118 protein-coding genes and 4 tRNA genes (1 of these 122 running past the window's edge) are annotated in these 106,330 nt (G+C 69.6%); 83 read left to right on the plus strand and 39 right to left on the minus strand.

What is annotated here, in order from left to right:
* A protein-coding gene (locus tag ACOQFR_RS11630) for a YihY/virulence factor BrkB family protein (RefSeq protein ID WP_421382045.1) crosses the window boundary here: on the minus strand, positions 1 to 110 show its start. It extends 868 nt beyond the left edge of the window; the window shows 110 of its 978 coding nt (coding positions 1-110); it begins with the start codon at positions 108 to 110; its stop codon lies off the left edge, out of view.
* Between the two features lie 124 nt (positions 111 to 234).
* On the opposite strand from ACOQFR_RS11630, the gene ACOQFR_RS11635 reads away from it, so the two are divergent.
* On the plus strand, positions 235 to 519 hold the full coding sequence (locus ACOQFR_RS11635) for a hypothetical protein (protein WP_421382047.1): 285 nt from the start codon (positions 235 to 237) through the stop codon (positions 517 to 519).
* 30 nt (positions 520 to 549) lie between these two features.
* On the opposite strand, the gene ACOQFR_RS11640 is transcribed toward ACOQFR_RS11635, so the two are convergent.
* On the minus strand, positions 550 to 1,032 hold the full coding sequence (locus ACOQFR_RS11640) for a pyridoxamine 5'-phosphate oxidase family protein (RefSeq protein ID WP_421382049.1): 483 nt from the start codon (positions 1,030 to 1,032) through the stop codon (positions 550 to 552).
* Between the two features lie 132 nt (positions 1,033 to 1,164).
* On the opposite strand from ACOQFR_RS11640, the gene ACOQFR_RS11645 reads away from it, so the two are divergent.
* From ACOQFR_RS11645 to ACOQFR_RS11655, 3 genes are all read left to right on the plus strand, one after another.
* Positions 1,165 to 1,677, plus strand: coding sequence for a DUF1697 domain-containing protein (locus tag ACOQFR_RS11645; protein ID WP_421382051.1), 513 nt, complete (start codon positions 1,165 to 1,167; stop codon positions 1,675 to 1,677).
* Between the two features lie 263 nt (positions 1,678 to 1,940).
* Positions 1,941 to 2,399 (plus strand): YHS domain-containing (seleno)protein, encoded by a 459-nt coding sequence (locus tag ACOQFR_RS11650; protein ID WP_421382053.1) that lies wholly within the window; start codon positions 1,941 to 1,943, stop codon positions 2,397 to 2,399.
* 57 nt (positions 2,400 to 2,456) lie between these two features.
* Positions 2,457 to 3,083: a DUF6445 family protein gene (locus ACOQFR_RS11655; RefSeq protein ID WP_421382055.1), complete on the plus strand. Its 627-nt coding sequence runs from the start codon at positions 2,457 to 2,459 to the stop codon at positions 3,081 to 3,083.
* A 12-nt stretch (positions 3,084 to 3,095) separates the two neighbouring features.
* Here the strand turns inward: ACOQFR_RS11655 and ACOQFR_RS11660 are convergent, their stop codons facing one another.
* Positions 3,096 to 4,316 (minus strand): DUF481 domain-containing protein, encoded by a 1,221-nt coding sequence (locus ACOQFR_RS11660; protein ID WP_421382057.1) that lies wholly within the window; start codon positions 4,314 to 4,316, stop codon positions 3,096 to 3,098.
* Between the two features lie 107 nt (positions 4,317 to 4,423).
* On the opposite strand from ACOQFR_RS11660, the gene ACOQFR_RS11665 reads away from it, so the two are divergent.
* The gene (locus ACOQFR_RS11665) at positions 4,424 to 5,185 is read left to right on the plus strand and encodes a rhamnogalacturonan acetylesterase (protein WP_421382059.1); all 762 of its coding nucleotides are present in this window, start codon (positions 4,424 to 4,426) and stop codon (positions 5,183 to 5,185) included.
* 93 nt (positions 5,186 to 5,278) lie between these two features.
* Positions 5,279 to 5,545, plus strand: coding sequence for a DksA/TraR family C4-type zinc finger protein (locus ACOQFR_RS11670; protein WP_421382061.1), 267 nt, complete (start codon positions 5,279 to 5,281; stop codon positions 5,543 to 5,545).
* A 9-nt stretch (positions 5,546 to 5,554) separates the two neighbouring features.
* Here the strand turns inward: ACOQFR_RS11670 and ACOQFR_RS11675 are convergent, their stop codons facing one another.
* Positions 5,555 to 6,649 carry a diguanylate cyclase gene (locus ACOQFR_RS11675; protein WP_421382063.1) on the minus strand — a complete coding sequence of 365 codons (1,095 nt, stop codon included), beginning with the start codon at positions 6,647 to 6,649 and terminating at the stop codon, positions 5,555 to 5,557.
* A gap of 105 nt (positions 6,650 to 6,754) precedes the next feature.
* Positions 6,755 to 7,270 carry a hypothetical protein gene (locus ACOQFR_RS11680; RefSeq protein ID WP_421382065.1) on the minus strand — a complete coding sequence of 172 codons (516 nt, stop codon included), beginning with the start codon at positions 7,268 to 7,270 and terminating at the stop codon, positions 6,755 to 6,757.
* Here ACOQFR_RS11680 and ACOQFR_RS11685 point away from each other — a divergent pair.
* Both ACOQFR_RS11685 and ACOQFR_RS11690 read left to right on the plus strand, forming a co-directional pair.
* Positions 7,263 to 7,628 carry a hypothetical protein gene (locus ACOQFR_RS11685; protein WP_421382067.1) on the plus strand — a complete coding sequence of 122 codons (366 nt, stop codon included), beginning with the start codon at positions 7,263 to 7,265 and terminating at the stop codon, positions 7,626 to 7,628. The genes ACOQFR_RS11680 and ACOQFR_RS11685 overlap by 8 nt on opposite strands.
* Positions 7,629 to 7,713: 85 nt before the next feature.
* Complete coding sequence (locus ACOQFR_RS11690; RefSeq protein WP_421382069.1) at positions 7,714 to 8,709, plus strand: LLM class flavin-dependent oxidoreductase; 996 nt, start codon at positions 7,714 to 7,716, stop codon at positions 8,707 to 8,709.
* On the opposite strand, the gene fabR is transcribed toward ACOQFR_RS11690, so the two are convergent.
* Positions 8,706 to 9,368 (minus strand): HTH-type transcriptional repressor FabR, encoded by a 663-nt coding sequence (gene fabR / locus ACOQFR_RS11695; RefSeq protein ID WP_421382070.1) that lies wholly within the window; start codon positions 9,366 to 9,368, stop codon positions 8,706 to 8,708. The genes ACOQFR_RS11690 and fabR overlap by 4 nt on opposite strands.
* Before the next feature lie 186 nt (positions 9,369 to 9,554).
* Between fabR and ACOQFR_RS11700 the strand changes: the two genes are divergently transcribed.
* The 4 genes from ACOQFR_RS11700 (at position 9,555) to ACOQFR_RS11715 (ending at position 13,761) form a co-directional block, all read left to right on the plus strand.
* Positions 9,555 to 10,601 (plus strand): ferredoxin reductase, encoded by a 1,047-nt coding sequence (locus tag ACOQFR_RS11700; protein ID WP_421382072.1) that lies wholly within the window; start codon positions 9,555 to 9,557, stop codon positions 10,599 to 10,601.
* Between the two features lie 32 nt (positions 10,602 to 10,633).
* Positions 10,634 to 11,722 (plus strand): fatty acid desaturase family protein, encoded by a 1,089-nt coding sequence (locus ACOQFR_RS11705; protein WP_421382074.1) that lies wholly within the window; start codon positions 10,634 to 10,636, stop codon positions 11,720 to 11,722.
* A gap of 114 nt (positions 11,723 to 11,836) precedes the next feature.
* Positions 11,837 to 12,970, plus strand: coding sequence for a carboxylate-amine ligase (locus ACOQFR_RS11710; protein WP_421382076.1), 1,134 nt, complete (start codon positions 11,837 to 11,839; stop codon positions 12,968 to 12,970).
* A complete protein-coding gene (locus tag ACOQFR_RS11715; RefSeq protein WP_421382078.1) occupies positions 12,967 to 13,761 on the plus strand; it encodes a gamma-glutamyl-gamma-aminobutyrate hydrolase family protein in 795 nt (264 codons plus the stop codon). Before ACOQFR_RS11710 ends, ACOQFR_RS11715 begins: the two co-directional genes overlap by 4 nt.
* A gap of 1 nt (position 13,762) precedes the next feature.
* Here the strand turns inward: ACOQFR_RS11715 and ACOQFR_RS11720 are convergent, their stop codons facing one another.
* Positions 13,763 to 14,101 carry a YkgJ family cysteine cluster protein gene (locus ACOQFR_RS11720; RefSeq protein ID WP_421382080.1) on the minus strand — a complete coding sequence of 113 codons (339 nt, stop codon included), beginning with the start codon at positions 14,099 to 14,101 and terminating at the stop codon, positions 13,763 to 13,765.
* 181 nt (positions 14,102 to 14,282) lie between these two features.
* On the opposite strand from ACOQFR_RS11720, the gene ACOQFR_RS11725 reads away from it, so the two are divergent.
* The 3 genes from ACOQFR_RS11725 (at position 14,283) to ACOQFR_RS11735 (ending at position 17,297) form a co-directional block, all read left to right on the plus strand.
* Positions 14,283 to 15,140, plus strand: coding sequence for a PA4780 family RIO1-like protein kinase (locus ACOQFR_RS11725; protein ID WP_421382082.1), 858 nt, complete (start codon positions 14,283 to 14,285; stop codon positions 15,138 to 15,140).
* Positions 15,141 to 15,365: 225 nt separating this feature from the next.
* On the plus strand, positions 15,366 to 15,971 hold the full coding sequence (locus ACOQFR_RS11730) for a hypothetical protein (RefSeq protein ID WP_421382084.1): 606 nt from the start codon (positions 15,366 to 15,368) through the stop codon (positions 15,969 to 15,971).
* A gap of 132 nt (positions 15,972 to 16,103) precedes the next feature.
* Positions 16,104 to 17,297, plus strand: a complete 1,194-nt coding sequence (locus ACOQFR_RS11735; RefSeq protein ID WP_421382086.1) for a GGDEF domain-containing response regulator — start codon at positions 16,104 to 16,106, stop codon at positions 17,295 to 17,297.
* On the opposite strand, the gene ACOQFR_RS11740 is transcribed toward ACOQFR_RS11735, so the two are convergent.
* On the minus strand, positions 17,294 to 18,136 hold the full coding sequence (locus ACOQFR_RS11740; protein ID WP_421382089.1) for a PhzF family phenazine biosynthesis protein: 843 nt from the start codon (positions 18,134 to 18,136) through the stop codon (positions 17,294 to 17,296). The genes ACOQFR_RS11735 and ACOQFR_RS11740 overlap by 4 nt on opposite strands.
* Before the next feature lie 60 nt (positions 18,137 to 18,196).
* On the opposite strand from ACOQFR_RS11740, the gene ACOQFR_RS11745 reads away from it, so the two are divergent.
* A complete protein-coding gene (locus ACOQFR_RS11745; RefSeq protein WP_421382091.1) occupies positions 18,197 to 19,537 on the plus strand; it encodes a M24 family metallopeptidase in 1,341 nt (446 codons plus the stop codon).
* A gap of 9 nt (positions 19,538 to 19,546) precedes the next feature.
* Here the strand turns inward: ACOQFR_RS11745 and ACOQFR_RS11750 are convergent, their stop codons facing one another.
* On the minus strand, positions 19,547 to 20,197 hold the full coding sequence (locus ACOQFR_RS11750; protein ID WP_421382093.1) for a class I SAM-dependent methyltransferase: 651 nt from the start codon (positions 20,195 to 20,197) through the stop codon (positions 19,547 to 19,549).
* A gap of 214 nt (positions 20,198 to 20,411) precedes the next feature.
* On the opposite strand from ACOQFR_RS11750, the gene ACOQFR_RS11755 reads away from it, so the two are divergent.
* The gene (locus ACOQFR_RS11755; RefSeq protein ID WP_421382095.1) at positions 20,412 to 22,847 is read left to right on the plus strand and encodes a prolyl oligopeptidase family serine peptidase; all 2,436 of its coding nucleotides are present in this window, start codon (positions 20,412 to 20,414) and stop codon (positions 22,845 to 22,847) included.
* A gap of 7 nt (positions 22,848 to 22,854) precedes the next feature.
* Here ACOQFR_RS11755 and ACOQFR_RS11760 read toward each other — a convergent pair whose 3' ends face one another.
* Positions 22,855 to 23,784, minus strand: a complete 930-nt coding sequence (locus ACOQFR_RS11760) for a DUF808 domain-containing protein (protein WP_421382097.1) — start codon at positions 23,782 to 23,784, stop codon at positions 22,855 to 22,857.
* Between the two features lie 136 nt (positions 23,785 to 23,920).
* Between ACOQFR_RS11760 and ACOQFR_RS11765 the strand changes: the two genes are divergently transcribed.
* Complete coding sequence (locus ACOQFR_RS11765) at positions 23,921 to 24,709, plus strand: hypothetical protein (protein ID WP_421382099.1); 789 nt, start codon at positions 23,921 to 23,923, stop codon at positions 24,707 to 24,709.
* Positions 24,710 to 24,718: 9 nt separating this feature from the next.
* On the opposite strand, the gene ACOQFR_RS11770 is transcribed toward ACOQFR_RS11765, so the two are convergent.
* Positions 24,719 to 25,474 carry a type 1 glutamine amidotransferase gene (locus tag ACOQFR_RS11770; RefSeq protein WP_421382101.1) on the minus strand — a complete coding sequence of 252 codons (756 nt, stop codon included), beginning with the start codon at positions 25,472 to 25,474 and terminating at the stop codon, positions 24,719 to 24,721.
* A 168-nt stretch (positions 25,475 to 25,642) separates the two neighbouring features.
* Between ACOQFR_RS11770 and ACOQFR_RS11775 the strand changes: the two genes are divergently transcribed.
* Positions 25,643 to 26,197: an SRPBCC domain-containing protein gene (locus tag ACOQFR_RS11775; RefSeq protein ID WP_421382103.1), complete on the plus strand. Its 555-nt coding sequence runs from the start codon at positions 25,643 to 25,645 to the stop codon at positions 26,195 to 26,197.
* A 1-nt stretch (position 26,198) separates the two neighbouring features.
* On the opposite strand, the gene ACOQFR_RS11780 is transcribed toward ACOQFR_RS11775, so the two are convergent.
* Positions 26,199 to 26,909 carry an rRNA pseudouridine synthase gene (locus ACOQFR_RS11780; protein WP_421382105.1) on the minus strand — a complete coding sequence of 237 codons (711 nt, stop codon included), beginning with the start codon at positions 26,907 to 26,909 and terminating at the stop codon, positions 26,199 to 26,201.
* 85 nt (positions 26,910 to 26,994) lie between these two features.
* Positions 26,995 to 27,213 carry a hypothetical protein gene (locus ACOQFR_RS11785; RefSeq protein ID WP_421382107.1) on the minus strand — a complete coding sequence of 73 codons (219 nt, stop codon included), beginning with the start codon at positions 27,211 to 27,213 and terminating at the stop codon, positions 26,995 to 26,997.
* Between ACOQFR_RS11785 and ACOQFR_RS11790 the strand changes: the two genes are divergently transcribed.
* From ACOQFR_RS11790 to ACOQFR_RS11800, 3 genes are read left to right on the plus strand one after another with little or no spacing between them, the layout of a single operon-like run.
* The gene (locus tag ACOQFR_RS11790; protein WP_421382109.1) at positions 27,212 to 27,598 is read left to right on the plus strand and encodes a VOC family protein; all 387 of its coding nucleotides are present in this window, start codon (positions 27,212 to 27,214) and stop codon (positions 27,596 to 27,598) included. The two genes, ACOQFR_RS11785 and ACOQFR_RS11790, sit on opposite strands and share 2 nt — an antisense overlap.
* Complete coding sequence (locus ACOQFR_RS11795) at positions 27,595 to 28,650, plus strand: glycerophosphodiester phosphodiesterase family protein (protein ID WP_421382112.1); 1,056 nt, start codon at positions 27,595 to 27,597, stop codon at positions 28,648 to 28,650. The genes ACOQFR_RS11790 and ACOQFR_RS11795 overlap by 4 nt, the downstream gene beginning before the upstream one ends.
* Positions 28,647 to 29,519 carry a pseudouridine synthase gene (locus tag ACOQFR_RS11800; protein ID WP_421382114.1) on the plus strand — a complete coding sequence of 291 codons (873 nt, stop codon included), beginning with the start codon at positions 28,647 to 28,649 and terminating at the stop codon, positions 29,517 to 29,519. Before ACOQFR_RS11795 ends, ACOQFR_RS11800 begins: the two co-directional genes overlap by 4 nt.
* Here ACOQFR_RS11800 and ACOQFR_RS11805 read toward each other — a convergent pair whose 3' ends face one another.
* Entirely contained in the window at positions 29,520 to 30,386 is an 867-nt protein-coding gene (locus ACOQFR_RS11805) for a DMT family transporter (protein WP_421382116.1), read from the minus strand.
* A gap of 59 nt (positions 30,387 to 30,445) precedes the next feature.
* Here ACOQFR_RS11805 and ACOQFR_RS11810 point away from each other — a divergent pair, with 59 nt between their 5' ends.
* The gene (locus ACOQFR_RS11810; RefSeq protein WP_421382118.1) at positions 30,446 to 30,814 is read left to right on the plus strand and encodes a DUF6164 family protein; all 369 of its coding nucleotides are present in this window, start codon (positions 30,446 to 30,448) and stop codon (positions 30,812 to 30,814) included.
* Here ACOQFR_RS11810 and ACOQFR_RS11815 read toward each other — a convergent pair.
* Both ACOQFR_RS11815 and ACOQFR_RS11820 read right to left on the minus strand, forming a co-directional pair.
* Complete coding sequence (locus tag ACOQFR_RS11815; RefSeq protein ID WP_421382120.1) at positions 30,811 to 31,248, minus strand: barstar family protein; 438 nt, start codon at positions 31,246 to 31,248, stop codon at positions 30,811 to 30,813. The genes ACOQFR_RS11810 and ACOQFR_RS11815 overlap by 4 nt on opposite strands.
* Positions 31,245 to 31,700, minus strand: a complete 456-nt coding sequence (locus tag ACOQFR_RS11820; RefSeq protein ID WP_421382123.1) for a ribonuclease domain-containing protein — start codon at positions 31,698 to 31,700, stop codon at positions 31,245 to 31,247. The genes ACOQFR_RS11815 and ACOQFR_RS11820 overlap by 4 nt, the downstream gene beginning before the upstream one ends.
* Positions 31,701 to 31,827: 127 nt before the next feature.
* Between ACOQFR_RS11820 and ACOQFR_RS11825 the strand changes: the two genes are divergently transcribed.
* Together ACOQFR_RS11825 and ACOQFR_RS11830 are read left to right on the plus strand one after the other, a co-directional pair.
* Positions 31,828 to 32,406 carry a DUF922 domain-containing protein gene (locus ACOQFR_RS11825; RefSeq protein WP_421382125.1) on the plus strand — a complete coding sequence of 193 codons (579 nt, stop codon included), beginning with the start codon at positions 31,828 to 31,830 and terminating at the stop codon, positions 32,404 to 32,406.
* A gap of 72 nt (positions 32,407 to 32,478) precedes the next feature.
* Positions 32,479 to 34,113 (plus strand): oligopeptide:H+ symporter, encoded by a 1,635-nt coding sequence (locus tag ACOQFR_RS11830; protein WP_421382128.1) that lies wholly within the window; start codon positions 32,479 to 32,481, stop codon positions 34,111 to 34,113.
* Positions 34,114 to 34,129: 16 nt separating this feature from the next.
* On the opposite strand, the gene ACOQFR_RS11835 is transcribed toward ACOQFR_RS11830, so the two are convergent.
* Positions 34,130 to 35,296, minus strand: coding sequence for a GGDEF domain-containing protein (locus ACOQFR_RS11835; protein ID WP_421382130.1), 1,167 nt, complete (start codon positions 35,294 to 35,296; stop codon positions 34,130 to 34,132).
* Between the two features lie 60 nt (positions 35,297 to 35,356).
* Positions 35,357 to 36,331, minus strand: coding sequence for an NAD-dependent epimerase/dehydratase family protein (locus tag ACOQFR_RS11840; RefSeq protein ID WP_421382132.1), 975 nt, complete (start codon positions 36,329 to 36,331; stop codon positions 35,357 to 35,359).
* Positions 36,332 to 36,432: 101 nt separating this feature from the next.
* On the opposite strand from ACOQFR_RS11840, the gene ACOQFR_RS11845 reads away from it, so the two are divergent.
* Genes ACOQFR_RS11845 through ACOQFR_RS11855 form a run of 3 tightly spaced genes read left to right on the plus strand, consistent with a single transcriptional unit; the run spans position 36,433 to position 38,451 of the window.
* Complete coding sequence (locus ACOQFR_RS11845) at positions 36,433 to 36,993, plus strand: GbsR/MarR family transcriptional regulator (RefSeq protein WP_421382135.1); 561 nt, start codon at positions 36,433 to 36,435, stop codon at positions 36,991 to 36,993.
* Complete coding sequence (locus ACOQFR_RS11850; protein ID WP_421382137.1) at positions 36,990 to 37,466, plus strand: thiol-disulfide oxidoreductase DCC family protein; 477 nt, start codon at positions 36,990 to 36,992, stop codon at positions 37,464 to 37,466. The genes ACOQFR_RS11845 and ACOQFR_RS11850 overlap by 4 nt, the downstream gene beginning before the upstream one ends.
* Before the next feature lie 40 nt (positions 37,467 to 37,506).
* Positions 37,507 to 38,451 (plus strand): acyltransferase, encoded by a 945-nt coding sequence (locus ACOQFR_RS11855; protein ID WP_421382139.1) that lies wholly within the window; start codon positions 37,507 to 37,509, stop codon positions 38,449 to 38,451.
* Here ACOQFR_RS11855 and ACOQFR_RS11860 read toward each other — a convergent pair.
* Complete coding sequence (locus ACOQFR_RS11860; RefSeq protein ID WP_421382141.1) at positions 38,446 to 39,324, minus strand: neutral zinc metallopeptidase; 879 nt, start codon at positions 39,322 to 39,324, stop codon at positions 38,446 to 38,448. The two genes, ACOQFR_RS11855 and ACOQFR_RS11860, sit on opposite strands and share 6 nt — an antisense overlap.
* Positions 39,325 to 39,478: 154 nt before the next feature.
* Here ACOQFR_RS11860 and ACOQFR_RS11865 point away from each other — a divergent pair, with 154 nt between their 5' ends.
* Together ACOQFR_RS11865 and ACOQFR_RS11870 are read left to right on the plus strand one after the other, a co-directional pair.
* Complete coding sequence (locus ACOQFR_RS11865) at positions 39,479 to 40,699, plus strand: DUF418 domain-containing protein (protein ID WP_421382143.1); 1,221 nt, start codon at positions 39,479 to 39,481, stop codon at positions 40,697 to 40,699.
* Between the two features lie 60 nt (positions 40,700 to 40,759).
* Positions 40,760 to 42,715: an OPT family oligopeptide transporter gene (locus tag ACOQFR_RS11870; RefSeq protein WP_421382145.1), complete on the plus strand. Its 1,956-nt coding sequence runs from the start codon at positions 40,760 to 40,762 to the stop codon at positions 42,713 to 42,715.
* Between the two features lie 9 nt (positions 42,716 to 42,724).
* Here the strand turns inward: ACOQFR_RS11870 and ACOQFR_RS11875 are convergent, their stop codons facing one another.
* Positions 42,725 to 43,918: a lytic murein transglycosylase gene (locus ACOQFR_RS11875; protein WP_421382147.1), complete on the minus strand. Its 1,194-nt coding sequence runs from the start codon at positions 43,916 to 43,918 to the stop codon at positions 42,725 to 42,727.
* 114 nt (positions 43,919 to 44,032) lie between these two features.
* Here ACOQFR_RS11875 and ACOQFR_RS11880 point away from each other — a divergent pair, with 114 nt between their 5' ends.
* The 3 genes from ACOQFR_RS11880 to dbpA are packed head-to-tail and all read left to right on the plus strand — an operon-like array spanning position 44,033 to position 46,561.
* On the plus strand, positions 44,033 to 44,707 hold the full coding sequence (locus tag ACOQFR_RS11880; protein WP_421382149.1) for a glutathione S-transferase family protein: 675 nt from the start codon (positions 44,033 to 44,035) through the stop codon (positions 44,705 to 44,707).
* Positions 44,708 to 44,730: 23 nt separating this feature from the next.
* Positions 44,731 to 45,156: a hypothetical protein gene (locus ACOQFR_RS11885; protein WP_421382151.1), complete on the plus strand. Its 426-nt coding sequence runs from the start codon at positions 44,731 to 44,733 to the stop codon at positions 45,154 to 45,156.
* A gap of 34 nt (positions 45,157 to 45,190) precedes the next feature.
* Entirely contained in the window at positions 45,191 to 46,561 is a 1,371-nt protein-coding gene (gene dbpA / locus ACOQFR_RS11890) for an ATP-dependent RNA helicase DbpA (RefSeq protein WP_421382153.1), read from the plus strand.
* Positions 46,562 to 46,632: 71 nt separating this feature from the next.
* Here the strand turns inward: dbpA and ACOQFR_RS11895 are convergent, their stop codons facing one another.
* Positions 46,633 to 46,821, minus strand: a complete 189-nt coding sequence (locus ACOQFR_RS11895; protein ID WP_421382156.1) for a hypothetical protein — start codon at positions 46,819 to 46,821, stop codon at positions 46,633 to 46,635.
* A 221-nt stretch (positions 46,822 to 47,042) separates the two neighbouring features.
* Here ACOQFR_RS11895 and ACOQFR_RS11900 point away from each other — a divergent pair, with 221 nt between their 5' ends.
* Positions 47,043 to 47,798: a pseudouridine synthase gene (locus ACOQFR_RS11900; RefSeq protein ID WP_421382159.1), complete on the plus strand. Its 756-nt coding sequence runs from the start codon at positions 47,043 to 47,045 to the stop codon at positions 47,796 to 47,798.
* Between the two features lie 59 nt (positions 47,799 to 47,857).
* Positions 47,858 to 48,676, plus strand: a complete 819-nt coding sequence (locus ACOQFR_RS11905) for an FKBP-type peptidyl-prolyl cis-trans isomerase (protein ID WP_421382161.1) — start codon at positions 47,858 to 47,860, stop codon at positions 48,674 to 48,676.
* On the opposite strand, the gene ACOQFR_RS11910 is transcribed toward ACOQFR_RS11905, so the two are convergent.
* On the minus strand, positions 48,652 to 49,905 hold the full coding sequence (locus ACOQFR_RS11910; protein WP_421382164.1) for a TIGR03862 family flavoprotein: 1,254 nt from the start codon (positions 49,903 to 49,905) through the stop codon (positions 48,652 to 48,654). The genes ACOQFR_RS11905 and ACOQFR_RS11910 overlap by 25 nt on opposite strands.
* Before the next feature lie 108 nt (positions 49,906 to 50,013).
* Here ACOQFR_RS11910 and ACOQFR_RS11915 point away from each other — a divergent pair, with 108 nt between their 5' ends.
* On the plus strand, positions 50,014 to 50,499 hold the full coding sequence (locus tag ACOQFR_RS11915; protein WP_421382166.1) for an NUDIX hydrolase: 486 nt from the start codon (positions 50,014 to 50,016) through the stop codon (positions 50,497 to 50,499).
* A 253-nt stretch (positions 50,500 to 50,752) separates the two neighbouring features.
* Complete coding sequence (locus ACOQFR_RS11920; protein ID WP_421382168.1) at positions 50,753 to 51,196, plus strand: PA2169 family four-helix-bundle protein; 444 nt, start codon at positions 50,753 to 50,755, stop codon at positions 51,194 to 51,196.
* Positions 51,197 to 51,328: 132 nt separating this feature from the next.
* On the opposite strand, the gene ACOQFR_RS11925 is transcribed toward ACOQFR_RS11920, so the two are convergent.
* Positions 51,329 to 53,485, minus strand: coding sequence for a M3 family metallopeptidase (locus ACOQFR_RS11925; RefSeq protein ID WP_421382170.1), 2,157 nt, complete (start codon positions 53,483 to 53,485; stop codon positions 51,329 to 51,331).
* Between the two features lie 83 nt (positions 53,486 to 53,568).
* Positions 53,569 to 54,003: a PaaI family thioesterase gene (locus ACOQFR_RS11930; RefSeq protein ID WP_421382173.1), complete on the minus strand. Its 435-nt coding sequence runs from the start codon at positions 54,001 to 54,003 to the stop codon at positions 53,569 to 53,571.
* A gap of 56 nt (positions 54,004 to 54,059) precedes the next feature.
* Here ACOQFR_RS11930 and ACOQFR_RS11935 point away from each other — a divergent pair, with 56 nt between their 5' ends.
* Positions 54,060 to 54,542: a glutathione peroxidase gene (locus ACOQFR_RS11935; protein ID WP_421382175.1), complete on the plus strand. Its 483-nt coding sequence runs from the start codon at positions 54,060 to 54,062 to the stop codon at positions 54,540 to 54,542.
* A 52-nt stretch (positions 54,543 to 54,594) separates the two neighbouring features.
* Here the strand turns inward: ACOQFR_RS11935 and ACOQFR_RS11940 are convergent, their stop codons facing one another.
* Positions 54,595 to 54,924 carry a glycine zipper 2TM domain-containing protein gene (locus ACOQFR_RS11940; RefSeq protein WP_421382177.1) on the minus strand — a complete coding sequence of 110 codons (330 nt, stop codon included), beginning with the start codon at positions 54,922 to 54,924 and terminating at the stop codon, positions 54,595 to 54,597.
* Between the two features lie 114 nt (positions 54,925 to 55,038).
* Positions 55,039 to 55,815, minus strand: a complete 777-nt coding sequence (locus ACOQFR_RS11945; RefSeq protein ID WP_421382179.1) for a ferredoxin--NADP reductase — start codon at positions 55,813 to 55,815, stop codon at positions 55,039 to 55,041.
* Between the two features lie 150 nt (positions 55,816 to 55,965).
* Here ACOQFR_RS11945 and ACOQFR_RS11950 point away from each other — a divergent pair, with 150 nt between their 5' ends.
* From ACOQFR_RS11950 to ACOQFR_RS11960, 3 genes are all read left to right on the plus strand, one after another.
* Positions 55,966 to 56,175, plus strand: coding sequence for a cold-shock protein (locus tag ACOQFR_RS11950; protein WP_231696100.1), 210 nt, complete (start codon positions 55,966 to 55,968; stop codon positions 56,173 to 56,175).
* A 165-nt stretch (positions 56,176 to 56,340) separates the two neighbouring features.
* The gene (slyD, locus tag ACOQFR_RS11955) at positions 56,341 to 56,823 is read left to right on the plus strand and encodes a peptidylprolyl isomerase (protein ID WP_421382182.1); all 483 of its coding nucleotides are present in this window, start codon (positions 56,341 to 56,343) and stop codon (positions 56,821 to 56,823) included.
* 5 nt (positions 56,824 to 56,828) lie between these two features.
* On the plus strand, positions 56,829 to 57,272 hold the full coding sequence (locus ACOQFR_RS11960; protein ID WP_421382185.1) for a CoA-binding protein: 444 nt from the start codon (positions 56,829 to 56,831) through the stop codon (positions 57,270 to 57,272).
* Positions 57,273 to 57,276: 4 nt separating this feature from the next.
* Here ACOQFR_RS11960 and ACOQFR_RS11965 read toward each other — a convergent pair whose 3' ends face one another.
* Positions 57,277 to 58,392: a sterol desaturase family protein gene (locus tag ACOQFR_RS11965; protein WP_421382187.1), complete on the minus strand. Its 1,116-nt coding sequence runs from the start codon at positions 58,390 to 58,392 to the stop codon at positions 57,277 to 57,279.
* A 102-nt stretch (positions 58,393 to 58,494) separates the two neighbouring features.
* Here ACOQFR_RS11965 and ACOQFR_RS11970 point away from each other — a divergent pair, with 102 nt between their 5' ends.
* Entirely contained in the window at positions 58,495 to 58,884 is a 390-nt protein-coding gene (locus ACOQFR_RS11970; RefSeq protein ID WP_421382190.1) for a hypothetical protein, read from the plus strand.
* 9 nt (positions 58,885 to 58,893) lie between these two features.
* Here ACOQFR_RS11970 and ACOQFR_RS11975 read toward each other — a convergent pair whose 3' ends face one another.
* A complete protein-coding gene (locus ACOQFR_RS11975; protein ID WP_421382192.1) occupies positions 58,894 to 60,978 on the minus strand; it encodes a molybdopterin-dependent oxidoreductase in 2,085 nt (694 codons plus the stop codon).
* A gap of 81 nt (positions 60,979 to 61,059) precedes the next feature.
* Here ACOQFR_RS11975 and ACOQFR_RS11980 point away from each other — a divergent pair, with 81 nt between their 5' ends.
* The 5 genes from ACOQFR_RS11980 (at position 61,060) to ACOQFR_RS12000 (ending at position 66,426) form a co-directional block, all read left to right on the plus strand.
* A complete protein-coding gene (locus ACOQFR_RS11980) occupies positions 61,060 to 62,949 on the plus strand; it encodes an ATP-binding cassette domain-containing protein (RefSeq protein WP_421382194.1) in 1,890 nt (629 codons plus the stop codon).
* A gap of 51 nt (positions 62,950 to 63,000) precedes the next feature.
* Positions 63,001 to 64,521 carry a fumarate hydratase gene (locus tag ACOQFR_RS11985; protein WP_421382197.1) on the plus strand — a complete coding sequence of 507 codons (1,521 nt, stop codon included), beginning with the start codon at positions 63,001 to 63,003 and terminating at the stop codon, positions 64,519 to 64,521.
* A 249-nt stretch (positions 64,522 to 64,770) separates the two neighbouring features.
* Positions 64,771 to 64,980 (plus strand): cold-shock protein, encoded by a 210-nt coding sequence (locus tag ACOQFR_RS11990; RefSeq protein WP_026816018.1) that lies wholly within the window; start codon positions 64,771 to 64,773, stop codon positions 64,978 to 64,980.
* Positions 64,981 to 65,096: 116 nt separating this feature from the next.
* Positions 65,097 to 65,729 (plus strand): glutathione S-transferase family protein, encoded by a 633-nt coding sequence (locus tag ACOQFR_RS11995; protein ID WP_421382201.1) that lies wholly within the window; start codon positions 65,097 to 65,099, stop codon positions 65,727 to 65,729.
* Positions 65,730 to 65,733: 4 nt separating this feature from the next.
* Positions 65,734 to 66,426: a hypothetical protein gene (locus ACOQFR_RS12000; protein WP_421382203.1), complete on the plus strand. Its 693-nt coding sequence runs from the start codon at positions 65,734 to 65,736 to the stop codon at positions 66,424 to 66,426.
* Between the two features lie 21 nt (positions 66,427 to 66,447).
* On the opposite strand, the gene ACOQFR_RS12005 is transcribed toward ACOQFR_RS12000, so the two are convergent.
* Positions 66,448 to 67,059 carry an arylesterase gene (locus ACOQFR_RS12005; RefSeq protein ID WP_421382205.1) on the minus strand — a complete coding sequence of 204 codons (612 nt, stop codon included), beginning with the start codon at positions 67,057 to 67,059 and terminating at the stop codon, positions 66,448 to 66,450.
* 76 nt (positions 67,060 to 67,135) lie between these two features.
* Between ACOQFR_RS12005 and ACOQFR_RS12010 the strand changes: the two genes are divergently transcribed.
* Both ACOQFR_RS12010 and ACOQFR_RS12015 read left to right on the plus strand, forming a co-directional pair.
* A complete protein-coding gene (locus ACOQFR_RS12010; protein ID WP_421382207.1) occupies positions 67,136 to 67,837 on the plus strand; it encodes an ABC transporter ATP-binding protein in 702 nt (233 codons plus the stop codon).
* Positions 67,834 to 70,335 carry an ABC transporter permease gene (locus ACOQFR_RS12015; protein WP_421382209.1) on the plus strand — a complete coding sequence of 834 codons (2,502 nt, stop codon included), beginning with the start codon at positions 67,834 to 67,836 and terminating at the stop codon, positions 70,333 to 70,335. The genes ACOQFR_RS12010 and ACOQFR_RS12015 overlap by 4 nt, the downstream gene beginning before the upstream one ends.
* Before the next feature lie 6 nt (positions 70,336 to 70,341).
* On the opposite strand, the gene ACOQFR_RS12020 is transcribed toward ACOQFR_RS12015, so the two are convergent.
* Entirely contained in the window at positions 70,342 to 70,830 is a 489-nt protein-coding gene (locus ACOQFR_RS12020) for a DUF456 domain-containing protein (RefSeq protein ID WP_421382211.1), read from the minus strand.
* An 85-nt stretch (positions 70,831 to 70,915) separates the two neighbouring features.
* Positions 70,916 to 71,416, minus strand: coding sequence for a fasciclin domain-containing protein (locus tag ACOQFR_RS12025; protein WP_421382213.1), 501 nt, complete (start codon positions 71,414 to 71,416; stop codon positions 70,916 to 70,918).
* A 181-nt stretch (positions 71,417 to 71,597) separates the two neighbouring features.
* Here ACOQFR_RS12025 and ACOQFR_RS12030 point away from each other — a divergent pair, with 181 nt between their 5' ends.
* Positions 71,598 to 72,443, plus strand: a complete 846-nt coding sequence (locus ACOQFR_RS12030; RefSeq protein ID WP_421382215.1) for an alpha/beta fold hydrolase — start codon at positions 71,598 to 71,600, stop codon at positions 72,441 to 72,443.
* Here the strand turns inward: ACOQFR_RS12030 and ACOQFR_RS12035 are convergent.
* Both ACOQFR_RS12035 and ACOQFR_RS12040 read right to left on the minus strand, forming a co-directional pair.
* Positions 72,433 to 72,831 carry a hypothetical protein gene (locus ACOQFR_RS12035; protein ID WP_421382217.1) on the minus strand — a complete coding sequence of 133 codons (399 nt, stop codon included), beginning with the start codon at positions 72,829 to 72,831 and terminating at the stop codon, positions 72,433 to 72,435. The genes ACOQFR_RS12030 and ACOQFR_RS12035 overlap by 11 nt on opposite strands.
* Before the next feature lie 102 nt (positions 72,832 to 72,933).
* Positions 72,934 to 73,398 (minus strand): peptidoglycan-associated outer membrane lipoprotein precursor, encoded by a 465-nt coding sequence (locus tag ACOQFR_RS12040; RefSeq protein ID WP_421382219.1) that lies wholly within the window; start codon positions 73,396 to 73,398, stop codon positions 72,934 to 72,936.
* A 125-nt stretch (positions 73,399 to 73,523) separates the two neighbouring features.
* On the opposite strand from ACOQFR_RS12040, the gene ACOQFR_RS12045 reads away from it, so the two are divergent.
* A complete protein-coding gene (locus ACOQFR_RS12045; RefSeq protein ID WP_421382221.1) occupies positions 73,524 to 74,324 on the plus strand; it encodes a tRNA threonylcarbamoyladenosine dehydratase in 801 nt (266 codons plus the stop codon).
* On the opposite strand, the gene ACOQFR_RS12050 is transcribed toward ACOQFR_RS12045, so the two are convergent.
* Both ACOQFR_RS12050 and ACOQFR_RS12055 read right to left on the minus strand, forming a co-directional pair.
* Positions 74,299 to 75,093 (minus strand): TatD family hydrolase, encoded by a 795-nt coding sequence (locus tag ACOQFR_RS12050; protein ID WP_421382223.1) that lies wholly within the window; start codon positions 75,091 to 75,093, stop codon positions 74,299 to 74,301. The two genes, ACOQFR_RS12045 and ACOQFR_RS12050, sit on opposite strands and share 26 nt — an antisense overlap.
* A complete protein-coding gene (locus ACOQFR_RS12055) occupies positions 75,090 to 75,338 on the minus strand; it encodes a DUF6116 family protein (RefSeq protein WP_421382225.1) in 249 nt (82 codons plus the stop codon). The genes ACOQFR_RS12050 and ACOQFR_RS12055 overlap by 4 nt, the downstream gene beginning before the upstream one ends.
* 136 nt (positions 75,339 to 75,474) lie before the next feature.
* On the opposite strand from ACOQFR_RS12055, the gene ACOQFR_RS12060 reads away from it, so the two are divergent.
* The 4 genes from ACOQFR_RS12060 to ACOQFR_RS12075 all read left to right on the plus strand — a co-directional run bounded on the left by ACOQFR_RS12060 (position 75,475) and on the right by ACOQFR_RS12075 (position 80,752).
* Entirely contained in the window at positions 75,475 to 76,161 is a 687-nt protein-coding gene (locus tag ACOQFR_RS12060) for a glycine zipper 2TM domain-containing protein (RefSeq protein WP_421382227.1), read from the plus strand.
* 123 nt (positions 76,162 to 76,284) lie between these two features.
* A complete protein-coding gene (locus tag ACOQFR_RS12065) occupies positions 76,285 to 77,448 on the plus strand; it encodes an acyl-CoA dehydrogenase family protein (protein ID WP_421382229.1) in 1,164 nt (387 codons plus the stop codon).
* 83 nt (positions 77,449 to 77,531) lie between these two features.
* On the plus strand, positions 77,532 to 79,808 hold the full coding sequence (locus ACOQFR_RS12070; protein ID WP_421382231.1) for a thiamine pyrophosphate-dependent enzyme: 2,277 nt from the start codon (positions 77,532 to 77,534) through the stop codon (positions 79,806 to 79,808).
* 47 nt (positions 79,809 to 79,855) lie between these two features.
* A complete protein-coding gene (locus ACOQFR_RS12075) occupies positions 79,856 to 80,752 on the plus strand; it encodes an adenylate/guanylate cyclase domain-containing protein (protein ID WP_421382233.1) in 897 nt (298 codons plus the stop codon).
* 42 nt (positions 80,753 to 80,794) lie between these two features.
* Here the strand turns inward: ACOQFR_RS12075 and ACOQFR_RS12080 are convergent, their stop codons facing one another.
* Both ACOQFR_RS12080 and ACOQFR_RS12085 read right to left on the minus strand, forming a co-directional pair.
* Positions 80,795 to 81,679 (minus strand): phosphate/phosphite/phosphonate ABC transporter substrate-binding protein, encoded by an 885-nt coding sequence (locus ACOQFR_RS12080; protein ID WP_421382235.1) that lies wholly within the window; start codon positions 81,677 to 81,679, stop codon positions 80,795 to 80,797.
* Between the two features lie 68 nt (positions 81,680 to 81,747).
* Positions 81,748 to 82,620, minus strand: a complete 873-nt coding sequence (locus tag ACOQFR_RS12085; protein WP_421382237.1) for a YgfZ/GcvT domain-containing protein — start codon at positions 82,618 to 82,620, stop codon at positions 81,748 to 81,750.
* Between the two features lie 24 nt (positions 82,621 to 82,644).
* Between ACOQFR_RS12085 and ACOQFR_RS12090 the strand changes: the two genes are divergently transcribed.
* The 26 genes from ACOQFR_RS12090 to ACOQFR_RS12215 all read left to right on the plus strand — a co-directional run bounded on the left by ACOQFR_RS12090 (position 82,645) and on the right by ACOQFR_RS12215 (position 103,565).
* On the plus strand, positions 82,645 to 82,821 hold the full coding sequence (locus ACOQFR_RS12090) for a DUF1674 domain-containing protein (RefSeq protein ID WP_421382239.1): 177 nt from the start codon (positions 82,645 to 82,647) through the stop codon (positions 82,819 to 82,821).
* A gap of 57 nt (positions 82,822 to 82,878) precedes the next feature.
* Positions 82,879 to 83,274 (plus strand): succinate dehydrogenase, cytochrome b556 subunit, encoded by a 396-nt coding sequence (gene sdhC, locus ACOQFR_RS12095; protein ID WP_421382241.1) that lies wholly within the window; start codon positions 82,879 to 82,881, stop codon positions 83,272 to 83,274.
* A complete protein-coding gene (gene sdhD / locus ACOQFR_RS12100) occupies positions 83,271 to 83,648 on the plus strand; it encodes a succinate dehydrogenase, hydrophobic membrane anchor protein (protein ID WP_421382243.1) in 378 nt (125 codons plus the stop codon). The genes sdhC and sdhD overlap by 4 nt, the downstream gene beginning before the upstream one ends.
* Before the next feature lie 42 nt (positions 83,649 to 83,690).
* The gene (gene sdhA / locus ACOQFR_RS12105; RefSeq protein WP_421382245.1) at positions 83,691 to 85,481 is read left to right on the plus strand and encodes a succinate dehydrogenase flavoprotein subunit; all 1,791 of its coding nucleotides are present in this window, start codon (positions 83,691 to 83,693) and stop codon (positions 85,479 to 85,481) included.
* Positions 85,482 to 85,551: 70 nt separating this feature from the next.
* Complete coding sequence (locus ACOQFR_RS12110) at positions 85,552 to 86,334, plus strand: succinate dehydrogenase iron-sulfur subunit (RefSeq protein WP_421382247.1); 783 nt, start codon at positions 85,552 to 85,554, stop codon at positions 86,332 to 86,334.
* An 8-nt stretch (positions 86,335 to 86,342) separates the two neighbouring features.
* Entirely contained in the window at positions 86,343 to 86,762 is a 420-nt protein-coding gene (locus ACOQFR_RS12115; protein ID WP_421382249.1) for an MAPEG family protein, read from the plus strand.
* The gene (locus ACOQFR_RS12120) at positions 86,759 to 87,007 is read left to right on the plus strand and encodes a succinate dehydrogenase assembly factor 2 (protein ID WP_421382251.1); all 249 of its coding nucleotides are present in this window, start codon (positions 86,759 to 86,761) and stop codon (positions 87,005 to 87,007) included. Before ACOQFR_RS12115 ends, ACOQFR_RS12120 begins: the two co-directional genes overlap by 4 nt.
* A 31-nt stretch (positions 87,008 to 87,038) precedes the next feature.
* Entirely contained in the window at positions 87,039 to 87,425 is a 387-nt protein-coding gene (locus ACOQFR_RS12125; RefSeq protein ID WP_421383285.1) for a hypothetical protein, read from the plus strand.
* Between the two features lie 6 nt (positions 87,426 to 87,431).
* Positions 87,432 to 88,676, plus strand: coding sequence for a lipoprotein-releasing ABC transporter permease subunit (locus tag ACOQFR_RS12130; protein ID WP_421382253.1), 1,245 nt, complete (start codon positions 87,432 to 87,434; stop codon positions 88,674 to 88,676).
* A complete protein-coding gene (gene lolD / locus ACOQFR_RS12135) occupies positions 88,669 to 89,367 on the plus strand; it encodes a lipoprotein-releasing ABC transporter ATP-binding protein LolD (protein ID WP_421382255.1) in 699 nt (232 codons plus the stop codon). Before ACOQFR_RS12130 ends, lolD begins: the two co-directional genes overlap by 8 nt.
* A gap of 48 nt (positions 89,368 to 89,415) precedes the next feature.
* Complete coding sequence (locus tag ACOQFR_RS12140; protein ID WP_421382257.1) at positions 89,416 to 91,737, plus strand: DNA internalization-related competence protein ComEC/Rec2; 2,322 nt, start codon at positions 89,416 to 89,418, stop codon at positions 91,735 to 91,737.
* 3 nt (positions 91,738 to 91,740) lie between these two features.
* Positions 91,741 to 92,391, plus strand: coding sequence for a MotA/TolQ/ExbB proton channel family protein (locus ACOQFR_RS12145; protein WP_421382259.1), 651 nt, complete (start codon positions 91,741 to 91,743; stop codon positions 92,389 to 92,391).
* Positions 92,388 to 92,810 carry an ExbD/TolR family protein gene (locus tag ACOQFR_RS12150; protein ID WP_421382261.1) on the plus strand — a complete coding sequence of 141 codons (423 nt, stop codon included), beginning with the start codon at positions 92,388 to 92,390 and terminating at the stop codon, positions 92,808 to 92,810. Before ACOQFR_RS12145 ends, ACOQFR_RS12150 begins: the two co-directional genes overlap by 4 nt.
* Entirely contained in the window at positions 92,807 to 94,561 is a 1,755-nt protein-coding gene (gene msbA, locus ACOQFR_RS12155; protein ID WP_421382263.1) for a lipid A export permease/ATP-binding protein MsbA, read from the plus strand. Before ACOQFR_RS12150 ends, msbA begins: the two co-directional genes overlap by 4 nt.
* Positions 94,558 to 95,556: a tetraacyldisaccharide 4'-kinase gene (gene lpxK / locus ACOQFR_RS12160; RefSeq protein WP_421382265.1), complete on the plus strand. Its 999-nt coding sequence runs from the start codon at positions 94,558 to 94,560 to the stop codon at positions 95,554 to 95,556. Before msbA ends, lpxK begins: the two co-directional genes overlap by 4 nt.
* Positions 95,543 to 96,316, plus strand: a complete 774-nt coding sequence (gene kdsB / locus ACOQFR_RS12165; RefSeq protein ID WP_421382267.1) for a 3-deoxy-manno-octulosonate cytidylyltransferase — start codon at positions 95,543 to 95,545, stop codon at positions 96,314 to 96,316. Before lpxK ends, kdsB begins: the two co-directional genes overlap by 14 nt.
* Before the next feature lie 26 nt (positions 96,317 to 96,342).
* Entirely contained in the window at positions 96,343 to 96,801 is a 459-nt protein-coding gene (locus tag ACOQFR_RS12170; protein WP_421383287.1) for a low molecular weight protein-tyrosine-phosphatase, read from the plus strand.
* A 25-nt stretch (positions 96,802 to 96,826) separates the two neighbouring features.
* A complete protein-coding gene (locus tag ACOQFR_RS12175; RefSeq protein ID WP_421382269.1) occupies positions 96,827 to 98,248 on the plus strand; it encodes a redoxin domain-containing protein in 1,422 nt (473 codons plus the stop codon).
* Positions 98,245 to 100,125: an excinuclease ABC subunit UvrC gene (uvrC, locus tag ACOQFR_RS12180; RefSeq protein ID WP_421382271.1), complete on the plus strand. Its 1,881-nt coding sequence runs from the start codon at positions 98,245 to 98,247 to the stop codon at positions 100,123 to 100,125. Before ACOQFR_RS12175 ends, uvrC begins: the two co-directional genes overlap by 4 nt.
* The gene (pgsA, locus tag ACOQFR_RS12185; protein ID WP_421382273.1) at positions 100,122 to 100,682 is read left to right on the plus strand and encodes a CDP-diacylglycerol--glycerol-3-phosphate 3-phosphatidyltransferase; all 561 of its coding nucleotides are present in this window, start codon (positions 100,122 to 100,124) and stop codon (positions 100,680 to 100,682) included. The genes uvrC and pgsA overlap by 4 nt, the downstream gene beginning before the upstream one ends.
* 53 nt (positions 100,683 to 100,735) lie before the next feature.
* Positions 100,736 to 100,811: transfer RNA gene (locus tag ACOQFR_RS12190), tRNA-Gly, on the plus strand.
* 89 nt (positions 100,812 to 100,900) lie between these two features.
* Positions 100,901 to 100,974 (plus strand) — tRNA-Cys (locus tag ACOQFR_RS12195).
* 73 nt (positions 100,975 to 101,047) lie between these two features.
* A tRNA-Leu gene (locus ACOQFR_RS12200) sits at positions 101,048 to 101,134 on the plus strand.
* A 43-nt stretch (positions 101,135 to 101,177) separates the two neighbouring features.
* Positions 101,178 to 102,806 (plus strand): FMN-binding glutamate synthase family protein, encoded by a 1,629-nt coding sequence (locus tag ACOQFR_RS12205; RefSeq protein WP_421382275.1) that lies wholly within the window; start codon positions 101,178 to 101,180, stop codon positions 102,804 to 102,806.
* Positions 102,807 to 102,860: 54 nt separating this feature from the next.
* A tRNA-Val gene (locus ACOQFR_RS12210) sits at positions 102,861 to 102,935 on the plus strand.
* Positions 102,936 to 103,031: 96 nt separating this feature from the next.
* Positions 103,032 to 103,565 carry a DUF4124 domain-containing protein gene (locus ACOQFR_RS12215; protein ID WP_421382277.1) on the plus strand — a complete coding sequence of 178 codons (534 nt, stop codon included), beginning with the start codon at positions 103,032 to 103,034 and terminating at the stop codon, positions 103,563 to 103,565.
* Between the two features lie 19 nt (positions 103,566 to 103,584).
* On the opposite strand, the gene ACOQFR_RS12220 is transcribed toward ACOQFR_RS12215, so the two are convergent.
* Complete coding sequence (locus ACOQFR_RS12220) at positions 103,585 to 104,442, minus strand: hypothetical protein (RefSeq protein ID WP_421382279.1); 858 nt, start codon at positions 104,440 to 104,442, stop codon at positions 103,585 to 103,587.
* Positions 104,443 to 104,584: 142 nt separating this feature from the next.
* Between ACOQFR_RS12220 and ACOQFR_RS12225 the strand changes: the two genes are divergently transcribed.
* The gene (locus ACOQFR_RS12225; protein ID WP_421382280.1) at positions 104,585 to 104,989 is read left to right on the plus strand and encodes a hypothetical protein; all 405 of its coding nucleotides are present in this window, start codon (positions 104,585 to 104,587) and stop codon (positions 104,987 to 104,989) included.
* Positions 104,990 to 105,052: 63 nt separating this feature from the next.
* Here the strand turns inward: ACOQFR_RS12225 and ACOQFR_RS12230 are convergent, their stop codons facing one another.
* Positions 105,053 to 105,352 carry a DUF1244 domain-containing protein gene (locus ACOQFR_RS12230; protein WP_421382282.1) on the minus strand — a complete coding sequence of 100 codons (300 nt, stop codon included), beginning with the start codon at positions 105,350 to 105,352 and terminating at the stop codon, positions 105,053 to 105,055.
* A 96-nt stretch (positions 105,353 to 105,448) separates the two neighbouring features.
* Here ACOQFR_RS12230 and folD point away from each other — a divergent pair, with 96 nt between their 5' ends.
* Positions 105,449 to 106,321, plus strand: coding sequence for a bifunctional methylenetetrahydrofolate dehydrogenase/methenyltetrahydrofolate cyclohydrolase FolD (folD, locus tag ACOQFR_RS12235; RefSeq protein ID WP_421382284.1), 873 nt, complete (start codon positions 105,449 to 105,451; stop codon positions 106,319 to 106,321).
* Positions 106,322 to 106,330 lie beyond the last annotated feature (9 nt).

Genomic DNA, 106,330 nt, shown 5'->3' on the forward strand with positions numbered 1-106,330 from the left:
CGCTGCAGCAGGGCGGCGGGCAGGCTGCGGGCCACGCGCGCGTGCAGGCGGGCCAGCCGGTCGCGTCGGCGCTTCCAGGCCTGTTGTCGCGGGGATGACCTGCCGTCCATCGCCGCTCAGGCGTCCTTGGCCGACGAGGGCGGGCAATGGCTTTTGCCGGGCCCACGGTCTGGAGTAATCTCGCGCCGATGCCCCGCCGGGGCCCGCACCGCTTCCGCAGACGAGGATGTACCGATGAAACCGCGCCTTTGCCTCACCGTCGCCGCCTCCCTGCTGCTGCTCGGCGCCTGCGCCTCCGGTCCCGAACCCGCGCCCCAACCGGTCGCGGCGCCCGACCTCGCGGCTGCCCCGATCGACCCGGCCGGTGGCCGTTGGAAGCTGGTGTCCTGCCACGTGGACGGACGGGGTTGCCGGGACGAGGACATCTATCGCTCCGAAGAAGGCTGCCTGCGCGCCAGCCGCGAACTCGAGCGCGACGATCGCGACCGCCGGGCCGCCTGCCGCAAGCTGGCGCAGTGAAACCGGCCGGGCCTCAGGCCCGGCCCGGGTTCAACGCAGGTCAACGTTGGCCGTCTTGTCCTGGTAGTCCTTCTCGGGGTTGATCCCCAGCATCATCTTGACGCCGGCCAGCAGGTTGTTCTCGTTGAGCCAGATTTCAGCGTGCTCGGCATCCAGGCGCAGCAGCGCCAGCTTCGGGTCGTCCTTGCCCTCGTACCAGGCGGCGATGAACGGGTTCCAGAGGCGATCGATCACGGCACGGTCCTGGTCGATGTGCAGGGTGCCGGTGATGCTGGCGAACAGGCTGTGGTTCTTGGCGCTGAACGCGGCGATGGCGCGATGGCCGGGCGTCAGCTTCTGCACGAGCGCGGTGTCGCGCGAACCGAAGAACCAGATCGGGCTGCGTTCGTTTTCGACCTGTGCGGTCATCGGCCGCGAGTGGCCGCCTTCGACGCCGTCCAGGCCCAGCATCAGGGTGCGGTCGGAGTCGAGGGCTTTCCAGAGTTTCTTTTCAAGTTCCTGTGGCGTGCTCATGCGTGCGGTCCTCGGGGGGAAGGCCCGACTATCGGGCGCAAACAGAATCCGCCTTCTGCAGTGGCTGCAACGTGAACTGCAAATTGCCTCGCGACGGCGCATGATTCCTGCAAGCTGCAAGGAGCCATCGCAATGAATCGCTACGTCGCACTGCTTCGCGCGGTCAACGTGGGCGGCACCGGCAAGCTGCCGATGGCCGACCTGCGCGCCTTGTGCGAGAGCGCGGGCTTCTCGCGCGTCAGCACCTATATCGCCAGTGGCAACGTGCTGTTCGAAAGCGCGATGTCGTCGCTCGATGCCCGCGCCCGCCTGGCGCGGGCGCTGCAGGACTACGCGGGAAAACCCGTGGGCGTGCAGCTGCGGCAACCCGCCGACCTGGCCAGGCTGCGCGACGGCAATCCCTGGCCCGGGGCTGCCGGCAATCGCGTCATCGTGGTCTTCCTCGAGGCTCCGCTGCCCGAAGGCTGGGAGTCACGGGTGAAGGGGCGGGGCGAGGAACAGCTGCAGGCCCAGGCCGATGCGCTCTACATCCACTACGGCGAAGGCATGCGCGAGTCGAAGCTGGTGGTGCCCGATGCGAGCGTGGGTACGGCACGCAATCTCAACACGGTGGCCAGACTGGCCGAGCTCTCGGCCCTGCCCTGAGCGCGGGCAGGGCAATAAAAAGGGCCGGCGGCGCCCCGCCATCGGCGGGAGGACGCTGGCCCCCTGGAAACGGGTGGCAGCCGGGAATCAGCGACCGCGGAGGCGGGCGACGCGGCGGCGGGCGCGGGCTTTCTTGGTTTTCATGGGTAGGGCCTGGGTGGGTGAAGGGCGGGATTGTCCCACATCCGGGCCCCGGCTGCCCCGTCTGCGCACCTTCTCGCCCTGGGCCGGCCTCTATCAGGCAAACCCCAAGGAGAACCGCCATGCGTCCGCTTACCCTGATCCTGCTCGCCGTCCTCGTCGTCCTGATTGCGCCGCGCGTGATGGCGGTGGACGAAGTCTTCGCCACGCCGGAAGGCGCCATCCGCGGCTACGACCCGGTCGCGTACCACACCGAGGCCAAGGCCGTTCCCGGGAAGCCCGGCATCACCCTGGACTGGAACGGCGCCACCTGGCGCTTCGCCAGCGAGGCCAACCGCGACCTGTTCGCCGCCCAGCCCGAGCGCTACGCGCCCCAGTACGGCGGCTACTGCGCCTACGGCACCTCGCAGGGCTACAAGGTCTCGACCCAGCCCGAGGCCTTCGCGATCGTGGACGGCAAGCTCTACCTGAACTACAACGTGCCCGTGCAGCGCACCTGGAACCGCGACCGTCCCGGCTACATCGCCAAGGCCGACCGCAACTGGGTGCAGCTCGAGTCCACTCCGCACACCAAGGACTGAAGCCTGCCGGGCCGGGGCATGGACGCGGGCGCCGCGGATTCGTTAGCCTGCCCAGCCATGCCCGTCACCTCGCTGATCGTCGATGACTTCCTGGACAACGCCACCGCGCTGCGCGCGGCGGCGCTGGGCCTGACCTACCCGCCGGTTTCCGGAATGTTCCCGGGGCGCAATTCGCAGGAGCGCCTGAACCTGGAAGGGCTGGAGCAGGAGGTCTCGCGCCTGGTCGGCGAACCCCTGGTGCCCATGCCGCCGCCGCAGGCGCACGGCAAGTTCCGCATCGCCACCGCCGGCGAGGTGGGGCGGGCCAAGGTGCACGTGGACACCGCGCACTGGTCCGGCATCCTTTACCTGAGCCGGCCCGAAGACTGCCGCGGCGGCACCGAGTTCTTCCGGCACCGGCCCACCGACACCGAGCGCGCACCGATCAACGATGACGAAGCGCGCGCCAAGGGCTATGCCTCGGCCAAGCAGATGATCGCCGACATCCTGGAGCGCGACACCAGCGACGATTCGAAGTGGGAAATGACCATGCGCATCCCGATGCGCTTCAACCGCCTGGTGCTGCTGCGGCCCTGGCTGTGGCACACCGCCGGCGAGGCCTTCGGCGATTCGCTGGAGAACGGCCGGCTGGTGTACCTGATGTTCTTCGCGTCCGGGCGCCAGCTGCCTTCGTTCAACGCCTGATCGGCGCGCGCTTCAGAACTTGTAGCGCAGGAAGAGTTCGGATTCGACCTCGTCGCCGCGGCTGAGCGTGGCGGCGCTGTGCGAGTAGCGCCAGCGGAAGCCGAAGCCCAGGTGCCGGCTCAGCGCATAGGCAAGCTCTGCTTCGGATTCAGCGCCGGTGTCGCCATCGCCCCAGCGGTAGTAGCGCAGGCTCGCACTGGCGTCCCAGCGCGGCGTGATCTTCCATTCGCCCGCGAGGTAGGCCGAAGGCACCCCCACGCCGATATCGATGCCGGTCCCGATCAGGTCCACGGTGAATTCGTTCCAGAGCACCGCGGCGCGCAGCGAGCCGTGCCGGTTCCAGCGCCACTGATAACCGCCGCCGGCCGAACCCTGAAGCAGCAGGTAGTCGAAATTCTGGCCGAGCAGGCGCACGCGGTCGCGCTCGGCGCGACCTTCCACCAGGGTGAACCAGCGGTTGTCGAAGTCGTGGATCCAGCCCAGGCGGCCGAAGTACTCGCGACGCCAGGACTGTTGGCCGATGCGCGCGAACTCGCCGTGCAGCTCGAGACGGATGTCGTCGGCGCCGCGCTGCCAGGTCCCGTCAAAACGCAGCTTGGCCTTGTCGTCGCGGGAATCGCCGGTGCTGTCACGGGTCAGCGTGGCGTCCACGTGCAGCTGGTCCGGGCGCCAGCGGGTCCAGGGCGATGGCGCAGTCTCCATCCTTGCTTGCGGACCGGGGCTGGCGTCGCCCACCTGCAGCGCAAGCGCAGTGTCCTTGCCGGTTTGGTGGGCCGTCACCGCCATTTCCTCGCCGCAGGCCAGCAGGGAAAACCTCATCGTTGCGCCGTCGGCACGGGGCGCGCGGGACGAGAACTGGATGGGCCCGCCCTGGGCGCGACACGCGGCCAGCGCGGGTTCGGCGCCTTGCTCCAGGCGTGCGCCCAGCGAACGCAGGGCCTGCAGCAGGGAGGAAAGTTCCGCCGCGTCCACCTCTTGCCCGGGTAACCCGGCACAGTCCTGGCCCGACAGGCGCGCCGCGACCCGATAGCGCGGATGAGGCATCGCCACCAGGTCCACCCGGCCGTCGGCGTCCGTGGCGATCAGGGCCTGCACGCAGGCATGCGGCTCCTCGACGGTGGGCGTGGCGGCCGCCGCGGCGTCGGTCGCCAGGACGGAGAGCATTCCGCCAAGGAGCACCGGCAGCGCCGGCAGGAGAAGTCGCGCGTAGGCAGGGCGGGCAGGGCGAGTCATGGGCCCATCCTAGGCAACTGCCGGCGCTGCGCCCAGCCCCGCCCGGACGTGGTGCCGGGCCCGCGGAATGCGCACAATCGCCGGACACCGACAGGGGATCCGCCGACATGCTGCTCGCCGCGTTGCTCACGTTGATGGTCGCAAACCCGGTCGCCCCGCCGCCGGCCGCGCAGGCGGGGCCTGCGGCCATCACGGTGCACCTTGCGGGCGATTCCACCCTGGCCCCGAAGCTGGAGACCAAGCGGCCCGAAAGTGGATGGGGCGAGTACCTCCAACAGCAGTTCGCCCCGGGCACGGTGGTGGTGGACAACCGTGCCCGCAACGGCCGCAGCACCCGCACCTTCATCGAGCTGGGCGAATGGCAGGCGCTGCTGGACAGCGTGCGGCCGGGCGATGTGGTGCTGATCCAGTTCGGCCACAACGACCAGTCGCAGAACAAGCCCGACCGCTACACGCCGCTGTCCGACTACCGCGCCAACCTGGCTCGCTTCGTGGCCGATGTGCGTGCGCGCGGGGCCCAGCCGCTGTTGCTGACGTCGGTGGCAAGGCGCGAGTTCGACCAGGCAGGCCGCGTGCGGGACAGCCACGGTGCCTACCCCGACGCGGTGCGCGCCCTGGCGGCGGCGCAGCAGGTGCCCTTGATCGACATGCAGCGCCGGACCGAAGCGCTGCTGGAATCCGCGGGCGAGCAGGCCTCGCGCGCCTTCTTCCTGTGGCTGGCGCCCGGCGAGCACGTCAACTATCCCGCCGGGGTACAGGACAACACGCATTTTTCGCCCGAGGGCGCGCGCCGCGTGGCCGAGGATTTCGCCGCGGCGCTGCGCACCAGCGGCTTGCCCCTGGCGGCTCGCCTTCGCCCGGAGGACTGAGGTGCGGTGTCGCGCTGGGTGCGCATGCCCTTGGAAAGCGCGCCGTCGACCCCCATCCTGAGCGGCAGGGACGAGTTATTTCAGGAGCAGACCATGGCCACCGGGTGGGCCGGCGACGGCGCAGTGCAGGACCAGATCGACGCCACGGTGGCCGATGCCATCAAGCGTGCGCGGAGCCAGCTGCCGAAGGGCAAGAGCCTCAAGCGCTGCGAGGAATGCGACGCCCCGATTCCCGAAGCGCGCCGCAAGGCCTTGCCCGGCGTGCGCCTGTGCGTGCCCTGCCAGGAAGCGCGCGATGCCGGCGAGTCGGCGTCCAGCGGCTACAACCGGCGCGGCAGCAAGGACAGCCAGCTGCGCTGAGCGCGCGCCTCACTTGCCTTCGGGCAGCGGTTCGCGTCCGACGATGCGGTTGCGACCGCCATGCTTGGCCCGATAGAGCGCGCGATCAGCGGCCTCCAGCCACTCGCGCAGCGCCAGCCCGGGCGAGGGCGGCTCGGCCAGTCCCAGGCTGATCGAGCAGCGCAGGCCCGGGACACGATCGAAGGCCAGTTGTTCCACCGCGGCGCGCAGTTGCTCGCCCTGGCGTTCGGCTTCGGCGGCATCCAACGGCAGCACGGCCGCGAACTCGTCGCCGCCCAGCCGGCCCACTGCCGCCTCGGGATGCAGATGCCGTGACATCAATCCGGCGATGGCCAGCAGCACGTCGTCGCCGACGCCGTGGCCGTGGCGGTCGTTGATGGCCTTGAAGCGGTCCACGTCCACCAGCAGCAGGGTGGCGGTGCCCTGGCCCTGGTGATGCCGCTGCAGAAGTTCGTCGGCCTGGGCCTGCCAGTGACCGCGGCTGTCCAGCCCGGTCAGCATGTCGCGCCGGCTCAGCTCGGCCAGCTGCAGGTTCTGGCGCTGCACCTTGCGCACCAGCAGGTAGCTGCTCTGGCTCACCGCCAGGGTGTGCACCATCATGATCGGCAGGCAGGCCAGCACCACTGCGTGGCTGGAGGGCAGGTCCACCTGGAATCCGGTGAGCAGGCCACCGACGAGGATGGCGGCAGCCACGCCCGGCAGCGACCACAGCCACAGGTTGCGGATGCCGGAGTTGATCTTGTCGGCCGTGACCACGGTCAGCAGCACCGCCGAGGGAAGCAGGTTGAAGTGCAGCATCGGTAGCCAGCTGCCGGCCAGCACGGAGTCGAACATGAAGTTGCGGCGCTCGGCCCGGAACGGGTCGCGGCTGCGGCGCGCCAGCAGGTAGGCCAGGTGCGGCCAGACTACGCAGCCAAACAACATCCAGGCCCACGACGGCCACCCGGCATCGATCTCGCGCATTACCACCACCTGCGGCAGCGCGGCCAAGCCCATGCCCAGCACTCGGAAGCCGTAGGTGCGCGAAGGCAGCGACTGCAGCCGCGTCATGGCGGTGTCGTCTTGCAGGGGCTTGTCCGGGCGGGCCTCGGGCGGGGACGGCATGGTGCGGTGTGGCTCCACGGGAGAGTCCGAGGATAGCCCAACGGCAGCGGTGTGTTGCCCCGTGCCCCGCCGCGCCCCCGGGGGCGCGCGGCGGGAGGGCCAGGCTCAGGGGATCTTGCGGTTGATGTTGCGCTGCCAGTTCGCCCGCGGGACCTGGGACTGCTTGGGGCCCCCCAGTTCACGCACCAGCGGCACGTGGGCCTTGCTGGAAATTTCGTGGATCGGACCGGTGGCCGACGGCACCTGCGGGGCCAGGTCGATGGACTCGACGGACTCCGGCTCGGGACGCGTCGGCTCCTTGCGCTCCGCCGGCTCCTTGCCGCGCGGATCGGTGGCCGGCGCCTTCTTCGGGACCGGACGGGGAGAGGGTGATTTGGGCGCCGGGGTGGCGGCCTGGGTCGTCGTCGCTTTTTTCGTGGTGGCGGTGCTGGCTCCGGCCGTCTTGCCGGTGGCCTTCTTCGGGGCCGCATTCCGGAGGGTGGTCTTCTTCGCTGCTGGCTTCTTGGCGGTGGCTTTTTTCGCCACTGCCTTTTTCGTCGCCGCCTTGCGGGTCGCGGCCGTCGTCGGCGCCGCCTTCCTGGCGGTGGTCTTCTTCTTTTTTGCGGTGGCCGTCTTGGCCACGGCCTTCTTCGACGACACCTTCTTTGCGGCGACCTTCTTCGGTGCGACCTTCTTCGGCGCGACCTTCTTCGGCGCGACCTTCTTCTTCGCAGCCTTCGTGGCAGGAGCCTTCTTCGCGGCGGCCTTCCGTGTGGTGGCCTTCTTGACGGTGGCCTTCTTCGGGGCGGACTTCTTCGCGGGAGCCTTCTTCGTGCTGCGGGAACGGGCGGTAGCCATCATCGTTACCTTTGCGGGCGGAGGTGACTTCGAGTCTAGCCAAGGCTTGGCCTCGCTGCGCGTTGGTCACGCACTGCGTTTTGTTTCCAGACAGGCCTGCGCACTGCGCGGTTCTCGCGCCGTGATCGTGCACTGTGCGTGATGTGCGCAGATGCGCGATGCTGCGCGGGGATGGAGTTCGGCCCGCGCGTCCCCATGTTGGAAGCCATGACCCAGAAGGCGCTCCGATGATCCCCTTGTCCGTGCTCGACCTCGCACCCGTCACCGTGGGCAGCACGCCCGCGCAGACCTTCGCCAACACCCTGGACCTGGCGCGCGCTGCCGAAGGGCTGGGCTACCGCCGCTACTGGCTGGCCGAACACCACAACATGCCCGGTATCGCCAGCGCGGCCACTGCGGTGCTGATCGGGCATGTCGCCGGCGGCACCAAGACGATCCGGGTCGGCGCCGGCGGCGTGATGCTGCCCAACCATGCGCCGCTGCAGGTGGCCGAACAGTTCGGCACGCTGGCTTCGCTGTACCCGGACCGCATCGACCTGGGCCTGGGCCGGGCGCCTGGCACCGACCAGGCGGCGGCACGCGCCCTGCGCCGCTATTACCAGAACGCCGAAGAATTCCCGGCCGACGTGGTCGAGCTGCTGCGTTACTTCGAGCCGGCCGAGCCGGGTCAGGCGGTGCAGGCCGTGCCTGGCGCGGGCGTGGCCGTGGAGGCCTGGATCCTGGGCTCAAGCCTGTTCGGTGCGCGGCTGGCCGCCGCGCTCGGATTGCCCTATGCCTTCGCCTCGCACTTCGCGCCCGACCAGCTCGACGCGGCGGTGCGCGCCTATCGCGACGGCTTCCGGCCGTCGGCACGGCTGGACCGTCCGCACGTGATGCTGGCCTTGAACGTCGTGGCGGCGGACAGCGACGAAGAGGCCGGGCGACTGTTCACGACCCAGCAGCAGGCCTTTGCCAACCTGCGCCGTGGCCGCCCGGGCCTGGTGCCCCCGCCCCTGGCCTCGGCCGCCGCGATCAACGACTACTGCTCGCCGTCAGAGAAGGCCGGGGTGGACCAGGCCCTGGCCTGCGCCGTGGTCGGTTCGCCCGACACCGTGCGCCGGGGCGTGCAGGACTTCATCGCCCGGCACCGTCCCGACGAGTTGATGTTCACCGCGAACATCTTCGACCACGCCGCGCGCGTACGTTCGTTCGAATTGGCCTGGCAGGCCTGCGCCGCCGCCTAGCCGCGCTCGCGCCACCGCGCCGCACCCAGGAACACGATGCGCAGCTGGCGCACGAAGTTGTCCACCAGCTCGGCCTCGCGCTGGGGCTGGTTCGGCGGCAGGTCCAGGATGTCGGAGGCCGCGTTGAGCATGGTGGTCACCACCAGCCCGCAGATCATCTGCAGGCTGGCGCTGGACAGGTCGGGCAGGGTGCCCAGGGCGCGCAGGTCCTGCGCCATTTCCGAGGCGAAGTGGCTTTCCTCGCGCCGGATTGCCTCGCGGATGGTGCGGGAGCCGCCGCTGCGCTCGCCGGCGATGAAGCGGAACACCAGCCGCCGGTCCTCGACGAAGCGTTTGTAGATCAGCACCGAGCCGCGGAGCATGTCGGTGGGCGGGATGCCGTCGCGGCGCGCTTCGCGCAGCAGTCGGCGCAGGGTCACGCCGCCCATTTCCACCAGGGCCAGGCCCAGCTCGTCCAGGTCGCGGAAGTGGCGATAGAAGGCCGCCGGCACCACGCCCGCCTCGCGGGTCACCTCGCGCAGGCCCAGGGCCGAGAAGCTGCGGCCCTGGCCGATCAGCGACAGCGCCGCATCGACCAGGCGCAGGCGCGTGCGCTCCTTCTGCTCGATGCGGGTGACCGGGGCGTCCGGTTCGGGACGGGTCGTGGAGCGGGGCGACACCAAGCGATGCTCCTGCGGCCTGGGGCCGGGCGAGGGTGAACGGGAGTATAGGCCGCGGACCGGCGGCGCCGGATTGGAGTTGATACTCGGCCCGATTCCGGTAAACATATGTTCACGCAAATGCCGGACGCTTGCCAGACCATGCTCACTCCATCGACTCCACGCCGGGTATCGGTTGTTCGCCGGGTGCTGCGCAGCCCGCTGCTGGCGCCCTTCAACCACGCGCCGGCCTGGGATCGGCTGGCGTCGCTGGTGAACCCGGTCTGGTCGCTGGAGGAACCGCGCGGCCGGGTCGTCCGGGTCGTGGACGAGGCTCCGCAGGTGCGCAGCCTGTGGCTGCGTCCCAACGGCCGGTTCCGCGGCTTTGCGCCGGGACAGCACGTGATGCTGGGCCTGGAGATCGCGGGCGTGCGGCAATCGCGCTGCTTCAGTTTCTCGACCGCGCCGCGCCGCGACGGGCTGCTCCGGCTGACCATCAAGAGCTCGCCGGACGGGCGTTTTTCCCCGCACGCCCATGGCCTGCTGCCGGGCGCCGTGGTGCGCCTGGGCCAGGCCATGGGCGGCTTCGCGCCCCGCGCTGCGGACGCGCCGCTGCTGATGCTGGCTGCGGGCAGCGGCATTACGCCGATGATGTCGCTGCTGCACGGCTTGGCTGCTGCCCGGTCATGCCGCGACATGGTGCTGCTGCAGGTGGCCCGCACGGCGGACGAGAGCCTGTTCAGCGCCGAACTGCAGGAACTGGGCCGACGGCTGCCGGGTCTGCGCGTGCTGCGCCACGTCACCGCCGATGCCGGGCGGCCCGATGCCGGGCACGTGGCCCGGCTTGTTCCCGACTGGCGCGACCGCGAGGCGCTGCTGTGCGGTCCCGAGGGTTACATGGCCCTGGTCGGATCGATCTACGCCGAGGCGGGCTTGCGGCATCAACTGCAGCAGGAAAGTTTCGGCAGGCGCGCCACGCCGCCCGATCCCGCGGCTGCGCGGCATGCGATCCACCGCGCCTCCGGCGCCGCCAGCTTCATCGCCCAGTCCGGACAGACGCTGCTGGAGGCCGCCGAGGCCGCCGGGCTGAGCCCGCCCTCCGGCTGCCGACGTGGCATCTGCCGCAGCTGCAGCTGCCTCAAGCGCAGCGGCACCGTGCTCAACCAGCTCACCGGCATGGCCTCCGGGCCCGGCGAGGAACTGATCCAGCTGTGCATCTCCACGCCGCAAAGCGCGCTGGAGCTGGCGCTGTGAACCCACCCACCGCAATGCAGGGAAAACCCGCCATGGCCAGCAAGATCCGACTCGAAGGCGAAGCGCTGGCAAGCTTCCAGGCCGAACTTGACCAGGTGCGCCGCGACGCCTTTGCCCAGGTCGGTGCCGACGATGCCCGCCACATCCGCCGCGTGCGCGGCTTCGTGCAGGGCTCGGCCATCACCGGCCGCGGGCTGCTGATGTTCGGCTTCGGGCCGGTGAGCTGGGTGCTGGGCGTGCTCAGCCTGGCGCTGGCGAAAATCGTCGAGAACATGGAGATCGGCCACAACGTTATGCACGGCCAGTACGACTTCATGAACGACCCCTCGTTCAATTCGCAAACCTACGAGTGGGACATCGTCTGCGATGGCGACCACTGGCGGAATTCGCACAACGTCGAGCACCACGACCACACCAACATCATCGGCAAGGACCACGATTTCGGCTACGGCATGCTGCGCCTGAGTGACCAGCAGCGCTGGTCGCGGGCCACCTTGCTGCAGCCGCTCTGGTACTTCCTGCTGGCGATCAACTTCCAGTGGGGCGTGGCGGTGCATGACATCAAGATCGGCCGCTTCGTGAAGGGGCGGATGGCGCGCGCCGAGTTCCGCGAGCGCATGCGTCCGTTCCTGCGCAAGGCGGGGCGGCAGCTGTTCAAGGACTACGTGCTGTTCCCGGCGCTGGCCTTCTGGCAGTGGCCGCGGGTGCTGCTGGGCAACCTGGCGGCCAACCTGATCCGCAACCTGTGGACCAACGCCATCATTTTCTGCGGCCACTTCACCGAGCAGGTGCAGACCTACACGCCGCGCGAAGTGCAGGGCGAGACCCGCGGGCAGTGGTACCTGCGCCAGATCCAGGGCTCGGGCAACCTCGAGGGTGGCCGCTGGTTCCACCTGCTCACCGGCAACCTGAGCCACCAGATCGAGCACCACCTGTTCCCGGACCTGCCCTCGACCCGGTACCAGGCGATTGCGCCGCGGGTGCGCGAAATCTGTGCGCGCCATGGCATCCACTACAACACCGGCGGCTTCTGGCGGCAGTATTCGGGCGTGCTGGCGCGCATCTTCCGCTACGCACTGCCGCCCCGGGCGTCGCTGGCCGCTGCGGCGCGCGGCGGCTGATCGCCCCCGCGCGCGCGGGACAAGGGGTTCAGGTTCGATTTGGGACTTGCAGGCCAGAGTCGGGGTCCCGGCCGGCGTGTTCCCCCAGCACGCCGGCCCCGTTACGGAGTTGCCATGCCCCCGGCCGTGCACAGCTTCGGCATCGAGGAAGAGTTTTTCCTGGTCCATCCCCGCAGCCGCCAGCTGGTGCGGCGCGTGCCCACCGGCCTGCTGCGCGAGTGCCAGCGCCGGGCGGGCAGGGTCGTGTGCGCCGAGCTGCTGCAGTCGCAGCTAGAGGTGGCCTCGCCGGTGTTCGAGACCAGTGCGCAGGCGCGCGAGCAGCTGCCGGCCCTTCGCCGCGCCGTGGCCGGCGTGGCCGAATCGATGGACTATCGCCTGGTGGCGGCGGGTACCCACCCGTTGGCGCGCTGGCAGGGCCAAAAGGCGACGCGCCAGGCTCGCTATGCGCAGCTGATGGAGGATTTCCAGATCGTTGGCCGGCGCAACGTCTTGTGCGCGCTGCACGTGCACTGCGCCGTGCCGGCCGGCGTGGACCGGGTGCAGCTGATGAACCGGCTGATGCCGTGGCTGCCGGTGATGCTGGCCCTGTCCACCTCCTCGCCGTTCTGGGAGCGGCATCCCACGGGGCTGATGAGCTACCGGCAGGCCGCGTACGACGAGTGGCCACGTACCGGCATCCCGGATCATTTCCAGGACCAGGACGAGTACGACCGGTTCGCGGCCCTGATGGCGGGGCAGGGCGCCATTCCCGATGCGAGCTTCCTGTGGTGGGCGATCCGGCCATCGCTGGCCCATCCGACGCTGGAGCTGCGCATCTGCGACAGCTGCACCCGTGTGGAAGACACTCTGGCGCTGGCGGCGCTGTTCCGCTGCCTGGTGCATGCGCACCTGGCCAACCCGGAACTCGGCGCCGCGCGCAGCGCGATGAGCCGCCGCGTGATCGACGAAAACCGATGGCGCGCCAAGCGCTGGGGCACCGCCGCGACCTGGGTCGACGAGCAGGCGGACGCTCCGGTCGCGTTTGGTTCGCGGCTGGACGCGATGCTGGCGATGCTCGGCGAGTCCGCGTCGCGGCTGGACTGCGAGCCGGAGCTGGCCCGCGTGCGCGCCATCGCCACGCACGGCACCAGTGCCCACCGGCAGCTCGAGGTCTACGGCCTGCGCTGCGAGGCCGGCGACAGCCGTGCGGCGGCGCTGCGCGCCGTGGTGGACTGGCTGATTGCGACCACGCTGGCGCCGGCGCCATGAGTCCGGATCCGCATCGCAAGCTGCTGATCGGCCTGAGTCCGCGCCTGCTGCGCGAGGTGCCGGTCGAGCTCGGCTTCCGCGGCAAGACCCTGCAGTTCCTGGAGCAGTCGGTGCCGCACTGGGTGATGTCGATGGGCGTGATGATCGTCCTGGTGCCGACCGTGGAGCCGGGACGCGCCTGGCATCCGGCCACGGTTTCGGCGGATGACTATGCCCAAGCCCTGGATGGCCTGATCCTGCAGGGTGGCGCCGACATCGACCCCGCCTTCTACGGCGAGCCGATCACTCACGCCCGCGGCCGCATCGATGCCGAGCGCGACCGTTTCGAGATGGCCCTGCTGCGCGCGTTCGCCGCGGCCGGGAAGCCGGTGTTCGGCATCTGCCGGGGCATGCAGCTGATCAACGTGGCTTGCGGCGGCAGCCTGTTCCAGGACCTGCACGAGGATGCCGTGACCCGGGACGCCCACCATGTCGTGGACCTTTACGACGAACACCTGCACGAGATCCGCATCGTGCCCGGAGGCTGGCTGTCCCGCGTGTATGGCGAGGACGTGCGTGGCCAGGTCAATTCCATCCACCACCAGGGCGTTCGCCGGCTGGGCGAAGGGCTGGTGGTCGAAGCCTGGTCCGACGACGGCGTGGTGGAAGCGCTGCGGCACGAAGGCGACGGCTTCATCGTCGGCGTGCAATGGCACCCGGAATTCCACGACCAGCGCTACCCGGGTCTGCTGCCGGCGGACCCGCTGATGCACGCCTTCTTCGCGGCGGCACGCGCGCGCCGCGACCGCTGACTCAGCCCAGGCGCATGGGGATGCGGCGGCCAGCGGTCAGCTTGCGGTAGCTCTTGCGCTCGTCGCGGCAGTAGGCGCCGCCCATGGCGAACTTGCGGCAGATGCTGGGTCGCGTGTCGTAGATGCCGCAGCGCATCTGCACGCGGTCCAGTGCGGCGCACCAGCCGTCCTCGGAGCGGCGCATCACGTCCAGGCCGCGGTGGTCCACGTCCACGAGGTGGGCCGGCTGCACCTCGTCGGGCATCAGCACCACGGTGAGGCGGCAGCAGACGGCCTCGCAGCGCTGGCAGGAAACGGCGGCGTCGACCAGCTGGTCGTCGTCGCGGAACACGATGCTCATGGCGGTCGCTTGCTTGGGGCGAGGGTCCCGGCGGGGACAGTCGCGAGAAAGGGAGGCGAAGCGGAGGCCCGGCAGGCGGGACGGCGGGACGCGCAGTCAGGAAAGCTGGCGGTCGCAGTCTACACCGGGCGGGGCAGGGCATGGTCCATAATGCCCCACCTCCGTTAATGCACCTGAACCGATGAAGATTCCCAAGGGCCTGCAGCCGCTGGTCGACGACGGCGTGATCGACGCCGTGCTGCGTCCGCTCAAAAGCGGCAAGGAAGCCTCGGTGTACGTGGTGCGCGCCGGCGAGGAGGTGATGTGCGCCAAGGTCTACAAGGACATGGGGCAGCGCAGCTTCCAGGCCCGGGTGCAATACCAGGAGGGCCGCAAGGTGCGCGGCAGCCGCCAGCAGCGCGCGATGGGCAAGGCCACCAAGTTCGGCAAGCGCGAGCTGGAGACGGCGTGGAAGAACACCGAAGTGGATGCGCTGTACCAGCTGGCCGACGCCGGGGTGTGCGTTCCGCGTCCGCATGGTTACCACCACGGCGTGCTGCTGATGTCGCTGGTGACCGATGCCGAGGGCCACAGCGCGCGGCGGCTGGGCGAAGTCGAGCTGGAGCCGGACCAGGCGCGCGATTTCCACCAGCGCCTGGTGCGCGACGTGGTGCGCATGCTGTGCCTGGGCCTGATCCACGGCGACCTGTCGGAATACAACGTGCTGGTGTCGCCCGACGGCCCCGTCATCATCGACTTCCCGCAGGTGGTCAGCGCCGCCGGCAACAACGCCGCGCGAACGATGCTGCTGCGCGACGTGCACAACTTGCGCGACAGCCTGGGCCGGTTCGCGCCCGAATTGGCGCAGACGCACTTCGGCGAAGAAATGTGGGCGCTGTACGAGCGCGGCGATCTGCGGCCCGACACGCCGCTGACCGGCCAGTTCCGGTTCGACGACTCGCGCGCCGATGTCGGTGCGGTGCTGATGTCCATCGAGGACGCGCGCCAGGAAGCGATCATCCGCCAGCAGGGACGCGAGGCCGCGGCCGAGCAGGATTGAGCGGCGTCGCGCGGGTGTACCCGCCGGACACGGCGGGCGCTATGCTTGCGCGCATGGCGACGCCCCATCCGATGCAGGAGTCCCGCGGCATGCGCGCAAGGATCAAACCGTGAAGCGCCGCCTGCTGCTGGCGGCCGTCATCATTGCGGCCTGGCTGGCCTTCATGGCCTACCAGCGCCACCAGATCGACGCCCTGACCACGGAGTCCAGCGTCGACGCGAGGCCATGAGCCCGCCTCCGCCGCTGCCGGCAGACCAGCAGCGGGCGCTCGAGCAGGCGTATGCAACGCCGCCGCGCGCCTACCACCACTTCGGCCACGTCCAGGAGGTGCTGGCGCGGTTCGATGAGGTGGCCGCCGGCCCCGGCTGGCACCAGCCCGACGAAGTGCGCTGGGCCATCCTCTACCACGACGCCATCTACGAGGCCGGGCGCCGCGACAACGAAGCGCGCTCGGCCGACCTGGCGCTGGAGCACCTGCGCCGCTGGCCACCGCCGCAGGCGCTGGATGGCGAGCGGGTCGCGGCGCTGATCCGCCTGACCGCCGCGCATGGGCGTCTGGGGCCGGAGGACGTCGACCGCGAGGCTGCGCTCTTCCTGGACTGCGACATGGCGATCCTGGGCGCGTCTGCGGAGGCCTTCGCCGCCTACGACCGTGCCATCGCCTCGGAGTACCGCGGCAAGGTGCCGGGCTTCGTGTTCAGGCTCAATCGACGCCGTTTCCTCAAGGCGCTGCTGGCCAAGCCACGGATTTACCTGAGCGACTTCTTCCACGAGCGTCTTGACGCCGCTGCCCGCAACAACCTGCGCCGCGCCATCAACCACAAGCAGTAGGGTGGCCGGTGCCGGGCGGCGTCGACGTTTGCCCCGCTGGTGGCCGTGATTCCCGAACTGTGACCCACGTGGCTGGGCCGCGGTGGCTGCATGGTCTAGATTGCCCGGGTCGGTTCGCACGAGGGGGAAGGCATGGACGGTGGGGCACCGGCGCGTTCGCGCATCCTGGTGGTGGATGATTCCCGACTGATGCGCAAGGCTGCGCAGAAGATGCTCGGCGACGAGTTCGACCTGGCCACCGCCGAGGACGGCGAAGACGCCTGGGAGCAGATCAAGGCCGACGACACCCTGCAGGTGGTGTTCACCGACCTGAACATGCCGCGCTGCACGGGCTACGAGCTGCTGGCGCGCATCCGCGGCTCGGACGATCCGGGCGTGCAGGCGCTGCCGGTGATCATCGTCACCGGCGCCGAGAACGACGAAGCGGCGCGCATGCAGGCCCTGGACATGGGCGCCACCGACTTCATCACCAAACCCTTCACCACCACCGACCTGGTGGCCCGCGCGCGCGCCCACGCCAACAACCGGCGCATCACCCGCCAGCTGCAGGCGCAGAGCACGCTCGATCCGCTCACCGGGCTGGCCAACAAGGCCGGGTTCCTGGACCGTTTGCAGCAGGACATTGCCTACGCGCGCCGGCACCAGCAGCCGATGAGCCTGGTGCGGCTGGAGATCGAGGACTTCCGCCGCTTCTTCCTCTACCAGGGCCGCGACGTGGCCGAGCGCCTGGTGCAGCAGGTGGCGAAGTTGCTGCGAGCCCGCATCCGCAAGGAGGACACGGCGGCGCGCATCGGCCTGGGTGGTTTTGCGCTGTCGCTTCCGGGCGGTGAGCTCATCGGCATCGGCGGGATGCTGGAACGGCTTCGCTCCGAACTGGCCGCCAACCTGCCGGTGGGCGAGGATGGCCAGGCGATTTCGGTGGTGCTGCAGTCCGCTGTGGTCAGCCCGGATACCGCCGATGCCACCGACGCCTCGGCGCTGATGGACCAGTGCACGGCGCAGCTGGCGTCGCCCCAGGCCGACACGCCGGCGTCCGTCGCCGCGACAGAGGCCGCCGCGTCGGCGTCCCCCGTCGAGGCGTCTGGGGCCGCGGCCCCGATGCCGCCTTCGACCGTGGAATCGACGGCGGCGGTCGCACCCGCGGCGTCGGCCGCCGCGACTGAAACGCTGCGCCTGGATCCCTTGATCGATGCGCTGGTGGCTGGCAATGCGCGCCCCGCGCAGGAGAAACTGCCTCAGATCATCGGCCGCCTGCTTCCGATCCTGCGCCTGCTGGGCCCGAACCAGCGTGCGCAGCTGATCCAGTTCCTGCAGCGACTGGGTTAAGCCTCGTCGGGCGCCATCAGCCGCGCGCCGCCCGAAACCCGGATCGAACTGCCCGCCGGAGGGTCAATTCGCGCGTGCAGCAGCGATCGGCGGCCCATGTCCTCGCCTTGCACCAGGTCGATGGCGCCCGCGTGCGGCCAGCCGATGTCGCGCAGGTACCCTGCGAAGGCAGCGGCGGCTGCGCCGGTGGCCGGGTCTTCGTACACGCCGCCCGCGGCGAAGGCGTTGCGGCAGTGGAAGCGCTGGTCGCTCTCGGCGTGGACAAGGGCAATGGTCAGGCAGCCCGCATCCTTCATCAGACGGCGGCCAGCCTCGAAGTCGTAGCGCATCGCCGCCAGCGTGGCGCGGTCGCGCACCGCCAGCAGCAGGTGGTCGGCGCCGGCGTGCACGTGGGCCGGCGGCAAACGCGGATCCAGCTGCCCGGACTGCCAGCCGAACAGCGCCAGCACATCGGTCACGCGCGCCGGTGGCAAGCGCGCGCTGCGGGTGGGCGGGGACTGCAGCGCGGCCTGCATGCGCTCGCCGTCGCGATGCGCCTCGACGGTGATGGCCTGCGCATTGAGCTGAAGCGCATGCACGCCTTCGCGCACCTCGCGCGCCAGCATCGCGCCCAGCGCGATCGTGGCGTGCCCGCAGAACGGCACTTCTACCGTCGGCGCAAAGTAGCGCACGCGCCAGCCGTCGCCCTCCGGCGCGGCGAAGGCGGTTTCCGAGAAGCCGAGCCCAGCGGCGATGTGCTGCATCTGCGCGGGTTCCGGCAACCGGTCCGACAGGTGGACCCCGGCGGGATTGCCGCCTGCGGGGCCATCGCAGAACGCAGCGACGCGATAAAGGGCCATGGCTGACTCCGGGCAGGACGATGCGATTATCATCGTGACAGACCCTTGCCAGGACCCGCCATGCGCCTTTCCCTGATTGCCCCGCTGCTGTGTGCGTTGGCCGTTCCGGCCATGGCCTTCGACCAGGGGCGGGAAGTGCCCGGCGGCGACGCCGTGCTGGCGCCGAGGGAGCGTGTGGCGGTCGAGAACCGCATCCTGGCCGAGCGCTTCGAGACCCTGCTGCCCCGGCTGATGGCCGAGACGCGCATCGACCTGTGGCTGGTGCTGTCGCGCGAATACGCCGAGGACCCGGTGTATTTCACCCTGGTGCCCCAGCCCAGCCATGCCGCGCGCCGCACCACGCTGCTGGCCTTCCACCGCAAGGCCGACGGCAGCGTGGACCGGCTGGTTGTCAACCGCTATCCGCTGGGCGAGCCCTACACCTCGGTCTGGTCGGGCGGCGACCTGGACGCGCAGTGGAAAGCGCTGGGCAAGCTGATCGCCGACCGCGACCCGCAGCGCATCGGCATCAACACTTCGCGCCAGTGGCCGGTGGCCGACGGCCTGAGCCACGCGCTGCACCAGCGCCTGGTCGAGGTGCTGCCCGAAGGTTATGCCTCGCGCCTGGTGTCGGCCGAGGACCTGGTGGTGCGCTGGATCGAAACCCGCAGCGCCACCGAAAAAGCGGTGTATCCCCAGGTGGTGGCGCTGGCCCGCGGCGTGATCAGCGAAGCCTTCTCCACCCGCGTGATCACGCCCGGCGTGACCACCACCGACGACGTGGCCTGGTACATCCGCCAGCGCTTCGAGTCGCTGGGCCTGCCGGCCTGGTTCCAGCCGGACGTGAACTTCCAGCGCCAGGGCCAGGCCTGCGAGCGCGACAGCGACTTCTGCGGCGCCGAAGGCGTGATCCTGCCAGGCGACGTGCTGCACACCGACGTCGGCTTCTGCTACCTCAAGCTGTGCACCGACACCCAGGAAATGGGCTACGTGCCGCGCCTGGGCGAAGACGATGTGCCGGCCGGCCTCAAGGCTGCGCTGGCCACCGGCAACCGCTGGCAGGATCTGCTGACCTCGCAGTTCCGCACCGGGCGCACCGGCAGCGAAGTACTGGCCGCCACCCGCACCGCGTCCGAAAAGGCCGGCATCGTGTCGCGCACCTACACGCATCCCTTGGGTTTCTTCGGCCACTCGGTCGGCCCCACCATCGGCATGTGGGACGACCAGAGCGGCAGGACCGACGGCGGCCAATGGCCGCTGCATCCGGACACCGCCTACGCCATCGAGGGCAATGCCAAGGCGCAGGTGCCGGAGTGGGGCGGGCAGTGGGTGCAGATCAAGCTCGAGCAGAGCGCGCTGTTCGACGGCCGCCGCGTGCAGTACCTGGCCGGACGCCAGACGCGCTGGCATGTGGTGCGCTGAGGCGCGACCTCAGCGCCGGTAGCTGAGCAGCCGCCCGCGGTAGGGCGGCACATCGCCGTCGTCGAAGGCGCTGCGCACCTCGTCCACCGCATAGCCCTGGCGTTTGAGCGCGGTGGTGAAGGCGCCGCTGTTGCCGCGGCCCGGGTCGGTGATCAGCACTTCGGCTTCGGGCCGGGCGTGAAGGTGCAACAGCGCCGCCAGTTGCTCGGCGTGGCCGCGCTCGTACAGCACGTCGCTGGCGATGATCAGGTCGAAGCGTCCCAGGTCGGGCTGGGGCAGCGTCCACGCCAGGTCCAGGTAGGCGGGCGGCGGCAGGCCGTTGAGCGCGGCGTTGTAGGTCAGGAATTCTTCGGCCAGCGGATGGTGGTCACTGGCGGTGATGTCGGCCTTGCGTCGGTTCAGCACCAGGCTGGCCAGGCCCAGGCCGCAGCCCAGTTCCAGGATGCGCTTGCCGTCGACCTCGAAGCCGCTCATCGCCTGCGCCAGGACACGACCCGACGGCCAGACCTGGCCGAACAGGCACCAGTTGGCCGATGAAATGCCGGCGCGTTCGGCGCGGCCGCTGGGATCGGCGAACTGCTGCCGGTCGCTGAGAGCGCGGATGCGATAGTCCAGCCCACCCAGGCGCAGGGTGAGCAGACGGGTGCTGTAGCCAGGCATGGCGGCTCCCTGGGGGCGTGGCCTCCCGTAGCGGGAAGGCGAGCGCGAGCGGGAGCGAAACGGCGAGACCGGGGCCTGGTCGTGACGGGCGAGGAGCGGCAGGCCCTTCAGGCGCTGCCGGCCCAGCTTACTCCCTTGCCGTCGCCGGCGGCCGGAAACTTGGCAGGGCCGTCCGCTTGCACGATCATGCGGCAACTCCCTGCGGTTGCCTGCGATGCCTTGGATTCGTTGGTTGTGCCTGTGTTGCCTGCTGTTGGCGTGTGCCCAGACACTGGCGCGTGATTTCAAGGTCAAGCCGGGCGACGTGCCGGAACTGCGTGACGGCGAGGGCCTGGTGCTGGTGGCAGTGGACTCCGACCTGGCCGTCAGTTCACTCACGGTGAAGAGCGAATCCAGCCATTTCACCGGTGGACGCCTGGAAGAAATCGGCGTCGGCCAGACGCTGGGCCTGTACGTGATGCCGGCAGGCAAGTACCGCTGGGACCGGCTGCGGCTGGCCTGGGTGCAATGGACGCTGCGCGACGATCCGGCGTTCCGCTTCGAGGTCAAGCCGGGGATCATTTCCTATGCCGGTGACCTGATATTCCGGCGCGCCTCGCGCTTCCACGTCGCCAATCGCGGCCTGCGTGCGATGGACTGGCTGGAAGCGAATCATCCGCAGATCGCGGCGCGCCACGAGTTCAGCTACGTCGGCCTGTACCCGGACCCGTTCCCCGCGTTCTACCGCGAGCAGTTCAAGGCGGGGGGCAGTCCCGCGCCGGACCGTCGCAATGCGCAGCGTGCGCCGCCGGCGCCGGGCAAGTTGCCGCTGCCGGTGGAAGAACTGTGGAAGCCGTCGCGGCTGGGCGGATTCGCGATGAGTCCGGGCGGTCGCTACGTGGCCGGCGCGATCCGCGAGCCTGGCGAGATCTGGGCGATCGACGTCTACGACCTGGAAGGCGGCACCATCCGCCGCATCGCCAACAGCCGCACCGCCGTAACCGACCTGGACTGGAAGGGCGACGACACCCTGCTGGCGGAGATCACGGTGGGCGCGGGCGATCCCATGCTGTGGGTGTTCCGATTCCAGGACGGCAAGGACACGCCCGATATCCTGCGCGTGCGCCGTCCCGGCGCCCTGGTGGACAAGCTCAGTGCCGACCCCGGACATATCCTCTACGCCAGCCGCGGAACCCGGGGCGAAGCCCAGCTGCATCGCCTGGACATCCGCACCGAGCAGGCGCTGGAATCCTTCCGCTACCCGCTGGTGGAGCGTCTGAACGAGGGGCTTTCGGGCGACAGCTACTGGTTCACCGATGCACGCGGGCAGGTGCGCGCGGCCATCGTGGCGCGTGACGGCAAGGCCGTGCTGGTGCACGGGGCCGACGGCAAGTTCCAGGACGTCCTGGTGCTGGACAAGGACGACGGCTTCAATCCGATGGCGGTGTCCGGCGACGGCCGGCTCATCTACGGGCTGATCGGAGCGGATCGCGAGCAGCGCGAACTGGTGGAGTTCGACCCCGTGCAGCGCAAGGTCACGCGCACCTTGTTCGCCAAGCCCGGCATCGACCTGGTGTCACCCATCATCAATGCCCGCGGCGAGGCGATCGGCGCGGCGTACTACGAGTCGGGCCAGTTGATCAGCGAGTATTTCGACGCCGAGGCCCAGCAGCTGCGCAGCCGGCTGACCCGCAGTTTCCCCGGCAAGACCGTGGCCATGCTGGCGCGCAGCGAGGATGCCCGCCAGAACCTGCTGTGGGTGGACGCCAGCGACCAGCCCGCGGTGGTCTACCACCTCGACCTGGAGGCAGGCCGCGCCAGCGTGCTCGACGAGTCGGCGCCGTGGCTGAGCGGCAAGGCCCTGGCACCCGCGGTGACGCTGCAGGTGAAGAGTTCCGACGGACTGCCCATCGAGGCCTATCTCACGCTGCCGCCCGGTGCCGGTCGCCGGCCGCTGGTGGTGATGCCGCATGGCGGACCGATCGGCGTCGCCGACCGGCGTCACTTCAATCCCGAGGTGCAGTTCATTGCCTCGCTGGGCTATGCGGTGCTGCAGGTCAACTTCCGCGGCTCCGAGGGGTACGGCAAGGCCTTCCGCGAAGCCGGTTACGGCAGCCTGGGCACGCTGATCGAGAACGACATCGATGCGGCGATCGAGGCCGCGGTGGCGGCGCATCCGGTGGACGCCGGGCGCATGTGCATGGTCGGCGCCAGCTACGGCGGCTACTCGGGGCTGCTGTCGTCGCTGCGCTGGCCGGGTCGGTTCCGGTGCGTGGTGTCCATGTTCGGCGTCAGCGACCGCGGACTGCTGTTCACCGCCAGCGACGCCGGCCGATTCGAGTCGCTACGCAAGGAACTGGAGAAGATGCTGGGCAATCCCAACACCCAGCCCGAGCTGATGCGCGAGACCTCGCCGCTGTTCCAGTACCGCAAGCTCACCGTGCCGCTGATGCTGGTGCACGGCGGCGAGGACATCCGGGTGGACTACGAGCACACGCGCCGGCTGGTGCGCATGCTGGGTCTGGACGCGCGGCCGCCGGTCACCCTGTACTTCAAGGAGGAAGGCCACGGTATTTCGGATGCGGACAACCGCCGCAAGACCTGGGAAGGCGTGGCCGGCTTCCTGCGGCAGCACCTGGACGCGGCTGCCGCCCCCGCCGCCGCCCCCTAGCGCGGGTTCAGGCCTGCGCGGCCGGCTTGCCGCGCATTTTCCGGAAACCCATCACGGCCAGCAGCACGCCGATGCCGATGACGATGCCGACCAGGGCCTCGGCGGTCATGGATACCAGCAGGCCCACGCCGCCGGACGGCGTGATGTCCTGGATGGCGTGGTGGATCACCGGGATGGCATGCACCAGGATGCCGCCGCCGACCAGGAACATCGCGGCGGTGCCGGCGATGGACAGGAACTTCATGAACCAGGGCGCGCCGACCAGGATGCCGCGGCCCAGCGCACGCTTGGCGCGACGGAAAATCGAGTCGCCCGGCAGCTGGCTCAGGTACAGGCCGCCGTCATCCATCTTCACGATGCCCGCCACCAGGCCGTACACGCCGACGGTCATCAGCACCGCGATGGCAATCAGCACGCCCACCTGCACCGAGAACGGCCGGGTGGCCACTTCGCCCAGGGTGATGACGATGATCTCGGCCGAAAGGATGAAGTCGGTGCGGATGGCGCCCTTGATCTTGTCCTTCTCGTGCGCGACCAGGTCCACGCTTTCGTCGGCGACCGCCTCGACCAGCTCGACGTGCTTCTTCTGCTTCTCTTCCTTGCTGTGCAGGAACTTGTGCGCCAGCTTTTCCACGCCTTCGTAGCAGAGGAAGGCGCCGCCGATCATCATCAGCGGCGTCACCGCCCACGGCAGGAAAGTGCTGATGGCCAGCGCCGCAGGCACCAGGATGGCCTTGTTCACCGCCGATCCCTTCGCCACCGCCCACACCACCGGCAGTTCGCGTTCGGGCTTCACGCCCGACACCTGCTGGGCGTTCAGGGCCAGGTCGTCGCCCAGCACGCCGGCGGTCTTCTTGGTGGCCACCTTGGTCATCACCGACACGTCGTCGAGGATGGTGGCGATGTCGTCGAGCAGGGCGAGCAGGCTGGAGGCCATGGGGGATCCGAAGCAGGCGAAGGCCGCGATTCTCGCATCCCGCGCCGACCGAAGGGGAGGGGATGGCCGCCAGGCGGTGGCTCGGGCCGAGGTGGCGGGCGCTAGTATCGCCACAGTCCAAGGGGAGTTGACCGCCATGACGCTTCAGCCGCTGCGCACTGCCTTCCTTGCCCTGCTCCTGGCCGGCCTGGCCGGTTGCGCCAGCCCAACCCTGGATGCCGACAGCCCGGACGACTGGTCGCGCTCGGTGCAGGCCGTCCGTGACGATCTGGACGCGGGCCAGCGCACCCGCTTCGACGACGCCCTGGTCAGGCTGGCCCCCACGGCGGCGGACGGCGCGGCCAGCGCCGCGGCCTCGACGCCCAACCGCGCCCTGCATGGCCTCGGCGCCGACGAGGTCATCCGGCGCGCGTACGAGGGCCAGGCCGAACAGGCCCGGGAGGGCTCGCAGGCGGCCGCACAGGAAATCGCCAGGCTCGAGGCCCTGAAGGCGCAGGTCGAGGCCGAGCAGGGGCAGGTGGAAGGCTTCCGAATCACGCGGGCCGAATACAGCAAGCAGCCGCTGGGCGATACCGGCGTCACCGAACCCTTCCTCCGGGTGTCCTTGGACAACCGCAGCGAACTGCACGTGACCCGCCTCACCGCCTGGGGCACCCTGCGTTCACCGGGTCGCGACCAGCCCTGGCTGCGGCAGCTGGTGAGCTTCGAGGTTTTCGGAGGCATGCCGCCGGGCAAGCAGCACGAAACCATCCTGCGGCCCGGGGCCTATTCGGAATGGGGCGCGGAAGGCGTGCCGGCCGATGCGCAGCTCGACCTGGCCCTGGTCTCGGTGCAGACCGCCGACGGCCGCACCTGGCTGGCGCGCCAGGCCTTCACCGCCGAGGATGCCCGCCAGCTGCGCGAGCTCAAGGCCGTGCAGCGCTGAGGCCGCGACTCAGGCCCACTCGCGCGACGGCAGCACCTGGCGTCGCTGCGGCCGGCCGACCAGGTCCAGGAAGCCTTCGAACAGGGGTTCGGCCACCGCCTGCAGCTGGGTGACCAGAGCGGTGGTGCTTCGCCGGATCTGGTCGGGGTCCTGTGCCAGGCCCGCCTCGGCCAGTTCCTGGGCATAGGACGGATTGGCCAGCCAGCGTCCGATCAGCGCCGCATCCACTTCCGGATGGAACTGCAGTCCATAGGCCGAGTCGCCGTAGCGGAAGGCCTGCTGTTCGCAGGTGGTGGTGCGGGCCAGCTGCACGGCGCCGGCCGGCAGCGCGTAGCTGCAGGCATGCCACTGGAACACCGGCGTGGCTGCGCCGAGCGCGGACAGCACCGGATCGGCGCGGCCGGCGGCGGTGAGCTGCAGGTCGTACCAGCCGATCTCGGGCTGCGGGTGGCGCTGCACGGGCGCACCCAGCACGTGCGCCAGCAGCTGTGCGCCCAGGCAAATGCCGAGCACCGGCTTGCCCTGCCGCAGCGCCGCCTCGATCGCACGAAGTTCGGTGCGCAGGTGCGGACGCGTGGCCTGGTCCTGGACATTCATCGGGCCGCCCAGCACCACCAGGCCCCGATAGCGGTCCACGCTGGGCTCGGCCCCGGGGTCGCGCTCGAAGTTGACGAAACGGATGCGGTGCCCGCGGCGCCGGATCAGGGGATCCAGGGTGCCCAGCGGTTCGGCGGCGACGTGTTGGAAAACCAGGAGGCGGGACATGGCGAGCGGCAGGCGACCAGTGCACACAACATCGCATCGCCGCCGATGATTCAAGTCCCCCGGCGGCATGGGCTGATGCATGCGCGGAATATGAGCACGCGCTTGACCGGGCGGCAGCCGCGCGTTCGAATGGGCAGGGGCCTGCTCCGGGCCGGGGAGAAGCGCCGCATGTTCGTCCGCATCTTGTTCGCCGCCGTCGCGCTGGCCGTGGCCGTTGCCGCGCCCGCCACCGCCGCAGTGAAGGACAGCAGTCCGTCCGGATTCACCGTCGAGAACAGCGCCGTGGTCGCCACCGACCGCCAGACCACGTGGAATGCCCTGGTCGAGGAAGTGGGGCGCTGGTGGCCGCGCGACCACACCTGGTGGGGCCAGGCATCCGAGCTGAGCATCCAGCCGCGCGCCGGCGGCTGCTTCTGCGAAACCAACGGCAACCAGCAGGCCCAGCACCTGACGGTGAGCTTCGTGGATCCCGGCAGGACCCTGCGCATGACCGGTGGCCTGGGCCCGCTGCAGGGCATGGGCCTGCACGGTGCGCTGGAATTCCGGCTCGAGGACGACAAGGCCGGCGGCACCCGCGTCACGCTGTGGTACCGCGCCGGCGGCTACACCCCGGACGACCTGTCGAAGTTCGCACCGGTGGTGGACCAGGTGCAGGCGCTGCAGCTCAAGGGGCTGGTGGACTACCTGCGCGCCAATTACGCGCCCATCAGGGAAGACACCTGACTCAGAAGCGCTCGTCCACCGGCAGGTAGCGCCACTGTCCCGGCGGCATCTTGGACAAGGGCACGCGGCCCAGCCGGATGCGCTTGATCGCCACTGCCTGCAGGCCGACCTCGGTGCACAGGAACTGCAGCAGGCCGGGGCGCACGCCCTTGATCGCGAAGCGCAGGCGGGTCTCGCTTTGCCAGCTCACCTTGAATGCGGCCACCGGCCAGCCCTGGTAGCTGGTGCCGCCGGTGAGCCGCTTCCAGCCGTAGGGCGCCAGCTCGCCGGTGACCTCGACGATGAATTCCTGCTCCAGCTTCTCCGAATCTTCCTTCAGGCGCCGCAGCACGCGGCCATCCTGGCTCAGCACCATCAGGCCGCTGGCCTCGGGTTCGAGCGGCATGCCCGGCGCCTGGTGGGCGAAGTGGCGCGTGTGCAGGCGCCAGCCGCTGGGATCGTCGGGCCAGCGCTGGTCTGGAACCAGCAGCGAGGCGGCCTGCGCAGGGTCCTGGCCGGCAGGCTTGTGCAGCAGCATCGTCGCCGGCTCGGCCGGCACCAGGCGCGCATCGGGATCCAGCGTCACCTGCTGGTCGAGCACCTTGAACTGCGGCTCCTCGACCACGACACCATCCACGCGCACCCAGCCGCCCTGGACATACTGTTCGGCCTCGCTGCGCGAGCAGCCGGCGATCTCGACCACGCGCTTGGACAGGCGGACGGGCTGGGTCATGGGCGGGGTCCGGCGGAAGGGGACCCATTGTAGGCGCTGCGTGCGCCTGGAGCGGACGCCTCGGCGAGGCGTCCGTCCGCGGGGATCAGGCCTTGCCGGCCTTCTTGTTGGCTTTTTCGGCGCGCTTTTCCTTCAGCGTCTTCTCCGGCTTCTTCTTTTCGGTCTTCTTCTGGTTCAGGCCCTTGGCCATGGCGAGCTCCTGGTTGGCGGCACGGCCCGGGCAGGATCGCCCGGTTCCGGTGGCGCGAGCATGCAACGGTCCCGGCGCTTTTTCCATAGCTGCCATGGTCCACAATGGCGGCATGACGACGAGCCTGGGCGCGATCGCACTGCTGGTGCACGACTACGACGAGGCCATTGCCTGGTACACACGGGCGCTGGGCTTTGACATGCTGGAGGACGCGCCACGCGGCCCCGGCAAACGCTGGGTGCGGGTGGGCCGGCCTGGCGGCACCAGCCTGCTGCTGGCGCGGGCGGCCACCCCGGACCAGCAGGCGCAGGTGGGCAGGCAGGGCGCCGGGCGGGTGTGGCTGTTCCTGCACACCGACGACTTCGCGGCCGAGCATGCCCGCATGCTGGCCGCGGGCGTCGCGTTCCAGGAAGCGCCCCGTCACGAAGACTATGGCAGCGTGGCGGTGTTCGTGGACCTTTACGGCAACCGCTGGGATCTGCTTCAACTCACGCCATGACGCGCCGGCCTCGCGTGATCGCCCACCGCGGGGCGAGCGGCTACCGACCCGAGCACACGCTGGAGGCCTATGCCCTGGCGATTGCGCAGGGCGCCGACTTCATCGAGCCCGACCTGGTGGCCACGCGCGACGGCGTGCTGGTCGCGCGCCACGAGAATGAATTGTCCGACAGCACCGACGTGGCCACGCATGCCGAGTTCGCTACGCGCCGATGCCGAAAGTGCATTGACGGCATCGAGCGCGAAGGCTGGTTCACCGAGGACTTCACGCTGGACGAACTGCGGCGGCTGCGCGCGCGGGAACGCCTGCCGGCGCTGCGGCCCGGCAGCCAGGCCTACGACGGCCAGTTCGGTATTGCCACGTTCACCGAGATCATCGCGCTGGTCCAGGCGGCCGAAGCGAACGGGCGGCGCGTGGGCCTGTATCCGGAAACCAAGCATCCGACCTGGTTCGCGCAGGAAGGGCGGCATCACGACGGGTCACGCATCGGCGTGTCGCTGGGCCAGGGCGTGGTGCGCGAGCTGGTCGCGGCCGGCTTCACCGATCCGGCGCGGGTGTTCATCCAGTCCTTCGAGGTGGGCAACCTGGTCGAACTCAAGCGCGTGTGGATGCCGGCCGCCGGCGTCGACTGGCCCCTGGTGCAGCTGCTTGGGGATTTCGAACGACACGCGCCCTATGACCTGCGCTTGCTGGCGCAGGGCGGCGAAGATCGGCACGGGCTGCGGGAATTGCTCGGCGCCTCGGCCCTGGGCGATCCGCGCTGCGGCAGCCTCGCGGGCCCGGACGCGCTGGAAAGGCTGCGGGACAGTCACGCGAGCGCCATCGGCCCTGGCAAGGACAGCCTGCTGCCCGCGGGGCCCGCGGGTCCGCTGCATGCCTGCCTGCGCGCTGCGCAGAGGCTCGGGCTGGAGGTGCATGCGTATACGCTTCGGCGCGAGCACGCGGGCGAGGCCTACGGCCGACGGTTGATGGACGAAGGCGTCGATGGTTTTTTCATCGACCAGCCGGATTTGGGCGTGGCCCTGCGCGACGCGGCCGTCGCCGAGCCATGAACACGCCGATCGCCAGCCGCTGGCAGCTGCCGCCCGGCGAGTGGAGCACGGTGCTCGAGGGTCTGTGCGCCCGCTTTCCGTCGGTGTCCCGCGACACCTGGCGCGACCGCATGCGGCGCGGTCGCGTGCAGGATCGCGAGGGTGTGCCTTTGGCCCCGGACGCACCGTATCGGGTGGGCCTGGAAGTGCGCTATTTCCGCGAAGTAACGAGCGAGCCGGATCTTCCTTTCGCCGAGCAGATGATCCATGCCGATGCACACCTGCTGGTGGTGGACAAACCGCCCTTCCTGCCGGTGACGCCTGGCGGCGCCTGGGTCGAGCAGTGCCTGCTCAGGCGGCTCGTGCGCGCCACCGGCAACGAAACCCTGGTGCCTTTGCATCGCATCGACCGCGCCACCTCGGGCCTGGTGATGTTCTCCGTGAATCCGGGCAGCCGCGCGGCCTACCAGGCCCTGTTCCGCGAGCGCGGGATCCGAAAGCACTACCTCGCCCTGGCGTCGCCGCTGCCGGGCGTCGCTTTCCCTCTGCGTCGCCATTCGCGGATTGCCAACGGATCACCCTTCCCCCGCATGCAGGAAGAGGCGGGCGCGGCCAATGCCGAGACGCTGATCGATGTGGGCCTGCGCGGACGTGAGCACTGGCAGTACCGCCTCGAACCCGTCACGGGCCGCAAGCACCAGCTGCGCGTGCAGATGGCGGCGCTGGGGGTGCCCCTGCTCAACGACCCGCTGTATGGCCCGCACGCGGGCCAGGCGGCCGACGACTGGCAGCGGCCGCTGGCCCTGCTGGCCAAGTCGCTGGCCTTCATCGATCCGCTGGATGGCAGGCGTCGAGAATTCGAAAGTCCGCGCGATCTGCGGCCGGACTGATCAGGCGGCGCGCGTGGCCCTGCGCCAGGGCAAGGTCAGCGCGATACCGCCCAGCACGATCACCGAGGCGATGCCGAGGCGCCAGCCCAGCGGCTCGGACAGCAGCAGCGTGCCGGCGGCGACGGTCACCACCGGTACGACCAGCTGGCTGCTGCCGGCCACCTGTGGCGTCAGATCGCGCAAGGCCGCGTACCACACCGCGTAACCCAGGCCCGACGTGACGGCGCCGGACACGAGGGCCAGTGCGGCCCCCGCGGCGTCGATGCTCACCGTTCCCAGCCACGGAAGGCAGGCCAGCAGTGAAAGTGGCGCCGCGCGAAGGAAGTTGCCTGCCGTGGTGGCCGTGGCATCCGCCTGGCCGCGCCCGCGCAGGCTGTAGATGCCCCAGCCGATGCCGGCCAGCAGCATGCAGGCGGCGGGCCCCGCCGCAGGCGCTTCGAGTCCGGGCGACAACAGGTAGGCGAGGCCCGCCATCGCGATCACCAGTCCGGCTGCCTGCCGTGGCGTCCAGCGCGCGCCCAGGGCCAGGCCACCGGCCAGCATCGTGGCCTGCACCGCCGCAAACAGCAGCAGCGCGCCCGTGCCCGCGGTCATGCCGGTGTAGGCCCAGGAGAATCCGAGCGCGTAGGCCAGCAGGGCCAGCGCCGAGATCCAGGACCCGTGCGCCAGCGCGGCAGACCCACGCCAGGCCACCAGCGCCCACAGCACCGCCGCACCGGCAAACAGCCTGAGCACGGTGAAGCCCAGCGGGTCGATGCCGGTCCGGTCCAGCGCGGCGCGGCACAGCAGCGAGTTGCCCGCGAACGCCAGCAGCGCGCAAACCGTCAGCAGGGTGAGGCGGGCGGCGTGCGTCAGTCGGGGAGCCATCGAATTCCGTAGGGGCGGGGCGCGGAGCGGGGCGCGCACGGTGGCGCTATCATGCCGGCATGGCCAAGCTGCTGCTTAACCTCCGCAACGTGCCCGATGACGAAGCCGATGACGTGCGCGAGCTGATGGCCGCGCATGGCATCGAGATCTATGAAACGCGGCCCAGCCTGTGGGGCGTGTCGGCGGGCGGCATCTGGCTGCGGCAGAAGGAGCAGGAGGCCCAGGCCCTGCAGCTGATGGCGGGCTATCAGGCCGAGCGCGGGGCGCGCGCCCGCGCCGAGCGTGAGGCCGAGCTGCGCGACGGCCGCGCCCGCAGCACCTGGCAGGGCATGCGCGAAAAGCCACTGCAGTCGGCTGCGGCGGTGCTGGGCATCCTGCTGATGATCGCCGTGGCGACACTGCCGTTCGTGCTGTTCCGCGCCGGCTAGACCGGCATCTGCGAAAACTCGTCGTCGGCCAGAGCGAGAAAGGTCCAGAAGGGCCGGCCCAGCTCGCGCCATTGCAGCGAGCAGTCCTCCAGCACCGACACCAGGCTGGCAAGCTCGTCCGGCGCCGCGTCGCGCAGCGCGTCCAGGTTCGACAGCGTCAGCACGTAGCCTTCGGCGGGCAGCCAGGACAGATCGCCCAGGGCATCGGCCAGCGCGTCCCAGGTGTGGCCGATGTCCGGCGGAAAGGCGAAGGCATCGGCGAATTGCTGCAGCAGCGCGCGCTTGTCGCGGCAGTCGGCCAGGTCCATCGTCACCAGATGCAGCCCCGAGTCGGTGGCCGCATCCTGCAGCGCAGGCAGGTCTGCGGCGGTGAGGTAGAACGCGCCGGACTGGTCCGCGTCCAGCAGCAGCGCGTGCAGCGGCGGCACGCTCATCGCACGCCCTCGATGCGGCGGAAGCTGTCGTAGTGGTCGTCGGTGTACCAGAACTCGGTCGGCGGATCGCCGCCCGTGACGATGCGGCGTGGCCCGCGGTGCGACAGGCCGGGCGTGTCCACGGTGTACTCGCGGTAGTGGCCGCGCGGGCGCGGCGGCAGGCGTCGTTCGCGGTTGCCGAACACGCCGCCGTCCTGGCGGTACGGGAAGGGGCCGCCGCGCGCGATGAGTGCAAGGGTGCGCTCGGCTTCGGGCGGAAGCGAGACCCTGGCATCCGGCCGCGCAGAGGGCGCGGGCAGGGCGGGTGGGGGCGCCGGCAGGGCGACCGTCGGCGAGGTGCTGGCCGGCGCGTCGGGTGCGGGGCGGGCGCCCGGCTCCGGCGCGGGTTGCCACCACGTCCAGAGCAGCATCAGGACGATCGCTACGGCCAGCAGGGGTCGGAACTTGCGCATGCCGGCGTGCGTACCTGGACGGGGCTGGCGGGCAGTCTAACAATTCGTTCCGGGCGGGCGGCGAGGCTTGTCGATCCGGCTTGCGAGCGGCAGGCTGTCGCTGGCCTGGACAGCGCGGGAAACGAGGATGATGTTGGCGTGGCTGCTGATCGCGGGTCTGGCGTCGCCATTGGCGGCGCGCGCCGGCGTGGTCGATGAAGGCCCGGTCGTGCATGAGCAGCGGGTCTACTACGACCTGCGCGCCACCAGCCTGCGTGAGCTGCGGCGCGAGATGCGCGAACGCAAGGCGCTGGCGGGCATCGACGGCAAGGCGCTGGGCTTGACGCGCCAGAACATCGCCACCGAATTCACGCTGATGCCCCAGGGCCGCGGCTGCCGGCTGGAAAACGTGCGCGTCACCCTGTCCATCACGATCCACTTGCCGCGCTGGTCGCCGCCAAGGACGCCGGCGCCCTTCCTGCAGGAACGATGGGACCGGATGATTACGGGATTGACGGTCCACGAGGAAGGTCATCGCGACAACGCAATCGCGGCCGCCAGGGAGCTGCACCGTGCATTGATGGCGCTGGGGGAGTCTCGCAACTGCCTCGCGCTGGAGCGTGCCGCCCGCCGCGCCAGCTTCCAGGCCCAGCTTCGCTTCCGGCTGCGCGACCGCCATTACGACCGCCAGACCCGGCACGGTGAAACGCAGGGATCGGTGCTCTAGGCGGCCGGCTTGGGTTCGGGTGGCATTGTGTGGACAATGCGGGACCCGCGCCCGTTCCAGGACCCGATGCCCATGACGCCTTCCGCGATGCCGACCGAGACCGCCGCCGATCCCAAGGCACCGCTGCCGCGCCAGATCCCCTACATCATCGGCAACGAGGCCTGCGAGCGTTTCAGCTTCTACGGCATGCGCAACATCCTGGTGGAGTTCCTGGCCGGCAGCGTGCTGCTGGCGGCGCTGCCGCTGATCGACCGGCAGGGCCACGCCAAGGACATCTTCCACACCTTCGTGATCGGCGTGTACTTCTTCCCGCTGCTGGGTGGCTGGCTGTCGGACCGCTACTTCGGCAAGTACAACACCGTGCTGTGGTTCTCGCTGATCTACTGCGCGGGCCATGCCTGCCTGGCGCTGTTCGAGGACAACCGCAACGGCTTCTTCACTGGCCTGTTCCTGATCGCCCTCGGCTCCGGCGGCATCAAACCGCTGGTGGTCTCCTTCGTCGGCGACCAGTTCGACCAGACCAACAAACACCGCGCACGCGTGGTGTTCGATGCCTTCTACTGGATCATCAACTTCGGTTCCTTCTTTGCCTCGCTGCTGATGCCGCTGGTGCTGAAGAACTGGGGGCCGGCATGGGCCTTCGGCATCCCGGGCGTGCTGATGTTCATCGCCACCGTCATTTTCTGGGCGGGTCGCCGCCAGTACGTCAACGTGCCGCCGTCCGGGCCGGATCCGAATTCCTTCCTGAGCGTGGTGCGTACCGCGCTGCGCACCGGCAGCCCGGGACCCGGCACCGTCATCGCGGGCCTGGGCATCGCGGCCGCTGTGCTGATGATGGTCCTGTGGGTCAGTGGCGCCGGAATCTGGCCCGAAGGCTGGGGCTTCGTGATCACGGCCTGCCTGGCCCTGGGCACGCTGATTGGCACCGTCGGCTGGGGCGCTTCGCTGCAGCTGGAGCGGGCCCGCGGCCTGCATCCGGACGAATCCATCGATGGCGTGCGCGCGGTGTTGCGCATCCTGATCGTGTTCGCGCTGGTGACGCCGTTCTGGTCGCTGTTCGACCAGAAGGCCTCGACCTGGGTGCTGCAGGGCGGCGAAATGGTGATGCCGACGTTCTCGGCATTGCCCGACGGCATCGCCGCCTTCCTGCGTGGCTGGTTCGCGTCGCCCTCGCAGATGCAGGCGCTCAATCCGCTGTTCGTGATGATGCTGATCCCGTTCAACAACATCGTGCTGTATCCGGCGCTGCGCCGGTTCGGTTTCAATCCCACGCCGCTCAAGCGCATGGCCTGGGGCATCGCGTTTTCCGCGGTGGCGTGGGTGATCGCCGGCTGGATCCAGCTCGAGCTCGACTCCGGTGCCCAACTCTCCATCGGCTGGCAGACCTGGCCCTACGTGCTGCTGACCTTCGGCGAAGTGCTGGTCTCGGCCACCGCGCTGGAGTTCGCCTACAGCCAGGCGCCGCACGCGATGAAGGGCGTGATCATGGCCTTCTGGTACCTCACCAGCACCTTCGGCGGCCTGTGGGTGCTGCTGACCAACAACACCGTGCGCGACCCGGCGGTGATCGGCTGGATCCAGGCCCAGGGCTGGAGCGAGAACGCCTTCCTGATGTTCTTCTTCGCGGTGTTCGCGATGGTGGCCGCGGCGGCTTTCGCCCTGTATGCCCGCACGTATCCGATGCAGGACAACTACCGGAAGGTCTGACGACCCGGGTCGCGTTCTAGGCCAGGCCCGCAGGCATGGCGTGGACCTGGTCGCGGCCCGCGCGCTTGGCGCCGTACATGGCCTGATCGGCACGTTTGAGCAGGCCGGCCAGATCGTGGTCCTGCTCTCCGAGGGTGGCGACACCAATCGACACGCGCAGCTGGACCGGTTTGCCATGGGCGATCAGGTACACGCCCGCGACGGCGTCCTGCAGATGCCGGGCGATCGCCTCGGCGCCGGGCAGGGCAGTATCGGGAAGCAGTACTGCAAATTCCTCGCCGCCCTGGCGACCCACCAGATCCTGCGGACGCAGCGCGGCTCGCATGGCCTTGGCCGCCAGCACCAGCGCCTGGTCGCCGACATCGTGTCCGTAGGCGTCGTTGATCCGCTTGAAGTGGTCCAGGTCCATGATCAGCAGGGAGCTGGGCCGGGTCGGCGATTGCGCCAGGTGTGCGCCCGCGCGCTCGAGGAAGGCATGCCGGGTCAGCAGGCCGGTCAGGCTGTCGGTGTTGGCCAGGTGCTCCAACCGCTGCAGCAGCCGGTCGCTGCCCATCAACACGAAACCGAGGCTGGCCACGGCGGGTGCCAGCATCGCACCCCCCAGCAGCAGCGTCTCACCCCAGGGCTGTTGCACCCAGGCGCGGGCCGCGCTGCCGTCGGGCAGGAACAGCAGCGTTCCGCGGATGCATAGCACGAGTGCGCACACGCCGAACGACGCGGCCACCACCAGGGCGTTGCTGCCAGTCGCCGCCTTGCGCTGACTCCAGGCCACGATGGACGTGCTGGCGGCCAGCCCCGCGCACAGCAGCGACAGCAGGCCGGTGCGCATGGGCTGCCCCGGATGGGTGAACAGCATCAGCAGGCTTGCCAGCGCCACCAGCAGCACGGGTGCCGCGAACCATGGCGAATCCGGCATGCGGCCCCGGCATGCCACCAGCGCGCGCAGGTATTCCACGAACGAGGCGATGATGAGGGTCTTGCCGGGCACTGCCAGCGAAGGAAGGTCATCGGCCCACTCCAGCAGCAACCATCCCGCGGGCGCCAGCACGATCGCGCGTGCCCACAGGCGCTGGGCGCAGGCCAGTTCGCGCGGCTGCCTGGACGCGGCCGCATACAGGCCCGCGGCCATCGCGGCCGACGCCAGCAGCGCAATCAACGCAGTGGTGAATGGATCCAGTTGCAAGCGGGCCTCCCCCGGCGCCGCCACGGCCGCGCGAAGGCTAGCACGGTTGGGCCGGCGGTCTCAGGCGGGATCCGGCTGCAGCCGGGGCGACCGGACGTCACCCGGAGCGTCCGCGCCGACCGGGCGCGGCGCGCGGCCCAGCAGCGCCGGAAGATGGTTGATGCGCGGGCAATTGTCGCGCCGCAACAGTTCCCAGTGTCCGAAGGAGAAGGGCGTGGCATGGACCAGGTCGCAGGCATGGCTGCCCAGTCGCGCCAGCCAACCCGGGATGAGCAGCACACGCGCGGGCCTTGGGCTGTGCAACCTGCGCAGTCGCGCCAGGTAGTCCCGCAGGGACAAGGCCTCCAGGCCGCCCAATTCGAACTCCGCCATGCCGGCTTCGTCGGTGATCGGGTGTGCGAGCCGGGCCAGCGCCTCGCCCAGGTCCTGCACATCCAGGGCGGCGATGCGCCCGGTGGCATCGGCGGGCAGCACGTGCACGGGCCAGCGCGCGACGCGGCGGATCCAGCGCGCCCCGTAGCCACCGTGCGGGGCATCGAGCAGGGAAGGGCGGACAATACACCCCGTCGCGCCCGAGGCCTTCAGCGCCGCCTCGCCGTCGCACTTGGAGCGCAGGAAGCCACTGCGGGCGGGAAGGTCCAGGCCCAGGGCCGAGACATGCACCAGGCGCACGCCGCTACGACGGCAGGCTTCAGCCAGTGCCGCGGGCGCCTGGTGATGCACGCGCTGATAGGTTTCTCGTCCGCGTTGCCGCAGGATTCCCACGCAGTTGACCACGACGCGGATTTCGGCGAGCAGGGGAATCCATGCGTCCGCCGTCAGCAGGGCTTCGAATCGAGCCTTCCGGCGGGGGCAGCCACGCGCCGCCGCGGGAAGCCGATGGTCGATCCGGCCGGGATGCCGACTGCCAATCACGGGCGCATGGCCCTGGGCCAGCAGGGCCTGCACCGCATGGCGACCGATGAAGCCAGCGCCGCCCAGGACCAGGGTCTGGCCCGGCCGGGCGGGCACGTCGATGAGGTCGTCTCGGCGCATGTTCGCCTCCGTTTCAGACAGTTATTTCTGTCTTGACAGAAATATATGCCGGAACTAACCTGCATGCAAGCCATGCTCCGGCTGTTCCCAGAGGATCGCTCATGACCGAGTCCGCCGCCGCCTATGCCACCGACCCGCTCAGCCCGCTGAGCCGACGTTTCGTCATGCATTGGGGCGAGATGGGCTCGCGCTGGGGCGTGAACCGGACCGTCGCGCAGGTGCATGCCCTGTTGTTCCTGGCCGGGAAGCCGATGGATGCGGAGACCATTGCCGGCGTTCTGGCTGTCGCCCGGTCCAACGTGAGCAACAGCCTGCGCGAGCTGATGAATCTCAAACTGGTGCGGGTGGTGCACCAGCTGGGCGAGCGTCGCGATCACTTCGAGACCTCGCGCGACGTCTGGGAGCTGTTCCGCACCGTGGTGCGCGAGCGCAAGGCGCGCGAGTTCGACCCTACCGTGGCCATGCTCACCGAGCTGAGCCAGGATCCCGCCCTGGCCGGGGAAGACCCCGAGGCGCGCAAGCGCATCCTGGATACCCTGGCCCTGATGACCGCGCTGTCTTCCTGGGGCGAGGAGATGCTGCGGCTGGAGCCCGCCACGCTGATGAAGGTGATGAAGCTCGGCAGCCGCATCCAGAAACTCCTCCGGGACAACAAGGCATGAGCACCACCGCCTGGCCGCTGGTGATCTACTACGATGCGTCCTGCCCGCTGTGCCGGGAGGAGATGCACGCGCTGAAGGACTTCGATGCGCATTCGCTTCTGGAACTTCGCGACGCATCGGCCGCCGGATTCACCGATCCGCAGCTGTCGCAGGCCGGCATCGCCCAAGCCGACCTCATGCGCCTGATCCACGCCCGGGATTCGGCGGGACAGTGGTACCGCGGCGTCGAAGTGTTCGAGCGGGCCTACCGCGCGGCCGGTCTGGAGGCCGTCGCCGCGGTGTGGGCGCAACCGCGGCTCAGGCCGGTCTGGGACCGCCTGTACCCTTGGGTTGCGCGCTTCCGCCAGCCCCTGTCACGACTGCATCTGAACCGCCTCTACGGCTGGCTGGTGCGCCGCGCCGCGCGCCGCGCCCAGGAAAAGTCGCGCGCCTGCGCCGAGGGCCGCTGCGAGTTGCCCCCGCCGTTGCCATGACCCTTGCGTTTCCCGCCGCGCGCCTTGCTAGGCTGGCGCCATGACCTCCGCCCCTCGACGCCTTTTCACCTACCTGCCGGTCCCGCTGCGCGCACCACTGGCCGCCCTTCTGGTCGGCACCAGCACCTTGCTGCACGTGCCGGTGCTGCTGGTGGTCGCCATCACCAAGCTGCTGCTTCCGCTGCCCGCGATCCGGCCACGGCTGGACCGCGCGCTGATGCTGATCGCCGAAAGCTGGATCGCCGTCAACTCGGCGCTGATCGACGCCTTCACCCGCACGCGATTCGTGGTGGAGGGCGTGCAGGGCCTGCGCTACGGCGGCCATTACCTGGTGTTCGCCAACCACCAGAGCTGGGTGGACATCCCGGTGCTGCAGAAGGTGTTCAACCGCCGCATTCCGCTGCTGCGTTTTTTCCTCAAGAGCCAGCTGTTCTGGGTGCCGCTGTTGGGGCTGGCTTGGTGGGCGCTGGATTTCCCCTTCATGAAGCGCTACTCGCGGCAGCAGCTGGCGCGCCGGCCGGAGCTGGCCGGCCGCGACCTGGCCGTGACGCGCCGGGCCTGCGAGAAGTTCCGCCACATCCCGGTGTCGGTAATGAATTTCGTGGAGGGCACGCGCTTCACTCCCGGCAAGCATGCGGCGCAGGGCGAGACCTACCGGCACCTGCTGCGGCCGAAGGCCGGCGGCGTGGCCTTCGTCGTCGGCGCGATGGGTGATGCGATCGAATCGGTGCTCGACGTCACCGTCAGCTACGACGTGGGCCGGCCCACGCTGGCCGACCTGTTCGCCGACCGGATTGGTGAAGTGCGCGTGCACGTGCGCGAGCGAGCGCTGCCGGCCGGTTTTGCCGGCGGTGACTACGAGGCGGACCCCGCTTTCCGCGAACGCTTCCAGGCCTGGATCAACGGCCTGTGGCAGGAGAAGGACGCGCTGCTGGACACCTGGGCGGCCCCGCCGCATCCGGCGGCGGGACCCGAGGCCTCATAGCTGGGCAGCGGCGAAAGTGTCGCAGCGGCGATAGTCGCCGGACTCGAAGCCGATGCGGAACCAGCGCACGCGCTGCTCCGCGCTGCCGTGGGTGAAGGAATCCGGCACCACGGTGCCTTGGCCCTGCCGCTGCAGCGTGTCGTCGCCGATCGCGGTGGCGGTACGCATGGCTTCCTCCAGATCTCCCGGCTCGAGCCAGGCGTGGCGCTGCTGCGCGTGGTGCGCCCACAGCCCCGCGTAGCAGTCGGCCTGCAGCTCCTGCCTGACCAGCGGACCGGTGGCGCCCTCGACATTGCCGCCGCGCTGGCGGATCTCGTTGACCTTGGCCGACACGCCGGTGATCGTCTGAACGTGATGGCCCACCTCGTGCGCAATGACATAGGCCTCGGCGAAATCACCGCCGCCACCCAGGCGCTGCTGCATCTGCTGGAAGAAACTCAGGTCAATGTAGACCTTGCGGTCACCCGGGCAGTAGAACGGCCCCACCGCCGCGGTCGCACCGCCGCAGGCCGAGTTGACGCGCCCGCTGAACAGCACCAGCTGTGGCGCCGGGTACTGCTGGCCGCTGGCCTGGAAGATGTGGCCCCACACGTCCTCGGTTTCGCCCAGGATGCTGGCCACGAACTGCGAGGCCTCGTCGTCCGCCGGCGGCGCCTGCGCCGGCCCCGAGGGCTGGCCGGTGCCCGGAGCGCCCTGCTGCATCTCGGCAAGCAGTCCCAGCATCTCCAGCGGGTTCTTGCCCAGCAGCAGGCCGATGACCACCACCACGGCCACGCCGCCCAGACCCAGCTTCATGCCACCGCCGCCACCGCCCATACCCATGCCGCGGCGGTCCTCGACGTTGCTGCTTCGCCTTGCACTGCGCCATTTCATGCCGGAACTCCATCGCGGGGGACTGTGGCCGGATTGTTGCCTGAAACCGGTCCCCGCCGCGACCACCTGATATCGTGGCCTGACCATCAGGCGAGCCTGGCGACCGCAGGCGCAGGGTAGGGACAGGGGGGGGCAGATGTCTTCGAGTGCGCGGATGGCGGCCCCGCTGGCCGAACCCGATCGCCTGTTCGTGCTCGACGCGATCCGGGGCTTCGCCCTGTTCGGCGTCCTGTTGATCAACCTGACGTGGATCGCGAGCCCGGAGCTGGCGCTGCCGGCCCCCGTGCGTGACGCGCTGCCCAGTGCCGGCATCGACCGGCCGCTGCGCTTCCTGATGGCCTGGCTGATGGAAGGCAAGGCACAGGCGCTGTTCTCGATGCTGTTCGGCCTGGGCTTCGCCATCCAGCTGCAGCGGGCGCAGGCGCGCGGACCCGGTTTCGCGGCGCGCTACCTGCGCCGGCTGGGCATCCTGCTGGCCATCGGCGCGTTCAACCTGTACTTCCTCTGGCTGGGCGACATCCTGCACCTGTACGCGCTGGCCGGCGTGGTGCTGCTGGTGGTGCGCCATGCCTCCGATCGCGTCCTGCTGTGGGCCGGACTGCTGCTGTCGGTCGGCGCTATGCTCGCTTTCGACCTGTGGATCGACCTGTCGCCCGACGGACCGGCCGCGCGGCTGATGCCGGTGTGGGAATCCGGCGTCGCCAGTCGCTACGTCGCCTGGAGCCAGGGCGGCTACGGGGACTACCTGGCCGACAACATCCGCAGCAACGGCCAGGAATACCTGGGCACGGTGTTGCTGCCGTTTTTCATGGGCCAGGTCATCGGCCGCTTCCTGCTCGGGTTCTGGATTGCGCGTCGGGGCTGGTTCCAGGACGTGGCGCGATATCGGGCCGGCTTCAGGCGCGCGCTGCCGCTGCTGCTGGTCGGCGGGCTGGCGGTGTCGCTGCCGGCCAAGCTGTCCGTGCTCACCGACGATTACTTCGAGGGCTGGGCCTACCACCTCGCCAACGCCGGCGACCTGCTGGGCATGCTGCTGGTGGCCGGCGGCTACGCCTGCGCGATCGCACTCTGGACCCTGACACCGCAGGGCCGGCGACGATGCGAGGGACTGGCCGCCGTCGGCCGCATGGCGCTGACCCAATACCTGCTGCACGCCCTGGTGTACCTGGGACTGCTGTCCAACGTCGGCCTGGGCCTGCTGCCTCGTGCCGGCGGGACCACGGTGCTGACAATCGCCATCCTCTTCTTCGCGCTGCAGGTCATCACCAGCCGCTGGTGGCTGCGCCGTTTCCGCTTCGGACCGATGGAGTGGCTGTGGCGGTGGTGCACCTATGGGCAGCGACCGGCTTTCCGGCGGGATCCCACCGGGACGTGACCGCCCGGGGCCGGTGCGCGTAGAGTCCGGGACTTCCCACCGAACCACCCGGAGCCCCCGATGTCCACACCCCCGCTGCCGACGCCGCCGGCGCCCGTACCGCAGCTCACCTTCCGTGCCGTGGTCCTGTCGGTGATCCTGGCGGTGATCCTGGCCGCGGCCAACACCTACCTGGGCCTGTTCGCCGGACTGACCATCGCCACCGCGATCCCGGCGGCGGTGGTGTCCATGGGCGTGCTGCGCCTGCTGGGCGGCGGCTCGATCCTGGAAAACAACATCGTGCAGACCGGCGCCTCCGCCGGCTCGTCGATCGCGGCCGGCGTCATCTTCACCATCCCGGCGCTGATCATCCTGGGCCACTGGCAGACCTTCCAGTACAGCTGGGTGCTGGCCATCGCCGGCCTGGGCGGCCTGCTGGGCGTGCTGTTCTCGGTGCCGCTGCGTCGCTCGATGATCGTCGAGGATCCGCTGCCGTTTCCCGAAGGCAAGGCCGCGGCCGAAGTGCTCAAGGCCGGCGAGAATCCCGGCCCGGGCCTGAAGATCCTGGGCGTCGCCGCCGCGCTGGGCGCGCTGGTGAAGCTGGGCGCGCAGAGCGGCCTGCGCCTGATCCCGGACACGGCGGCGGGCGCCGGCTTCTTCGGCAAGTACCTGGGGTACATGGGCACCAACCTGTCCCCGGCGCTGCTGGGCGTGGGCTACATCGTCGGGCTCAACGTCGGCATCGTGGTGGTGTCGGGTTCCATCCTCTCCTGGCACATCGCCATTCCGATCTACCACGCGTTTTTCCTCGCCGGTGATCCGGTGCTGTCGGTGTCGCTGGCCGGCGCCGGTGCGGAGGACGCGGCCTGGGCGATCTGGGGCAGCCAGATCCGCTACCTGGGCGTGGGCGCGATGCTGATCGGCGGCCTGTGGACGCTGTTCACGCTGCGCAATTCGCTGCTCTCGGGCATCAAGAGCGGCATCGCCGCCGCGCGCCAGGCCAAGGGCACGGTGGTGGCCGAAACCGAGCGCGACCTGCCGATGAAGTGGATGCTGTTTTCGCTGGTGCTGTTCGTGATCCCGCTGCTGATGCTGTACCAGGCGGTGGTGCAGCAGTGGAGTGTCAGCATCCCGATGACGATCATCATGATCGTCGCCGGCTTCGTGTTCGTCTCGGTATCGGGTTACCTGGCCGGCCTGGTGGGCTCGTCCAACAATCCCGTGTCGGGCATCACCATCGCCACCATCCTGTTCGCCTCGGTGGTGCTGTGGTTCCTGCTGGGCGGCGATTCCAAGATCGGCGCGGTGGCGGCCATCATGATCGGCGCGGTGGTCTGCTGCGCGGCGGCCGTCGGCGGCGACAACCTGCAGGACCTCAAGGCGGGTTACATCGTCGGCGCGACGCCGTGGAAGCAGCAGCTGATGCTGGGCATCGGTGCGTTCTCGTGCGCGCTGATCATGGCGCCCGTGCTCAACCTGCTCGCCGAGGCCTATGGCATCGGCGCCCCGACTGCCGACAAGCCAGAGTCCCTCGCGGCGCCGCAGGCCACGCTGATGGCTTCGGTGGCACGCGGCATGTTCGGCGGCGACCTGCCGTGGTCCACCATCGCGGTCGGCGCCGGCGTGGGCGCGCTGATCATCCTGGTGGACGAAATCCTGAAGGCGCGCAAGGCGCGCTTCCGCGTGCCGGTGCTGGCCGCGGCGATCGGCATCTACCTGCCGCTGGAGCTGATGGTGCCGATCTTCCTCGGCGGCCTGCTGTCCTGGGCCGTCGAGCGCTGGCACCGCATCGATCCGACCGACGAGGACGCGCGTGACCGCATCCACCGTCCCGGCACGCTGTTCGCCGCGGGCCTGATCACCGGTGAAGCCCTGATGGGCATCCTGATCGCGGTGCCGATCGTGGTGACCGAACGCTCCGATGCGCTGGCGATGCCCGAGCGCTTCAACGTCGGCGAGATCGGCGGCCTGGTGGTGCTGGCGGTGGTCGGCGCATGGATGTACCGCGTCGCCACGCGGAAGCAGGCCGTCGCCTGAGTCCGCGCGTCAGGGCCGGGGCGCGGCGTCCTGCTGCAGGGCGCGCAGGCTTCGCTGGCCGGCGCGGCCGTCGGCCGGCAGGCCCAGGCGAGCCTGCTCCAGCTTCAGCGCCTCGCGCGACCTGGCGCCGATCATGCCGTCGGCTTCGCCGATGGCATGGCCGCGCGCCAGCAGTAGTTCCTGCAGCTGCTTGCGCTGCGCCCGCGACAGGCCCGGATCGTCGGTCGGCCAGGCCGCCGCGAACGGACCGCCACCGCGCAGCCGGTCCGACAGGTGGGCGATGGCCAGCGCATAACTTTCCGCGGCGTTGTAGGAATAGATCGCGTCAAAGTTCTTGAAGACCAGGAAGGCCGGCCCCTTCGGACCGGCCGGCAGCAACAGCGCAGCGGCGGTATCGGATGCGGGCAGTGGCTGACCATCGGCCCGGACGATGCCCCGCGCAAGCCACTGCGACAGGGGCCGCCGCGCCTGGCGTCCGCTCACGCCGGTGTCGAAGCCCTCGGGCAGGATCACTTCATGACCCCAGGGCTGACCCGTGCGCCATCCGCTGCGCTTGAGGTAATTGGCGGTCGACGCCAGCGCATCGGGAATGCTGCCCACGAGGTCGCGCCGGCCATCGCCGTCATGGTCCACCGCGATGCGCGCATAAGTGGACGGCATGAACTGGGTGTGCCCGAACGCGCCCGCCCAGGAACCGACCAGGCCTTCGGCCTGCAGGTCGCCTGACTGGATCAGCTTCAGGGTCGCGAACAGTTCGCTGCGGAAGAAGGCCTGCCGGCGTCCCTCGCAGGACAGCGTGGCCAGCGAGCCCAGCAGCGGCTTCTTGCCGAAGGTGCGGCCGTAGTCGCTTTCCACGCCCCAGACCGCCACCACCGTCGCCGGGTCGACGCCGTACTTTCGCGCCACCTCGTCCAGCGTGGCCCGATGCTCCGCCAGCCGCGCCTGTCCGTCCGCGACCCGCTGCTCGTCCACGAGGCCGGCCAGGTAGTCCCAGATCGGCGTGCGGAATTCGGGCTGATAGTCCAGGGATTCCAGCACGCCCGGATCCAGAACCAGGCCCGCGGTGTGCGTGTCGAAGGTGGCGCCGCCGACCCCCGCGGCAACCGCCTGGGGCCTGAGGGAGGCCAGGCAGCTGGCCAGCGGCGTGGCGGCGGCGGGGAGGGGCAGGGCCAGGGCTAACAGGACGAGCGGGGCGAGTTTCATGCAGGCAGTCTGGGGAAGGCGGGCTGAACCCATCTTCACCCGCGCCGGCGCGCCGGAAAAGACGCCGCCGGCCGCGATATGCTGGCCGCTGACGCCGACCAGGATGTGCCGCGAATGATCACTGTCCACCACCTCAACAATTCCCGTTCGCAGCGCGTGCTCTGGCTGCTGGAGGAAATGGGCGTGCCCTACGAGGTCAAGCGCTACCAGCGCGATGCCAAGACCATGCTGGCGCCGCCGGAACTCAAGGCCGTGCATCCGCTGGGCAAGTCGCCGGTCATCACCGACGGCGGCGAGACCGTGGCCGAGTCCGGCGCCATCATCGAATACCTGGCCGACAAGTACGGGCAGGGCAAGCTGCTGCCGCCGCCGGGCGACCCGGCCCGCCGCGCGCAGACCTACTGGCTGCACTACGCCGAAGGCTCGCTGATGCCGCCGATGCTGATGGCGCTGATCTTCGCCAAGGTGCGCAGTGCGCCGATGCCCTTCTTCGCCAAGCCGATCGCACACGGCATCGCCGACAAGGTGATGGGTGGCTTCGTGTCGCCGCAGATCAAGCTGCACCTGGACTACCTGGAGGCCGAGCTGGGCAAGGCGCCTTGGTTCGGCGGCGCGTCGCTGGGCGCGTCCGACGTGCAGCTGAGTTTCCCGATCGAAGCGGCCGCGGCGCGCGGCGGGCTGGACGACAGCCGCCCGCGCCTGGTCGATTTCCTCAAGCGCATCCATGCGCGACCGGCCTACCAGCGCGCACTGGAGAAGGGCGGGCCTTACGAACTGATGCGCGGCTGATCCCCGACGGCGAGGACCCTGACATGAGGCATCGAATCTCCCTGATGATGGCAGTGCTTTGCCTGGCGCCGTGCGGCGCCGGCGCGGAATCGGTCCCCGGGCCCGCGGCGGCCCAGACCGAGGGCGACCCGGCCACCTTGGCCTTCGCCGAAGCGGTGCAGGCCTGCGAGGCCGCGACCTTCGAATCCCCGCATCCCTTCATGCGCGGCTTCATCATTCCCCACCGCATCGTCGGTCCGGCCGACGGCAAGTGCGTCTACTCTCAGGGCATGCCCGGCGACATGCGCATGGAATGCTCGCTGTCGGAAGAAGGCCAGGCCGCCCTGGCCGCCGAATTCCGCGAACAGGCGGCGGGGCGCATGAGTGGGTCCACCGCCAAGCAGCCGGTCTGGGCCAAGGAATGCAGCATCATCGGCAAGGACGGCAAGGCCACGCCCATGGGCGGCTGAGCCGGTGCTCGGCCCGGCCATGCGAGAATGGCGCATGACCGACTTCAAACAATTACCGCTGGCTCCCGAACTGCACCAGGCGCTGGAGGTGCTGGACTACGCCGTGATGACGCCGGTGCAGGCGGCTACCCTGCCGTCCATCCTGGCCGGCCGCGACGTGATCGCACAGGCCCGCACCGGCAGCGGCAAGACCGCGGCCTTCGGCCTGGGCCTGCTGTCGCGGCTGGATGCCGATCACGCTGGCGTGCAGGCCCTGGTGCTGTGCCCCACGCGTGAGCTGGCCGACCAGGTCGGAAAGGAAATCCGCCGGCTGGCGCGGTTTCTTCCCAATACCAAGGTCAGCGTGTTCTGCGGCGGCGTGCCGCTGCGTCCGCATCTGGCCTCGCTGGTACATCCGCCCCAGGTGGTGGTCGGTACGCCCGGCCGCGTGCAGGAGCTGATCGACGAAGGCGCGCTGGTGCTCGACGGCCTGCGCACCGCGGTGCTGGACGAGGCCGACCGCATGCTGGACATGGGCTTCGAGCCGGCCATCGCGGGCATCCTGGGGCAGGCACCCGCGGCGCGCCAGACGCTGATGTTCTCCGCGACTTTTCCGGAGGAAATCCGCGCGCTGGGCCGCCGTTTCCAGCGCCAGCCCGAAGAGCACACGGTGTCCGACGGCGACGCTGCGGTGATCGAGCAGCGCTTCTACGAGGTCGAAGCCCCGCGCAAGGCCGATGCCCTGGCCCTGCTGCTGGGCGACCTCAAGCCCGAGTCGGCCCTGGTGTTCTGCAACACCCGGCGCGACGTGCAGCAGGTTGCTGAGGACCTCGCCCAGCGCGGCTTTGCGGTGATGGCCCTGCACGGCGACCTTGAACAGCGTGACCGCGACGAGGTGCTGGTCTGCTTCGGCAACCGCAGCTGCCAGGTGCTGGTGGCCACCGACGTCGCCGCGCGCGGCCTGGACATCAAGGACCTGCCGCTGGTGGTCAGCCATGGCCTGGCCAGCGACGTGGACACGCACACGCACCGCATCGGCCGCACCGGCCGGGCCGGGGAAGCCGGCCTGGCCCTGGCCCTGGTGGCCGGCGACGAACGACGGCGTGTGGCCGGCATCGAGGAACGATTGGGGGGCGCAGTGCGCTGGGAGCGGATCGACCTTTCGCGCAAGCCGGCCCGGCCCGCGCCTGCGGTGATGACGACGCTGGTGGTGGACGCCGGAAGGCAGGACAAGCTCCGGCCCGGCGATCTGGTGGGTGCACTGACGGGGGAGGCCGGACTGGCCGCCACGGCCATCGGCAAGATCGACGGTTTCCCGACCCGCACCTATGTCGCGATCGAGCGCAGCCAGGCCCAGAAGGCCCTGGAGAGACTGCGGGCGGGGAAGATCAAGGGCCGCAACTTCCGGGTCCGGAAGCTGGGCTGACGGCGGGAGCGCGGCAGCGCGCGGCCCGGTCGTGACCAGCGGGTGTTCGCGCCAATCCGCAGCATGGGACTTCAGCCCCGGGGACGGCCGCCGACCGCCGCCTGGCGCGGGGCGGTCATCGCCTTGCGGCGGCTGATCTCGGCGTCAACGCGCCGGTACTCCGGGGTGCCGATCTCGCCGGCCATGACCAGTTCCCAGAGCCGGATCGCCAGCTCATCGTCCATGACCTGCTTGGTGGGGAAGGGGATGACGATACCCATGATGCTGCACTCCGGTCGGGGGTTGGTTGGGATTGCACTGGGCATGCTGCAGGATTCATGCCAGCCGGATGGCCGATGGGCACCAGAGCGCCGTCGTCTTCCGAATCCGTGACGGATTGGGCATTTCGATGACCGTGACCCCCAGATCTTCGGTGCCGGCACACGGCCAGACCCAAGCCGGGGCCGCCGCGGCGGTGACTTGACCGCCCCGGCGTGACAGGATGCGCGCCACTTCTGACGCGGCGCGGCACCCCTTGGCATCCATGCGTGTGAACAAGTTCATCAGCGACACCGGCTATTGCAGCCGCCGCGAGGCCGACCGGCTGGTCACCGAACGGCGGGTGACGGTCAATGGCCTGCCGGCCGGCATCGGTACCCAGGTGGCCGAGGGCGACGAGGTCCGGGTCGACGGCCAGCCGCTGGTCCAGCGCGCGGCCAAGCCCGGTGCGCGCCGGCACGTCTACATCGCGCTGAACAAGCCGGTGGGCATCACCTGCACCACCGACACCACCGTGAAGGGCAACATCGTCGATTTCGTCGGCCATCAGCAGCGCATCTTCCCCATCGGTCGACTGGACAAGGATTCCGAGGGCCTGATCCTGCTGACCAGCAACGGCGACATCGTCAACGAGATCCTGCGGGCCGAGAACCACAAGGAAAAGGAATACCTGGTGGGCGTCAACCTGCCGGTCACCGACGACTTCCTGCGCGGCATGGCCCGCGGCGTGCGCATCCACAACGAGATGACCCTGCCGTGCCGCACGCGCAAGATCGCCCGCTTCGGATTCTCGATCGTGCTCACCCAGGGGCTGAACCGGCAGATCCGCCTGATGGCGGCCGCGTTCGGCTACCGCGTCACCCAGCTCAGGCGCATCCGCATCGCCAACGTGAAGCTGGCCGAGATCAAGCCGGGCCGCTGGCGCAACCTGACCGAGGCTGAACTGCGCGGCCTGCTGCCGGGACGCACCGACTGGTGAGGCCGGCACGTTCTGCTAACCTCCGCGCCGTCGCCCGAACCCCGTACGGAGTGTTGAAGATGTCGCCTCGCGCCCTGGTGCTGCTGCTCGCCCTGACCTGTCCCGCCGCGTGGGCGGTGGATGCCCTGCGCGCTCCCGCGCCGCTGGACGCGCCGCCGCCGCAGGCCATCGAAACCGCGAGCGGCATGGCCTACGTGGTGGTCAAGCCCGGTCCGGATGCCTCGCGCACCGTCCGCGGCGATTACGTCGAATACCGGGCCGACATCTGGAGCGCCGATGGCGTGACGCGCGCCAATTCCCGCCAGGAAGGTGCCCAGGTGGGCTCGATCCGGAGCCTGGCCCTGGCGCAGCCCGGACTGGCGCGCGCGCTGCTGACCACGCCGATCGGCGAGACGCGGCGCTGGTGGATCCAGGCCGATCGCCTCAAGCCCGGTTACCCGGGCATGCCGGACCTGCCGCATGTGATCGACCTGACCGTGGTGGGCGAGAAGTCCAGCCCGATCGACACGCCGGCCGACGTCGCCGCCGTGCCCGCCGAGGCGGTCCGCACGCCCAGCGGCCTGGCGTACAAGGTGCTCAAGCGCGGCGACGGCGGCGACAAGCCCACCCTGTCCAGCATCATCGACATCCACTACAGCGGCTGGACCACCGACGGCAAACTGTTCGACAGCTCGGTCGTGCGCAACGAGCGTGCGGTGTTTCCGCTGGGCGAGCTGATTCCCGGTTGGCAGGAAGGCGTGCCGCTGATGTCGCGCGGCGACACCTTCCGCTTCTGGGTACCGGGCTCGCTGGCCTACGACAGCCAGCCATCGCCGGGCGCGCCGCGCGGCATGCTGGTGTTCGACATCACGCTCTACGACTTCCGCGCGGCGCCCTGAGCCTGCAGCCAGTGCACGGCGCCGAGCGCGGCGACCCGGCCACTGGCGAAGCTGGCGCTGAGCAGGTAGCCGCCGGTCGGCGCCTCCCAGTCCAGCATCTCGCCGGCGCAGAACACACCCGGGCGTGAACGCAGCATCAGGTGCTGATCCAGCGATTCCAGGCGCACGCCACCGGCGGTGCTGATGGCTTCGGCCAGGGGACGCGGGGCGACGAGTCGCACCGGCAGCGATTTGATGCCCTGCGCGAGTGTCGCCGGATCTTCCAGCGCCGCCTTGTCCAGGCGTTCGCGCAGCAGGGCCGCCTGCACGCCGTGGATGCCGGCGTTGCGGCGAAGGTGCTCGGAAAGGCTGCGTCCCGCGCGTGGCCTGGCCAGGTCGCGCGTCAGCCTTGACGCGTCGCGGCCGGGCGCCAGGTCCATGCGCAGGATCGCGTGGCCCTGGGCATGGATCCGATGGCGCAGGTCGGCCGACAGGGCGTAGACAAGGCTGCCCTCCAGTCCGGTCGCGGTAGCGACGCATTCGCCCTGGCGCCACCGCAGCGGCGCGCCATCGTCGATCGCCAGCCGGACGGGCTTGATCGGTGCGCCGGCATGGCGCTGCGCGAAGTGCTCGCTCCAGCCGACGTCGAAGCCGCAGTTGGCCGGTTCAAGCGGGGCCACGTCCGCGCCCAGCGTGCGCAGGGCAGGGACCCAGGCACCGTCCGAGCCCAGCTCGGGCCAGCTGCCTCCGCCCATGGCCAGAACGGTGGCGGCCGCGGACACGCGCAGCTCACCCCCTGGCGTTTCCAGCCGGTGCGCTTCGTCATCGGCCTGGCCCAGCCAGCGATGCTGCACGTGGAAACGCACGCCCTGCTCGCGCAGGCGGCGCACCCAGCCCCGCAGCAGCGGCGCCGCCTTGAGGTCCAGCGGAAACACGCGACCGGAACTGCCGACGAAGGTGTCCACGCCCAGGCCGCGCGCCCAGTCGCGCAGCGCCTCGGGCGGGAAAGCCTGCAGCCAGTTCGACACGGCGTCGGCACGCGGGCCGTAGCGCGCGGTGAACGCGGGCATCGACTCGCCGTGGGTCAGGTTGAGCCCACCCTTGCCGGCGATCAGGAACTTGCGGCCGACCGAGCCCTTGGCGTCGAACACATCCACGGCCAGGCCCGCGGCACGCGCAGTCTCGGCCGCCATCAGGCCGGCCGGACCGCCGCCGATGATCGCCAGGCCGGGGAGGGAGACGGTTTGCATGCCGCGATTGTCGCATGCCGAATCCGCTCGCCCGGTGCCCACAACTTGCGCGAGCCAGCCCGGCCCACCAAGCTTTCTCTATCCCGAACGCCGGATGCCGCATGCCGCATGCCCTACACGCCGATCACCGCCACCCTGGCCTACGTACTGTCGCCCGATCGCAAGCGCTGCCTCATGGTCCATCGCAACGCGCGGCCGGGCGACCATCACCTGGGCAAGTACAACGGGCTGGGCGGCAAGCTCGAGCGCGATGAGGACGTGCTGGCGGGACTGCGGCGAGAGATCCGCGAGGAGGCCGGCATCGAATGCACCCAGGTGCAGCTGCGCGGAACACTGAGCTGGCCCGGTTTCGGCAAGCAGGGCGAGGACTGGCTGGGCTTCATCTTCCTGGTCGAGGCGTATTCCGGGCAACCGTTTGCGGCGAACGAAGAAGGCGACCTGGAATGGGTGGAACTGTCCCGTCTGGACAGCCTGCCGCTCTGGGAGGGCGACCGCCATTTCCTGCCGCTGGTGTTCGACGGCGACCCACGGCCGTTCCACGGCGTCATGCCGTACCAGCAGGGCAAGATGGTGTCTTGGCGTTATTCGCGTTGATCAGCACTTAAATGCCGTCAAATGCGCTCAAATGTGATTAAAGCGCGCGCTTGAATCAAGCCGCCGAAATGCCCGAATAACCGAATTTTCACGCCGTGGAACGTATGATCCACGGACTGGAAACGGCCCCTGTGGCCATCAGTGTCGTTCGCTTCCCTTCGCGACCGCCTCGCCCCGTCCCGACGGGGCCCACCGCCACCCGGCCTGTAGCGGGGTGATCGCGCTGACCCTTACCCACGCCAAGGAGCGCCGCATGACCGATACCACGAACAGCATTTCCGACCTGATCGAAATCAGCGAGGACGGAATCGCGTTCTACGAAGAAGCGGCGCAGAAGGTGAAGGACAAGAAGCTGAGCACGCTGTTCACCCGCCTGGCCAAGGCCAAGTCCGAGCTGGCGGCGGAACTGACCGGCGAGATGAAGCCGGTGACCGGCAAGAAGAAGGTGGCCCGCAAGACCGACGGCCCGCTGGGCGAACTGAGCAAGGCCTATGCCGGCCTGCGCAAGCAGTGGCCCGAGTCCGGCGCCGAGCGCTACACCCGCATGGCCGAAGTCGAAGGCGCGCTGCAGCTGACCTTCCAGAAGGTCGTGCTCGACCGCGACCACAGCTTCGTCGTGCGCGTCCTGGCCAAGCAGTACGTCAGCAAGGCCGAAGTCCTGAACAAGGAACTCCGCGCCTGCCAACGCGCCGCCTGACGGTCAAAAGCCGGCCACCGACGAGGCTCCGGCCCCTTTACATCAATCGGCTTTTATCCGCGTAAATCCCCGGCAAAAAAAAGAAAACGCCCGGCACTCGCCGGGCGTTTTTCGTTGGAGCGACGTGAATGCTCAGTCCGCAGCAGCCGGCGTCTCCAGGCCGCGACGCTTGAGCAGCGGACCCACCTGCGGGTCGCGGCCGCGGAAGTCGCGGAAGAGCTGCATCGCATCCACGCTGCCGCCGCGCGACAGCAGGGTGCGGCGGAAGTGGTCGCCATTGGCGCGGCTCAGGCCGCCGTTTTCCTTGAACCACTCCACCGATTCGGCGTCCAGCACTTCGCTCCAGAGGTAGGCGTAGTAGCCGGCCGAGTAGCCGCCCATGATGTGCGAGAAGTAGGTGCTGCGGTAACGCGGCGGCACCGGCGCGTAGTCCACGCCCGCGGCGCGCAGCGCCTGGGCCTCGAAGGCGAGGGTGTCGCTGGGCACTTCGTTGGCCGCCAGCTGGTGCCACTTCTGGTCCAGCATCGCCGCCGCCAGGTATTCGGTGGTGGCGTGGCCCTGGCCGTACTGCTCGGCCGCCAGCACCTTGTCCAGCAGCGCCTGCGGGATCGGCTCGCCGGTCTCGTGGTGCTTGGCGTAATTGGCCAGGATCGAGGGCCACGTGGCCCACATCTCGTTGACCTGGGACGGATACTCGACGAAGTCGCGCGGCACGCTGGTGCCGGCGAACTGCGGGTACTTCACATTCGAGAACAGGCCGTGCAGCGCGTGGCCGAACTCATGGAACATGGTGGTGACCTCGTCGAAGGTCATCAGGGTCGGCTGGCCGTCGGCCGGCTTGGGGATGTTCTGGTGGTTGGCCACCACAGGCTGGGTGCCGGTCAGCCCGTTCTGCGGCACATAGGCATTCATCCAGGCGCCGCCGCGCTTGTTGCCGCGCGCGTAGAAGTCGCCCAGGAACAGGCCCAGCGGCTTGCCGTCGGCCTCGAACACCTCGAACACCCGCACGTCCGGGTGGTAGGTGGGCAGGTCGGTGCGCTCCTTGAAGCTCAGGCCGTACAGCTGGCCCGCGGCGTAGAAGACGCCGTTCTTGAGCACGCTGTCGAGCTCGAAGTAGGGACGCAGCTGCGATTCGTCGAAGTCGTACTTCTGCTTGCGCACCTTCTCGGCGTAGAAGGACCAGTCGGCGGCCTCGAGCTGGAAGCCGCCCTTGTCGGCATCGATGATGGCCTGCATGTCGGCGGCTTCGCGGCGGGCGTTGGCCACGGCGGCCGGCGCCAGGTCGGCCATCAGCTTGTTGACGGCGCCGACGGTGCCGGCGGTTTCATCTTCCAGCACGTAGGCGGCGTGGGTCGGGTAGCCCAGCAAGGCGGCCCGTTCGGCGCGCAGCTTGGCCACGCGCGCGACGATGGCGCGGTTGTCGAACTCGCCACCGCGGCTGCCGCGGCTGAGCGAGGCGGCCATGATGCGCTGGCGCAGTTCGCGATTGGTCAGCGAGGACAGCAGCGGCTGGCCGCTGGTGTTCTGCAGGGCGATCAGGTACTGGCCCGGCTTGCCCGCGGCCTTGGCGGCTTCGGCGGCGGCGGTGACCGCATCCGGCGACAGGCCGTCAAGCAGCTTGACGTCGTCCACCAGCACACCGGAGGCATTCACTTCCTTGAGCACGTTCTGGCTGAAGGTGGTGGCCAGCGTGGCCAGTTCGGAATTCATCGCCTTGAGCTTGGTCTTGTCGGCGTCGGACAGGTTGGCACCGGCGCGCACGAAGTCGGTGTGGTAGCGCTCGAGCAGGCGCAGGCTCTCGGCGTCCAGGCCCAGCTTGTCGCGGCCGTCGTGCAGGGTCTTGATGCGGGCAAACAGCTTGCCGTCGAGCAGGATGGCGTCCTGGTGGGCGGCCAGCTTGGGCGCCATCTGGGCCTGCACGGCCTGCATGGCGTCGTTCGTGTTCGCGCCGGCCAGGTTGAAGAACACGGCCGAAACGCGATTGAGCACCGCGCCGGTCTTCTCCATCGCGACGATGGTGTTCTCGAAGCTGGGCGCCGCCGGATTGTTGGCGATGTCGTCGACCTGGGCGCGCTGGTCGGCCATGCCCTTCTCGAACGCCGGCGCGTAGTGCGCGTCCTGGATCTGGTCGAAGGGCGGCAGCTGGTAGGGCAGGGTGCTCGGCGCGAAGAAGGGATTGGCGGACACGGGTTCGGCGGCCTGGGTGACGGGATCGGCCGCCGCGGCGAAGGCGACGGGCGTGGCCGCGCAAAGGGCGGCGGCGAGGGCGAGCGACAGCTTGTGGGTCATGGAGTCGGGTCCTTCACGGGTTCGGTAAACCCATGAAGCCTACCCCATGGCCCATGAAGGCCACGCATGACGAAAGGCAGGGGTCAGGGTCCCAGCAGATGGCTCGTGCAGTGTGCAAGCACCAGCACCTTGCCCTCCGGCCCGACCACCTCCCCCGACAGATAAAGGTTGTGGCGGGTGCGGGACACCAGCCGGGCGATGCAGTCGATGTAGGCCATGCCCGGCGGCACCGGGCGCAGGTAGTCCAGGCTCAGGTGGCTGGTGACGCTGGGCGGCGCGATCAGATAGGAGAAGGGACCCAGCGTATTGTCGAGTGCGGCCGCGATGAAGCCGCCCTGCATGTAGCCCAGCGGGTTCTGGTAGGCCTCCAGCACCGGGAAGCGCATGCTCAGCCACTGGCCGTCCTCGTATTCCAGGGGCTGGCCCTGCATGCCGAGAAGGCACGGCGGCGGGATCTTCAGGCCAGGCGGCAGGCGCGCGCGAAGCAGGTCGTCGAGTACAGCAGCGGAAACAGGCATGTCGGCTCCGTGCGGGAGGATTGCGCTAGGCTAGCCCGGTCCAACCGGAGTCCGCCATGACCACTGCGTATGATTTTTCCGCCAAGACCATCGAAGGCACCGAGCTGTCCCTGGACGCGTACAAGGGCAAGGCCATGCTGATCGTCAACACGGCCTCCAAGTGCGGCTTCACGCCGCAGTACGCCGGACTGGAGAAGCTTGCGCGCAAGTACCAGGACAAGGACGTGGTGGTGCTGGGCTTCCCCTGCGACCAGTTCGGCCACCAGGAGCCGGGCGACGAGGCCGAGATCAGGAATTTCTGCTCGCTCACCTACGACGTGAGCTTCCCGATGTTCGCCAAGATCGACGTCAACGGACCGCAGGCGCATCCCCTGTACCGCTGGCTGAAGTCCGAAAAGGCCGGCCTGCTGGGCATGGAAGGCATCAAGTGGAACTTCACCAAGTTCCTGGTCGGCAAGGACGGCAAGGTGCTCAAGCGCTACGCGCCGACCGACACGCCGGAAAAGATCGAGAAGGACATCGCCGCGCTGGTGGGCTGAAGCGCAGCGCCACTGCGCGCCCGGGGCTTGGCCGACGGGCGCGCCGCGGGGCTCAGCGTGGAATCACCTGGGCGCCGTTGCCGGTGCCTTCGACATACACCTTCTGGCCCTTGCGCAGGCCAGGGGCCGCGCTCGAAGGCTGGGTCACCACCACCAGCACGCCGCTTTCCAGCCGGACCACGACCTGCACGCGGGCGATCGGCTTGTCGTGGGCCTCGGCGACGTTGCGTCCGGCCTTGGCACCGGCCAGCGCACCGACCACCTTGGCCACGTCGCGGCCATGGCCGCCGCCGACCAGGCTGCCCAGGCCCAGGCCGATGCCTGCGCCCACGATGGCGCCCACGCCATGGTGATGGTGGGACTTGATCTGTACTTCGGTCACCTGTTCGATCACACCCTCGCGGATCGGATCACGCGTGCTGGCCGACGCCGCCGGCAGCGTGAGGGCGAGCAGGGGCCGGCTGGCAGCAAAAGCCTAGCACCGTGCCGGTGCGGATCACTTCTCGACGAAGGCCCGTTCGAAGACGTATTCGCCGGCGGTGCCGATGCGCGGCGCCGGGCGGAAGCCCCGGGCATCGAGCAGGGCGCGGAAGTCGGCCAACATTTGCGGGCTGCCGCAGATCATGGCCCGGTCCCGGGCGGCGTCCAGCGGCTCGAGCCCCAGGTCGGCCTGCATCCGGCCGCTGTCCATCAGGCTGGTCAGGCGGCCGGCATTCCGGAAGGGCTCGCGGCTGACCGCCGGGTAGTACCGCAGCTGCCGGGTGATCACCTCGCCCAGATGCTCATGGCGGGGCAATTCGTTGACGATGTAGTCGTGGTAGCACAGATCGCCGACGCCGCGGACGCCGTGGGTCAGGATGACCCGCTCGAAGCGCTCGTAGGTTTCCGGGTCCTTCACGATGCCCAGGAAGGGCGCCAGGCCGGTGCCGGTGGCCAGCAGGTAGAGGTTCCGGCCCGGGTGCAGGTCGCTGATCAGCAGGGTGCCGGTGGGCTTGCGGCTCACCAGCACGTCGTCGCCGGGCTGGATGTGGCACAGCCGGGACGTGAGCGGGCCGTTGGGCACCTTGATGCTGAAGAACTCCAGCTCCTCCTCCCAGTTGGCGCTGGCGATGGAGTACGCGCGCATCAGGGGCCGGCCGTCCACGGGCAGCCCGATCATCACGAATTGGCCGTTCTCGAAGCGCAGGCCGTCGTCCCGGGTGGTCGTGAAGCTGAAGTAGTCGTCGTTCCAGTGCCGGACGCTGAGCACGCGCTCGGTGGCGAAGGCGGACATGCAGGGAGCTCGGGCCGGGGCAGGAAGGGACCCCGAATTGTACGACATTCGCAATCCCGGCCATAAGCGAGTATGGTCACGGGACTGCGGTTGCCGGTATCACGGCTGATCGTGGTTACCCAACCAACTGTTACAACAAGGATTAGAGATATGTCGGATCGTCAGACTGGAACCGTGAAGTGGTTCAACGACGCCAAGGGCTTTGGCTTCATCACCCCGGAAAGCGGCGAGGACGTGTTTGTCCACTTCCGTTCCATCCAGGGCACCGGCTTCAAGTCCCTGCAGGAAGGCCAGAAGGTCTCCTTCAAGGTCGTGAAGGGCCAGAAGGGCATGCAGGCGGACGAAGTGCAGCCGCTGTAATCGCTGCCGCCAAGCAATGCTGATCAAGCCCTGGCCGGCAACGGCCGGGGCTTTTTCTTGGCGCGTGCGGGCCGCCGCATTTGCGCGGGCCCCGCGCTTGGCCTAGCCTATGCGCCCTTTTCCCGCCGACCGCGCCCCCGGGTCCGGCCTCCCCCAAGGATTCCCATGCAGATTGCCGAGCGCACCGTCGCGTCCTTCCACTACACCCTGACCGATGACGCGGGCACGGTGATCGATTCCTCCCGCGGCGCCGATCCGCTGACCTACCTGCACGGCGTCGGTAACATCGTGCCGGGCCTGGAGAAGGCCATGGAAGGTCGCCGCGCCGGCGACAGCTTCGACGTCAAGGTGTCCCCGGAAGAGGGCTACGGCACGCCGAACGAAATGCTGATCCAGGTCGTGCCGCGCGAAGCCTTCCAGGGCGTGGACGACATCGAGGTCGGCATGCAGTTCCAGGCGCAGACCCCGCAGGGCGCCATCTCGGTGGTCATCGCCAAGATCGAGGACGGCATGGTCACCGTGGACGGCAACCACCCGCTGGCCGGCCAGAACCTCAACTTCGCCATCGAAGTGGTGGACGTGCGCGACGCCTCCGTCGAGGAAGTGGTGCACGGCCACGTGCACGGCGCCGGCGGCCACAACCACTGAACGCCATGGGTGCCCGCGGCCGCCTGATCGAATCGGAAACCGACCTGCGGGCGCTGCTGGCGCGCGTGCGGCGGGTGGCGGTGCTGGGCATCAAGACCGAGTCCCAGCGCGGCCAGCCGGCCATCGAAGTGCCGCGCTATCTCGAGCGCGCCGGCCTGGACGTGGTGCCGGTGCCGGTCTACTACCCCGAGGTGGAAACCATCCTGGGCCGGCCGGTCTACCGCAGCCTGGCCGAGATTCCGGGTGACATCGACCTGGTGGACGTGTTCCGTCGCTCCAAGGACCTGATGCCGCACCTGGCCGACGTGCTGGCCAAGCGGCCACCGGCGGTCTGGCTGCAGTCGGGCATCCGCCACGCCGCGTTCGCCGAGGCCCTGCTCGAGGCCGGCATCGATGTGGTGCAGGACCGTTGCCTGATGGTGGACCACCGACACTTCGCGACCGCCTGAGTCTTCAGGGCGGTGCGGCCCCGCGGCCTCCGCGCCGGGTCGCCTGCAGGAACGGCGCCAGGTGCTGCCGCCACACGCCCTCGGGCACGTCGTCGGGATCCAGGTTTCCGTACTCCGCCGGCCAAGTGCCGTCGCGCGGCAGGCGGTAAGTGCCCATCAGGCGGTCGATGACCGGCAGGTGGATGGCGTAGTGCGCGTCCACGTAGCGCGGATCGCGCGCGTGGTGCCAGTGATGGTAGCGGGGCAGCACCAGCACCTGCTCCAGCCAGCCGAAGCGCAGTCCCAGGTTGGCGTGCGCCAGCACCGCCTGCAGCCCGACCAGGATCACGTAGGCGTTGATCGCCGGCTGCGAAAAACCCAGCACCACCAGCGGCAGCAGCACGAAGCTTCGGGTCAGCACGATCTCGAACAGATGCATGCGCGATCCCGCCAGCCAGTCCATGTGCCGGCTGCTGTGGTGGATGGCATGGAAGCGCCACAGCCAGGGCACGCGGTGGTAGGCGCGGTGAAGCACGGCCTGCGCCAGGTCGGCGCACACGACCGCGATCATGAACTGCAGCCAGACCGGCAAGGATTGCAGCGACGCTGCCAGCGCCGGGAAGGCCACCAGCGCCGCGATGTGCGTGGTCCAGGCCGTGACCAGGATCAGGATGAACTGCACCAGCACGTGGCTGAGGAAGAAATAGGCCAGGTCGGTGCGCCAGCCGGGCCGCAGCAGCGACTGGTCCAGGCGGCCCAGCGCGCGTTCGATCGGCACGAACACCAGGGCCGAGAAGAACAGCGACACCACGAACCAGTCCAGCCCCAGCGACCACGGCGTCTGCCCGATGGGATCCAGCTGCACGTCGGTGCCGCCCAGCAGCACGGCCAGGGTGGCGCTGCCCACGCCCAGCAACGCCACACGGCGGTTGCGTCCGCGCAGGATGGCCACGGTGCCCAGCACGAAGGCCGCCACCAGTCCGAACAGCAGAAGGCCGCGCGCGAAATCCTCGCTGTACACCCGGCGGAAGTCGCGGCTGGTCAGCAGTTCGGGAAAGTGGAAACACACCACGGCGATCAGGCTCAGGACGCCGAGCCAGGCGGAAAGATGGGCGAACCAGGAGGGCCGCGTGGGACGCATGGGGGGTTTCCGTAGGCCTGTGCGCACGATAGGACAAGCGGCACAGGCCGGAAAGGGGAGGGCGCGCTAGAATGCCGCTCCCCCCGATTCCCGCCGTGCCACGTGACATCCCTGCCCCCCGATATCCGCATCCGTTACGAAGACCGTCCCGGTTACCTCTACGCCGAAGTCACCGGACCCCGCGACAGCCACGAGATCTCCCTGGCCTACTGGGCCGACATCGCCAGCCAGTGCCGGCGCCGCCAGGCCCGCAAGCTGCTGGTGCTGGAGAACCTGGGCGACCACGTCGGCGAGCGCGACCTGCCTGCGGTGGTCGACCACCTGATCGAACTGGGCCTGGACCAGGTACAGGTAGCCTTCGTCGTCGGACGCATCGAGCTGATGGCGCACATGGAGCACGGCGAAATCCTGGCCCTGGAGCGTGGCGCCAACGGCCGCGTGTTCGGCAACGTCACCGTCGCCGAACGCTGGCTGCGACACGGCGGCCACTGAGGCCGGCAATCACTCCGCTTCGACGGAGATCGCGACGCCGTTGAGCGCCGCATTGCCCGACGGCAGGTCCAGCTGCTGCGGATCGCTCAGGTCGTTGTAGTTCGCGCCGGGTACCGCTTCGGCGCGCCGCTGCCGCGTGCCTCCGCGATCATGGCCAAAGCCATGGGGCAGGCAGGCCACGCCCGGCATGACCTCGTCGCTGGCGCAGACTTCGGTGCTTACCTCGCCCGTGGCCGAGGCGATGCGCACGCGTGCGCCATCGGCCAGCGCGCGCCGCGCCAGGTCGTCCGGATGCATCAGCAGCTGGTGCCGCGCCTTGCCTTTGACCAGCCGCGGCGCGTTGTGCATCCACGAATTGTTGCTGCGCACGTCGCGGCGGCCGATCAGGCGCAGCGCGTTGCCATCGACGCCCGCTGCGGCCTGCTGCAGCCGCGTCAGGTCCTGCAGCAGCAGGGGCGGTGCGCATTCGATGCAGCCGCTGGCGGTTTCCAGCCGCGACAGCAACGACGGCCGCAGCGGCCCAAGGTCGATGCCGTGGGGCGAGGCCACCAGCGTGTCCCAGTCCAGGCCGGAGCCGCCGCGCTCCAGACCCGCCCGGATCACGTCCAACGGCGGCAGCGCCTCTCGCCAGGGCTTGCCGGCCGCTGCGCTGTAGTGGCGGCCCAGGGCGTTGATGATCTGCCAGTCGGCACGCTGGTCATCGGGCTGCGCATGCAAGGGCAGGCTCAGCTTGGCCACGCGGCGCACCGCGAAACTGTTGAAGTGCAGGTCGTAGTGCGGCTGGGTCAGCGGCGAGGCCGGCGGCAGGATCAGGTGCGCATGCCGGGTGGTCTCGTTGAGGTAGATGTCGATGCTGACCATGTAGTCCAGAGACGCCAGCGCGCGGTCCAGCCCGCGGCCATCGGGCGTGGACAGCACCGGGTTGCCAGCACAGGTCAGCAGCGCGCGCAGCTGGCCGGGGCCGGGCGTGAGTATTTCCTCGGCCAGCACCGCCACCGGCAGTTCGCCCGCGAATTCGGGCAGGCCGCGGACACGGCTGCGCCAGCGATCGCGCTGGCCCGGCGAGGTTCCAGGGCCAGTGACGGGAAAGGCTGCCTCGTTGGGCAGGGCGCCACCCTCGCGATCGAGGTTGCCGCTGACCAGGTTCACCAGCTGGATCAGCCACTGGCACAGGCTGCCGTAGGCCTGGGTGGACACGCCCATACGGCCGTAGGCGACCGCCGCCGGCGCGGCCAGGAAATCGGCGGCGATGGTGCGGATGTCGGAGCGCGAAATCCCAGTACGCGCCTCGACCTCACCCGTGTCCACCGCCAGGACGGCCGCCAAAGCCTCGTCCAGGCCTGCGAGCCTGCCCGCGTAGGCCTGCACGCGCGGCGGCCCGAGCGCCAGCATTTCCTGCAGCAGCGCCAGCAGGAACCAGGCATCCGTGCCGGGCCGGATGAAGTGGTGGCGGCTGGCCATGGCCGCGGTTTCGGTGCGGCGCGGGTCGAGCACCACGAGCCGGCCGCGTTCGACCAGCGCCTGCAGCCGCTTCTGCACGCCCGGCGCGGTCATCAGGCTGCCGTTGGACGCGACCGGGTTGGCGCCCAGCATCAGCAGGTAACCGGTGCGGTCGATGTCGGGGACCGGCAGCAGGAACTGGTGGCCGTACATCAGCCAGTCCACCAGCTGGTGCGGCCACTGGTCCACCGATGACGCGCTGAAGAAGTTGCGGCTGCGGAAGGCCCGCAGCAGGGCGGGCAGGTAGGCGATGTGGCCGAAGTGGTGCACGTTCGGATTGCCCAGGTACGCCCCCACGGCGTCGGAGCCATGCGCCGACTGCGCGGCGGCCAAACGTTCCCCGGCCTCGGCGAAGGCCTCGTCCCAGCCGACCTCCTCCCAGTCGCTGCCGCGACGACGCAGGGGGCGGCGCAGGCGATCGGGGTCGGCCTCCAGGTCGAGGATGGCATTGCCCTTCGGGCAGACATGGCCACGGCTGAAGGGATCTGCGGCATCGCCCCGGATGGCGACCAGGTCGGGGCCTTCGTACTGCAGCTCCAGGCCGCAGATCGCCTCGCACAGCGGGCACGCACGGAACCGGGACGTCCTGGCCACGACCACCTCGTAATGCGGGGATGGCCGATCTTATCGCCTAAGACCCGGGCCGAGGTGGCCGCTTGCCTGTAAACTGGCGGCATGTCCCTGATCTCACTCCAAGGCGTCGACTACGGCGTCGGCGGTCCCCTGCTGCTGCAATCCGTCAGCCTGTCGATCGAGCGCAACGAGCGCGTCTGCATCGTCGGCCGCAACGGCGCCGGCAAGTCCACCCTGCTGCGCCTGCTGTCGGGCGAAATCACGCCCGACGACGGCGTGATCGTGCGCGAGGGCCGCATCGCCGGCCTCGCCCAGGAGGTTCCCAAGGACCTCTCGGGCAGCGTGTTCGACGTGGTCTCGATGGGCCTGGGCGAGCTGGGCGCCGACCTGGCGCGCTACCACCACATGCTGCACGACGGCATGGACATCGACATGGACGAGCTGGGCACGGTGCAGGCCCGCATCGAGGCCGGCAACGGCTGGGCGATCGAACAGCGCGTGGAGCAGGTGATCAGCAAGCTGGACCTGCCCGAGGACGCCGAGTTCTCGGCGCTGTCGGGCGGCATGAAGCGGCGCGTGCTGCTGGCGCAGGCCCTGGTGGCCGCCCCCGACCTGCTGCTGCTCGACGAGCCCACCAACCACCTGGACATCGAGTCCATCGCCTGGCTCGAGGAGTTCCTGAAGAATTTCGGCGGCAGCGTGGTCTTCGTCACCCACGACCGCGAGTTCCTGCGCAACCTCGCCACCCGCATCCTGGAAATCGACCGGGGCCAGGTGACCAGCTGGCCGGGCGACTACGACAACTTCCTCCGCCGCCGCGAGGAGCGCCTGCACGCCGAGGCCCAGGCCAATGCGCTGTTCGACAAGAAGCTGGCGCAGGAGGAAGTGTGGATCCGGCAGGGCATCAAGGCCCGGCGCGTGCGCAACGAGGGCCGCGTCACCGCGCTCAAGGCCCTGCGCCGCGAACGCGCCGAACGTCGCGAGCAGGCGGGCAACGTCAAGCTGGCCGCCGCGGGCGCCGAAAAGTCGGGCCGCAAGGTGTTCGACGCCAAGCACGTGAACTTCGCTTTCGGCGACCGCGTGCTGGTGCGTGATTTCAGCACCGTCATCCAGCGCGGCGACAAGATCGGCCTGATCGGCCCCAACGGCTCGGGCAAGACCACCCTGCTCAAGCTGCTGCTGGGCGACCTGCAGCCGCAGTCGGGCACCGTGGCCATCGGCACCAACCTGGAAGTCGCGTTCTTCGACCAGCTGCGCGGCGCCCTGCGCGAGGACTGGAACGCGCTCGACAACGTCTCGGAAGGCCGGGAGTTCATCGAGATCAACGGCAGCCGCAAGCACGTGATGGGCTACCTGCAGGATTTCCTGTTCAGCCCCGACCGTGCGCTGGCCCCGATCACCAAGCTCTCGGGCGGCGAGCGCAACCGCCTGCTGTTGGCCAAGCTGTTCGCCAAGCCGTCCAACCTGCTGGTGATGGACGAACCCACCAACGACCTGGACGTGGAAACGCTGGAGCTGCTCGAGGAGCTGCTGATCGACTACCCCGGCACCCTGATCCTGGTCTCGCACGACCGCGCCTTCCTGGACAACGTGGTCACCAGCTCGCTGGTGATGGAAGGCAACGGACGGGTAGGGGATTACGTGGGCGGCTACACCGACTGGCTGCGCCAGCGGCCGATCGCGCAGCGCATCGCCGCGGCCGCCGCCGCGACGCCGCGACTCACGCCGCAGGTGGCGCCGACACCCAGGGCGGCCGCCGCGCCCGTGCCCGAAGCCAAGCGCAAGCTGTCGTACAAGGAGCAGCGCGAGCTGGAAGCCTTGCCCGGGCGCATCGAGGCCCTGGATGCGGAAGTGGCCGCGATGACCGCGCAGATCCAGGACCCGGCCTTCTACCGCCAGGGTCCCGAGGCCGTCACCGCCGCCAACGGCCGCCTGGCCGCCCTGCAGTCCGAACTCGAGCAGGCCTACGCCCGCTGGCAGGCGCTCGAATAAACCGCCTGCGGGGGTAAAATGGCGGCCTCGCGCATCGTCCCAAGGCCCGCCGTGTCCCAGCCGATCAAGCAGGAAGATTTCATCCAGAGCGTCGCCGACGCGCTGCAGTACATCTCGTACTACCACCCGGTGGACTACATCCGGAACCTCGCCGCCGCCTACGAGCGCGAGCAGTCGACGGCCGCGCGCGATGCGATCGCCCAGATCCTGATCAACTCCCGCATGTGCGCCGAGGGCCACCGTCCGATCTGCCAGGACACCGGCATCGTCACCGTCTTCCTCGAGATCGGCATGGACGTGCGCTGGGCCGACGCCACGATGGGCGTGGAGGACATGGTCAACGAGGGCGTGCGCCGCGCCTACAACCACCCCGACAACAAGCTGCGCGCCAGCGTGCTGGCCGATCCGGCCGGCAAGCGCAGCAACACCAAGGACAACACGCCGGCCGTCGTCAACTTCAAGGTGGTGCCGGGCGATACCGTGGACGTGATCGTGGCGGCCAAGGGCGGCGGCTCGGAAGCCAAGTCCAAGTTCGCCATGCTCAATCCCTCCGATTCGATCGTGGACTGGGTGCTGAAGACCGTGCCGACCATGGGCGCCGGCTGGTGCCCGCCCGGCATGCTCGGCATCGGCATCGGCGGCACCGCCGAGAAGGCCATGCTGCTGGCCAAGGAGGCGCTGATGGAGCCGATCGACATCACCGACCTGCAGGCGCGCGGCGCCTCCAACCGGGCCGAGGAGCTGCGGCTGGAGCTGTTCGAGAAGGTCAATGCGCTCGGCATCGGCGCCCAGGGGCTGGGCGGCCTGACCACGGTGCTGGACATCAAGGTCAAGGACTATCCGACGCACGCCGCCAACCTGCCGGTGGCGATGATTCCGAACTGCGCGGCCACCCGTCATGCGCACTTCACCCTCGATGGCAGCGGCCCGGTGATGCTCGAGCCGCCGTCGCTGGAAGACTGGCCCAAGCTGACCTACGACACGTCCAAGGGCCGCCGCGTCGACCTGGACAAGATCACCCGCGAGGACGTGGCCAGCTTCCGCCCCGGCGAAGTGCTGCTGCTCAACGGCAAGCTGCTCACCGGCCGCGACGCTGCCCACAAGCGCATGGTGGACATGCTCAATCGCGGCGAGCCGCTGCCGGTGGACCTGCGCGGCCGCTTCATCTACTACGTCGGCCCGGTGGACCCGGTGCGCGACGAGGTGGTGGGCCCGGCCGGCCCGACCACCGCCACCCGCATGGACAAGTTCACCGAGCAGGTGCTGGCCCAGACCGGCCTGATGGGCATGGTCGGCAAGGCCGAGCGGGGGCCGGTGGCGATCGAGGCCATCCGCAAGCACGGCTCGGTCTACCTGATGGCCGTGGGCGGCGCGGCCTACCTGGTCTCCAAGGCCATCAAGGCCTCCCGGGTGGTGGGGTTTGCCGACCTGGGCATGGAGGCCATCTACGAATTCGAGGTCCGGGACATGCCGGTCACCGTGGCGGTGGACTCCACCGGCGAGTCGGTGCACCGGACCGGGCCGAGGGAATGGCAGTCCCGGATCGGCAAGATCCCGGTTGTCCTGGACTGAGGCGGGGCTGCCCGGGAACCTGAACGCCAGGCCCGGCGGCGGGTCCAAACCCCCGAAAGCATTGGCATTCCGCGCCGGAAAGGCGTATGGTCGCCGGCGACTGTGTTTGCGAAGGGTCACTGTGAATCGTGGCCTGATGCGGTAGATCCATCGATCCGCTACATCTTTTCACCTCGCTCTCCTTGCAACCCCAGTCGCGCGGCAGCCAGTGCTGCCGACGCTTCTTTCACTTGTTCCAAGGAGATTCAAATGTCGGATCGTCAGATCGGTACCGTTAAGTGGTTCAACGACGCCAAGGGCTTCGGCTTCATCAGCCGCGAGAACGGCGAAGATGTGTTCGTGCACTTCCGTTCCATCCAGGGCACGGGCTTCAAGTCCCTGCAGGAAGGCCAGAAGGTGTCCTTCAAGCTCGTCAAGGGCCAGAAGGGCATGCAGGCTGACGAAGTGCAGCCCATGTAATCGAGTCCCCACGGACCCGAACGAGCCCCGGCCGAAACGCCGGGGCTTTTTTTTTGGCTGCCGCCGTGCCCGGGCCGTCGTATGCTTCCGCTTCCCCCGGTAGCACGGAAGCCTGCATGTACACCCTCTACTATTCGCCCGGCGCCGCCAGCCTGGTCGTGCACTGGCTGCTGATCGAGATCGGCGCCAAACACGAGCTGCGCAAGCTCGACCTCGCCGGCGGCGAGCACAAGCGACCCGAGTACCTGGCGATCAATCCCAGCGGCGTGGTGCCCACGCTGCTGATCCATGGCGAACCGGTCAGCGAATGCGCCGCCCTGGTGCTGCACCTGGCGGATGCCCATCCGAGCTTCGGCCTCGCGCCGGAGCCGGGTACGGTGGAACGTGGCCGGTATTACCAGTGGATCCTGCACCTGGCCAATACCCTGCAGCCGGCGTTCCGCGTCTGGTTTTATCCCGCCGAGGCGGCTGGCGAAGCCAATGGCGAGGCCGCGCAGGAGCAGGCGCGGCTGCGCGTGGAGGCCTGCTGGGACCGCATCGAGGCGCACCTGGCCAAGCGTGGCCCCTACCTGCTGGGCGCGTCCGCCAGCGCCGCGGATTTCTACCTGACGATGCTGATGCGCTGGTCGCGCAACATGCCGCGGCCGGCCACGCACTGGCCGCAGCTGGCCGCGCTGGCCCAACGCATGAAGGCGCGCCCTTCGTTCCGGGTTCTGTACGAACGCGAAGGCCTCACCGAGTGGTCCTGATCCCGTGAACACCCGCGCCGTCCTTTTGGCTGGAGCCAGTGGCCTGGTGGGCGGGCTGGTGCGCCAGCAGCTGCTGGCGCAGCCGCAGGGCCCGCGCGTGATCGCGCCGCTGCGCCGGTCGCTGGCGGCGCCGACACCCCGGTGGATCGAGCTGGTGGACACGCTGGAAGCGCCCGCGGGTGACGACCCGCTGCGCGCGCCGCTGGCGGCCGCCGCGCCGGTACTGGATGCCTACGTCTGCTGCTTGGGCACCACCCTCCGCACGGCCGGCTCGCGCGAGCGCTTCCTGGCGGTGGACCGCGACCTGGTGCTTCGCCTGGCGGAACTGGCGCGCGGGCAGGGCGCCCGCCACGCCATCCTCGTGTCGTCGGTTGGCGCCAGCCCGCAGTCGGGGAACTTCTACCTGCGCGTCAAGGGCGAAACCGAACGTGCGCTGGGCGAACTGGGCTTTGATCGGGTGGATATGCTGCGGCCCGGCCTGCTGCTGGGTGACCGCGCGGAATCGCGTCCCGCCGAGTCGGTGATGCAGGCCGTGGCCCCCGTCACCAACCTGCTGATGCCCGGTGCGCTGAGCCGCTACCGCGCGATTCGTGCGGAAACCGTCGCCGCGGCCGCCGTGGCGCTGCTGGCGGAAAGGACGCCGGGCCGTTTCGTGCACGAACACGCGGCGCTGCAGTCCCTCGCCGGCAATCGCTGAGGCCGCCGGCCGGCACAACGCTCAGCGCAGCAGAGGCTCCAGCTGGGGCCACACGTGGTCGCGCAGCTTGGGCTGCGCCGACGCCACCGGATGCAGGTTGTCGGGCTGGAAATTGTCCAGGCTGCCGGCAATCGGTTCGAGCAGGAAGGGCACCAGGCTCGCGCCATGCGCCTTGGCAAGCTCGCGGTAGTTGGCTTCGAAGCCGCGCGTATAGTCCGGCCCAAAGTTCGGCGGCAGGCGCATGCCCAGCAGCAGCACGCGCGCGCCGGAGGCCTTGGCCGCGACGATCATGCGCTCCAGGTTGGCGCGGGTCTGCTCCAGCGGCAGGCCGCGCAGGCCGTCGTTGGCGCCCAGCTCGATCACCACCACCGCCGGCTTGTGGCGGGCCAGGTCGGCAGGCAGCCGCGAGACGCCGCCGGCGGTGGTCTCGCCGCTGACGCTGGCATTGACCACCTTCCAGCCGGGACGCTGCTGCTTGATGCGTTGAGCCGTCAGGGACACCCAGCCCTGTTCCGGGGCGAGGCCATAGGCGGCCGAGAGCGAGTCGCCCATGACCAGGACGGCCTTGGCCCGCGGGGTCGGGGCGGCGTGCGCCAGCATCGCCGGCAGCGCAAGTGCCAACAGCAGGGCCATGACGCCCCGTTGAACCTGCCGCGTCCATGCTCCATATCCTTGTTTCATCTCTTCCACTCCGTTCCAGAGGATTCTCATGGCCGACAGCCACGATCTGCCCGTTGCCAGCCGCGAGGCCCTGAAGGCCCAGGCCCTCGGCAAGCGGGTGCCGCTGCCTGCCGGCGAGCTCACCATTCTTGATGGGGTCGGTTTTACCATCACCCAAGGTGAAGCCGTTGCCATCGTCGGTGCCTCCGGTTCAGGCAAGAGCACGCTGCTGTCGCTGCTGGCGGGGCTGGACGTGCCCAGCAGCGGCAGCGTCACGCTGGACGGCGAGCCGCTGTCGGCCCTGGACGAGGACGGCCGGGCGCGGGTGCGCGGCGCCAAGGTGGGCTTCGTGTTCCAGAGTTTCCAGCTGCTGCCGTCGCTGACCGCGCTGGAGAACGTGATGCTGCCGCTGGAGCTGCGCGGCGACGACGATGCCGAGGGTCCGGCCCGGGCCATCCTGTCGCAGGTCGGCCTGGGCGAGCGGCTGGGGCACTATCCGCGCCAGCTCTCGGGCGGCGAGCAACAGCGGGTGGCGCTGGCGCGGGCCTTCGTTACGCGGCCGGCGGTGCTGTTCGCCGACGAGCCCACCGGCAACCTCGACACCGCCACCGGCCAGGCGATCGTGGACCTGCTGTTCCAGCTCAATCGCGAGGCCGGCACCACCCTGGTGCTGGTGACGCATGACGAAAGGCTGGCGGCGCGTTGCGGCCGCGTGCTGCGCCTGGATTCGGGCCGACTGGTGTCGGCATGAAGTCGCTGGCCCTGGCCTGGCGCCAGCTGCGGCGCGATTTTGCCGCCGGCGACGTGCGCATCCTGCTCGCCGCGCTGGTGCTGGCCGTGATGGCGGTCACCTCCGTGGGCTTCGTCACCGACCGCGCCGAACGGGCGCTGGCCGTGGAGGCCAATCGCCTTCTGGGCGGCGACGCCGTGCTGCGCGCGGATGGCCCGATCACGGGCGCGGTCCGCGAGGCGGCCGCGGCGCCGGGCCTGCAGCAGACCGAGACGCTGGGCTTCCCCAGCATGATCCGCGCAGGCAGTGCCCTGCGACTGGGTGAGCTCAAGGCGCTGGGCGAAGGCTTCCCGCTGCGCGGCGAATTCCGCCTGCTCGATCCGGCCACCGGCGGTGACGTGGCGGCGCAGGGCGTTCCCGCGCCGGGCACGTTGTGGCTCAGCCGCGCGGGCGCGGATGCGCTGGGTGCGCGCATCGGCGACCGCATCGGCATCGGCACCAGCGAGCTGCAGCTGGCCGCGCTGGTGGTGCAGGAGCCCGATGCCGCGCTCGATTACTTCAACACCGCGCCGCGCGTATTCCTCAACCTGGCCGATGTTCCGGCCACTGGCCTGGTGCAGGAAGGCAGCCGCATCACCTACCGGCTGGTCGTGGCCGGTGACGCGTCTGCGGTGGAAGCCTTCTCCCGCGTTGCGCGCGACAACCTCGGCCGCGGCCAGCGGCTCGAGACCGCCGGCGATGCGCGCCCCGAGATACGCAACGCGCTCGACCGCGCGGGCCGCTTCCTGGGCTTGGCCGCGCTGGTGTCTGTGGTGCTGGCGGCGGTCGCCGTGGCCATGGCCGCGCGCCGCCACAGCGCCCGCCACCTGTCGGGTTCGGCGGTGATGCGCTGCCTGGGCGCCAGCCAGAACACCCTGGTCGCGATCCATGCCGGCGAGCTGCTGATGCTGGGCCTGATAGGCAGCACGCTGGGCGTTGCGCTGGCCTTCGGCCTGCAGTGGCTGGTAGCGGACTGGCTGACCTCGGCGCTCAAGCTGTCCATTCCCGCCGCTGGGTGGCTTCCCGCGCTGGAAGGTTATGGCGTCGGCCTCACGGTGCTGCTGGCCTTCGGTGTTCCGCCGGTACTTGCGCTGCGCCGCGTCCCCGCGCTGCGCGTGCTGCGTCGTGACCTGGATCCGACCGAACCCAGCGCTTGGCTGGTCGCCCTGGCCGGTTTCAGCGGGCTGGCGCTGCTGCTTTGGTGGAAGGCCGGGTCGGCCACGCTCGGGATGGCCATGCTGCTGGGCATCGTCATCACCCTGGCGGTTCTGGCGGGCCTGGCCTGGCTGCTGATCGCGCTGCTGCGCCGGGTGCGCTCGCGCCTGCGCGGGCCCTGGCGCTATGGCCTGGCCAACGTGAGCCGCCGTGCAGGCGCCAGCATCGCCCAGGTGTCGGCGCTGGGCCTGGGCCTGATGGCGCTGCTGCTGCTCACGTTCGTGCGCACCGACCTGCTGGACCGCTGGCGCGACGCGCTGCCCGCGGACGCGCCGAACCGTTTCATCGTCAACGTGCAGCCCGACCAGGTGGCGCCGGTGCGCGAGTTCCTGGCTGCACAGGGCGTCAGCGATCCGGTGCTGTATCCGATGATCCGCGCGCGCCTGCTAGAAGTGAATGGCGCGCCCGTGGATGCGAGCCAGTTTGGCGAGCAGGGCGGTCGCGCGCGCCGCATGGCGGAGCGCGAGTTCAACCTGTCGCAATCCACGGGGCCGCGTGCAGACAATGAAATCGTCGCGGGCCGCGACTGGTCGTCCGGGCCGACGGCCGAACCGGAGCTCTCGGTGGAGGAGGAGTTCGCCACCACGCTGGGCTGGAAACTCGGCGACCGGGTCAGCTTCGACATTGCCGGCGCCACCCATACCGCGCGCATCACCAGCCTGCGCAAGGTGGACTGGGAGAGTTTCCGGCCCAACTTCTTCGTGATCGGTTCGCCCGGCTCGCTCGACGCCTATTCGGGCAGCCACATCACGGCGGTCAAGGTGCCGCCGGACCGCCCGCGCTTCACCGCCGACCTCGTGGCCGCATTCCCCAACCTGTCGGTGGTGGACATCGATGCCGTGCTGGCCCAGGTGCGCGGCACGGTGGACCAGGTGTCCACCGTGGTCGAAGCGGTGTTCTATTTCTCGCTGGCCGCCGGCGTGCTGGTGCTGCTGGCCGCGGTGAGCGCCAGCCAGGACGAGCGACTGCTGGAAGGCGGCGTGATGCGCGTGCTGGGCGGCAGCCGGCGACAGCTGCGCTGGGCGCAGGTCTCGGAGTTCTCGGCCATCGGCCTGCTGTCGGGGCTGGTGGCGGCGATCGCCGCCTCGGTGCTGGCCGGCGTGGTGGCCACCGAAGTGTTCGACCTGCCCTGGACGCCGGATCCGGCGCTGGCGGCGACGGGCGCTGCGGTGGGCACGCTGGCGGCGCTGGTGGCGGGTCTGTTCGCAACGCGGCGCGTGATCAGCGCGCCGCCCTCGGTCACCCTGCGCGAACTGCAGGGCTGAGGACGCTCAATCCCACCAGAGCGCCACCGCAAAAACACCCAGCATCGTGAAGGCCAGGGCCAGCTTGAGCGCCGCGCCCAGCGCCAGGCCTACCCAGGTGCCGAGGCCAACCTTCGAGGCCGCGCGCCACTCGCGGCCATCGGCCATCTCGCCGGCGGCCGCGCCGAGGAAGGGGCCGGCCAGCAGGCCGGGGATGCCGAAGAAGATGCCAATCAATCCGCCCAGCCCGGCGCCGAACAGCGCCTTGTTGGACGCACCCACGCGCTTGGCGCCGACCACGCTGGCCAGCACATCCACCGCGATAGAAACCAGCACCAGCAGGCCCAGCACCGTGAGCGTGCCGCCGCCGATGCGGGTGAAGTCGCCGGCCCAGGCCGCCAGCAGCATGCCGCCGAACATCAGCGGCAGGCCCGGGAGGACGGGCAGCACCGTGCCCATCAGGCCAATGAGGATCAGGGCGCCGGCAACGAGGTAGTACGCGGTCTGGGTGTCCATGCCGGCAGCATACCAAGACCCTGCCGCCGCAAATGAAACGGCCCGCTTGCGCGGGCCGTCCGGGATGAACCCATGGGCGCGGGAGTTACTCCGGCATGATCACCGTGTCGATCACGTGGATCACGCCATTGCTGGCCTTGATGTCGGTGGCGGTGACGGTCGCCTCGTCCACCTTCACGGTGCTGCCGTTGACGGTGATGTCGGCGGCGGCGCCATTTACGGTGGTGGCGGTGTCGAGCTTGACCACGTCGGCGGCGGTGACCTTGCCGGCGACCACGTGATAGGTCAGCAGCGCGACCAGCTTGTCCTTGTTCTCGGGCTTGAGCAGGTTCTCGACCGTGCCGGCCGGCAGCTTCTCGAAGGCGGCGTCGGTCGGCGCGAACACCGTGAACGGACCTTCGCCCGACAGGGTCTCGGCCAGGCCAGCGGCCTTCACGGCGGCGACAAGGGTCTCGAAGTCCGGGTTGGCCGCGGCGACGTCGACGATGGTGCCGGCCTTCGCTTCCTTATGATGGTCGGCGAGGGCGGGGGTGGCGACGGCGGCGGACATCATGAGGGCGAGCAGGCTCTTGCGAAGAAGGGTCATCGTTGTCTCCTGGGATGGGGGGTGCCCGGTCAGGCACGGAGCGAGAGTGCGCGAGGCGCTGTCGTTTCCGCGTCGGTTTCGCGTCATGACGGCGCGACCGCCAGGTGCACGTGGCGTGATTCGCCCTCGGCGTGGCGGCAGCCAATGGGTATGCTCAGCGTCCCCGACGGATCGCGCTCCCATGCCTGCAAAAGAAATCACCGTGCTCTCCACCGATGGCCACCGCAGCAAGCTCCGCCTGCACGAGGCCAAAGGCTCGGGTGAGGGCCTGCTGTTCCTGCCAGCCCTGGGTGTCGCTGCGCACAAGTACGATGGCTTCGGCCAGGCGATGGCGGCTGCCGGCGTGACTTGCGCGGTCCACGAGTGGCGTGGCCATGGCAGCAGTTCGCTGCGTGCATCGCGTCGCGTGGACTGGGGCTACCGCGAGTTGCTGCAGCAGGACCTGCCCGCCGCGGTGCAGGCATTGGCCGGCTCCGGGTCGGCGCCGCGGTGGCGCGTGGGTGGCCACAGCCTGGGTGGCCAGATTGCCGCCATGGCGGCGGCGCAGGACCCGCACCGATTCCCTGGACTGTTGCTGCTGGCCACCGGGGTGCCGCACTACACCACGTTCCGCGGACGCCAGCGTTGGGGCGTGGCCCTGTTCGCGTCGATGCTGCCGTTGCTGACCCGCGTGGTCGGCCATTACCCGGGGGAACGCCTGGGATTCGCGGCCCGCGAAGCCGGCCGCCTGATGCGCGATTGGGCGGCGAGCGCGCGCAGCGGCCGCTATGCCGACTACGGCGGCGCGCCGATGGAGGCCGCACTGTCGCGCTACGACCAGCCGGTGCTGGCCCTGCGGCTTTCCCGCGACTGGCTGGTGCCGTCCGACTCGCTGGAGGCCCTGCTGGCCAAACTGGGGCGCGGGCCGCACCAGCGTGAGACATTGGACGACGCCCGCCTGGGGACGACGGCCGACCACTTCCGGTGGATGCGGACACCGGCCGCCGTCGCGGCCCGCATCGCCGACTGGATGCGCCTCAGCCCTTGAAGTCGCGGTGGCAGGCCTGGCAACCGTTGGAGACCCGGTCGAGCACCACACGCGCTGCGGCGCAGTCGGCCGGCGGCGTCGACACAGCCGCGTCCAGCGCAGCCCGGAGATCGCTGGCGTACTGGATGAAGCGCTCGTCGTCCTGGGTCGGCAGGAAGGCCGGCTCCAGGTCGTTGCTGACGTGGCGCAGTGTCTGCAGGCGCGGGCTGAGATCGGTGGCGGCGCAGCGGTTCTGCTTCAGGGACTGGTCCAGGCCCTTCATCTGCGCGCCCATCACCGCCATCACGCCATTGGGATAGGCGGTGCCCTGCCGCAGGGAATTCATCAGGATGAGCGTGCACAGGGCGCCCACCACCAGGCCGATGACGCCGACGATCAGGGTACGCATGGTCCACTCCATGAAAAAGCCGCCGTGAAGATATCACGGCGGCTTTCCACCACTACACGCTGCGGCGGGGTCGGTGCCGGGCACGCCCCGGAAGCGCCGGCCTCAGCGCAGCGGGATCAGGCGGGTGCCATCCACGCGCACGTAGGCGCCTTCGCGGATGTCGTTGCCCAGGCTGTTGCGGTTGACGACGAGCATGCGTCCGTCATCCATGCGGATGTGGATGTCGAAGGTCTCTTCGTTGACCTTGTTCTCGATGGCGTTGCCCGCGACGGCGCCGGCAACCGCACCCGCCACCGTGGCGGTGTTCTTCTTGCCCTGGCTGCCATGGCTCGGGATCTCGCGGGCGGCGACGGCGCCGACCAGGCCGCCCAGAACCGCGCCGGTGCGCGAGTTGCTGCGGGCGCCATAGACCTTCTCGATGCGTTCGATGCGGCCGCAGTCGTAGCAGCGCTGCGGCTCGGAGTAGCCGGAGGAATAACCACCACCGTAGCCGGTGGAGCGCGGTGCGCTGGCGCACGCGGCGAGGGTGGCGGTGAGGGCGGCGGCGATCAGCAGTTGGCTCTTCATGGCGGAGTCCTTGGTGGGGGTAAGGCTGGGCTGACTCTGGACCGTAACGGCTGAACCGGCCCCGACCAGCCACGAGGACGGAAGAGGAAGGTTCAGGCGGGTGACGGTGGCGTAAAATGTCCGGCATGACGACCTCCCTGCTGCAGCGCTTCGCCGGCATTGACCGGCTTTACGGACGCGGCGCCGCCGAGCGGCTTTCCACGCGCCAGGCCTGCGTGGTCGGCCTGGGCGGGGTCGGTTCCTGGGCGGTCGAATCCCTGGCCCGTAGCGGGGTCGGCAAGCTGGTGCTCATCGACGCCGACGAGGTCTGCGTCAGCAACACCAACCGCCAGCTGCATGCGCTGGACGGTCACTACGGCCAGGGCAAGGCCCAGGTGCTGGCCGAGCGCTGCCGCGCGATCAATCCCGACATCCGGGTCACTGTCGTGCCGAGCTTCCTCACCCCGGGCAACCTGGAGTCGCTGCTCGACGACGGCCACCACGTCGTGCTCGATGCCTGCGACAGTTTCCGCAGCAAGCTGGAGATGATCGCCTGGTGCCGGCGCCGCAAGCTGCCGGTCATCGTCTGCGGCTCGGCGGGCGGGCGCACCGACCCGACCCTGGTGCGGGTGCGCGACCTCTCCCGCACCGAGCAGGACGCCCTGCTGGCACTGGTTCGCAAGCACCTGCGATCGGGATTCGGCTTTCCGCGCAATCCCGACCGCTACTTCGGCGTGCCGGCGGTCTATTCGCTGGAGAACGTGAAGTACCCGCAACCGGACGGTGGGGTCTGCGGCATCCGTCCGAAGCTGGGCGCGGATGCGGCCCTCAAGCTCGACTGCGGCGCCGGACTGGGCGCGGCGACCCACGTCACCGGCACGTTCGGATTCGCGATGGCCGGCAAGGCCATCGAGCTGCTGCTCAAGCCTGGGCCAGCGGCGGGCTGACCGGCCAGGGACCGAACAGGCGCGCCGCGTTGGCCGAGGTCGCCTGCGCCACCTCGGCTTCGTCCTGGTCGCGAAGCGCCGCCACCACGCGCAACACTTCGGGCAGGCGTCCGGGCTCGTTGCGCTGGCCGCGATGGGCGGCGTCGGGCTGGTCCGGCGCGTCGGTCTCCAGCAGCAGGAACTCGATGGGCATCGTCGCCACCGTGCGGCGCAGACGCTGGGCGCGTTCGAAGGTGACCGGCCCGCCGATGCCCAGGCAGAAGCCCAGGTCGAACAGCTGGCGCGCCTGCACCTCGCTGCCCGACCAGCTGTGCACGACCCCGCACAAGCCACCGGTGCGGCGCACCCGGCTGATCACTTCGTCCACGGCGCGGCGCGCATGCACGACCAACGGCAGCGCATGCTCGCGGGCCAGCTCCAGCTGACGCTGGAAGTACTTGCGCTGTTCCTCGGGATCAAGCCCGGGAACGAAGTAGTCCAGGCCACATTCGCCAACGGCGGCGGGGCGTTCGCGTTCTAGCCAGTCGGACAGCTCGTCCAGATGCGCGGCCTGGTGCTGGTCCAGGAACATCGGATGCAGGCCATAGGCCGGCCGCAGCCCGGGATCGGCGGCGCAAAGCGCTCGGATCACCGGCCAGGACGCCCGGTCCACCGCCGGCAGCAGCTGCGCGACGACGCCTGCCGCGCGCGCCCGCGCGATCACCGCCGGCCGGTCCGCATCGAACTCGGACGCGTCCAGGTGGCAGTGGCTGTCCACCAGCGGGTTCATTCGCGGCGCGATTCACCGTCGAGGGTGACGCCGGGTGCGGGTGGCGCGGCGGGTGGCGTCGCCTGGTCACGCTTCCAGGTCGCCAGCATCAGCGTGGCCAGGCCCATCAGGATCTCGTCGATGAAGGGCAGGGGATCGAGGATGAAGGTGTTGAGGATCCACAGCACCAGGGTGATGAAGAACAGCGTCGGGAAGCGCAGGCGGCTGGCGAAAGCGACCAGCGGACCGGTGAGGGGGTGGGGCATGGCGGGCTCCGATCGGGGCGTCGACGCAAAATTAACACGTCGGGCGGCACTGCCCGGCTTCTGGAAGGGTTCAGCAAGCCGGGCACACTCTCCCCCTGCGCAGGCGGGGCACCCGTCGCCAAACGAGGACTAGACCATGAACAAGACCGTATTGGCCGTGCTGGCCGGAATGTTGGCGGGAGGCGCCGCGATCGCGGCCTACCAGACCTTTTCGACTCCCTACGCGGAGGTGGTGTCCGCCACCCCGATCACCGAACGTGAACCCATCTACGGCGAGGTGCTGGCGAGCAATGCCGTGACCGAGATGCGCACCGGATCGCGCCAGGTCTGCGAGGACGTGACCGTGGAGAAGCGCCGTCCCGAGCGCTTCGGCAACAAGGACGGCGCCGTGATCGGTGCCGTCGTGGGCGGCCTGATCGGCAACCAGGTTGGCGGCGGCAGCGGCAAGAAGGTCGCCACCGTGGCCGGTGCCGTCGGCGGCGGCTTCGCCGGCCGTGAAATCGACCGTCGCCACGTCGGCGGCCAGCGCTACACGGAAGTCGAGCAGCGCTGCCGCACCGTGTCCGAACCGCGTGAGGAAGTGATCGGCTACGACGTCGAGTACCGTGACGAGAACGGGAAGATCGCCACCACCCGCGTGGACGAGAAGCCGGGCGACCAGGTCCGCCTGGGTGAGCGCGACAAGGTGGTGGGCTACGACGTCACCTGGCGCTACGAGGACCAGACCGGCTCGCTGGTGATGGACCAGGACCCGGGCGACCGCCTGCCCATGCGGGACGGCGCGATCGCCGTGTCCCCGGACCAGGTCGCCCCGCGCGGCTGAGCCGGTCTTCACGCGGTACCCGGAAGGGCCGGCCATGCCGGCCCTTCTTCATTGCAGGCTGCAGGGAGGGCGCGGGACGGGCTAAAATGCCCGACTTTCCCAGCGACCGCAGAATCCGCCCCCATGGCCCTGAATCCGACCGACCTGTTCGACATCCGCAGCCTGCTCTCCGAAGAGGAGCGCATGATCCAGGACAGCGTCGCCCGCTTCACCGACGAACGCGTGCTGCCCATCATCGGCGACTGCTTTGACCAGGGCCGGTTCCCGAAGGAACTGGTGCCGGAAATCGCCGCGATGGGCCTGCTGGGCTCGTCGCTGCCCGAGAAGTACGGCTGCGCCAACCTCAACGCGGTCAGCTACGGCCTGATCTGCATGGAGCTCGAGCGCGGCGACTCCGGCATCCGCAGCTTCGTCTCGGTGCAGAGCTCGCTGTGCATGTATCCCATCTATGCCTACGGCACCGAAGAACAGCGCATGAAGTACCTGCCGGGCATGGCCCGCGGCGAGATCATCGGCTGCTTCGGCCTGACCGAGCCGCACGGCGGCTCGGATCCGGCCAACATGAAGACCACCGCCCGCAAGGACGGCGGCGACTGGGTGATCAACGGCGCCAAGATGTGGATCACCAACGGCAACCTGGCCGACATCGCCATCGTCTGGGCCCAGACCGACGAAGGCATCCAGGGCTTCATCGTCGAGAAGGGCACCAAGGGTTTCGCGGCCCAGGAAGTGCACAAGAAGATGAGCCTGCGCGCCTCGGTCACCTCGGCGCTGTTCTTCGACGAAGTGCGCGTGCCCGACAGCCAGCGCCTGCCGAACGTCAAGGGCCTCAAGGGCCCGCTGGGCTGCCTGACCCAGGCCCGCTACGGCATCACCTGGGGTCCGATCGGCGCCGCCATCGCCAGCTACACCTCGGCGCTGGAGTACTCCAAGACCCGCATCCTGTTCAACCGCCCGATCGCCGCCACCCAGGCCGTGCAGCTCAAGCTGGCCGAGATGGCCCGCCGCATCACGCTGGCGCAGCTGCTGTCGCTGCAGCTGGGCCGCCTGAAGGACGCCGGCACCATGCAGCCCGCCCAGGTCTCGCTGGCCAAGTGGAACAACTGCCGCATCGCGCTGGACATCAGCCGCGAAGCGCGCGACATCCTGGGCGGTGCCGGCATCACCACCGAGCACCCGCCGATCCGCCATGCGCTCAACCTCGAGTCCGTGATCACCTACGAGGGCACCGAGACGGTGCACCAGCTGGTGATCGGCCGGGAAGTGACCGGCATCAACGCGTTCTGATCCTTTGCGCGGGGGCGCGGCAACGCGTCCCCGTCGCCGCACGGCGCGCCCGGCGCGCTGCACCCGCGCCTTCCGAGACCGCCATGTCCGCCGCCACGCCCCTGATCCCCGCCCGCCAGAAAGACGTCAACCGCGCCAAGGTCTGCGACGACAACTTCATCGAATTCGTGCAGGGCTGGCAGGGCCGGCCGGAGCCGCGCCCCGCGCCGCACGAGCCCGTGCTGGAAGGCAGTGCCTGCACCGCGGCCGATTTCCTGGACCTGTTCGAATCCCAGCTGGTGTCGCGCCACCTGGACCTGATGGCGCGCGTGCTGCGCGTGCAGCAAAAGGTCTTCTACACCATCGGTTCGTCAGGCCACGAAGGCAACGCGATGGTCGCGCGGCTCACGCGCCATACCGATCCGGCCTTCCTGCACTACCGCTCCGGCGGCTTCATGGCCGAGCGCTTCCGCAAGCTGCCGGGCATGGACCCGGTGATGGACTCGGCGCTCAGCTTCGCCGCCAGCAGCGAGGACCCGATCTCCGGCGGCCGCCACAAGGTCTGGGGCAGCAAGCCGCTGTGGGTGCTGCCGCAGACCTCCACCATCGCCTCGCACCTGCCCAAGGCCCTGGGCACCGCGATCGCCATCGAGCAGGCCCGCCGCATCGGCCATGCGCTGCCGATCCCGGACGATTCCATTGCCATTTGCTCCTTCGGCGACGCCTCCAGCAACCACGCCACGGCGCAGACCGCGTTCAACACCGCGCAGTGGACCGCCTACCAGAAGCTGCAGGCACCGGTGCTGTACGTGTGCGAGGACAACGGCATCGGCATCTCGGTGAAGACGCCGGGCGGCTGGATCGCCAACGCGTTCCGCGACCGCCACGGCCTGGACTATTTCTACGCCGACGGCCTGGACATCGCCGAAGGCTACGGCCAGGTGCAGGCCGCGGTGGAACACTGCCGCCGCAGTCGCCGGCCGACCTTCCTGCACCTGCGCACCACGCGGATCATGGGCCACGCCGGCACCGACTTCGAGATCGAGTGGCGCAGCTTCGAGGAACTGATGGCGGTCGAAGCCAGCGATCCGCTGCTGCGTTCGGCGCAGATCGCCCTGCAGTCGGGCCTGATGGGCAAGGACGAGCTGCTGGCGCGCTACGAAGCGATGCGCCAGCGCTGCTTCGCCGCGGCCGAGGAGGCCGACCGCAAGCCCAAGCTGACCGACCTGGCCGAAGTGATGCGCCCGCTGGCGCCCTACACGCCGGACCGGGTCGCGGCCGAAGCCGCCCGCAGCGACTACGCCGAAAAGCGCCTGGCCGTGTTCGGCAGCGAGGCCAAACTGCCGGAGAACCAGCCGCCGCGGCACCTGGCGATCCAGATCAACCAGGCCCTGCACGACCTGTTCTGCAAGTACCCCGAGGCGCTGCTGTTCGGCGAGGACGTGGCGCAGAAGGGCGGCGTGTACACCGTCACCAAGGGCCTGCACAAGGCGTTCAAGAACGCCCGCGTGTTCAACACGCTGCTGGACGAGACCATGATCCTGGGCCTGGCCCAGGGCTATGCCAACGTGGGCATGCTGCCGATGCCCGAGATCCAGTACCTGGCCTATTTCCACAACGCCTGCGACCAGATCCGCGGCGAGGCCTGCAGCCTGCAGTTCTTCAGCAACGGCCAGTTCCGCAACCCGATGGTGATGCGCATTGCTTCGCTGGGCTACCAGCGCGGTTTCGGCGGCCATTTCCACAACGACAACTCCATCACGGCCCTGCGTGACATCCCGGGCCTGGTGGTGGGCTGCCCCAGCCGCGGCGACGATGCCGCCACGATGCTGCGCACGATGATGGCGCTGGCCAAGGTGGACGGCCGCGTCTGCGCCTTCCTCGAACCCATCGCCCTGTACATGACCAAGGACCTGTACGAGGCCGGCGACGGCGAATGGCTCACGGCCTATCCGGCGCCGGACCAGGCCATGGTGCTGGGCGAGGAGCGCGTGTATTTCCCCGAGGCCACCGACCTGGTGATCTTCAGCTTCGGCAACGGCCTGCCGATGAGCCTGCGCGCCGCGCGGGAGATCGAACGCGCCCAAGGCTGGCGGGTCCGCGTGGTGGACCTGCGCTGGCTGCAGCCGCTCAACACCGAAGCCATCGCCCGCCATGCCATGCAATGCGCAAGGATCCTGGTGGTGGACGAGGGCCGGCGCTCGGCCGGCGTGGGTGAGGGCATCATCACGGCGGTCGTCGAGGCCGGGCAGGGCGCCAAGCCGCTGCGGCGGGTGGTGGGTGAAGACACCTACACCCCGCTCGCCGGCGCCGCCTTCCTAGTGATCCCGAGCGAGGCGGACATCGTGGCGATGGCCGCCGACCTGGCCAAAGACCGTTGATCACGACGAAGCATGAAAGCTTCGCGCGCTTCGCCTAGACTGCAGCCATGAGCCATTCCCGGCCCCAGACCATCCTGTTCGCCGACGTCAGCGGCAGCACCCGGCTGTTCGAGAGCCGCGGCGACGTCGAGGCGCGCCGCCTGATCGCGGCCGTGCTCGATGCGCTGACCCAGGTCTGCCAGCAGCACGGCGGCCGGGTGATCAAGACCATCGGCGACGAGATCATGTGCACCTTCCCGGGTGCGCTCAACGGTGTGCTGGCGGCCTGCGACATGCAGCGGCGCATGGGGCGCGACATCAATTTCGTCCGCGACAGCCTGGCGGTGCGCATCGGCCTGCACCACGGGGATGCCCTGGAAGAAGCCGACGGCGACGTCTACGGCGACGCGGTCAACACCGCCGCACGCATGGCCTCGCTGGCCAAGCGCGAGCAGGTCGTCACCACGGCCGCCACCTACGACAGCCTGAGCGGCAAGGTTCCCGAGGCGCGCAGCCTGGGCAAGGCGCGCGTCAGCGGCAAGCTGCTGCCGATCGAGATCGTGGACCTGGTCTGGCAGGAAGACACCTCCGGCATGACCATGGTCCAGAGCGCCGTCCGCATCGGCGACCTGCCGGGCACGGGCGCGGTGTTGAAGCTGCGCCACCGGGGCCAGACGGTCGAGCTCAAGCCCGAGTCCGAACCCTTCGCCATGGGTCGCGAGCCCAGCAACCACCTGACGGTGGAGGCGGACTGGGTCAGCCGCACGCACGCCACCATCGAGTACAAGCGCGGTCATTTCATGATCGCCGACCGCTCGACCAATGGCACCTACGTGCGCATCGGCGAGGACGACGAGCAGAAGGTGCACCGCGACGAGCTGCACCTGCGCAAGTCCGGCACCATCAGCCTGGGCCAGAGTTTCGGCGTCAACACCGGCGACATCATCTACTTCGACGCCGACTGAACCGCGGCGTCGTGATGCCGCCGCGGCGCGCCCGGCACTCGATCAGCGGCCGGCCTCGACCTCGATGCCACCTGTCACTTCGACCTCTTCCTCGGGCGTCGCGACCGGGGCAGGCGCTGCGCCCGCCTTCGGCTTGTAGCCGAACACGCCGCGCAGCAGGCGCTCGCTGCCGGCGTACTCGGCCGCGGTGGCGGTGACGAACTGGCTGGCACCCAGCTCCACCAGCACCTCGTACAGCGCATCGTCCTGGTGCAGCTTCAGCATTGCGTCCGACACTGCCTTGCGCACGTCGGCCGGCACGGTGCCGCCCGCGCTGAGCGCACGGCCGGGGAACTCGCGCGACTCCGACACGACCGACAGGTTGGGGTACAGGGTGGCGATGTAGTTGGGCACCATCGCCGCCTCGGTTTCCTGGTTGAAGGCCATGTCGATGCCATCGCGCCAGGTGGCGGCCAGCGACAGGATCTCGGGCTGCGCGATCGGGTTGCGGTAGAGCTCACCCAGCAGCAGGTAACCCATGCTGGGCGAGGGCATGCTGACGACGCGGTAGCCGATCAGGCCGGTGGTGCCGCCTTCGGCGATGCTCGGATCGGCGACCAGCGAATAGCGTGTGGTCTCGGCCACGCGCACCAGCGGCACGAAGCCCAGCCGGTCGGCGCGGAAGTCGGTGAAGTGCGCTTCCTCGAAGGCGAAATCGGTCTTCGAGCCCGAGCGCAGGTCACGCCAGTACACGTGGTAGTTGGTGGCGGTCTTGAGCACGAACTTGTGTCCGGTGCTCGAGGAGAGGTAGTCCAGCAAGGGCTTGTAGACTTCCCGGGCCTGCGCCGGCGGGTAGTTGGGCTCCACGGCCAGCGTGTATTCGGCGCCCATGGCCGGCATCGCGAACATCGAAAAAACGAAGGCCGCCAGGCCCCTGTTGAGCTTCATGATGTAGTCCTCCCTGTGCCCGGCGGTATAGCAGACATCCTGCTTTTTAGCCAACCGTGACGCGGGTCTCAGGGCTGTCGGGCAAGGCCGCCAAGCAAGGGCAGGCGGTGGCAGGGATGTCCCCCGGCCTGGAACGGACCTTCAGCGCCCGCGGCCATCACGGCCAGGCCGATGCCTCCGTCCGAGCCGGCGCAAACCAGGGTCCCGGTCGCACCGGCCTCGTCGGCAACCGCCATGCCGGCCATCAAGCCCTGGCCCGACAGCCGCACCAGTCCGCGCTTGGCCTGGCCCAGGTAGTGGGTCCGGGCCACGATTTCCTGGCCGGGATAGCAGCCCTTCTTGAGGCTGAAGGCGGCCAGCCGGTCCAGCGACAGCATCTGCGGCGTCCAGGCCTCGCGCTGCGACTCGGGCAGCCGAGGCAGGCCGTGGGCCAGGTCGGCCTCGCGCCAGGCCGCGTCCAGCCGGTCCTCGGCGGGGCGGCGCTGCGGGCTGTCGGGCGGCAGCAGGCACAGCGTCCGCGGTCCGCCTTCGCCGCCCAGGTCCAGCGACCACCCATGTTCCGCGTCGCCGAGTGCCTGGTCGGGGGCCGCGAATTCTCGGGTCGGGCCTGCGGCCACGACCCAGCCTGTGGCCGCGTCCAGCTGCAGCTTGCTGCGGAACACGTAGCGTTGCAGCGCCGACTTCAATGCCTCGGCCGGATGATCGGGCAGCACCAGCAGGAACGACGCCTCGTCCTGGCGCAGCAGCGCGAACAGGGCGATCACGCGCCCCTTGGCCGTAAGCCAACCGTTCCAGTGCCACTGGCCGGGGGCCAGCGCAAGCACGTCGTTCATCGTCTGCGCCTGCAGGAACGCTGCCGCATCCGGGCCATGCACGGCCAGCAGTTCGAAGCCGGACAGGGCAGGGCAACCTTCTACGACCAGATTTGTCTTGAACGTCATGGGGGTGGGACTTAACATTGCCGGATGGTGACCGAGCCGCGAATCATAGGCGAAACAGCGACGTCCACCGAGCCTGCCTCCCTGCCTCCGGACGCGTCGCCGGCTCCTGCGGCTGCGCCGGTCGAGATCGGCGGCCGGAACGGACCCGACCCCACCCGCTACGGCGACTGGGAAAAGAACGGACGCTGCATCGACTTCTGAACGCGGCGCACACGCGGCGCCCCTGAAACTCCACGCAAACCGAGACGAGCGCAGCCCATGGCGACGCCAAAAAGACCGCTGTCCCCCTTCATGATCGGCCCGTACTACAGGCCACAGATCACCAGCATGATGTCCATCCTGCATCGCGCCACCGGCGTGGCGCTGGCGGTGGGCTCGCTGGTGCTGGCGGCCTGGCTGGTCGCCGCCGCCGGCAGCGCCGAGGCCCACGCGGCCTTCATGGCCTGCCTGGCCTCGGTTCCCGGCAAGGTGGCCCTGTTCGGCTTCTCGGCCTGCCTGGTCTACCACTTCCTCAACGGCATCCGGCACCTGTTCTGGGACGCCGGGCACGGCTACGAAATCCCCAAGGTCTACGCCAGCGGCTACGCCGTGCTGGTGCTGTCGGTGCTGCTCACCGCGGCCCTGTGGTGGTTCGCGCTGGGAGGTGCGGCATGAGCCTGCGCAACCCGATCGCCCGCGCCAAGGGCCTGGGCTCGGCCAAGGACGGGACCGGCCACTGGTGGTCGCAGCGGCTTACGGCGATTGCGCTGGCCGGGCTCACGCCCTGGTTCGTCGTGTTCGCCGTGAACCTGCTCGGGGCCGACCAGGTCGCGGTCCGCGCCGCCATCGCCCAGCCGCTGACGGCGTCGCTGCTCAGCGCCTTCGTGCTGTCCCTGTTCTGGCATGCCCAGCTCGGCCTGCAGGTCGTGGTCGAGGACTACATCCACGGCGCCTTCGAACTGGTGCTGCAGGTGCTGATCAAGTTCACCTTCGCGCTGGCCGCCATCGCCTCGCTGCTGGCCATCGGCCGGATCGCCTTCACCGCCTGATGCGCGCGCCCGCCCGCATCGCCGACAACTCCTGAGAACGCCATGACGTCCGCCTACAAGATCCACGAGCACACCTACGACATGGTCGTCGTCGGCGCCGGTGGTGCCGGTCTCCGCGCCACCTTCGGCCTGGCCCAGAAGGGCCTCAAGACCGCCTGCATCAGCAAGGTGTTCCCGACCCGCTCGCACACGGTGGCCGCGCAGGGCGGCATTTCGGCCGCGCTGGGCAACATGGGCGAGGACGACTGGCGCTTCCACTTCTACGACACCATCAAGGGCTCGGACTGGCTGGGCGACCAGGACGCGATCGAATACATGTGCCGCGAGGCAATCCCGGCCATCATCGAGCTCGAGCACCAGGGCGTGCCGTTCTCGCGCACCGAAGATGGCCGCATCTACCAGCGCCCCTTCGGCGGCATGACCACGCATTACGGCAAGGGAACCGCGCAGCGCACCTGCGCGGCGGCCGACCGCACCGGCCACGCCATCCTGCACACGCTCTACCAGCAATCCCTGGCGCACCAGGCCGAGTTCTTCATCGAGTACTTCGCGCTCGACCTGATCATGGACGCCGAAGGTGCCTGCCGCGGCGTGCTGGCGCTGGACATGGCCTCGGGCGAGCTGCACCTGTTCCGCGCCCAGGGCACGGTGCTGGCCACCGGCGGCTACGGCCGCGCCTACTTCAGCGCCACCTCGGCCCACACCTGCACCGGCGACGGCGGTGGCATGGCGCTGCGCGCCGGCCTGCCGCTGCAGGACATGGAGTTCGTGCAGTTCCATCCCACCGGCGTGTACGGCGCCGGCTGCCTGATCACCGAAGGCGTGCGCGGCGAAGGCGGCATCCTGCGCAACTCGGCCGGCGAACGCTTCATGGAGCGCTACGCGCCCAATGCCAAGGACCTGGCCTCGCGCGACGTGGTGTCGCGCTCGATGACCATCGAGATCCGCGAAGGCCGCGGCGTGGGCCCGAAGAAGGACCACATCCACCTCGACCTGACCCACCTCAACCCGGCCGACATCCACGAGAAGCTGCCGGGCATCGCCGAGACCGCGAAGATCTTCGCCGGCGTGGACGTCACCAAGCAGCCCATCCCCGTGCTGCCGACCGTGCACTACAACATGGGCGGCCTGCAGACCAATTACCACGGCGAAGTCGTCACGCTGAAGAACGGCAACCCCGACACCGTGGTGCCCGGCCTGTACGCGATCGGCGAAGCAGCCTGCGTGTCCGTGCACGGCGCCAACCGCCTGGGCTCGAACTCGCTGCTCGACCTGGTGGTGTTCGGCCGCGCGGTGGCCAACCGCTGCGCCGAGACCATCAAGCCTGGCGCGATGCATCCGACCCTGTCGCCGTCGGCCTGCGACGCCTCTCTGGCCAACCTGGACAAGATCCGCCACGCCAGCGGCGGCACGCCCACCGCCGTGATCCGCGACAACATGCAGCAGACCATGCAGGCCGACGCCGCGGTGTTCCGCACCGGCGAGACGCTGAAGGAAGGCGTGCGCAAGATCCTGGACGTGCATGCGTCCTTCGCCGACCTCAAGGTGACCGACCGCTCCCTGGTCTGGAACTCGGACCTGGTGGAAAGCCTGGAGCTGCAGAACCTGCTGGGCCAGGCCGTGGCCACCATGGTGTCGGCCGAGAACCGCAAGGAATCGCGCGGTGCGCATGCCCGCGAGGACTTCCAGGACCGCGACGACGTCAACTGGCACAAGCACACCCTGTGCTGGGTGGACGAGGCGGGCAAGACCACGCTCGATTACCGCCCGGTGCACATGTACACCCTGAGCAAGGACGTGGACGTGGTGCCGCCCAAGGCCCGCACCTACTGAGTCTCCCCTGATCCCGCCGCCGGGCCCAGGGCCCTACGGCACCCCATGCAGCAGCGCAGGAATCGAACAAATGGCTGAGTTCTCCCTCCCGAAGAATTCCAAGGTCACCCAGGGCAAGCACTTTCCCGCCGCCGGCGCGAAGAACGTGCGCACCTTCAAGGTCTACCGCTGGAACCCGGACGACACCGCCAACCCGCGCACCGACACCTACGACGTGGACATGGACGCGTGCGGCCCGATGGTCCTGGACGCGCTGATCAAGATCAAGAACGAGATCGACCCCACGCTGACCTTCCGGCGCAGTTGCCGCGAGGGCATCTGCGGCTCGTGCGCGATGAACATCGACGGCACCAACACCCTGGCCTGCACCAAGGCCATCGACGAGTGCGGCAAGAAGGAAGTGCCGATCTATCCGCTGCCGCACATGCCGGTCATCAAGGACCTGGTGCCGGACCTGAGCCACTTCTACGCCCAGTACGCCTCCATCAAGCCCTGGCTGCGCACGCAGAGCCCGGCCCCGGCCAAGGAGCGCCTGCAGTCCAAGGAAGACCGCGCCAAGCTCGACGGGCTGTACGAATGCATCCTGTGCGCGTGCTGCTCGACCAGCTGCCCCAGCTACTGGTGGAACGGCGACCGCTACCTGGGTCCGGCCGTGCTGCTGCAGGCCTACCGCTGGATCATCGACTCGCGCGACGAGGACACCGGGGCGCGCCTGGACGACCTCGAGGATCCGTTCAAGCTCTACCGCTGCCACACCATCATGAATTGCGCGCGCACCTGTCCCAAGGGCCTGAACCCGGCCAAGGCGATCGGCGAGATCAAGAAGCTGATGCTGCAGCGCCGCGGCGCCTGAGGCCGGCCATGACCCCGTCGCAATCCCTGCTGCTTCCCCTGCTGGCGATGGTGGGCCTGACCCTGGCGGTCTGGCTGCGCCTGTACGCGGTGCGCATACCGGAGATGCGCCGCCTGCGCATCGCGCCCCAGCGCCTGGCCGGCTCGGCCGACAAGCACCTGCTCAAGGACACGCGCGCCAGCGACAACTTCATCAACCTGTTCGAAGTGCCGGTGCTGTTCTACGTGCTGGTGCTGGCCACGGTGCAGCTGGGCCTGGCCGATGCCGGCTTCATCGCGCTGGCCTGGACCTTCGTGGTGCTGCGGGCGCTGCACAGCCTCATCCAGTGCAGCTACAACCGGGTGATGCACCGCTTCACCGTCTACTCGCTGGCCACGCTGGTGCTGTTCGTGTTCGCCGGCCGTTTGGCCTGGAAGCTGGCCGGGTGAGCGAGGACGCGGAACTTCGCCGGCTGCGCTGGCGTTGCCGGCGCGGCATGCGGGAACTCGACCAGCTGATGCTGCGCTATCTCGACGGCCGCTGGCCGCAGGCCTCCGAGGCCGAACGTGCCGATTTCCTACGGCTGCTGGACACCGAGGACGATAAGCTCTGGCGCTGGTTCATGGGCCGCGAACGGCCAGGGGACGACCTGCTTGCGCACCTCGTGCAGCGCATCATCGACTTGCCGCATTGACTGGCGGCCGTCGCGCCTGGTGGTGGCTGCCATGTGGCTGATGGCCGCGCTCGCGCCCGCGTCGCTGTTGTCCAGCGCCTTGCCGCTGGCCGTCAGTGTGCCTTTGTCCGGCCTGGCCACGGCCTGGGCGGTGCGGCTGGCGTGGCGCGAAGGCCGACGGGCGCCGCGCGTGTTCGAATGGGCCGGCGGTGACGCCCCGGCAAAGGTCGGGCAGGGCGCCTCGGCGCAGGCCTGGGACCAGGTCCGGGTGCACCTGCGTGGGCCGCTGGCCAGCGCCTCCGGGCGGGGCAGCGACGGCCGTCGCCTGCACCTGGTCTGGTGGCCCGATACCCTGTCGCCCGCCGCGCGTCGCCAGCTGCGGCTGGCGGTTCAAGTCAGCCGGCGTTCCGGCAAACCGCTGCGGCAACTGGCAGCATAGGACCCCATGTTCCAGCCCCTCCCGTTTTCCATCGGTCTGCGCTACCTGCGCGCCAAGCGGCGCAACGGTTTCATCTCCTTCATTTCGATGGCGTCCATCCTGGGCATCATCATCGGTGTCATCGCCCTGATCACCACCATCGCGGTGATGAGCGGCTTCCAGCAGGAGCTGCGCGACCGCATCCTGGGCATGGTGGCGCATGCCACGGTGGCCGGCGTGGATGGCCCGCTGCAGGGCTGGCCCAAGGCCGTGGCGGTCGCCGAGGACGATCCACGCGTGCTCGGCGCCGCGCCCTACACCGAAACCGAGGCCCTGCTGCAGGGCCGCACGCGGCGAGGCGCGATCGTGCGCGGCATCGATCCCGGACTGGAGCCCAAGGTCTCGGAAATCACCACCATGATGCGCCAGGGCGCGGTCACCGACCTCAAGGCCGGCGAATTCAACATCATCCTGGGCAAGGAGCTGGCACAGCTGCTGGGCGTCGGTCCGGGCGATTCGGTGAACGTGTTCGTATCCGAGGCCACCGTGACACCGCTGGGGGCGCTGCCGCGCGCCAAGCGTTTCAAGGTCGTCGGCGTGTTCGAGGCCGGCGCGCAGGAGTACGACCTGGGCCTTGCCCTGGTGCACCTGCAGGACGCGCAGCGACTCAGCCGCATGGGCAGCGGCGTCACCGGCGTGCGGCTCAAGCTGGTCGACCTCTGGGACGCGGCGCCGGTGGCGCTGGACCTGTCCCGCCAGCTCGACGGCTTCTACCGCGTCCGCGACTGGAGCCGCGACAACGCCAACTTCTTCCGCGCGCTGAAGATGGAAAAGACCGTCATGTTCATCCTGCTGTCGCTGGTGATCGCGATCGCGGCCTTCAACCTGGTGTCCTCGCTGGTGATGCTGGTGCAGGACAAGCAGTCCGACATCGCCATCCTGCGCACCCTGGGCATGTCGCCCGGTGCGGTCATGAAGGTCTTCATCGTCCAGGGCCTGGTGATCGGCATCGTCGGCATCGGCATCGGCGTGGTCGGCGGCGTGCTGCTGGCCAGCAACCTGTCGCACGTGGTGGCCTTCGTGGAAAACCTGATCGGGGCCGAACTGATGCCGTCGGACGTCTACTACATCAGCGGCGTGCCGACCCTGGTGCAGTTCGACGACGTGGCCATGGTGGCCGCGGTTGCCTTCGTGCTGTGCCTGCTGGCCACCCTCTATCCTGCGTGGCGCGCTTCGCGCACCGACCCGGCCACGGCCCTGCGCTATGAATAAGTCCTCCGACCTGGTGATCCGCTGCGAAGGCCTGGGCAAGACCTACGAGGAAGGGGACCTGCGCACGCCGGTGTTCGACCAGCTCGAGCTGTCGGTGCGCAGCGCCGAGACGGTGGCCATCGTCGGCGCCTCGGGCGCGGGCAAGAGCACGCTGCTGCACCTGCTGGGTGGCCTGGACCGCGCCACGGCCGGCGAGGTGCACGTGGCCGGCCAGCGCATGTCCGCGCTGGGCGAGAAGGCGCGGGGCGAACTGCGTAACCGCGCGCTCGGCTTCGTCTACCAGTTCCACCACCTGCTGCCCGAATTCACCGCGCTGGAAAACGTGATGATGCCGCTGCTGATCCGCGGCGTTGCGGTAGCGGCGGCGCGGGCACCGGCCCAGGCCTTGCTCGAGCGCGTCGGCCTGGGGCATCGCCTCGGCCACAAGCCCGGCGAACTGTCGGGCGGTGAACGCCAGCGCGCGGCGGTGGCGCGTGCCCTGGTCACGCGGCCCGCCTGCGTGCTCGGCGATGAGCCCACCGGCAACCTGGACGAGAAAACCGCCGCCGGCGTGTTCGACCTGCTGCTGGAACTCAACCGCGAGCAGGGCACCGCCCTGGTCATGGTCACCCACGACCGGCGCCTGGCGCGCCGGCTGGATCGGACCCTGGAACTGACCCAGGGAAAGCTGCGACCTCTCCCCGAGGGATAGGTCCTGCGGTCCGCGCCGCCACTCGCGCCGGCGCCGTTCGGTCTGGCGGTGGCCTCGGCGCTGCTGCTGGGCGTGCTGTGCGTGCAGCGGTTTCCGGCGCTGCCGCCCCTCGCGCTGGCGATCGCCATGCTCATCACCGGTACTGTCCTGTGGGCGCGGGGCGGTGCGCTGCGCCCCGTCGGAGCCTTCGTGCTCGGACTGGGCCTGGCCGGCCTGCACGGTGCTTCCTCGCTGGCGCTGCGCCTGCCCGAGTCGCTGGCCGGTCGTGAACTGCAGATCGAGGGTCAGGTGCTCGGCCTTCCCCTGCGGGCCCCCGATTCCACTCGCTTCGAATTCCGCGTGACCGCCGGCGAAGGCGAGGCCAGGGTCCTGATGGGCCGCAAACTGCGGCTGGGCTGGTACACGCAGCCACCGGTCCCTGCGCCCCAGGTCGAGCCCGGAAGCACCTGGCGCTTCCGGGTGAAACTTCGGCCACCGCGCGGGCTGGTCAATCCCGGCGGCTTCGACTTCGAAAGGCGTGCACTGGAACAGCGTCTGGCCGCGACCGGGCAGGTGCTCGATCCCCCCGACCATGCGGCGCATTCGGCATCGGCGGGACTGGACGCCTTGCGCGGCCGACTGTCGGCGAAGATCCACGCGGCACTGGCGCCGGACCGTGCGCGCTTCGTCGCGGCGCTGGCCCTGGGCGACACCCGAAGCCTCTCGGATCACGACTGGACCGTGCTGCGCGCCAACGGGCTGACCCACCTGATCGCGATCTCGGGATTCCACGTGGGCCTGGTGGCCGGCTTCGGGGCGCTGCTCGCGCAGCTGGCCTATCGCCTGCTGCCGTCCCTGGGCCGCCGCTGGCCGCGGCCGCAAGGCTGCGCCGCCGCGGCCCTGATGCTTGCGGCGGCCTACACCGCACTGGCGGGCTTTGCGCTGCCCACGGTGCGCACGCTGCTCATGATCGCGGCCATCGCGATCGCGCGACTCGCGCGTCGCCCGCAGGGTCTGTCCGAAAGCCTGGCCTTTGCCCTGCTGGGCGTCCTGCTGATCGATCCGCTGGCCGTGCTGGCACCCGGCTTCTGGCTCAGCTTCCTCGGCGTGGCATGGCTGGTCTGGTGCCTGCCGCCGGATCCCCGTGCCGGCGTGATGCGTCCGTTCCTGCACGCGCAGGGCGTGGCGATGATCGGCCTGCTGCCGCTGACGGTGTGGTTCTTCAGCCAGGCGTCGCTGCCGGGACCGCTGGTCAATCTGGTGGGCATTCCGTGGATCAGCCTGGTGGTGGTGCCGCTGTGCCTGCTTGGCATCGCGGTGTCGCCACTGTCCGATGCCGGGGCCTCGCTGTTGTGGCAAGGCGCGGGGGAAACCATGCAGTGGCTTTGGTGGCTGCTGGAGGAAGTGGCTGCCTGGCCGGCGGCCCTGGTCTGGCTGCCCGAGCCATCCCTGTGGGCCGTCGTGCTGGCCTTGGCGGGCGCGTTCTGGCTGCTGCTTCCGCGCGGCGTGCCGGGAAAAGCGCTGGCCCTGCTGCTTTGGCTGCCGCTGCTGTATCCACGTCCCGACGTGCCCGCCGAGGGCGACGTGGACCTGCTGATGCTGGACGTGGGGCAGGGCCTGTCGCTGCTGGTGCAGACGCGCCACCACTCGCTGCTCTATGACGCCGGCCCGGCCATCCCGCGCGGGCTGGACCTGGGCGAGGCCGTGGTGGTGCCGGCGCTGCGGGCGCGTGGCTTGTCTCGACTGGACCGGCTGCTGCTGAGCCACGGCGACAACGACCATGCCGGCGGCGCCGATGCCGTCGCTGCCGCCTTCGCGCCGGACCAGGTGCTCGCGGCTCCGGGCTGGGCACGACCCGGCATGCGCGCCTGCGAGGCGGGCCAGCAGTGGCAGTGGGATGGCGTGCACTTCACCGTGCTGCATCCTCCGCGTTACTTTCCCTACCAGCGCAACGACAGTTCGTGCGTGCTGCGCATCGATGCCGGGGGCGGCAGCGTGCTGCTGGCGGGTGACATCGGGCGCCACGTCGAGGCCAGGCTGGCGCGACTCCCGGCATCTCAGGTGCGCGCCGACGTGCTGCTGGTGCCCCACCACGGCAGCGACACCTCCTCGAGCCTGGGTTTCCTGGCGGCGGTGCGGCCCTCGCTGGGCCTGCTGGCGGTCGGGCACGACAACCGCTTCGGCCTGCCCAAGGCGCGCGTGCTCGATCGCTACGCGCGCTACGGCGTGTCCCTGCACGACAGCGCGGGCAGCGGGGCGATCTCGGTGCGGCTGTCGGCGGCGGGCAGGCCGCGGGTGCAGGGCCTGCGCCAGGCGCAGCCGCGCTACTGGCGCCATGCCGGGGAAGGCGGCTCAGGCTATGCTATCGCCGGACCTGAACCCGATAGGTGAGGCGTGCTGGAACTGATCAAAGCGGGCGGCTGGGTGATGCTGCCGATCCTCCTCCTGGCGGTGCTGGCCATGGCCATCATCCTGGAGCGATTCTGGAGCCTGCGCCGCAAGGAAGTGCTGCCGCCGGGCCTGGGCGAGGAAGTCCGCGAATGGGCGCGCGGCCGCGCCCTGGATCCCAAGCACATCGACGTGCTGCGCCGTAATTCGCCCCTGGGCGAACTGCTGGCCGCCGGCCTGGACGTGCGCCACCGTCCGCGCGAGATCATCAAGGAGCGCATCGAGGACGTCGGCCGCCACATCGCGCACCGCCTCGAGAAATTCCTCAATACCCTGGGCACCATCGCCGCCGTCGGGCCGCTGCTGGGCCTGCTGGGCACGGTGTTCGGCATGATCGAGATGTTCCTGGGAATCCTCACCACCGGCGTGGGCGACGCCAACCAGCTGGCGGGCGGCATCGGCCAGGCCCTGGTCAGCACCGCGGCCGGCCTGTGCCTGGCCATCCCGGCGCTGATGTTCCATCGCTTCCTGCGCGGCCGCGTCACCGGCTACATCGTGGACATGGAGAAGCAGGCCACCCAGCTGCTCGATGCCCTGGACGAAGGCGCCTCGCCGCCCCCGGCAAAGCCCGCGCGCGGGAAGAAGGCCGAGGCATGAGGCTCAGCTCGGGCCGCGTGCCGGACGAACCGGAGATCAACCTGATCTCCCTGATCGACGTGGTGTTCTGCATCATCATCTTTCTGGTGGTCACCACCAGCTTCGACCAGCGCTCGGCGATCAAGCTGGTGCTGCCGCAGTCACAGGCCAATTCGCAGTTGGACGAAGGCGATCCGCTGACGATCCTGGTCGACGCCGAGGGCCGTTTCTTCATCGGCAGCAGCGAAGTGCTCAAGCGCGACGTCGGCTCGCTCAAGGACGCCATCACGCGCGTGGCCGGCAGCAACCGCACGCGGCCGGTGATCCTGCGCGCCGACGCCCGCACCCCGCACCAGGCGGTGGTGACGGCGATGGATGCGCTGGGCCAGGTCGGCTTCAAGAAGATTTCCATCGCCACCACGCCCGAGGCCAAGCCTTGACCGGCGAGACCTCCGCCTGGGCGATCTATCGCCGGCTGCTGTCCCGTGCCCGCCGCTACTGGCCGTTCTTGGCGGCGGCGATGGTGGGCATGCTGTTCGAAGCCGGTGCCGCGGGCGCGTTCACGGCGCTGATGGAGCCGATGATCAACGGCACCTTCGTGCAGAAGGACCCGACCTACCGCTGGATCCTGCCGATCGTGATCGTGGCCCTGTTCGTGGTGCGCGGCGTGGCCACGTTCTGCACCGACTACGGCATGTCGCGCGCGGGCCGGTCGGTGGTGCGCGACCTGCGCGAGGACATCCTGGCCAAGTACCTGCGCCTGCCCAGCACGCGCTTCGACCGCGAGCCGGTGCCGGCGATGGTCTCGCGCCTGAACTACGACACCGAGCAGGTGACCCAGGCCAGCAGCGACGCCATCAAGGTCATCCTCACCGACACGCTGACCATCGTGGTGCTGCTGGGCGTGATGTTCTACTACAGCCCGCGCGTGACCGCGGTGATGCTGGTGGTGGCCCCGGCCATCGCCCTGATCTCCAGCGTGGTGGGGCGCCGCTACCGGCGCATCAACCGCGGCATCCAGGACGGCGTGGCCAACATGGCCCAGACTGCCGAGCAGGCGCTGTCGGCGCAGCAGGAAGTGAAGGTCTACGGCGCGCAGGCGTCCGAGCAGGCGCGCTACAACCAGCTGGTGAACCGCAACCTGGGCCTGAGCCTGAAGGTGGATGCCACCCGCGCGGCGGCCTCGTCGCTGGTGCAGACCCTGGCCGCGGTCGGGCTGGCCGTGATCCTTCTGGTGGCCGGGGGCGAAGCGGCACGCGGCCGCATGGATGCCGGCATTTTCGTGGCGCTGCTGACCTCGATGATGGCGATGCTGCCTTCGCTCAAACGCATCACCAACGTGCAGAGCCTGGTGCAGAAGGGCGTGGCCGCCGCCGACCGGCTGTTCGCCATCCTGGACGAACCCGACGAACCCGACCGCGGCACGCTGCCGCTGATCCACGCGCGCGGGGAGGTCGAGTTCCGCGACATCACCGTGCACTACCCGGGCCAGGACGCTCCGGCCCTGCAGAACATCAGCTTCACGGCGGCGCCCGGTACGGTCACCGCCATTGTCGGCCGCTCGGGCAGCGGCAAGTCCACCCTGATCCGCCTGCTGCCGCGTTTCTACGAAGCCAGCGAGGGCGAAGTGCGGGTGGATGGCGTGAAGGTGCAGGACTACCGCCTGGCCGACCTGCGGCGCCAGATTGCCATCGTCGGCCAGCGGGTGATGCTGTTCGACGATACGGTGTCGGCCAACATCGCCTACGGCCAGTACGCCGAGCCGGATCCTGCGCGCGTGCGCGCCGCGGCTGAAGCGGCCAATGCCACCGAATTCATCGACCGGCTGCCCGGCGGCATGCAGGCGCGCATCGGCGAGAACGGCGGGCTGCTGTCCGGCGGCCAGCGCCAGCGCCTGGCGATCGCGCGGGCCATGCTGAAGGATGCGCCCATCCTGATCCTGGACGAGGCCACGGCGGCGCTGGATACCGAATCCGAGCGGTTGGTGCAGGACGCCTTGAACCGCCTGATCCCACACCACACCACGCTGGTGATCGCGCACCGCCTGTCCACGGTCGAACACGCCGACCAGGTGCTGGTGCTCGATGCCGGCCGGCTGGTGGAGCAGGGCACGCATGCCGAACTGCTGTCGCGCGGCGGCCTGTATGCGCGCCTGCACCGCATGCAGTTCCGCGAGCCGGAGGCCGGATGAAAGCGGGCCTGGAGCGCTGGCTGCTGCGGCGCTGGTATGGCGGCGTGGCGCCGGGGCCCGGGCTGCGGCTGCTGTCGCTGGCGTTCGGCACGCTGGCGCGCGGGCGCGCCTGGCTGTATCGGCGCGGCCTGCTCAAGGTGCACCGGCTGCGGGTGCCGGTGATCGTGGTCGGCAACCTGGTCGCCGGCGGCAGCGGCAAGACCCCGCTGACCATCGCCCTGGCCCGGGGCCTGGCCGCGCAGGGATGGCAGCCGGGCATCGTCAGCCGCGGCTATGGCCGCCGCTCGCAGGACCCCGTGCGCGTGCGCCCGGAGCTGCCGGCCGAGCTGTGCGGCGACGAACCGCTGCTGATCGCCCGCCAGACCGGCCTGCCGGTGCAGGTGGACAGCGATCGCGTGGCCGCCGCCCGGCAGCTGGTTGCCGAAGGCTGCAACCTGATCATCGCCGACGACGGCCTGCAGCATCGGCGCCTGGGGCGCGACATCGAGATCGAGGTGGTGGATGGCGAACGTCGCCATGGCAACGGACGCCTGATGCCGGCTGGCCCGCTGCGCGAGTCGGCGTCACGCGCGGTGGACTTCCGCGTGGTCAACGGCGGCGAGCCGCGCGAAGGCGAGTGGCCGATGCAGCTGCAGCTGGGGGAGGCCACGCCCCTGGACGGCGGCAAGCCGCAGCCGCTGTCGCGGTTTGCCGGCCAGCGCGTGCATGCGGTCGCGGGCATCGGCCATCCGGCCCGGTTTTTCCAGGCGCTGCGCGCGCAGGGCATCGACGTGGTCGAGCATGCCTTCCCGGACCACCATGTCTACCTGGCCGCCGACTTCGCGTTCGCGGCCGGCGAGCCGCTGCTGATGACCGAGAAGGATGCGGTCAAGTGCACCGACTTCCCGCTGGAGCGGGCCTTCGCCGTGCCCGTGCGCGCCCATTTGCCCGCCGGGCTGTTCGCCGCGCTGGGCGAACGGCTGGCCGACTGGAGTTCCGCCCATGCCCGACCCTGATTTCATCGTCGCCATTCCCGCTCGCTACGGCGCCTCGCGCCTGCCCGGCAAACCGCTGCGCCTGATCGCTGGCACGCCCATGGTGGTGCACGTGGCGCGCCGTGCCCTGGCCGCCGGTGCCCGCGCGGTAGTGGTGGCCACCGACGATGCCCGGATCGCGCAGGCGCTGGCCGGGGAAGACCTGACCGTGTGCCTGACCCGCGCCGACCACGCCTCGGGCACCGACCGGCTGGCCGAATGTGCCGACCAGTTGTCCTGGCCCGACCATCAGGTGGTGGTGAACCTGCAGGGCGACGAGCCCTTCGCGCCGCCCGAAGGCATTCGTGCCGTTGCCGAAACCTTGCTTGCGGGCACGGCCGACATGGCGACGCTGGCCACGGCAATCGAGGACACGGACGCCCTGTTCGACCCGAACACCGTCAAGCTGGTGCGTGATGCCGCAGGCCTGGCGCTGTATTTCAGCCGGGCCCCGATTCCCTGGCAGCGTGATCGCTTCGCCCGTGACCGCCTGGGGCCGGTCGGTCCGGACGTGCTGCGCCACATCGGCATCTATGCCTACCGCGCCGGCTTCCTGCGTCGCTTTGCCAAGCTGCCCCCGGGGCGACTGGAACTTCTCGAAGCGCTGGAGCAGTTGCGCGTGATGGAGGCTGGCCACCGTATCGCCGTCGGCCTGACCCCGGTTCCTTTCCCGCCAGGCGTGGACACCGAGGCCGACCTGGCACGCGCGGAAAGCCGCGCCACGACCGATAATTCACTTTAGAAAACAAGTTTAAACTATTGAAAATATTGTATGTCTGCATGGGCAACATATGCCGCTCGCCCCTGCTCGAGGGCTGGGCGCGGAAGGCCTTGGCCGACGCAGGCCGCTCGGATCGGGTCAGGGTGGATTCGGCCGGGACCGGCGACTGGCATGTCGGGCGGCCGCCCGACACCCGCGCGATCGCCGTCGCACGACGCCATGGCCTGGACATCTCCGCGCAGCGGGCGCGCCTGGTCGGGCCGGATGATTTCCGTCGCTACGACCTGATGCTCTGCGCCGACCACGACAACCTGCGCTGGCTGCGCCGACAGGCACCGGGCGATGCGACCGCGGTGATCGCACGGGTGCTGGACTGGTGCGAGGTGGGCGAGGGTGGGGACGTGCCCGATCCCTACCAGGGCGATGCCGCGGACTTCGAACACGTCAACAGGCTCGCGCGCGACGCAGCCCAGGGCCTGCTGCGCAAACTGCCGCCGCAGGCATAATGCCCCGACCCCCCGGAGACCCCTGATGCCGCAAGCCAGCGCCGCCCCCGAATTGCTGCCGTCCCTGCAGTGGCTCAACGCCGAGCCGCAGACGGTGGCCGGGCAGCGCGGCCGGATCCTGGCCCTGGTGTTCTGGAATGCGGCCTCGCCCTATTGCCACAACCTGCTCGACGACCTGGCGCGGCTGCAGTCGCGCTATCCGCTGGCGCTGAGCCTGCTGGGCATCCACCAGCCCAAGTTCGATTCCGAACTCGACCCGCGCCTGGTGCTCAAGACCGCGAACCGGCTGGGCGTGGCCTTCCCGGTGGCCAATGACCGCAGCTGGACCACGTGGCAGCACTACGGCATCCAGTCCTGGCCCTCGGTGGCCCTGATCGATACCCGCGGCCGCCTGCGCCAGGTGTTCGCCGGCGACCACCAGCTGGCCGCGCTGGACGCGGCCGTGAGCGGACTGGTGGATGAAGTGGGCGGCGCGATCGTTGCGGCCGAGCCGCATCGGCGAACGGGCGCGGAGCCGCGCCTGCCGCTGTCGTTTCCTTCCGGGCTGGCGGTCAGCGACACCCATCTGTACGTGGCCGACACCGGCCACCACCGCATCCTGGAATGCACCCACTCCGGACGCGTGCTGCGCGAGTTCGGCACCGGCCACGGCGACCTCGTGGACGGCCCCGCCGACAATGCCGCCTTCCGTCGACCGCGTGGCCTGTGCCTGGTGCGCGAAGCGCTCTATGTCGCCGACAGCGGCAACCACGCGCTGCGCCGCATCCGCCTGCTCGATGGTGCGGTGGAAACCGTGCTCGGCAATGGCCGTCCGGGCGTCGTACGCGAAGGCAGCCACGAGGCGGGCGCTGCCTTGCCGCTGAATCTTCCCTGGGATGTGACGGGCACGCTGGACCGGCTGTTCATCGCGATGGCCGGCAGCAACCAGGTGTGGGAATACGACCTCGGCCAGGCGCGGCTGAAGCTGCTCGCCGGTTCGGGCGAGCTCGGCATCGCCGACGGCCCGGCCCGCGGCGCCATGTTCGGACATCCCGCCGGCCTGGCCCTGGTGCAACAGACGCTTTATGTCGCCGATTCCGGTACCTCGGCCATTCGTGCGATCCAGGTCGCGCAGTCGCAGGTGCAGACCCTGGTGGGGCAGGGGCTTTACGACTTCGGCGAACAGGATGGCCAGCGCCGTGATGCCCGCCTGCAGTATCCGCTGGCGCTGGCCCTGGACCCGGGCTCGCCGGTGCTGTGGGTGGCGGATGCCTACAACGGCAGCCTGCGCAAGCTGCGGCTGGGCGGCGGCGAGATGACCACGCATGAGCTGCCCCAGCCACTGGATCAGCCCGCCGCGCTGGCCGCCGGCGCCGGCTCGCTGTGGATCGCCAACACCGGCGCGCACGACGTGCTGCGCTACGACCTGGGCAACGGCAAGCTGACGCGCCTGCCGATCGGCGAATGACGGCGACCGGTGCGGCATCCGGCGCCGGCGAGGGCGAACCCTTCGATGGCAAGGCTTTTGTCCGCGATCTGACCCTGGGGCCCGGCGTGTACCGCATGCTGGCGGCCGACGGCTCGGTGCTCTACATCGGCAAGGCCGCCTCGCTGCGCAAGCGCGTCAGCAACTATTTCCTCAAGGACCTGCCGTCGCGCCGCATCGCGCACATGGTTTCGCAGATCGCGCGCATCGAGGTGACGGTGACCCGCACCGAGGCCGAGGCGCTGATCCTGGAAAACCAGCTGATCAAGTCGCTGCGGCCGCGCTACAACGTGCTGCTGCGCGACGACAAGAGCTACCCGCACATCCTGCTGACCGAAGGCACCTGGCCGCGGCTGGGCTTCCATCGGGGCCCGCGCGCCACGGCGGGCCGCTACTTCGGTCCGTATCCCAGCGCCGCGTCCGTGCGCGAGACCATGGACCTGATGTTCAAGCTGTTCAAGCTGCGCAGCTGCGAGGACAGCGTGTTCCGCAACCGCAGCCGGCCCTGCCTGCAGCACCAGATCGGCCGCTGCAGTGCGCCCTGCGTCGGCCTGGTGGCCACGCGCGACTACGATGCCACGGTGCGGCGCGCGGCCCTGTTCCTCGAGGGGCGCAGCACCGAACTGGTGGGCGAACTGGGCCGAGCGATGGAGGAGGCCAGCCATCGACTGCAGTTCGAGCAGGCGGCCCAGCTTCGCGACCAGATCGCCGGCATCCGCAAGATCCAGGCCCGCCAGTACGTCGAAGGCGAGCAGGTGGAAATGGACGTGCTGGCCTGCGTGATGGACCAGGGCCAGGCCTGCGTGCTGCTGATGGCCTTCCGCAACGGCCTCAACCAGGGCACGCGCAGCTTCTTTCCCAAGCCCAATGGCGCCGAGAGCGCCGAGGAAGTGCTGGCCGCGTTCGTCGCGCAGTACTACCTGGAGCAGCGTCCGCCGCGGGAGATCGTGCTCAGCCACGCGGTGCCGGACATCACGCTGCTGGAAGAAGTGTTTTCGGCCCAGGCCGGCCGCCGGGTCGAGATCAAGCCCTCGGTGCGCGGCGAGCGTGCGCGCTACCTCGAGATCGCCCGCCAGAATGCCACCCTGGCCCTGGCCACCGAGGCCGCCAGCAGCGCCAGCCAGCGCGCCCGCCTGCAGTCGCTGCAGGAGCTGCTGGAACTTCCCGAACCGCCCAAACGCATCGAATGCTTCGACATCAGCCACACCATGGGCGAGGCCACGGTGGCCTCCTGCGTGGTGTTCGATGCCGAAGGCCCCGTGCGCGGCCAGTACCGGCGCTACAACATCACCGGCATCGAGCCGGGCGATGACTACGCGGCGATGCACCAGGCACTGGAGCGACGCTTCCGCCGCGGCGTCGAGGATGGCGTGCTGCCCGACCTGCTGCTGATCGACGGTGGCGCCGGCCAGCTGGCGCAGGCCCGCGCCGTGCTGGAGGAACTGGGCGTGCAGGGCGTGGCCATGGTCGGCGTGGCCAAGGGCGAGGCGCGTCGGGCCGGCCACGAAACCCTGGTGCGCGTGGACGGGCACGAGCTGCGTCCCGGCGCCGCATCGCCGGGCCTGCAGCTGGTGCAGCAGGTACGCGACGAGGCGCACCGCTTCGCGATCACCGGCCATCGCGGCAAGCGCCAGAAATCGCGCGAGACCAGCCGGCTGCAGGACATCCCGGGCATCGGACCCCGGCGGCGGGCCAGCCTGCTCAAGCATTTCGGCGGTCTGTCGGGACTCAGGGCCGCCGGCGTGGAGGAAATCGCGCGGGTGGAAGGCGTCAATTCGGCGCTCGCGCAGCGCATATACGACGCGCTGCACGGACTTGGGCCACAATCCCCGGCAGACCCCGAGCCAGGCAAGCCGTGACCCTGACCATACCCACCATGCTCACCCTGTTCCGGATCTTGCTGATCCCGGTGCTGGTGGTCGTGTTCTACCTGCCTTACGGGTGGACCAACATCGCGGCGGCGGCGATCTTCATCGTGGGCGCCATCACCGACTGGCTCGACGGCTGGATCGCCCGGCGCTACGGCATGTATTCGGCCTTCGGTGCCTTCCTGGACCCGGTGGCGGACAAGCTTACCGTCGCGTTCGCGCTGCTGCTGGTGGTGGAACGGCACGACACGCCGTGGATGGCCCTGCTCAGCGCGGTGATCATCGGGCGCGAGATCACCATCTCCGCGCTGCGCGAATGGATGGCGCAAATGGGCGCCCACGGCCTGGTCAAGGTGGCCGGCTTGGGCAAGCTCAAGACCATCGTGCAGATGGTGGCCATCAGCTGCCTGCTGTTCGAGGAAAGCCTGCTGGGCCTGCCGGTGTTCCGCATCGGCGAATGGCTGCTGGCGATCGCGGCGGCGCTGACGCTCTGGTCGGGCTTCGACTACCTGCATGCGGCCTGGCCGACCATGCGCAAGCGGGGCTGAAGGCGAAGGGTGTTGACACTCCCGGGGGCGATCCCCCAAAATGCGCGTCTCTTGCGGGAATAGCTCAGTTGGTAGAGCACGACCTTGCCAAGGTCGGGGTCGCGAGTTCGAGTCTCGTTTCCCGCTCCAGTTTCGCCAAAACCCCGCCCGCGGGGTTTTGTTTTTTAGGGCGATGGCAATCGCCGGCGGACGCGCTAAGCTTCCGCCAACGCTTCCCCGGCCGGGTGGCAGAGTGGTTATGCAGCGGACTGCAAATCCGCGTACGCCGGTTCAATTCCGACCTCGGCCTCCAGTTCGAAAGCCCCGCTCCGGCGGGGCTTTTGTTTTATGGCGGTGCCGCCGCGCTTGCGGCACCATGCCCGCAGGCCCGGGTGGCGAAACTGGTAGACGCATGGGACTTAAAATCCCCCGGCCGCAAGGCCATGTGGGTTCGACCCCCACCCCGGGCACCATCCCAGGCCACGCCGCGGCGCAGGCCTGAACCGGAGCGCCGCCATGCTGCCAACGCGTTACCTGCCGTTTGTCCTGGTGCTGCTGCTCACCGTGCTGTTCGCGCTGGCCATCGGGCGGGTGCCGCAGGCCGGGTGGGGCGTGCTGGCCTTCGGCGTGCTGTCCCTGCTCGGGCTGTGGGACCTGCTGCAGCGCAAGCAGGCGCTGCGCCGCAACTATCCGCTCAGCTCGCGCTTCCGCTACCTGCTCGAATCGATCGGACCCGAGATCCGGCAGTACTTCATCGAGTCCGACACGGTGGAGCTGCCGTTCTCGCGGCAGCAGCGCGCCATCGTTTACCAGCGCGCCAAGAACGTGCTCGACAAGCGGCCGTTCGGCACCCAGCGCGACGTGTACGGCGACAAGTACGAATGGATGAACCATTCGCTGCGGCCGAGCCAGATCGCCTCGGAAGACTTCCGCATCACCATCGGCGAAGGCCGGGCGCAGCCGTATTCGGCCAGCGTGTTCAACATCTCGGCGATGAGCTTCGGCTCGCTGTCGGCCAACGCGATCCGGGCGCTGAACAAGGGCGCCCGGCTGGGTGGCTTCTACCACGACACGGGCGAAGGGTCGATCTCGCCCTATCACCGCGAACACGGCGGCGACCTGGTGTGGGAGATCGGCTCGGGTTACTTCGGCTGCCGGGACGAGCAGGGGCGCTTCGATCCGGACCGGTTCGCGGCCAATGCGCGCGACCCGCAGGTGAAGATGATCGAGATCAAGCTGTCGCAGGGCGCCAAGCCGGGGCAGGGCGGCATCCTGCCTGGCGCCAAGGTGACGCGCGAGATCGCGCTGACCCGCGGCGTGCCCGAAGGCGTCGAGTGCCACTCGCCGGCGGCGCATTCGGCCTTTTCCACGCCCATCGAACTGCTGCAGTTCGTGGACCGCCTGCGCGAGCTATCCGGCGGCAAGCCCACGGGCTTCAAGCTGGCCATCGGCCACCCCTGGGAGTGGTTCGCGATCGCCAAGGCGATGAAGCAGACCGGCCTGCTGCCCGACTTCATCGTGGTGGACGGCGGCGAGGGCGGTACCGGCGCGGCTCCGCTGGAATTCACCGACCACGTGGGTGCGCCCATGCGCGAGGCGCTGATGCTGGTGCACAACACCCTGGTCGGACTGGACCTGCGCTCGCGCGTGCGCATCGGCGCGGCGGGCAAGATCGTCACCGGCTTCGACATCTGTCGCACCCTGGCCCTGGGCGCCGACTGGGTGAACGCCGCGCGGGGCTTCATGTTCTCGCTGGGCTGCATCCAGTCCCAGAGCTGCCACACCGACCGATGCCCCACCGGCGTGGCCACGCAGGACCCCAGCCGCCAGGCCGCGCTGGACCCCGAGGACAAGGCCACCCGCGTCCACAACTTCCACCGCAACACCCTGGTGGCCCTGAAGGAGCTGCTGGCCGCCGCCGGGCTGCACCATCCGTCCGAACTGGGGCCCGAACACATCATCCGCCGGGTCTCGTCCACCGAGGTGCGGTCGCTGGCCAAACTGCACCATTTCGTGCCGCAGGGGCAGCTGCTGGAGGCGGTGCCCGAGCATGCGGTGTTCCAGGTGTTCTGGGACCTGGCCCGCGCCGACAGCTTCACGGCCCCGCCGATCGCGGGCGAAATGCAGGCGAGCAAGCTGCGCTGAGCCGGCATTCTTGACCGGCGCCGGGGCCAGCCAGTAAGATTCGCGCTCTCTTCCGGGCGGTTAGCTCAGCGGTAGAGCATCGCTTTCACACGGCGAGGGTCACAGGTTCAAGCCCTGTACCGCCCACCAGTTCCAGGAATGGCCACCTCCGGGTGGCCATTTTTCTATCCAGCACCGCCCGCCGGTGAACTGACCGGTCCCCATCGCCCCCGCATTGGAGCCGCCATGAGCACGCACCGCACCGCCGCCGCCTGTCTCGCCCTGTCCCTGCTGTCGCTGTCCGCCGTCGCACCGGCGCGGGCCAGCGACGTCTACAAGTGCGTCATCGGCGGCACCACGCACTACCAGGACTTTCCCTGCCCCGGCAGCAGCGCGCCGCCGATGATCCAGTCCAAGGCCTCCGGGGCCGACTCCGGCGCAGCGACCCCTGCCGCCCCGGCGGGCCAGGCTGGCGAAATCTCCGAGGCGGCGGTGGGCTCGCTCAGCATCGGCGAACTGAACACGGAACTGCGTTCGCTGGAACAGCGCCTGCAGCAGGCCAACACCAACTACCAGAACGCGGTGCAGCAGGCCATGGCCAAGCTGCCCAGTGAAGGCAGCACGCAGGATCGCCAGGCCGAGGCCGACCGCCTGGGTGCGGAGTGGACGCCGAAGATCGACGCCCTGCGCAAGCGCAAGGACGAGGTTCAGGCAGAAATGAACCGCCAGTGCCCGGACGGCATCAACATGCGCGAGAACTCCACCACCTGCCGCAGCTGAGCCCGCGCGCGCGCCGCGGCTATTCGAGCTGCGAGCGCGCGAACTCCGCGTCCAGTGCTTCCATCGCGTCGCGCGGCTTGAGCTTGCCGGCCTTCTCGAAGGCGGCCGCGGCATCGTCCTCGCGCTTGTCGCCGTGCAGGAGCAGCAGCAGGTTGCCCTGCTCGAGCCAGGCTATGGGCGAGTCGGGCGTGAGCTTGAGGGCCGCGGCCATGTGCTTCTCGGCGTCCGCGGCCTTGGCGCCATAGGTCAGGCCGCCCACCAGCCCACCGACCTTGGCGATGATCTCACCGTGGTAGATGGCCAGTGCCGTCAGGGCTTCGGCATGCTTCGGCGCCAGCTTCAGCGTGGTGTCCAGGTGCTTGCGCACCTTGGTGGCCAGGCCCATCTTCAGCGCTTTGGCGATGCTGATGCCCTGGCTGTAGCGGCCCATGCCGAAGGCGTAGCGGTAGTGGCTGTTGGCTTCGTCCGGCAGTGCGGCGATGGCCGCCTCGGCCAGCTGGCCCACCTGCTCGTAGCGCCGCAGCTGTTCGGCCTCGTCGCGTACCAGGTAGGTGGCATGGATGCCCAGGGCCTTGCAGGCCACCGAGGCGCCGACCGGACCCAGGGCCTCGCCGGCCTCGAAGGCCTGCTGGAAATCGCCGCGATGGAAGGCGCGCCACGCCTCCTGCAGTGCTGCGGCCAGGGCCGCGGCGTCCATGCCCTTGGGCGCCGCCTTGCCGGCGGCCTTGATCAGGGCCGCCGCGCGCTTGTCGTCGGGGAAGGGTTCCGCGTCGCCCGCATGCAGTGACGGCCAGGCCTTCCTGAGCTTGTCGCCGGCCTGGTCGAACGCCTTGGCATCGTGCGGAAATTTCGCCCAGCTGGATTTTTTGGCGGCCATGGTCGGACTCCGGAAGAGGACGGCCAGCATGTCGCGCGGCCGCGTCGCCCGCAAGCGCGCCGGGCCTAGTGTGATTGCTCAAGCCACGCGGCCGAGACTCGGGACCGATACGGCCAACCGGCCACCCGTCACCAGGTGTCGCATGACCCGCAAGTCTCCCGCCCGCCGCAGCTCCCGCAAGACCCCGATCAGCCCGCGCGCCGTCCTCCTGGCCGGCCTCGGCGCGGCGTCGCTGTGCCGCAAGCAGGCCCTGAAGTCCGTCGATGGCCTGGCCGAAGCCACCCAGGCACTGCGCAAACGCGCCGATGCCACCGCCCGCGATGCCGGCAAGCGCGCCGCCAGCCTGCGCAAACAGGCCGAGGCCCGCCTGGCCCCGGTGCAGAAGCAGGCCAGCCGCCTGGCGGCCCAGGCCCAGGCCGAATTCGAGACCCGCTTCGGTCCGCTGCTGGTGCAGCTGGGTGCCGAACCCGTCCGCGCGCGCCGCACGACCCGCCCGGCCAAGCGTACGGCGCGCCCCGCCGCCAAGCGCGCCCGCAAGCGCGCCTGAACCTAGTCGCAGTCCCTTCGTCAGAGGGCAGTCACGCCCCGGTTCGCCGGGGCGTTTTTTGTTTCAGGGATGCGCGCGCTGGGCGGCCGCGAAGGCCGCCAGCTGTTCCGGCGTGGCCTCGGCCTGGTGGCGCCGCTTCCACTCCGCGAACGGCATGCCGTAGATGATCTCGCGCGCCTGGTCCTTGTCCATCGGCGTACCGGCCGCGTCGGCGGCCTCCTGGTACCAGTTGGAAAGGCAGTTGCGGCAGAACCCGGCCAGGATCATCAGGTCGATGTTCTGCACGTCGCTGCGCTGCTGCAGGTGCTGGACCAGCCGGCGGAACGCGGCGGCTTCCAGGGCGGTGGTGTCGGTATCGGTCATGGGCAGGTGGCGGGGCAGGGAAGGCTTCGGGGATAATCGCAGCTTGCGGCCCGGTTTTGTTTTCCGCCGGATCGCCCCTCCCGCCCCCGGAGCGCCATGACCGCCCGCATCCTTGATGGCAAAGGCATCGCCGACGCCCTGCTCGACGACCTGGCCAAGCGCGTGCAGGCCCGGCTGGCCGCGGGCAAATCGGCGCCCGGTCTGGCGGTGGTGCTGGTGGGGCAGGACCCCGCGTCCACCGTGTACGTGCGCAACAAGCGCCGCGCCGCCAAGAAGGTCGGCATCCGCGCGATCGACTACGACCTGCCCGCGGAAACCACCGAGGCCGAGCTGGCGGCGCTGATCGACCGGCTCAACGCCGACCCCGCCATCCACGGCATCCTGGTGCAGCTGCCGCTGCCCGGCAACCGCGATGCCCGCGACCTGATCCACCGCATCGATCCGCGCAAGGACGTGGATGGCTTCCACCCCGAGAACGTCGGCCACCTCGCGCTGCGCCAGTTCGGCCTGCGTCCGTGCACGCCGCGCGGCGTCACCACGCTGCTGGCCTACACCGATCGCCCGGTACGCGGCCAGAGCGCGACCGTGGTCGGCGTCAGCAACCACGTCGGCCGGCCGATGGTGCTCGAGTTGCTGATCGCCGGCTGCACCACCACCAGCTGCCACAAGTTCACGCCGCGCGAGGTTCTCGAGCGGCACGTGCGCGAGGCCGACATCCTGGTGGTGGCCGTGGGCCGGCCCGGCCTGGTGCCGGGCGAATGGGTCAAGCCCGGCGCGGTGGTGATCGACGTGGGCATCAACCGGCTGGACGACGGCCGGCTGGTCGGCGACGTCGGCTTCGAGGCCGCAGCCGAACGTGCGTCCTGGATCACGCCCGTGCCCGGCGGCGTGGGCCCGATGACCGTGGCCACCCTGATGCAGAACACGCTGGAGGCGGCCGAGGCCTTCGATGCCGCCCTCGCGCCATGACGACGGCGC

This window comes from Arenimonas sp. MALMAid1274, from assembly GCF_049195245.1.
Taxonomy (GTDB): Bacteria; Pseudomonadota; Gammaproteobacteria; order Xanthomonadales; family Xanthomonadaceae; genus Arenimonas.

Bases quoted from the DNA above. Each gene is read 5' to 3' on its own strand.
- ACOQFR_RS11645 (WP_421382051.1), top strand. From the start codon at position 1,165: ATGAATCGCTACGTCGCACTGCTTCGCGCGGTCAACGTGGGCGGCACC.
- ACOQFR_RS11990 (WP_026816018.1), top strand. From the start codon at position 64,771: ATGTCGGATCGTCAGATCGGTACCGTTAAGTGGTTCAACGACGCCAAG.
- ACOQFR_RS11840 (WP_421382132.1), bottom strand. From the start codon at position 36,331: ATGCGCCGAGACGACCTCATCGACGTGCCCGCCCGGCCGGGCCAGACC.
- ACOQFR_RS11945 (WP_421382179.1), bottom strand. From the start codon at position 55,815: ATGTCCGCCTTCGCCACCGAGCGCGTGCTCAGCGTCCGGCACTGGAAC.
- dbpA (WP_421382153.1), top strand. From the start codon at position 45,191: ATGACCGACTTCAAACAATTACCGCTGGCTCCCGAACTGCACCAGGCG.
- sdhA (WP_421382245.1), top strand. From the start codon at position 83,691: ATGACGTCCGCCTACAAGATCCACGAGCACACCTACGACATGGTCGTC.
- ACOQFR_RS11905 (WP_421382161.1), top strand. From the start codon at position 47,858: ATGTCGCCTCGCGCCCTGGTGCTGCTGCTCGCCCTGACCTGTCCCGCC.
- ACOQFR_RS11935 (WP_421382175.1), top strand. From the start codon at position 54,060: ATGACCACTGCGTATGATTTTTCCGCCAAGACCATCGAAGGCACCGAG.
- ACOQFR_RS11860 (WP_421382141.1), bottom strand. From the start codon at position 39,324: ATGAAATGGCGCAGTGCAAGGCGAAGCAGCAACGTCGAGGACCGCCGC.
- ACOQFR_RS12085 (WP_421382237.1), bottom strand. From the start codon at position 82,620: ATGACGTTCAAGACAAATCTGGTCGTAGAAGGTTGCCCTGCCCTGTCC.
- sdhC (WP_421382241.1), top strand. From the start codon at position 82,879: ATGGCGACGCCAAAAAGACCGCTGTCCCCCTTCATGATCGGCCCGTAC.
- ACOQFR_RS11900 (WP_421382159.1), top strand. From the start codon at position 47,043: ATGCGCGCCACTTCTGACGCGGCGCGGCACCCCTTGGCATCCATGCGT.
- ACOQFR_RS11770 (WP_421382101.1), bottom strand. From the start codon at position 25,474: ATGTCCCGCCTCCTGGTTTTCCAACACGTCGCCGCCGAACCGCTGGGC.
- ACOQFR_RS11720 (WP_421382080.1), bottom strand. From the start codon at position 14,101: ATGAGCATCGTGTTCCGCGACGACGACCAGCTGGTCGACGCCGCCGTT.
- ACOQFR_RS12050 (WP_421382223.1), bottom strand. From the start codon at position 75,093: ATGAACCCGCTGGTGGACAGCCACTGCCACCTGGACGCGTCCGAGTTC.
- ACOQFR_RS11800 (WP_421382114.1), top strand. From the start codon at position 28,647: ATGAACACGCCGATCGCCAGCCGCTGGCAGCTGCCGCCCGGCGAGTGG.
- ACOQFR_RS12090 (WP_421382239.1), top strand. From the start codon at position 82,645: ATGGTGACCGAGCCGCGAATCATAGGCGAAACAGCGACGTCCACCGAG.
- ACOQFR_RS12025 (WP_421382213.1), bottom strand. From the start codon at position 71,416: ATGACCCTTCTTCGCAAGAGCCTGCTCGCCCTCATGATGTCCGCCGCC.
- ACOQFR_RS12005 (WP_421382205.1), bottom strand. From the start codon at position 67,059: ATGGCCCTGCTGTTGGCACTTGCGCTGCCGGCGATGCTGGCGCACGCC.
- ACOQFR_RS12220 (WP_421382279.1), bottom strand. From the start codon at position 104,442: ATGGCCGCCAAAAAATCCAGCTGGGCGAAATTTCCGCACGATGCCAAG.
- ACOQFR_RS11775 (WP_421382103.1), top strand. From the start codon at position 25,643: ATGTTCGTCCGCATCTTGTTCGCCGCCGTCGCGCTGGCCGTGGCCGTT.
- ACOQFR_RS11745 (WP_421382091.1), top strand. From the start codon at position 18,197: ATGCGCCTTTCCCTGATTGCCCCGCTGCTGTGTGCGTTGGCCGTTCCG.
- ACOQFR_RS11670 (WP_421382061.1), top strand. From the start codon at position 5,279: ATGGCCACCGGGTGGGCCGGCGACGGCGCAGTGCAGGACCAGATCGAC.
- ACOQFR_RS12055 (WP_421382225.1), bottom strand. From the start codon at position 75,338: ATGCCCCACCCCCTCACCGGTCCGCTGGTCGCTTTCGCCAGCCGCCTG.
- uvrC (WP_421382271.1), top strand. From the start codon at position 98,245: ATGACGGCGACCGGTGCGGCATCCGGCGCCGGCGAGGGCGAACCCTTC.
- ACOQFR_RS11655 (WP_421382055.1), top strand. From the start codon at position 2,457: ATGCCCGTCACCTCGCTGATCGTCGATGACTTCCTGGACAACGCCACC.
- ACOQFR_RS11705 (WP_421382074.1), top strand. From the start codon at position 10,634: ATGGCCAGCAAGATCCGACTCGAAGGCGAAGCGCTGGCAAGCTTCCAG.
- ACOQFR_RS11965 (WP_421382187.1), bottom strand. From the start codon at position 58,392: ATGCGTCCCACGCGGCCCTCCTGGTTCGCCCATCTTTCCGCCTGGCTC.
- ACOQFR_RS11640 (WP_421382049.1), bottom strand. From the start codon at position 1,032: ATGAGCACGCCACAGGAACTTGAAAAGAAACTCTGGAAAGCCCTCGAC.
- ACOQFR_RS11920 (WP_421382168.1), top strand. From the start codon at position 50,753: ATGACCGATACCACGAACAGCATTTCCGACCTGATCGAAATCAGCGAG.
- ACOQFR_RS11750 (WP_421382093.1), bottom strand. From the start codon at position 20,197: ATGCCTGGCTACAGCACCCGTCTGCTCACCCTGCGCCTGGGTGGGCTG.
- ACOQFR_RS11830 (WP_421382128.1), top strand. From the start codon at position 32,479: ATGACGCCTTCCGCGATGCCGACCGAGACCGCCGCCGATCCCAAGGCA.
- ACOQFR_RS11690 (WP_421382069.1), top strand. From the start codon at position 7,714: ATGATCCCCTTGTCCGTGCTCGACCTCGCACCCGTCACCGTGGGCAGC.
- ACOQFR_RS11915 (WP_421382166.1), top strand. From the start codon at position 50,014: ATGCCCTACACGCCGATCACCGCCACCCTGGCCTACGTACTGTCGCCC.
- ACOQFR_RS11760 (WP_421382097.1), bottom strand. From the start codon at position 23,784: ATGGCCTCCAGCCTGCTCGCCCTGCTCGACGACATCGCCACCATCCTC.
- folD (WP_421382284.1), top strand. From the start codon at position 105,449: ATGACCGCCCGCATCCTTGATGGCAAAGGCATCGCCGACGCCCTGCTC.
- ACOQFR_RS11930 (WP_421382173.1), bottom strand. From the start codon at position 54,003: ATGCCTGTTTCCGCTGCTGTACTCGACGACCTGCTTCGCGCGCGCCTG.
- ACOQFR_RS11815 (WP_421382120.1), bottom strand. From the start codon at position 31,248: ATGAGCGTGCCGCCGCTGCACGCGCTGCTGCTGGACGCGGACCAGTCC.
- ACOQFR_RS11755 (WP_421382095.1), top strand. From the start codon at position 20,412: ATGCCTTGGATTCGTTGGTTGTGCCTGTGTTGCCTGCTGTTGGCGTGT.
- ACOQFR_RS11950 (WP_231696100.1), top strand. From the start codon at position 55,966: ATGTCGGATCGTCAGACTGGAACCGTGAAGTGGTTCAACGACGCCAAG.
- ACOQFR_RS12215 (WP_421382277.1), top strand. From the start codon at position 103,032: ATGAGCACGCACCGCACCGCCGCCGCCTGTCTCGCCCTGTCCCTGCTG.
- ACOQFR_RS11730 (WP_421382084.1), top strand. From the start codon at position 15,366: ATGAGCCCGCCTCCGCCGCTGCCGGCAGACCAGCAGCGGGCGCTCGAG.
- ACOQFR_RS11855 (WP_421382139.1), top strand. From the start codon at position 37,507: ATGACCTCCGCCCCTCGACGCCTTTTCACCTACCTGCCGGTCCCGCTG.
- ACOQFR_RS11820 (WP_421382123.1), bottom strand. From the start codon at position 31,700: ATGCGCAAGTTCCGACCCCTGCTGGCCGTAGCGATCGTCCTGATGCTG.
- ACOQFR_RS12010 (WP_421382207.1), top strand. From the start codon at position 67,136: ATGGCCGACAGCCACGATCTGCCCGTTGCCAGCCGCGAGGCCCTGAAG.
- ACOQFR_RS12070 (WP_421382231.1), top strand. From the start codon at position 77,532: ATGTCCGCCGCCACGCCCCTGATCCCCGCCCGCCAGAAAGACGTCAAC.
- ACOQFR_RS11980 (WP_421382194.1), top strand. From the start codon at position 61,060: ATGTCCCTGATCTCACTCCAAGGCGTCGACTACGGCGTCGGCGGTCCC.
- ACOQFR_RS11805 (WP_421382116.1), bottom strand. From the start codon at position 30,386: ATGGCTCCCCGACTGACGCACGCCGCCCGCCTCACCCTGCTGACGGTT.
- sdhD (WP_421382243.1), top strand. From the start codon at position 83,271: ATGAGCCTGCGCAACCCGATCGCCCGCGCCAAGGGCCTGGGCTCGGCC.
- ACOQFR_RS11910 (WP_421382164.1), bottom strand. From the start codon at position 49,905: ATGCAAACCGTCTCCCTCCCCGGCCTGGCGATCATCGGCGGCGGTCCG.
- ACOQFR_RS11885 (WP_421382151.1), top strand. From the start codon at position 44,731: ATGAGGCATCGAATCTCCCTGATGATGGCAGTGCTTTGCCTGGCGCCG.
- ACOQFR_RS12020 (WP_421382211.1), bottom strand. From the start codon at position 70,830: ATGGACACCCAGACCGCGTACTACCTCGTTGCCGGCGCCCTGATCCTC.
- ACOQFR_RS12110 (WP_421382247.1), top strand. From the start codon at position 85,552: ATGGCTGAGTTCTCCCTCCCGAAGAATTCCAAGGTCACCCAGGGCAAG.
- ACOQFR_RS11740 (WP_421382089.1), bottom strand. From the start codon at position 18,136: ATGGCCCTTTATCGCGTCGCTGCGTTCTGCGATGGCCCCGCAGGCGGC.
- ACOQFR_RS11880 (WP_421382149.1), top strand. From the start codon at position 44,033: ATGATCACTGTCCACCACCTCAACAATTCCCGTTCGCAGCGCGTGCTC.
- ACOQFR_RS11780 (WP_421382105.1), bottom strand. From the start codon at position 26,909: ATGACCCAGCCCGTCCGCCTGTCCAAGCGCGTGGTCGAGATCGCCGGC.
- ACOQFR_RS12230 (WP_421382282.1), bottom strand. From the start codon at position 105,352: ATGACCGATACCGACACCACCGCCCTGGAAGCCGCCGCGTTCCGCCGG.
- ACOQFR_RS11925 (WP_421382170.1), bottom strand. From the start codon at position 53,485: ATGACCCACAAGCTGTCGCTCGCCCTCGCCGCCGCCCTTTGCGCGGCC.
- ACOQFR_RS11995 (WP_421382201.1), top strand. From the start codon at position 65,097: ATGTACACCCTCTACTATTCGCCCGGCGCCGCCAGCCTGGTCGTGCAC.
- ACOQFR_RS11635 (WP_421382047.1), top strand. From the start codon at position 235: ATGAAACCGCGCCTTTGCCTCACCGTCGCCGCCTCCCTGCTGCTGCTC.
- ACOQFR_RS11850 (WP_421382137.1), top strand. From the start codon at position 36,990: ATGAGCACCACCGCCTGGCCGCTGGTGATCTACTACGATGCGTCCTGC.
- ACOQFR_RS12045 (WP_421382221.1), top strand. From the start codon at position 73,524: ATGACGACCTCCCTGCTGCAGCGCTTCGCCGGCATTGACCGGCTTTAC.
- lpxK (WP_421382265.1), top strand. From the start codon at position 94,558: ATGAAAGCGGGCCTGGAGCGCTGGCTGCTGCGGCGCTGGTATGGCGGC.
- ACOQFR_RS12075 (WP_421382233.1), top strand. From the start codon at position 79,856: ATGAGCCATTCCCGGCCCCAGACCATCCTGTTCGCCGACGTCAGCGGC.
- ACOQFR_RS12030 (WP_421382215.1), top strand. From the start codon at position 71,598: ATGCCTGCAAAAGAAATCACCGTGCTCTCCACCGATGGCCACCGCAGC.
- ACOQFR_RS11650 (WP_421382053.1), top strand. From the start codon at position 1,941: ATGCGTCCGCTTACCCTGATCCTGCTCGCCGTCCTCGTCGTCCTGATT.
- ACOQFR_RS12065 (WP_421382229.1), top strand. From the start codon at position 76,285: ATGGCCCTGAATCCGACCGACCTGTTCGACATCCGCAGCCTGCTCTCC.
- ACOQFR_RS12060 (WP_421382227.1), top strand. From the start codon at position 75,475: ATGAACAAGACCGTATTGGCCGTGCTGGCCGGAATGTTGGCGGGAGGC.
- ACOQFR_RS12080 (WP_421382235.1), bottom strand. From the start codon at position 81,679: ATGAAGCTCAACAGGGGCCTGGCGGCCTTCGTTTTTTCGATGTTCGCG.
- ACOQFR_RS12035 (WP_421382217.1), bottom strand. From the start codon at position 72,831: ATGCGTACCCTGATCGTCGGCGTCATCGGCCTGGTGGTGGGCGCCCTG.
- ACOQFR_RS12150 (WP_421382261.1), top strand. From the start codon at position 92,388: ATGAGGCTCAGCTCGGGCCGCGTGCCGGACGAACCGGAGATCAACCTG.
- ACOQFR_RS11870 (WP_421382145.1), top strand. From the start codon at position 40,760: ATGTCCACACCCCCGCTGCCGACGCCGCCGGCGCCCGTACCGCAGCTC.
- lolD (WP_421382255.1), top strand. From the start codon at position 88,669: ATGAATAAGTCCTCCGACCTGGTGATCCGCTGCGAAGGCCTGGGCAAG.
- slyD (WP_421382182.1), top strand. From the start codon at position 56,341: ATGCAGATTGCCGAGCGCACCGTCGCGTCCTTCCACTACACCCTGACC.
- ACOQFR_RS11895 (WP_421382156.1), bottom strand. From the start codon at position 46,821: ATGGGTATCGTCATCCCCTTCCCCACCAAGCAGGTCATGGACGATGAG.
- ACOQFR_RS12115 (WP_421382249.1), top strand. From the start codon at position 86,343: ATGACCCCGTCGCAATCCCTGCTGCTTCCCCTGCTGGCGATGGTGGGC.
- ACOQFR_RS11795 (WP_421382112.1), top strand. From the start codon at position 27,595: ATGACGCGCCGGCCTCGCGTGATCGCCCACCGCGGGGCGAGCGGCTAC.
- ACOQFR_RS11665 (WP_421382059.1), top strand. From the start codon at position 4,424: ATGCTGCTCGCCGCGTTGCTCACGTTGATGGTCGCAAACCCGGTCGCC.
- ACOQFR_RS11960 (WP_421382185.1), top strand. From the start codon at position 56,829: ATGGGTGCCCGCGGCCGCCTGATCGAATCGGAAACCGACCTGCGGGCG.
- ACOQFR_RS12015 (WP_421382209.1), top strand. From the start codon at position 67,834: ATGAAGTCGCTGGCCCTGGCCTGGCGCCAGCTGCGGCGCGATTTTGCC.
- kdsB (WP_421382267.1), top strand. From the start codon at position 95,543: ATGCCCGACCCTGATTTCATCGTCGCCATTCCCGCTCGCTACGGCGCC.
- ACOQFR_RS11845 (WP_421382135.1), top strand. From the start codon at position 36,433: ATGACCGAGTCCGCCGCCGCCTATGCCACCGACCCGCTCAGCCCGCTG.
- ACOQFR_RS11735 (WP_421382086.1), top strand. From the start codon at position 16,104: ATGGACGGTGGGGCACCGGCGCGTTCGCGCATCCTGGTGGTGGATGAT.
- ACOQFR_RS12225 (WP_421382280.1), top strand. From the start codon at position 104,585: ATGACCCGCAAGTCTCCCGCCCGCCGCAGCTCCCGCAAGACCCCGATC.
- ACOQFR_RS11660 (WP_421382057.1), bottom strand. From the start codon at position 4,316: ATGACTCGCCCTGCCCGCCCTGCCTACGCGCGACTTCTCCTGCCGGCG.
- ACOQFR_RS11710 (WP_421382076.1), top strand. From the start codon at position 11,837: ATGCCCCCGGCCGTGCACAGCTTCGGCATCGAGGAAGAGTTTTTCCTG.
- ACOQFR_RS12205 (WP_421382275.1), top strand. From the start codon at position 101,178: ATGCTGCCAACGCGTTACCTGCCGTTTGTCCTGGTGCTGCTGCTCACC.
- ACOQFR_RS12040 (WP_421382219.1), bottom strand. From the start codon at position 73,398: ATGAAGAGCCAACTGCTGATCGCCGCCGCCCTCACCGCCACCCTCGCC.
- ACOQFR_RS11675 (WP_421382063.1), bottom strand. From the start codon at position 6,649: ATGCCGTCCCCGCCCGAGGCCCGCCCGGACAAGCCCCTGCAAGACGAC.
- ACOQFR_RS11825 (WP_421382125.1), top strand. From the start codon at position 31,828: ATGATGTTGGCGTGGCTGCTGATCGCGGGTCTGGCGTCGCCATTGGCG.
- ACOQFR_RS11790 (WP_421382109.1), top strand. From the start codon at position 27,212: ATGACGACGAGCCTGGGCGCGATCGCACTGCTGGTGCACGACTACGAC.
- ACOQFR_RS12175 (WP_421382269.1), top strand. From the start codon at position 96,827: ATGCCGCAAGCCAGCGCCGCCCCCGAATTGCTGCCGTCCCTGCAGTGG.
- ACOQFR_RS11865 (WP_421382143.1), top strand. From the start codon at position 39,479: ATGGCGGCCCCGCTGGCCGAACCCGATCGCCTGTTCGTGCTCGACGCG.
- ACOQFR_RS11785 (WP_421382107.1), bottom strand. From the start codon at position 27,213: ATGCCGCCATTGTGGACCATGGCAGCTATGGAAAAAGCGCCGGGACCG.
- ACOQFR_RS12125 (WP_421383285.1), top strand. From the start codon at position 87,039: ATGTGGCTGATGGCCGCGCTCGCGCCCGCGTCGCTGTTGTCCAGCGCC.
- ACOQFR_RS11725 (WP_421382082.1), top strand. From the start codon at position 14,283: ATGAAGATTCCCAAGGGCCTGCAGCCGCTGGTCGACGACGGCGTGATC.
- ACOQFR_RS12130 (WP_421382253.1), top strand. From the start codon at position 87,432: ATGTTCCAGCCCCTCCCGTTTTCCATCGGTCTGCGCTACCTGCGCGCC.
- ACOQFR_RS11765 (WP_421382099.1), top strand. From the start codon at position 23,921: ATGACGCTTCAGCCGCTGCGCACTGCCTTCCTTGCCCTGCTCCTGGCC.
- ACOQFR_RS11875 (WP_421382147.1), bottom strand. From the start codon at position 43,918: ATGAAACTCGCCCCGCTCGTCCTGTTAGCCCTGGCCCTGCCCCTCCCC.
- ACOQFR_RS11810 (WP_421382118.1), top strand. From the start codon at position 30,446: ATGGCCAAGCTGCTGCTTAACCTCCGCAACGTGCCCGATGACGAAGCC.
- ACOQFR_RS11715 (WP_421382078.1), top strand. From the start codon at position 12,967: ATGAGTCCGGATCCGCATCGCAAGCTGCTGATCGGCCTGAGTCCGCGC.